The organism is Arthrobacter zhaoguopingii, from assembly GCF_009828595.1.
Lineage (GTDB): Bacteria > Actinomycetota > Actinomycetes > Actinomycetales > Micrococcaceae > Arthrobacter_D > Arthrobacter_D zhaoguopingii.
The window spans coordinates 224,204-338,525 of sequence record NZ_WPNY01000003.1; the positions used below are offsets into that span (position 1 = coordinate 224,204).

Consider the following 114,322-nt stretch of genomic DNA (forward strand, 5'->3'; position numbering starts at 1 on the left):
GGAGGCCGCCTTGAGGATTTCCGGCTTGGACTGCGCAAGTTGGTTCAGGGCCGGCTCGACGAGCACCCGGAAGCTCTGGGTGTTGGCCTTCGCCCAGGACGCCCGGTCCACGATGAGAAGTTCGGAGTCGCGCAGGTCCCGCGCCGCGTCAAGGCGGGAGATGGCATGGACGTGCGCCACGGAGGCGTCGGCCTGGGCGCGGAGGTTATCGACCGCGGCGGCGATCTCACGCGGCGTCATCGTCGGTCCGGCCGGGGCGAGACGGGCCGCGCTGCCTGCGGCGAAGTCCCAGTTCACCAGCTGCGGGCGTTGGGGGGTGGATGAAACGGTCGGCTCATTGCTCTCCATGACCTTATTCGACCACATCCGGCGTCCGGCCGCTCGGCCCTGCCCCCGGCGTGCACGATTGTGAGGTGCAGGTTCTGCGCGGCGCTCAGCGGCACCCGCAGGCCGCCAGCACGGCCGCGGCCCGGTCGACGGCGTCGCGGGCCTCCGGGGTCCGGCCCTCGATCCCGGAGCCCATCAGGGAAAAGCTGAGCAGGCGCCCTTCGGCCGTGACGACGTAGCCGCTGAGCGCCGTGACGGCGCTCAGGGTGCCGGTCTTGGCCCGGACCACCCCGGCCCCGCCCGCCGCCGCGGCGTCCGGAACAAAACGCTTCTTCAGGGTGCCCGACAGTCCGGCCACGGGCAGCAGGCCGGGCATTCCGGCCAGGGCGGGCTGCTTGGAGGCGGCCACGGCGTGAAGCAGCGCGGCGAGCTGGGCAGGGGTTGCTGAGTTGTCAACGGAGAGCCCTGCGGCGTCCCCGACCCGGAGCCCGCTGCCCGGAACGCCGAGCCGATCGGCGGTGGCAGCGAGCAGCGCAGTGGCGCCGTCGGAACTCGCCGGCCCGCCGGACGCCGCCGAGGCCAGGCGCGCCAGGGCCTCCGCCAGGTAGTTGTCGGAGAGGACCAGCATGTGCTCCACCTGCTCGGCAATGGTCGCCGATCGGACCGAGGCCACCGCTTCCGCGGAGTCCGGCACCGCGGCGCGGACCGGACCGCCGAGCACCGAGATGCCACGTTCGGCGGCCGCGGCGGCGAGGGCTGCGGTGAAGGCCTCTGCGGCCCTTAGCGCCGGATCGGCGTCGCGGGCCCCAGCCTGCAGGCCCTCGTCCTGCCAGGCGGAATTGACGGCCAGCGGGTACACCGGTGCCAGTTCCCCGGCGTCGAGATCCCCCTGCGCCCATGACGGGTTGAGCGGCGGGCCTTCGAAGAGGGAGTCATCCACGGCGACGCTGTAGGGGCCGGACGCCGGGTCCAACGCCGCCGCGGTCTCCTGCGCCAGGGTGGAAAGGCCCGCGTGACCGCGCACCGCGCCGGTCTCCGACGGGCCCGAGCCCAGCAGCACATCGCCGCCGCCCCGGAGATAGAGGACACCGTCCCCGGCGGCGTGCACGGTCGTCTCGAGCCTTTCACTGGGATCGAGGGTGTCAAGGACGGCCGCCGCCGTCAGCAGCTTGAGGTTCGACGCCGGGGACTGGGCCTGGTCGGGGCCGTTGCTGTAGAGCACCGCGCCGGTGGCGGCGTCACGCACCACCCCGGTGAACCGCCCCCCGCCGCCGGGCAGCTGCAGCTCGGCGTCGAGCAGCGGGGCGAGCACCTCCGGGGCCGGCCGCGGCGCCGAGTCCGAAAGGGCGGAGACGACGCCGGGTTCGAGCACACCGGCCGGTGGGCGCTGGAGGGCGGGCGGGCGCACCTCCGCGTCCGGGCCGCCGGCGAGCTCCTCCACGGCGGCCGGAATCACCCGGACCGAGAGGGGCAGCGCCAGCACCGCAAGGACCGCCGCCAGCAGCACGGCGGTCAGCCGTCGGGCCTGGCGCTTCATGGATTCCTTCCGGAGGGTTCATCGGGAACGCCGGTCGGCGGAAAATGCCGGGAAGCGGGCCACGACCGATATGTTAGTGCAGAAGTTTAAACAGTAAACGGGCGGCCGGGCGCCGCGGACCGGGCTCGCCGAGCCCGTGCCAATCCCACCCGCCAGCCACACCACCGAGGAGTTGCCATGAAGCTCGACGTCACCATCGAGATCCCGAAGGGATCCCGCGTCAAGTACGAGATCGACCACGACACCCACCGCCTCCGCCTGGACCGCGTGCTCTTCACGGCGATGCAGTACCCCACCCACTACGGCTACTTCGAAAACACCCTCGGCGAGGACGGCGATCCCCTGGACGCCCTGGTGATGCTTCAGGACTTCGACCTGATCCCGGGCGTCCTGGTCGAGTCACGCCCCATCGGGGTCTTCAATATGACCGACGACGGCGGCGGAGACGCCAAGGTGCTGTGCGTTCCGGTTGACCCGCGCTTCGACGACATCCAGGACCTAACGGACGTCTCGACCTTCCTCCTCGATGAGATCAAGCACTTCTTCACCCGCTACAAGGACCTCGAGCCGGGCAAGTGGGTGGAGGCCGCCGAGTGGGCCGGCCGGGAAGCGGCCGAGGCCGAGGTCGAGGCGTCGCTGGATCGGTTCAAGCGGCAGGGCGAGACCAGCGCAGCCGACGAGCCCCAGGGCCGCGGCGTCGACGTCGAGGCCGACAACGCCACGGCGGTCCCCGAAGGCCGCTAGGCACGAACGCCCCTGCCGCAGCCGGGTTTCGGGGATTCGCGCGGGGCGTGAAGCATACTGAAGCAATGCAATATGTGCTCACCATCAATCAGCGCGACTCGCGCGAGGTGGGCGACCTGGTGCCGGAGCTGATCCGCGAGCTCCGGCACCTTCCCACCGTGGTGCCGTTTCAGCGTTCGGTGGGCGATGAACTCCAGGGCGTCGTCGAATCCGCGAGCACGGCGGTGGACGCGGCGCTGCGCGCCATCCGGTTCCGCCGCTGGCATGTGGGCATCGGCGTCGGCGGAGTCCTGCCGCCGGTGCCCGAGACCATCCTCGACGCCGATGGATTCGGCCTGGTGTATGCCCGCCGTGCGGTGAACCGGGCGCAGAAAACCGGCGAACGCATCCCGCTGGCCGTCGAGGGACCCGACGCAGAGATCGCCGGCGAGGCCGAGGCGGTGCTGCGGCTGCTGGGCCACCTTGTATACACCCGGACGGACGCCGAGTGGAAGGTCCTCGACCTGATGACCCCCGGCGCCCGGGGACAGCAGAAGCTCATCGCCCAGGAACTGGGGATCAGCACCCAGGCCGTGAGCAAGGCCGTTCTCCGCTCCCACTGGATGGAGGAGTGGGCCACCCGGCCGGCGGCCGCCCGGCTGCTGGACCTGGCGCACGGCCCGGCGGTCCTGCCGCCGGCCGCCCTGGCCTACTGAGCCGCGCCACCCGGGATAACACCAGCGAGCCGGGACTACACCAGCGAGCGCAGGACCTTGGCCGCCCCGTCGTCGTACACCGAGCCGGTGACTTCAGTGGCCGCCGAGCGTACTTCCTCGGGAGCCTGGCCCATGGCCACCCCGCGGGCCGCCCACTCGAGCATTTCAATGTCGTTGCGCCCATCCCCCACCGCCACGGTGAGCGCCGGGTCGCTGCCGATCCTGCGCCGAAGCAGCTCAAGGGCGCTGGCCTTGGTGACGCCGGCGGCGGCGATGTCCAGCCAGGCGGTCCACCCCACCGAGTAGGTCACGCCGTGGAGGCCGATCGTCTCGACGGCGTTGCCGAATTCCTCGGCCGTGCTGTCGGTGCTGAAAACAACGACGCGCACCGCATTGGCGTCGAGCATCTGCTCGAAGTCGACGCTCTGCGCCTCGGCGCCAAAACTCGCGTCCTGGAAGCTTTCGGTCGAGAGGAAACGGCCCTGGTCGTCCTCGAGGGCGTATTTGGCCCCGGGCAGGCGCTCGCGCAGGGCCCGGAGGGCGGGGCTGGGGTCGAAGGTCACCTTGTCGATCACCTCGAAGCCGCGGGGAAGGTCCGGATCGATGCGGAGGGTGACTCCGCCGTTCGAGCACACCGCGTAGCCGCGGGCGAGCCCGATCTCCCGGATCACCGGCAGGGCAGCGCCCAGTGAGCGCCCGGTGGAGATGATGATGTCGTGCCCGGCCTCGATGACAGCGGAGGCCGCAGCGCGGACCTCGTCGCTCATGAAGCCGTCGTGGTCTACGAGGGTACCGTCGACGTCGAGCGCAACCATGTACTTTGTGCGGGTCTGGGGCTGGTCCTCGATGCCAGCCGAAAATGAGATAGCCATTCCATCAGTGAACCAGATCAACCCACCGCCCGGGTAGGGCGGGCCTCACAGTACCGGCAGAACCTCGAGTCCACTAAGATACGGGCGCAGCGCCTCCGGAACCCGGACCGAGCCGTCGGAATTCTGGTGGTGTTCGAGGATCGCCACGATCCAGCGGGTGGTGGCCAGGGTCCCGTTCAGCGTCGCCACGGCCTGTGTCCCCTTCGCGCCTTCCCCGCTCTGGCGTTCCCGGATGTTCAGCCGCCGGGCCTGGAAGGTGGTGCAGTTCGAGGTGGAGGTCAGTTCGCGGTAGGCGCCCTGGGTGGGCACCCAGGCCTCGCAGTCGAACTTCCGTGCGGCGGACATGCCGAGGTCGCCGGCCGCGGTGTCGATCACCCGGTAGGGCAGTTCGACCTTCGCGAGCATCTCCTCCTCCCACGCCAGCAGCCTCTGGTGCTCCGCGTAAGATTCCTCGACCGTGGTGTAGCTGAACATCTCCACCTTGTTGAACTGGTGGACCCGGATGATGCCGCGGGTGTCCTTGCCGTGCGAGCCGGCCTCACGCCGGTAGCAGGAGGACCAGGCGGCGTACCGCATTGGTCCGCCGGTGAGGTTGAGGATCTCGTCGGAGTGGTAGCCCGCCAAGGCGACCTCGGAGGTTCCCACCAGGTAGAGGTCGTCCTCGGCCAGCCGGTAGATCTCCGCGTCGTGGGCCACGTCGAAACCGGTTCCCTGCATGATCTCGGGCCGCACCAGGGTGGGGGTGATCATGGGGGTGAACCCGGCCTGCACCGCCTGATCCATCGCCATCTGCAGCAGGGCCAGCTCAAGCCGCGCCCCGACGCCCTTGAGGAAGTAGAACCGTGAGCCGGAGACCTTGGCTCCGCGCTCCATATCGATGGCGCCGATGAGTTCACCGATCTCCAGGTGATCCCGCGGCGTGAAGCCCTCGGCGGCGAAATCCCTTGGGGTTCCCACAGTCCGCAGGACCTCGAAGTCCTCTTCGCCGCCCTCGGGCACCCCGTCTTCGATCCGGTTGGGGAGCCGCCGCAGCAGCGCCTCCTGCAGCGAGCGTGCCTCGTCGGCGAGCGCCGCGGCCTTCTTGACCTCGGCGGCCAGTTCCTTCACCTCGGCGAGCAGCGCCTGTTTTTCATCGCCCTTGGCCTGCGCCACCTTCTTGCCGAACGCGTTCTGATCCGCCCGCAGGTTTTCGTGCCGGGTGACCGCTTCACGGCGTGCTGTATCCGCCGAGAGGATCTCCTCGACCAGCGATTCGTCGGCCCTGCGGGCGCGCTGGGAGGAGCGGAACTTGTCGGGGTCAGCGCGGAGCTCGTTTACGTCGATCACGCCCCAAGCCTACCCAATGCCCTTCCCCCACCGGGCATGGAGCCGCGCCCGGCGGTACTCTGGAAAAATCATGCGCCCTAAACTGATCGTCCTCACCGCCGCCGCGGCAGCAGCGTCGGTTCGGAGCTGGTGGCAGGTGCGGCGCCTGAAGGTCCAGGGAGCCCCCGCCGCAACGGTCCACCCGCTCGTTGAGCGGACCGCGGGGCCGCAGCGGGTCGCCCTGATCCTCAACCCGGTCAAACTGAACGCCGCAGAGACCCGCGCCCTGGTGGAACAGGCCTGCTCGGACGCCGGCTGGGATCCGCCGCTGATCCTTGAGACGACCATCGAGGACCCGGGGACCGGCCAGGCGCACCTGGCGCTCGAGGCGGGGGCCGACGTCGTGCTCGCCGCCGGCGGCGACGGGACGGTGCGCGCCGTGGCGCAGGCGATGTCGCACGGGCCCGCCGCGCTGGGGCTGCTGCCGCTGGGCACCGGGAATCTGCTGGTGCGCAACCTGGGCCTACCGTACAACGACATCGCCGGCTGCCTCGAGGTGGCCCTCCATGGAAGCCAGCGCCGGATCGATATGGCGACCGTGCTGCTGCGCAACGAATCCACCGGCACCGCCTCGGAGGCACCGTTCCTGGTGATGGGCGGCGTGGGGCTTGATGCGGCGGTGGTGGCCGCGACCAAGGACGACCTCAAGGAGAAGTTCGGCTGGCTCGCCTACAGCGAGGCCGGGATGCGGCACCTTCCCGGGCGCCGGCAGCGGGTCTCGATCAGCCTCGACGGCGGAGCGCCGCAGAGCCGGAAGGTCCGCTCGGTCCTCTTTGCCAACTGCGGAAAACTGCCTGCGGGCATCGACTTCATTCCCGACTCGATCATCGACGACGGGTACCTCGACATTGTGGTGATGAGCCCCCGGAGCCTGGCCGGCTGGCTGTGGATGGCGGCGAAGATCGTGTTCCGGCATCGGGGTGAGATCCCGGTCATCAAGTACTACCGCGCCCGCGAGGTCACCGTCTGGACCGCGGAGCCCACGCACACCCAGCTCGACGGGGACCTCTCCGGTGCGGTGACCTCCCTGACGGCCCGGATCGACCCGGGCGCCCTGCTGATCCGGGTGCCCGGCGGGGAACCGGCGGCCGAGTCCCCCGCCGCCCGTGTAACCGCCGGGCGTGCCTGACCCCTCCCGGTCAGGTGTCGGCCTTACCGGGGCGGGGTCCGGCAGGGTCAACTCCGGTCGCGGTCCGTGTATTCGCCCTCGTCGTCGGGGCTGTTCAGCCGATCCCGGTCCTTCTCGGGATATTCGCCCTCCTGCTCCGGCTTCTGCGCCCCGGTGTAGCCGCCGCCGGTATCCGCGGGATCGGTGCTGGTGTAGCTGCCCTCGGTCTCCTTTGAGGTGCCGCCCGCGGCGGCCCCGTGCCGTTCGGACTGCTGGTTGATCAGTTGCTGCTCCTCGGCGAACCGGAGATCGTTGCCCTGGTCGCCAACGTCTCCACGGCGGTTGGGATCCGAACCGGACTCGTCCTCGCCCGCCGGATTGACGATGCGTCCTTCGCTCGCGCTGTCAGTCATGATGCTGCCTCTCGTTGAAGGTGCCGCCCCTGACGGGACGCCCACTGTAAGCGTACTTACGAACGGGCCGCGGTGAAAGCCACCTCAGCCCCCCAGCAGTTCACGCACCGCCCGCTCCGAGGCTGCGAAGCCGGCCACCGGGATGACCTCACCGCTCATGAACCGGTCGACGAGCCGCGGATCGACGTAGGAGCTCCGCGCCACCGCCGGGGTGTTGCCGAGGTGGTCCGCGACAGCGCGCATCGTGGCGGTGACCGCCTTCTGCCGCGCCGTCCTGCTCGTTGACACAAGGTCGTGCCGGGCGAGTTCCATGGCGGCGACCACAGTGGCCTGCCAGGTGCGGAAGTCCTTGGCCGTGAAGGGTCCCCCTGTGACCTGCCGAAGAAATTCATTGAGCTGCGAGCCGTCGATCGGATGCCACCTCTCGTCGGCCGACCGGTACGCGAGCACCGTGTCCGCCTCCTCCCGGCGCATCATCGGGCGAAGCGCGGCGGCGAGGTCCTCATCTTCGAGAGTGGTGTCCCACTGCTGCCCGCTCTTGCCTGGGAAGCGGAAGGTGATGGCCGCGCCCTCGATGGTGACGTGTTCGACGCGCAGGGTGGTGACCCCGAAGGATCCGTTCTCCTCGGCGTACTGGGCGGATCCGATCCTCAGGGCGCCGGAGTCAACAATGCGCAGTGCCGCGGCGAAGGCCCGCTCCCGGGTCATCCCGCTGCTGCGCAGGTGCTGGGTGATCACGCGGCGGGCGCTGGTGAGCCGGGCCCCGAACTCAAGTGACCGGTCGAACTTCTCGCGGTCCTTCTGCTCCCGCCAGGCCGGGTGGTAGATGTACTGGCGGCGTCCGGCCTCGTCGGTGCCCAGGGCCTGGACGTGGCCGTTCGGGTAGGGCGCGATCCAGACGTCCTTCCACGCCGGCGGGATGACGAGTTCCCGCACCCGCTGCAGTTCGGCCTTGTCGGCCAGCAGGGCGCCGTCGGGTGTGCGGTAGCTGAACCCCTTCCCGGAGCGGCGCCGGGTGATGCCCGGCCTGTTCGAATTGCTGCGGCGCAGTCGTGCCATGCGGCTACCAACCTTCGACGAACGGAAGACCCTGAGATTGGTAAGCCTACTGTTCTTTCGAGCCGCGTGTCAGGATCCTCCCCGCAGCCCTGCCACCCAGGACTCGGCGGCATCGAACGCGTCGTCGGAGGTCCGGGGCGCGATCGTCGACGGCCGTCGATCGGCACGGGCGTAGGAGCCGAGGAACCGCAGGTTGGGGCTGATGCGGTGAAGGCCCTTCAGGGCGTCAGCAACCCGCGCGTCGGCAAGGTGGCCGTCGGCGTCGATACTGAAGAAGTAGTCGCCGAGGAACTGCCCGGTGGGCCGGGACTCGATCCGGCTCAGGTTGACCCCGCGCGCGGCGAACTGGTCAAGGATCTCCATCAGCGCCCCGGGGTGGTCTTCCGGGAGGGGAATCACCAGGGAAGTCTTGTCGGCACCGGTGGGCGCGGGCAGCACCGTGGGCCGGGAGACCAGGATGAAGCGGGTCACCGCGTCGGAGACGTCTCCAATGTCCGAGGCCAGCACCGTCAGGCCGAGGCGTTCCGCGAGCAGGGGTGAGCAGATGGCCGCGTCATAACCGCCCTCCGCGAGGCCGTGCGCCGCGGCTGCCGTCGAGGAGGCCGGGAAATATTCCGCATTCGGAATATTGGAATCGACCCAGCCGCGGCACTGGGCCCAGGCATGGCCGTGGGTCGAGATGCGGCGGACGTCGGCGAGCCCGACGCCGGGCCTGGCCGCGAGGACGAAGGTGATTGCGACGAGTTCCTCCCTCACGATCCGCAGAGGTTCGCCGACCGCTACGGCGTCGAGGGTGGCGCTCACCCCACCCTCGACCGAGTTCTCGATCGGCACCATGGCGGCATCCACTCCTCCGGACCGGACCTCGGCGAGCGCGGCGCCCACCGTCGCCACCGGGACGCAGCGGGCCTCCGCCGCTCCCGGAACCTGGAGCAGGGCCGCCTCCGTGAAGGTTCCCTCCGGCCCGAGGTAGGCATACGAGGCGAAGGCCAGGGACGCCGGGGCCTGCCCTGCGGAATTGCTCACAGGACCGTCGGCTCGCTGCCCGTCTCGGAGACCATCGGCCTGCCGGCCTCGAGCCAGGCTCCCATTCCGCCGCTGACATTGACCGCGGAGTAGCCGTTGGCCACAAGCCAGGTGGCGGCCCGGTGGGAGCGTCCGCCGGTTCTGCAGATCACATGGAGGTCCTCGTCGGGGTCCAGGTCGTCCAGCCGCGCGGGAAGCTCATCGAGCGGGATGTGGAGGGCGCCGTCGACGTGGCCCGCCTCCCACTCGTAGTCCTCACGTACGTCGAGGATCCGGGCGTCCGGGGCAAGGGACTCCACTGAAACATTCTCAAGTTCGCTCACGTGCACTTCCCTTCACTGCCGGGCGCCTGCATGCCGGGGCCCGGGCCCGCCGCATTCCGGCGGTGCTCCAAGCCTATAGTGGGAGCGGGCCCGGGCGCCGCCCGGATCGATCCCCCAGGCGGTCCTTCCAACGGAAGCGGTGTATGAGCGAGCTATCCAGCCTGTCGGCCCTCACCCTGCGCGACGCCCTGGCCAGCGGCGAGGTGGGGGCGAGGGAGCTGACCGAGCACTACCTGCAGCGGATCGAGGAGCGGAACCCCGCCCTCGGTGCCTTCCTCACCGTCACCGCCGAACAAGCCCTTCAGGAGGCCGACGCCGCCGACGCGCGCCGGGCCGCCGGCGGCCCGCTGCCGCTGCTCCATGGGCTCCCGCTGGCGCACAAGGACCTCACCGAGGTGGCCGGTGTCCCCACCACCTACGGAACGGCGGCCCTCCCGGCGGCCGTGACGGAGGAGGACTCCCCGCTGGTGGCGGTCCTGCGGGCCGCCGGGGCGATCAGCCTCGGGAAGACGCAGGTCCCGGAGTTCGGCCTGAGCGCCTACAGCGAGAACCTCATCGGGCCGCCCGCCCGCAACCCCCTTCACCCGGAGCTGAGCCCGGGCGGGTCCTCCGGCGGCAGCGCCGCCGCCGTGGCCGCCGGGCTGATCCCCTTCGCCCCCGGGACCGACGGCGGGGGGTCGGTACGGATTCCCGCCGCCGCCACCGGACTGGTCGGACTCAAACCGAACCGGGGCCGGGTGCCCTCCGGGTCCGGGCAGGCCGACCTCGGACAGTTCGTGGTGGCCGGGCCGCTGGCACGCAATGCCGCCGACGCCGCGCTCCTCCTCGACGCCCTGGTGGCCGAGCCCGGCTACCGCTCCACCGCGGCCGCCGCCCCTGCAGGCTCGTTCCTCTCGGCGGCCCGGCGCGCCGAAGGCCGCTTCCGGATCGGCGTCAGCACGCTCTCGCCGTTCGAAAGTGCGTTTTCCATCACCCTCGACGCACCGGCCCGAGACGCCCTCGAGGCCGGTATCCGCGCCCTGGGCGCGGCCGGGCACGACGTCGTCGAGGCGCCCCTGACCTACGACCCCCGCTACCACGCGGCCTTCCAGACCGTCTGGACGGCGGCCTTGGCCATCGCCCCGATCGCCGGGGAGGATGAGGCGAAGCTGACCCCGCTGGCGGGGACGCTGCGCCAACGCGCTCGAACCCGTCCGGCGACGGAACTGACCGAGGCAATCGCGGTCCTGCGGCAGTTCGAGTACGACACCATCCGGCAGTACGCGGACTACGACATGATCCTCACCCCGGCGCTGGGCATGACCCCGCGCCCGATCGGCTGGTACACCGACGCCGACGCCGACACCGACTACGAGCGGCAGTGCCGGTATTCGCCCTTCACCTCGATGGTGAACGTATGCGGGCTTCCCGCCCTGGTGGTTCCCACGCTGAGGACCGCGGAAGGACTGTCGATGGCCATCCAGCTCATCGGCAGGCCCAGCGCGGAGGCCGACCTCCTGGCGGTCTGCGCACAGCTCGAGGCCCTCTAGCGCCGGCAGTTCCGGCGGTGCTACACCTGCCCGCCGGAACTACTTCTGTCCGTCGGAGCCCTTGCCGCCGTCGAATCCGGGAGCGATTTCGACCTCGGGGTCGGGGCCGCCGTAGCCTCCGGCGTCGAGATTCTCGGTGCCTCCGGCCTTCTCGGCGCCCTCCTCGTCGGGGTCGCCTTCAGGGATGGAGTTCGTATTGTCAGTCATCGTTTAGCCTTTCGGAGGCGGAAGGCCCGGTCCGGGTCCTGTTTCTCAGCTTACTTATGATCGGCCCGACCTCAAGGCCCCGTCGTCACCGAGGCGGCCGTCCCCAGGGCCACGAGCAGGATGAAGCCGACGACGAGCAGCAGCCCCACAAGCAGCATGATGTACCCCATGATGAGCCCGGTCAGGGCAAGCGGCCTGCCGGCCGGCTCACGGCGCAGGGCGAGATGGCCGAACACCACCGCGAGGATCTGCGGCAGGATCAGCAGGCCGCCGGTGAACACGGCCGCCGTGCCGAGGATCAGAGCGGCGATGCTCAGTCCCCGGGGTTCCGCGCCGTAAGGAGCCGGGTAGGAGCCATACGGAAGCGTCCCCTGCTGGCGGTAGGACGTCGACCCGAACTCCTGCCCGTGCGCGAAGCCGCGGCCGGGATCCGCCCCGCCGAACGGGTACGGAGGCGTTCCCTGCGGGTCCATCCCCGCGGCATGCGCTCTCGACGGCCCCTCCCCTGCCGGTCCGGCCGCGCCGGCGGCACCGGAGCCGCGCATACCGGGATCGGAATACCAGCGCGGGTCGTGGGGATCGCTGAAAGGGGGGCGCTGCTGGGGGCCGTCGTCGGCCATGGTTCCACCTTGGGTCGTGCGGGAGGGCTCGGGTGTCCGGACCCCCGGATCTCCTAATGGTCCCCGTCCTGGTGCGCCGATGCAATCGAATCCGTGCCGGAGGGGCAATACGGCGCAGTCTCGACCCCGCCGCCGCGCCGGCCGGAGCGCTTCAGAAACCGGCGGCTGTATTTGGCGCAGTTCTTTGACATGCTGTTGCCATGGCTAACCGAGCGGGCACTGTTGCCCTACCCAGCGACCTTGTTGATGTCACGGCCCTGCTTGACGCGTATTTCGACGTCGTTCCGGACCCGTCCGATCCGGTGCAGCGTGTCGCCTTCGGCACCTCGGGCCACCGCGGCTCGTCCCTGAAGGCCTCGTTCAACGAGGCGCATATTGCAGCGATTACGCAAGCGATCGTGGAATACCGGGACCGCGAAGGGGTGACCGGCCCCCTCTTCATGGGCAAGGACACGCACGCGCTGTCCGAGCCGGCGCAGAACACTGCCCTCGAGGTGCTCGCCGCCAATGGCGTCACGGTGAGGATCGACGCCCGCGGCGCCTTCACGCCCACCCCGGCCGTGTCCCATGCGATCCTGGCCTACAACGCCACCCGCACCGACAAGGCCGACGGCATCGTCATCACCCCCTCCCACAATCCGCCCGCCGACGGCGGCTTCAAGTACAACCCTCCGCACGGCGGGCCGGCGGATTCGGATGCCACCAACTGGATCGCGGCCCGCGCGAACGAGCTGATGGAAGGCGGGCTGCGCGAGGTCCGCCGGGTTCCCGCCGCGCAGGCCCAAAAGGCCGAGGGCATCGGCACCTACGACTTCCTCCAGCACTACGTCGAGGACCTACCGGCGGTGCTGAACCTCGACGCGATCCGGGCCTCGGGCCTGTCGATCGGCGCCGACCCCATGGGTGGGGCCTCGGTCGACTACTGGGGAGCCATCGCCGAGAACCACAACCTGAACCTCACGGTGGTCAACCCGGCGGTCGACCCGCAGTTCGGGTTCATGACGCTCGACTGGGACGAGAAAATCCGGATGGACTGCTCCTCCCCCTACGCGATGGCCTCCCTCATCGCCCGGGCCTCCGAGTTCGACATCGCCACCGGCAACGACGCCGACGCCGACCGCCACGGCATCGTGACCCCCGACGGTGGTCTGATGAACCCCAACCACTACCTCGCGGTGGCCATCGACTACCTGTACCGCAACCGGCCCTCATGGCGCGGTGACGCCGTCATCGGCAAGACCCTCGTGTCCTCCTCGATCATCGACCGGGTGGCGGCGGACCTCGGCCGGGTGCTCGTCGAGGTGCCGGTCGGCTTCAAGTGGTTCGTTCCGGGGCTGCTGACGGGCGAGGTTGCCTTCGGCGGTGAGGAATCGGCCGGCGCCTCCTTCCTGCGGCAGGACGGCGGGCCCTGGAGCACCGATAAGGACGGCATCCTGCTGGCCCTGCTTGCCTCCGAGATCACCGCCGTGTCCGGCAAGAGCCCTTCCCAGCACTACGCCCGGCTCACCGAACGGTTTGGGGCGCCGGTGTACGCGCGCATCGACGCCGCCGCGAGCCGCGAGCAGAAGGCGGCGCTGGGCAAGCTATCGCCGTCGGACGTCACGGCCACGACCCTCGCCGGTGAGGACATCACCGCGCGGCTCACCGAGGCCCCCGGCAACGGCGCGCCGGTGGGAGGGCTGAAGGTCACCACCGAGAACGCCTGGTTTGCAGCCCGCCCGTCGGGAACCGAGGACGTCTACAAGATCTACGCCGAATCCTTCAAGGGCGAGGACCACCTCAAGCAGGTGCAGGCGGAGGCCAAGGCGCTCGTGGACGGCGTCATCGGCGCCTGACCGGCCGGGGCGTCCGGTCAGGCGCGCCCGCCTCTCGCGAAACTGCAGCTCACCACGCTTTCGGAACCTCAAAGGGTGGTGAGCTGCACGCTCGCTTGTCATCCCCCGCACGCTCCTGCCGCGTTAGATCAGCCGGCGCAGCAGCAGTCGCTTCAGCGGGCCGAACGGCGGATAGGCGACCCGGAGCGTATCGGGGCGGGTGTCCTTGGTGAACACCGGCCGGTGCTGGCTGAAGGTGTCGAAGCCCTGCTGACCGTGGTAGCTGCCGGAGCCGCTGGCGCCTACGCCGCCGAAGGGCAGCCCCGGCACGGCGAGCTGCACCAGGCACGCGTTGTGGGTGATCCCGCCGGCCCGGACCGCGTTCTCGAACGCGGTGCGCCGCTCGGGACTGTTGCTGAACAGGTACGCCGCCAGCGGGGTCGGGCGGTCCGTGATGAACCGGACGGCGGAGGTGAGATCCGGCACCGTCAAAACGGGCAGGAGGGGGCCGAAGATTTCCTCCTGCATGAGCGCCGAATTCGGTGACACCCCGGTCAGCAGGGTCGGCTCAAGGTACCGGGTGGCGCGGTCGTGCCGGCCGCCAACTTTCACCGTACCGTCATGCAGGAGGGCGGTGAGCCGGTCGAAGTGCCCGGCGTTGACGATGCGGCCGTAGTCCGCAGAGCTGGAGGGATCCTCGCCGTAGAACTCCTTGAGCGCCCGGCGCAGGGCCTGGACCAGCGCCGGCTGGAGCGCGGGCGTGGTCAGGACATAGTCGGGGGCCACGCAGGTCTGGCCCGCATTGAGGAACTTCCCCTGGACCAGTCGTCGGGCCGCGGCGTCGAGGTCGCCGTCAATCACCACGGCCGGCGACTTTCCGCCAAGTTCAAGGGTTACCGGGGTGAGGTTCCGGGCGGCGGCTTCGGCCACGATCCGCCCCACCCGCTCTCCCCCGGTAAAGAAGATGGTGTCGAACCGCTGCTCCAGCAGCTCCGTCGTGACCTCTGGACCCCCTTCGACCACGGCGACGGCGTCCGGGTCAAGGTACTGGGGCACCAGGCGCGCCAGCACCTTCGAGGTGGCCGGCGCCAGCTCGCTCGGCTTGAGCACCGCGCAGTTCCCGGCGGCGAGCGCGCCGACGAGCGGGGCAAGGACGAGCTGCGCCGGGTAGTTCCACGGGGCAATGATCAGGGCTACGCCCAGCGGCTGGGCGGTCACACTAGCGGAGGCCGGACGCAGACCGACGGGCACCGGAACCCGCACCGGGGCGGCCCAGGCCGGGAGGTGCCTCACGGCGTGCTTCGCTTCGGCGCGGACCACGGCCAGCTCGGAGATGAAGCTTTCGGTCGGGCTCTTGCCCAGGTCGGCGGCGAGCGCAGTGGTAAAGTCCTCGGCCCGTTCGGCGAGCATCCGCATCAGGGCGCGCAGCTGCTGCCGGCGCCACACCAGGGGGCGCGTCGTGCCTTCCTCGAAGGTGCCGCGCAGCCGCCCGACGACGGTCCCAGCGGTTGCCCGGACAGTCCCGGCGGTCACCGGAATGCCTCTGCCGCGGCGGAGGTTCCGGCGGAGGTTTCGGCGGGTGGCGGGGTTGACGGCGGGCGCCCGGTGAAGGTGTCCATTGAGCGGTACACTCCGAAGATCCGCCCGGCCACGAGGTCCCACACGGGCTGGGGCAGCACCCCGCGCAGCGCGCTGCCCAGCGCCACGGTCCAGGGCAGCTGGAGGCGGGGGCGGCCCTCGAGCATCGCCTGCCATGCGCGGTCCACCACCGCGCCGGGCTCGAGCAGCGGAGTGAGCAGCGGGGCGCTCACTCCGGCGAACATGGGGGTGCGGATGTAGCTGGGGATCAGGGTGGTGACCCGGATTCCGGCGTGCCCGGCCGCGAGGAGTTCGAGGCGCAGTGAGTCGCTCCAGCCGATCACCGCCCACTTCGAGGCGGTGTAGACGCTCATCCGCGGCACCGAGAGCGTTCCCGAGGCCGAGGCCACATTGAGGATCCGTGCCGGGGTGCCGCGCCCGATCATGGCCGGCAGGAATTCGCGGGTGATGTGCATCGGCGCGAGGGCGTTGACCTGGAGGGTGCGGGCGATGTCCTCCTCCTGACGGTGCTCCCAGAAGTAGCTGCCCGTCACGATGCCTGCATTGTTGATCAGGACCTCGGGTGCGCCGGCGTCGGCGAGGACCGCCGCCGCGGCGGCCTGCACCTGCTCCAGGGAGGAGATGTCCACCGGGTAGGCGGAGACCGTGGTGCCGGATCCGGCCAGTGCAGCGGCAGTGGCCTCAAGGGCCGCCGCGTCCACATCCCACAGCACGACGGCGGCGGCACCCTCGCGCACGGCCCGTTCGGCATACAGCCGGCCCATCCCCATGGCGGCCCCGGTCACCAGCACCGTGCGGCCGCGGGCCGTGAAGGCCGCGCTGTCCGTTGCCGTCGGGCGGGGCGCCCCCGGCGCCCGGGTGCCTCGGTGCCCTACCCCGTGTCGCAGGGCCCGGGCCCGGCTGCTCAACCCCATTGGTTTATGTCCTCCTGCAATCGTCAGGACTGCAACGTAACACGGTGCCAACCGCCGGGAGATAGGATTTCCCCAGACTCCCCCTCCCTGGAAGGCATCGCCATGAGCGCGCTTGGAACCGGCTGGACCCTGCACGGGGACGGCAAGAACGTCACCCCGGGCGCCTATGTGGCCCCCGATGAGCGCCTGAGCTGGCCGCGCACCATCGGCATCGGGGCACAGCACGTCGTCGCCATGTTCGGTGCCACCTTCCTGGTGCCCCTCATCACCGGCTTCCCGCCGTCGACGACGCTGCTGTTCTCGGGCATCGGCACGATCCTGTTCCTGGTCATCACCGCGGGGCGGGTGCCCAGCTACCTCGGCTCGAGCTTCGCCTTTATCGCGCCCATCGCCGCGGCCCAGGCGCAGCACGGGCCTGCCGGGGCGCTCGGCGGCATCGTGATGGCCGGCGCACTGCTGGCGGTGATCGGCTTCATCGTGCACCGTGCAGGCTCGCGCTGGATCCAGGCCGCGATGCCCCCGGTCGTCACCGGTTCAATTGTCGCCCTGATCGGGCTCAACCTCGCCCCGACGGCGAAGAACAGCGTTGAGCAGGGGCCGGTGACCGCGGTCGTGACGATCCTCGCCATCCTGCTGGTCACCGTGCTGTTCCGGGGCATCCTGGGGCGCCTGTCCATCCTGATCGGCGTGCTCGCCGGGTATTTGGTGGCCATGCTGCGCGGCGAGGTCGACTTTGCTGCGATCGGCGACGCCGCCTGGATCGGGTTGCCCGAGTTCTCGGCGCCCACCTTCCACCTGTCCGTCGTCGGCCTGTTCCTTCCGGTGGTGCTGGTCCTGGTTGCCGAGAACATCGGCCACGTGAAGTCGGTGGCCGCCATGACCGGGCGTGACCTCGACCCGGTGACCGGCCGGGCCCTGATGGCCGACGGCGTCGCGACCATGATCGCCGGTGCCGGCGGCGGCTCCGGCACCACCACCTACGCGGAGAACATCGGGGTGATGGCCGCCTCGCGCGTTTACTCGACCGCCGCGTACTGGGTGGCCGGCATCGTGGCCGTGCTGCTGAGCCTCTTCCCCAAGTTCGGGGCGCTCATCGCCACCGTCCCCCCGGGCGTCCTCGGCGGGGCCGGGGTGGTGCTGTACGGCATGATCGGGATCCTCGGCGTGCGGATCTGGGTCTCCAACCAGGTCAACTTCTCCAACCCCATCAACCTCTCCACCGCCGGCGTGGCGCTGGTGATCGGCATCGCCGACTTCACCTGGACGGTCGGGGACCTGACCTTCGCGGGCATCGCGCTCGGCACCGCCGCCGCACTGCTGATCTTCCACGGCATGACCGCCATCGCCCGGGTGCGCGGCAGCGAGCACGTCGCGGGGCCCGGTGAGCCAGAGGCCGCCGACACCGGAACCAAACCCTCGAAACTGGGCTGAGCAGCACGCCCAGCCCTCCGGCACCCGCACCTGGGCACTGCGTACAGTAAGGGAATGACGCCGGCCCCGGAGACTCCCGATCCCACCGACCTTCTCGGCATCGACTCCCTCCTCTCCGCCGGGGAGGTGGCGCTGCGGGGCAGGGTCCGCGCCTTCGTCGACGCGGAGATCCGGCCAAACATCGCCCGGTGGTACGACACCGGGGAGTTTCCGCTCGACATCGTTGCGCCGATGGCCGACCTTGGGCTGCTCGGCATGCACATCGAGGGCTACGGCTGTGCGGGACGCAGCGCCGTCGAGTACGGGCTGGCGGCCCTCGAGGTCGAGGCCGGCGACTCGGGCCTGCGCACCTTCCTCAGCGTCCAGGGTTCCCTGGCCATGGGCGCCATCGTCCGGCACGGCTCCGAGGAGCAGAAGAACCAGTGGCTTCCCCGCATGGCCGCAGGCAGCGTGATCGGCTGCTTCGCGCTCACCGAACCCGGCGGCGGATCCGACCCGGCGAGCATGCTGACCAACGCCCGCCGGGACGGCGGCGACTGGGTGCTCAACGGAACCAAGCGCTGGATCGGGCTGGCGAGCATCGCTCAGGTGGCCGTGGTGTGGGCGCAGACCGACGACGGCATCCGCGGCTTCCTCGTGCCCACCGACACCCCGGGATTCCGGGCCACCGAGATTCCCCAAAAGCTCTCAATGCGCGCCTCCATCCAGTGCGACGTCGAACTGACGGACGTCCGGCTGCCAGCCGAGGCACTGCTGCCCGCCGCCCGGGGCCTCCGGGGCCCGTTCGAATGCCTCAACGACGCGCGGTACGGCATCGCGTGGGGTGCAATGGGGGCGGCGCGCGACAGCTACCTGGCGGCGCTTAACTACTCCCGGGAGCGGCTGCAGTTCGGCAAGCCGCTGGCCGCCTACCAGCTCACCCAGGAGAAGCTCGTGAACATGGCCCTTGAGATCACCAAGGGAACCCTGCTGGCGCTGCAGCTCGGGCGGCTTCGCGACGCCGGAGCCCTGAAGCCGCACCAGATCTCGGTGGGAAAACTCAACAATGTCCGGGAGGCCCTTGCCGTCGCCCGGGAGGCCCGCGCCATCCTCGGCGGCAACGGCATCACGCTCGACCATTCACCGCTGCGCCACGCCAACAACCTCGAGAGCGTGCGCACCTACGAGGGCACCGACGAAGTCCACACGCTGATCCTGGGCCAGCACCTCACCGGCATCCCGGCCTTCCGGTAGGCAGGCCCGTCTTCCGCCGGACAGGCCTCCCAGTCTGGCGGACGGCAGATCAGCCTCCGGCCGCCGCCGTCGTGCCCTTTCCCGCCCACTCCAGCAGCCGGTCGAGAGGCCAGGTGGTGATGATCCGCTCTGCGGGCACGCCGTTCCGTTCGGCCCGCTCCGCCCCGTACTGAAGGTAGTCCAGCTGGCCGGGTGCGTGGGCGTCGCTGTCGATGCTGAAGAGGCATCCCGCGTCGAGCGCGAGCCGGATGAGCCGGTCCGGTGGGTCCTGGCGCTCAAGCCGGGAATTGATCTCCACGGCCACGTCGTTCTCGGCGCAGGCGGCGAAGACCCGCGCCGCGTCGAACTCCGATTCGGGACGGGTGCCCCTCGAGCCCTGCACGAGGCGCCCGGTGCAGTGACCGAGCACGTTCGTCTGCGGGTTGGCGATTGCCCCGAGCATCCGCCGGGTCATGGTGCCGCGGTCGGAGCGGAGCTTGGAGTGCACGCTCGCCACCACGATGTCGAGCCCCTCGAGCACCTCCGGCGCCTGGTCGAGGCCGCCGTCCTCGAGGATGTCAACCTCGATGCCGGTGAGCAGGCGGAACCCGTCGCTGCCGTCATTGACGGCCGCCACGACGTCGAGCTGGTTCCTAAGCCGCTCGGTGCTCAGCCCGTTCGCGATGGTGAGGCCCGGCGAGTGGTCCGTCAGGGCGAGGTACTCCCGGCCGAGCAGGCGGGCCGCCGCAACCATCACCTCGATGGGCGATCCGCCGTCGGACCATTCACTGTGGCTGTGCAGGTCGCCGCGCAGGGCGGCGCTGATTTCCGCGCCGCCTTCGGCGAGCGGCCTGGTGCCGCGCTCGCGCAGGCCCGCCAGATAGTTGGGAACGCCGCCCTCGACGGCCTCCCGGATCACCTCGAAGGTCCGCTCCCCGATCCCCTTGGTCCGCTTCAGCCGCCCATTGCCGATGCGTTCGGCCAGCTCGTCGCGGCTGAGCCCGGCGATGACCGCGGCCGCTTTGCGGAAGGCCTGAACCTTGAAGGAGGGAGCGGATTCCCGCTCAAGCCAGAAAGCGATCTCGTTGAGCGCATCGGTGGCATCCATGGCAACATCCTGCACCACGCCCCCGGGCGCGGTCTGCCACCGGGCGGACGCAATCCCTGCCGCCGGGGCAGGGCGCGGGCCGGATCGTTGCACTGGGGTCCTTCCCACTCAGGATAGAAAAAACCCGTTGACACTGTAACGGGGATCACGCATTATCAAGTAAACAATTGTTTACTGCGGAGCAACCAGGCTGGGGGCTGGGGTGCGCTGCCTTCCCAGGGATGGCTATGGAAAAGGTAACCCTCGACGAGATTGAACGCGCAGCGGAGCGGCTCGTCGACGCTTTCGCCGCAACCGATACTGCCCGTTATTTCGCCGCGTTCGCCGAGGATGCGACCTTCGTCTTCCATACCGAGGCCCGCCGCCTTGAGAACCGCGCCGCCTACGAGTCGCTGTGGAACAGCTGGCTGGAGGACGGCTGGCGGGTGGTCTCCTGCACCAGCAGCAATCCGCGCATCCAGCTTCTCGGTCCCACCGCCGTCTTCACCCACGACGTCGAAACGGTCACCCGGACAGGGGACGGACCCGGAGAGACCACCCGCGAGCGCGAGACCATCGTCTTCCACCGCTCGGGCGGATCCGTCACGGCCGTCCATGAGCACCTTTCCTCCCTGCCCGCCGACTCACCCCTTCCGGAAGCGAGCTAGCCCCATGGCGACCGAGCAGCCCACCCAGTCCAGGACCTCCGCGTACACCCGGCTGTCGAATCACCTCGAGAAGAACTCCGAGGGTTACGGCCCGCTCCGGGGCACCCTCGACACAGGCCGCATCGGGATGATCTGGCTTGCCGCCAACCTGGTGGTGACGACCCTGCTGACCGGAACGCTGTTCGTCCCCGGCGTCAGCTGGCCCCTGGCCGTCGGCATGATTCTGCTCGGAACGCTCATCGGCGGAGCGGTCCTGGTGCTGATCGGCAACATGGGAACCCGGACCGGGCTGCCCACCATGTCCCTGACCAAGGGCTCGTTCGGGCTGCGCGGTTCCTTCCTGCCGGTGGCGGCGAACGTCATCATCCTGATGGGCTGGAGCTGGGTCCAGGCGATGCTGGCCGGAGTGACGGTGAACTTCCTCGTGGAGCAGGCCACCGGCTTCTCCAACCCCGTCCTGTTTTCCGTGCTCTGCCAGCTCCTCGTAGTGTGCCTGGCGATCTTCGGCCACGCGGGCATCGCCCGGGTTGAACCGTGGCTGGCGCTGGTGATCCTCGCCTTCATGGGCTTCATCTTCGTCTCGGCCTTCACCACCTTCACGCCGTCCGACTTTCTGACCACCCCGGTTGACCCGGAGGCCGGCTGGTCGGGGGTCGCGGTGCTCGACGTGGTGATCGCGACGGCGATCTCCTGGACGGTGCTCTCGGCGGAGTTCAACCGCCTGGCGAAGTCCTCGACGGCGGGAATCGTTGGCTCAGCGATCGGTTACACCCTCTCCACCGTCCTCGCCATGACGCTGGGAGCCACGGCGATCGCCTACGTCGTCCTCAACGGCGGCGAAGCGGTGCCGTTTGACCCCACAGTCATCGTCGCGGCCTTCGGGGCCCCGCTGGCCATCGTCATCTTCCTCTCGGTCATGGCCACCAACACCATGGTTGTCTACGGCATGGTGTCGTCGGTCGTGAACATGGCGCCCTCGCGCCGGGTCACCTTCCTGCCCACCGCCCTGGTCCTTGGCGTGATCTCGATCCTCGGCTCCACCTGGCTGGCGCTGCTGAACCAGTTCACTTCCTTCCTGGTGCTGATCAGCTCCTTGTTCATCCCGGTGTTCGCGGTGATGATCGTTGATTACTACCTCGTGCGCCGGCGCCACTACGGCACGGACATCCTCCGCGCCAACGGGGGCGACTACTGGTTTTCCAAGGGAGTCAATATCGCCGCCGTCGTCGTGTGGGCGGTCGGTGCGGCGTTGTCCCTGATCCTCACCTACTCCCTGTCGAGCCCGATCGGCGCCACCATCCCGACCTTCGTTCTCTCGGCCCTGCTGTACCTGGGCCTCGCGGCGGTCACTGGCCGGATGGAACGGGGAACTCCCATCGATAAGCACCTCCTCGACCTGGTCCCGTCCCAGGAGCAGGAGCCCCGTGCGGGTCGTTGATCTCTCGCAGCCTGTGGTCACCGGCATGCAGGTGTACCCGGGCGACCCGGAGGTCACCCTGACTCCAGTGGCCACACTGGCCGAGGACGGCTTCCAGGTCGCGAGCGTGCACGCCGGCACCCACACCGGCACCCACATCGACGCGCCGCTCCACTCCATCGCCGGCGGCGCCCCGGTGGACCGGATCGCCGTGGAACGGCTGGTGGCCACGGCGAGGATCGTGAGATGCCCAGGCCTGAAACCCCATCAGCACCTGCGGTGGGCCGACGTCGAGGCCGGGCTCCGGGGGCTCCAGTCCGGCTCCATCGTGCTCTTCGAGACCGGGTGGTCGCAACACTTCGGCACCGCGGACTACCTCGCGCACCCGGTCCTCTCCCCCGAGATCGCCGAAGCGCTCCTGGCCGCCGGGGTCTCGGTGGTCGGCGTCGACACGCTCAACCCCGACCCGACCCTCGCCAACGGGGGCCGGCTGCCGTTCCACACGGCCTTCCTGGGCGCCGGCGGCGTGATCATCGAAAACCTCACGAACCTCGCGGCCGTCACCTGGGAGGATCCGCTGGTCTCGGCCCTGCCCCTGCCGCTGGCAGGCATGGACGGGTCGCCGGTGCGCGCGGTGGCTTTGGACCTGTCCGGACACTGAGGCCCCGGCCCGGTGGAATCAGGCCGGGAGGAAGCGGAAGGTCCCGGCGATGGCGTCGAAGAGGTCGAGCACCTCTTCCTCAAGCGCGAGGTTTGGGGACAGTCCGGTGATCAGGATGAACTCGTCGCCCGTTCCCGGAACCGGAACGAAGGTGTGGGAGACCAGGACGCGCACGCGCTGGGCATCGGTCGCCTGCACCTCCTCCTGCCCGCAGACGCGGGTCGCCACCGTCCCGTCCGCCAGCCGGACGGCGGTGACCGTGCGCGGCGGGAGGTCGGCCGCGTTCCCCGCGCCGCGTCCGCCGCCGAGCGCCGCCGACATCGCCGGTGTGGTGAAGGTGGCCGGATCCGGCGCCGTGACCGCGAACAGCATCACCTGCCCGACGAAGAAGCCGTCGTCGTACACGGTCGCCGTGCCGGCGCCCCACAGCGCCCCGGCCTTCCGTGCGGCCGACGTCACCCGCTTGGCGTGGGCGAAAAACTCGTCGATCTGGAGTCGCTCCTGCGCTGAATCCGCACCGGCCATCGCCGACCGCCATGCGGTCACCAACTGCTCGCGGGCGACGTCGAAGGTGGCCCAGTGCTCCGGCACGGCGACCGCGAAGCGGCCGGGGCGGGTGGGCAGATCAAAGCTTGGCATTAGGTCAACTTCCGCGTCGTGGTGCTGGGATTCGTCATTTCCGGTCCTGGTCGAGTGCCTCGGCGAGGTGGTTGTCGGTGTCCACGAAGGCTTTGGTGGCCTCCCGGATCTTGTCCCGGATCTTTTGGCCTTCGCCGATCAGCTGTTTCCGGCCGTCCGACCACCGGCGGTCGAACGTCCGTGCCGCGCCCATCACGTCGGGGGCGTTGCCCAGCATCTGTTCGAGGTCGAGCTGACGGGTGCCGTTCTCCAGCAGGGATAGAACATTGTCGAGGTCCCTGGCAGCCTCCTCGAGCTCTTCCAGGGGCACCGTGATGTGTGTCATTGGGATTTCCCTTTCGTGGGTCGGGCGTCGGGGCCCGCGGGGTGAAGTCGGGTCATCGGCCGACCCGTCCGATGCCGCCCGGGCCCTTGGTGATGGGTTCGGTCCGGTTGGTCGGGCTTCCTGCGGCGAGGCCAGCCTGGCCTCCTGTGGCTTCCTGGCCCACGAGTTGCCCTCCGTGCTTCTCAGAGTTCTGGCGCTCGGTGACCAGGACCTTGGTTCCGCCGTCGGCGCCGACCGAGACGCCGATGACGGTGCTGTTGGCCGCCTTGTCCACGGTGGAAGGGCCGGGGACCGGGTTCGCGGGCGCCGCAGGTGCGGGCGCCGGGGCCGGAGCCGGAGGCGGAGCGGGGGCCGGAGCGGGGGCCGGAGCGGGAGCGGGGGCCGGAGCCGGAGCGGGGGCCGGAGCCGGAGCGGGGGCCGGAGCCGGAGCGGGGGCCGGAGGCGGAGCGGGGGCCGGAGCCGGAGCCGGAGCCGGAACCGGAGCAGGGGCCGGAGTGCCGGTTACAGGGCTCGACGGCGCCGTCTGAAACTCCGACTCATTGGAAGGCGCAGGAGACGCAGGGCGCGACGGACCCGGCGTGCCGGTTACAGGGCTCGACGGCGCCGTCTGGAAATCCGACTCCGTGGAGGACGCCGGCGAGCCAGGACGCGACGGGGCGGGCGATCCCGGTGCTGGCTGGACCTCGGGCGTGGCGGGCCGGGACGGCGCCGGGGTGGTGACAGGCGTGGCGGCCGCCGGTGCGGGGGCTGGGGCAGTGGCAGATGCAGGGGTAGGGGCAGGGGTAGGGGCAGGGCCAGGGGCAGGGGCAGGGGCAGGGGCAGGGGTAGGGGCAGGGGCAGGGGTAGGGGCAGGGGCAGGGGCAGGGCCAGGGGCAGGGGTAGGGGCAGGGGCAGGGGCAGGGCCAGGGGCAGGGGCAGGGGCAGGGGCAGGGCCAGGGGCAGGGGCAGGGGCAGGGGCAGGGCCAGGGGCAGGGGCTGGGGCTGGGGCTGGGGCTGGGGCTGGGGCTGGGGCTGGAGCAGAGGTAGGCGCAGGCGCCGCCTCTCCGGGCGGCGCGCTCCTCGTCGCCGGCGGAGTGGAAGAGCCCGTCTTGCCGAAGACCGAGTTGAGCCCCGGGCCGAAGCGGGTGGCCAGCGCCCCGCCGGCGCCACCGGCAAAGCCACCGGCGAGCGCACCGCTGAAGATCACCGCGGCGTTGAACGGTGTGCCGTCCTTGGCGTTGATCGCACCACCGATCGAGTTGATTACAGCTCCCGGCACGAAACCTTCGGTTGACCCCAGCAGGGCCTTCTTGAGCACCGGCGAGTTGCGGAGGAAGTCTCCGGTCGAGCGGAGGCCGGGCCCGATGGGGCCAGGCAGCGACGTCAGGAACCGGCCTGCACTGGAGGTCGCGCTGCCCACCTTCGCCCCTATCGAAGGGATCAGGCGGATGGCGGCCATGCCTCCGCCGAATCCGAGGGTCAGGAATCCGACCACGAGCGCGCCGACGTCGAGCTTGCCCGTGGCCAGGGTATTGAACGCTGTGAGAAGCCCGAAGGTGAGCGCCCCCAGGGCGAATCCGACGATGGGGAAGAAGATGCTGACGATGCCGACCACGATGCCCAGGATGATCTGGAGTACGGGGTTGTTCTTGAACCATTCGAGGAACTTCTGGAACAGGCTGCGGGCGGGCACCACGGTGACGTGCTCGAGCTCGTCGCGCAGTTTCCCAGCGGCCTGCTCGCGCAGTGCCTTGGCGTCGGCGGCCAGCCTCCGGGCTCCGGTGAGCACGCCGCGTGCGTCGTCGATCTGTGCTCCGCGCTGCTGGGCTGCACGGCGGTCATCGGCGCTGGCGTCCGGGGCGGGCTGGGGCGGAGCTTCCGCCGCCAGGGTCGCGACGGGCAGCGCCTGGTCCATGGCGCGGTCGATCTCGCCCTGGGTCTCGGAAAGCGTCCGGGCGTAGGCCGAGTAGGCCTCCGCCGCCTCCCGGAAGGACGTCGCCGCCTTGCGCAGCTTCTCCGGATACTTCGTGCCGACCACCTCCCTCAGCTTCTCCATCGCCTCTCCGCGCCCCTCGGTCACTTCCTGGCTGGTGAGGACGTCGGCTGCGGCGGCGGCGTCGTCGCCCAGGCTGGTGTACGTGGGGACGAGCTTCCCCAGCAGGGCCTCGGGGTCCCCGGGGGCGGGGTCGGCGTCGAGGCCCAATACCTCGAAGCCATTGACATGACGGCGTGGCATCTATGTGTCCTCTCTTGTAGTACCGGCCGGGCCGGCAGGCGGAAAAGCGGGAATCGGTTCGGGGGTGGTTGGCGCGTTGGTTTCGGGAACCTGCACGGCGATGAGCTGCCCGTCGCCAAGATGAAGGAGGCCCCGCCCGGAGGTCGTCGGGGTGCCCACGACGCCGCGGCCGAGCCGAACGCCGATCAGTTCGCCGTCGGCGATCGACTGCGGGGCCAAAAGCAGCCCCTGCCGGTTCCGCCTCGCGAGGGCGACCCATCCCCCGATCGCGTTGCCGAGGGCCTCTGCGTTGCCTCCTGCGAGGACCGCCCAGCCCTCCCCGGCGGCGCCGCGCGCCAGAGCCTGGACATCCGCGGAGAAGTTGTTGGAAAGCACCATCTCCGCGTCGTCGATGATCAGCATCCCGCGCTCCTGGGGAACCTGGGAGAGGGCCTGGCGGAGGTCTGCTGACGAGGTTTCCGGATCGACGAGCACCGCCGCCACGCCTGGGTGTCCCTCCAGGGCGCGCAGCGGGCTGCGCCGGGGCGCGATGACCACGATGCCGTCGCCGCGCCGCAGCGCCTCCAGGGCCATGGTGAGCAGCGCCGTGCTGCGGCCGCTCTTGGGCGGCCCGGCGACAAGGAAGGTGGGCGTATCACCGAGGTCGGGACCGAGCGGGACCAGGTCGTCGCCGCCCAGGCCGACCAGGATCCGGTCGGGCGTAAGAGCCGTGGCGGCCCGCGCACCGGCCTCCGCGTAGCTGATGCGGTCGGGCAGGGCTCGAAGCGGACGCGGGCGCATCCCGTCCGGGACATTCCGGTCGCGTTCCCGCAGGCGGGACCCCAGCTGCTCGAGGGCCAGTGCCTGGGCGGCACCGCTGACCTCTTCGGCACCCTGGAGCGCCGGGAGGACGCCGATCTGGACCTCTCCACCGTCCCTCGGGCGCAGGGCGCGGCCCGGCGGCATGTTCTCGGGCACGGCCTTTGGGCGGATCCCCACCATCGACCAGTCGGCGGAGTCGTTGAGCCGGAGGACGAGTTTCTCCTCGGTGGTGCCGGCATAGCGGCTCGAGGCAAGCGAACGGTCTCCGGCGAGGACGAGGTGCAGCCCGACGGCGGTTCCGTCACGCAGGATGGTGGTGAGGCGCTCGAGGAGAGACCCGTTGTCGTAGTTGGCGTATTCGCGGTCGAACACTTCGAATCGGTCGACCAGGACGACAAGGTGGGGCGGCCGCTCCTCCTCGGGCAGCTGGCTGCGGAGTTCGTGGAGGTCGGAGACGCCGCGGGCGCCGAGCATCCGCTGGCGGGAGTGGAGTTCGTCGGTCAGCCGCGTGATCAGGCGTCCGAGCCGTTCCGGGGAGCGGTGGTCGATCACCGCCCCGACGTGCGGCAGGTCGGTCAGCGCGTTGAGCGCGCCGGTCCCGCAGTCGATCCCGTAGAGGTGGGCGTCCTTCGTGCTCACGGCCGTGGCGATGGCCGCGGCGAGCGTCCGAAGGGCCTGGGAGCGTCCGCTTTGCGGCGCACCGATCAGGTGGAGGTGCCCCATGGTGTCGAGGTCGAACTGCAGCGGCAGCTGCTGCTGGAGCTGCGGATCGTCGATGAGGCCCCAGACCGCCGGGGCGAGGGAGGCATCGGTGCGTCCGGCTCCCCGGGAAGGGGCCGCGGTGTCCCCTGCCAGTTCGATCCGCTGGGGAAGGGGCGGCAGCCACGGCCGGGACGGCGGAGCGATCCCCAGCTGGCCGGCGGCCCGCGTCAGCGCGTCGGCGAGGAACGCCATGTCGGTGGTCAGTTCACCGGCCGACGACGGGTCGGCGCCACCGGAGGCCCCGCCAGCCCCCGCTGTGGCCGCGGAGGCCCCACCCGTCCCCGCGGTGCCCGCGGAGGCCCCGGGGTGGCCGACCCCCGGGGCGGGGGGAGCCAGCGGAGGAATGCCGTCACCCAGTTCCGCCCAGGGAACCCTTCCGACCGCGGCTGCCGCCACCGCGGCGGCACCGGCCGGGCGGGCCGAGGCCCGGCGACCGCCCACGCGGGCGGCCTGGAACGGCAGGAGGACCGCGGCGCTCATCCGAGCGAAGGCCCGTCCCGGAGTGGACGGCGAGAGGGTTGCACTGTCCGGGGCATCGATGATGTCGCGGCTTTCCGAGGCGTCGGTGGTGCGCAGGGCGATGCGCAGGGTCGTGTTGGCGCGGATGTCGGCCGAGACCGCCCCGGAGGGGCGCTGGGTCGCCAGGATGAGGTGAAGTCCGAGCGACCGGCCCCGCTGGGCGAGGTTGACCATGCCGCTGACGAAGTCGGGAAGCTCGCGGACCATTGACGCGAATTCGTCGATCACGATGACCAGGCGCGGCAGGGCGGGAAGGGAAGGGTCGACGCTGCGCCGGTCAAGGTAGTCCGGGAGGTCCTTGGCCCCGGCGTCGGCCAGCAGGTGTTCGCGCCGGCGCAGCTCCGAGTTGAGGGAGGTCAGGGCCCGCTCGACGAGGTGGGTGTCGAGGTCGGTGACCATGCCGACGGTGTGCGGCAGGTCGGCGCATTCGGCGAAGGCGCTGCCGCCCTTGTAGTCGACGAGGACAAAGTTCATCTCGTCGGGCCGGTTCGCCACGGCGAGCGATGCAACGAGGCTCTGGAGCAGTTCCGATTTTCCGGAGCCCGTCGTCCCGGCCACGAGGCCGTGGGGGCCGTCCCGTTCGAGGTCGACGACGAAGGCACCGTCGAGCCCTACCCCGAGCCGGGCCTGGGTGCTCCGGGCCGAGAGCAGCCACCGTCCGGCGACCTCGTCGGCGACTGAGTCTGACAGGCCAAGCAGGTCGACGAGCCGGACGGCCTTGGGCAGCACAGTGCCGTCGCTGTCGCCGACGGCGCGCAGGGGCGCCAGGCTGCGTGCCACCGTCTCATACCAGGCGGGGCGGGGCGCGTCGGCGCGGATCGTCTGGGCGGTTCCGTCCGCGCCGAGCACCTCGCCGCGGCCGTCCTCGCCTACCGATAGAACGACCGAGCACTCCTCGGGCAGCCGCTCCGCCTCGCGGTCGATGCAGAGGAAAAAGACGCCGACGCCCGGTCCCTCGCGGAGCAGGGTGACGATACCGGGCAGGAAGCGCAGGCGCCGGGCCCCGTCGAGCACGACAAGGATCCGGTTTTCGTCGGTGGCAGGGTCCTGCGCACCGGTCCGGGCCGCCTGGCGTGCCTCAACGAGCTGAACGAGTTCGGCCACCCGACGGGCGGTGGAGTCGGCGGTGGTTCCGAGGTGGAATGCTCCGGGCTGTCCCTCGCGCCGCACGTGCGGCAGCCAGCGGGTCCAGTCCCATGTGGGTGCGGAATCGGGTTTGCCGCCCGTCAGGATGTAGAGGTCGAGGTCGTTGGGGCTGTGAAGGACCGCGGCCTCGGCCACGAGCCAGCATGCCGGGTCGGATCCGCCGGCGATCCCGGTGACACCGGCCGCCTGCAGGTCCACCGTCACCGGCACCTCGGCCAGGCGGGGCGAGGTCGCCCGCCGGTGCTCGTCCTCGTTGGCGTCCTCGACAAGGATGCTTGAGGGCACGCTTCCGGTTCCGGCGCGCAGGACGAGGAAGTCGATGTCGGAGCGCCGCCGCTCCCAGAGCCGGTCGGTGGGCGTTGCCGCCATTGCGAGCAGCGCCGCGGGGTCGGGGTGCACCGAGCGGAGGATGCGCTGTTCGAGGAGCACCGCCGCGGATATGTCCTCTCCGATCCGTTCGGTGGTCTCCCGGTAGTCGGTGACCCGCCGCTCATGGTCCTGCAGCTGGCTCTTGCGGTTGCCGCTGCGGCTCAGCAGGGCGGCGACCGGGGACAGCAGGCCGAACAGGATGAACCGCCAGTTGCCGGTGATGACCACCGTCAGCAGCGAGGCCACAATGGGAATCAGCACCAGGGGCAGCAGCGGGATGGCGTTGCGGGGAGGCTCCCCGGGCTTGCGGGGAAGCCGGAACCGGGTGGCCGGCGGAGTGTGGCGCAGCCGCGGCGGCCGGTTGAACTCGCGTCCCAGGCCGTCGTCGGCCACGCTGACCGAGGCGACGCGCAGCGTGCGGGAAGCGACGTCGAGCAGCAGCCCGTCGATGGAGAGCAGGGTGCCCTGGTCCCATGCCGCCTCGGCACCGGGTGCCAGCGGATCCCCCGAAAGTTCGACGCCGGTGGTGCGTGCGGATACCCGGGCAGCGCCGGAGGCCTGAACGATGATGGAGGCAGCGATGTCGCTGCCTCCCGGAGTTCGGATGAGGGAGTGCTGCCCGGAGCCCACGTCGTAGTGGCCGGCCGCGAGCCGGTAGGTGACCCCGGCGTCCTGCCCACCGACGATCCGGACCTCGACGAGGCCGGGAGAGGTGGCCTCGTCGGGCGCGGGGCCTCCAAGGCCGAGGGCGATGCCGTCGTAAAGACCGGCACCGGCCAGGGTCTGGACGGGATCGAGCATCGACCCGCCCGCGAAGAGTGGGCCCTGGGAAGGGCCTCCAAGCTCCTCGGCCATCGCCGCTGTGAGGCTTCCCACCGGCGTCGTCGGATCGGCGTCCACCTCAAGCGGGATGGGGACAACCGAGGACGGCTGGAAGGCGGTGACGGCGAAGCGCATGGAGTCTCTCTGTCGGGGCGGGTCGGTGCGGATCGGGAGGCCGGTCAGCGGCTGAGGGTTGCACCCAGCTGGTTGTCGGTCTCGTTAAAGGCCTGGCCCACGTTGCGGACGTACTGGCCGATGCCTTCGAGGCTCTGGTTGACCTGGTCGAAGCCCCGGGCGAACTCCTCGAAGAACGGCTGGAAGCGCTGCTGGGCCGCTGGGGTCCGGTAGCCCTCGGCCAGCAGACCGTCGATCTTGCTGCGGACCACGGTGAGCTTGGCCTGCAGTTCGGCGAAGTGGTTCATCATTTCGCTTGAGGTGCTTTCGGTGGCCTCGCTGTCGACGTCGAACTTGGGCATTGGTTTCTCCTTCGGTTGGGCCGGGGGTCCGGTTGGTGTCGGTCACCTAGTACACGGGGGCCATCCGGATCCGGTTCAACGCCGGACCGGTTTGATGTGGAAAGGGCTCACGAGCCGGTGGCCGTCAGCGTCCGGCCGAGGATGGGAACGGTGAGCATGCCGTCCCGGGAGACGCTCCACCGCCAGTGAGCGCCGCGCAGGGGACCCGGGTACACCGCAAGCCAGCCGCTGCCCGGCGCCGAGCAGCGGGCCACGACGTCGTCGAGTTCCTGCCGGGACCGGCCCGGCTGGATCAGCAGCACCCCGGTCAGCTGCTGGAGGATCGAGGTGCTGGTGATGAGGCCGGCCCGCCCGGGGCTGTGAAGCGGTGGCGGGTGGAGCCCGAACCGGTCGAGGTCGTCAACGGTGGTGACGGACGCCGAGCGGGGAAGATCGGAGGGACCAAGGGACAGGAGAACGAGCTGCGGCGCGGCCATGCCGAGCTGGGTCACTACGGAGCGGGCGATGTCGAGGGCGAGCGCGGGGTCCCCCCCGATGCCCAGGGCTCCGCGGCACTGGGCGAAGTCGAGGAAGACCTGCTCGGCGGGGTCCCCGCCGACGCGGGCGACGGCGGGTGAGCCCGGTCCGGTAGCGGCCGGAAGGGGCCGGGTGCCGGGGTGCCCCGGCAGCGGATCCTCCGGAGAGTCCCCGGAGGATCCGAGCACCGCGGCTCCCCCGGCGCGCACGGTGACCGCCACCGGCGGGGGAAGGGAGGTGAAGCTGCTGAAGGCGGCCGCCGCGGCGGCAGCTGCGGCCGCGTCCTGCCGCCAGAGGTCGAGCAGCTCGGAGCGGCGGCGCAGCGAAGCACGACGCCGCCAGCCGGCCACCACCCAGGCGCGCGCGGCCCGGATCAGGGCGCGGAGCCGGCGCAGGCGCAGCCGGATGCGGCGGCGCAGCACGATCGCCGTCGTCAGCACCGCCACGCCAAGGCCACCCACGACGGCGAGCACGATCGGCCACCGGAGGCGGTCCAGGAGGGCGTTGGATGCTCCATTATCCGCAGCGTCCCCTGCCGCTCGCTCCGCTTCACCGCCGGACTGATTGGCCGCGTTTCCGGAGCCCGCTTCGCCACCGGGTTCATCGGCGGCGTCCCCGGTGTCCGCTGCCGCCCCGCCGGACCCGGTGGAGGCGTTCCCGGGGTCGTCCAGCAGCGCTGCGCGGACGTCGGGGCCCTGCGCGTCGTCGGGCAGGATGAGGATCCAGCCGGCCTTCAGGGCCACCGGGTCGATCAGCGCAGACCCGTCGGACTGGCGGCGGCCCGCGTTGAGGTCGAAGATCTCCTGCGCCCGGCCGGGGTCCCCGAGGGTGCGTCCGGCGACCTGACCGAGGGAGTCAGGAGCGCCGCCGTTCTGGCCGGCGGCGCGGACGATGGCGACCTTGACCTCCCGTCCCCGATCCTGGTCCTGGCCCTGGTCCTGTGCCGGAAGGGAGGCTCCCGCCGCCGGAGGCAGGCTTCCCAGCACCGGAGGCCCTCCGGTGACGACGGCGGTGAGCACGGCCAGCTGGGCGAGGCGGAGGGCAGCGGTGCGGGAGCGTCTCAGGGCGCGCGGAAACCCGTTAGGTGTTGTCACGACCTCCACACGTAAAGGACGGGTGGGCGGTTCAACGCCCGGCGGACCGGTTTTCGGTCAGCGGTCCTGCAGGGCGTCCAGTGCCACCGCCATGGCGGCCGCGACCCTGCCGTCGAGGCGTGCGCCCGGCACCGTGACGTCGTACCGGTCCCGCAGCGAACGTCCCCGCTCGGAGGTCATCACCACCTGACCGGAGGCATCGACGAAGTCGAAGTGGAACACGAATGGTGCGGGCAGGGCCTCGGTGAGCGGTACCAGCTCCCAGAGACGGCGCGCGATGGCCACCCCGGCGCTGCGTTCACTTCCCACGGCCTGCACCCCCGGGGCGTCGAGGTGCCAGGTGGAGCGCAGCAGCGACTTGCCAAAGTCCTTCCGGAAGCTGCCGATCGGGGCACCGGCGGCGTCGAGGACGTCGTAGGTGGCACCGAGGTCGAAGCGCTGCCTTGCCTTGAAGGAGAAGATCGGGGTCTTCCGCGACTCGTCGGCGTAGAAGGTCACCTGTTCCTTGAAGGCCGCCCGCTTCTGCTGGGCGACGGCGAGCAGCCCGGCCGGCTGCCCGTTCCCATCGACGGCACGGATTTCGTAGCGGTTCACCATCAGGGTGATTTTCTGCGCAACGGCGAAGCGTTCGGTGCCCTGCAATGCGTCCATGCTTGTTCTCCTTGGAGGTCTCTGGGGGACTGGCTTGGTGGAGATCGGTGCTGCGTCCTGCGGTCAGCATACCCACAGGCACGACGCAGGTGCGCCCGGACCGGATGCCTCGTCCGCCTCCTGAAGTGCCGCCCCGCCCGTCGGCGGGCCGTGCTTCAACGGGCCCTTCTTCAGCATGCTCTCCTTCAACGGGCCGACGCCCTGGGGGCGTCGGGGGACGGCGTGCCGAACCAGCGCAGCAGCTGTGCGTCGAGGCCCGGCTGGTCCGCGCCGGCCCAGGCTACGTGCCCGTCCGGCCGGATCAGCACGGCCGGTGCGTCAAGTTCGTCGCTGCCATCCAGCACCCGGTCCGCGACACCGTCCACCCGGTCCTCCCAGCCGCGGACGGACAGCCTTCCGGTCCGGTCGAGCAGCAGGCCGTGCCCTCCGTGCATCAGCCCGTACAGCCGCCCCCGCTCCAGGGGCAGGTCACGGAGCCGCCTGCCGACTAGGTCCGGTCCGGCCCCGAAGTCGTACCGGATCCCAATGGCCGTGATCTTTCCGACCAGGAAGCGGCTCACCACGTCGAAGTCCATCAGTTCAGTCAGCAACCGGCGGACGGCCTGCGGGCCGGGCCCTGGGGACATCAGCTCGCTCTGCGCGCGGGTGTTGTTGAGGACATCGGCGGCCACCGGGTGCCGCTCGGCGTGGTAACTGTCCAGCAGGCCGGCCGGTGCCCACCCCTGGAGTTCGGCGGCCAGCTTCCAACCAAGGTTGAACGCATCCTGGATACCGAGGTTCAGTCCCTGACCGCCGAGCGGAGGATGGACGTGCGCGGCGTCGCCCGCCAGGAACACCCGTCCGACCCGGTAGTGCTCGGCCTGGCGGGTGGCATCACCGAACCGGGAGAGCCAGCGGGGCGAGTGGACACCGAAGTCGGTGCCGGCGATGGCCCGCAGCTGGCGTTTCACCTCCCCAAGCGTTGGAGGTACCGCCCGGTCCTCGGTGACGCCGGCGGCGGGGACGACGACGCTGTGCAGGCCGTTTCCCGCCGGGCCGACCCCGAACCCCTTCTGGGTTCTGCGGACCTTCTCCACGACGGCCTTCACTTCCTCCGCCGGGGCAGTCAGTTCCATCTCGCCCCGAAGCCATTCGTTACCGGCCGGCTCCCCCGGAAAAGCGACACCGAGCAGCTTGCGGACCCGGCTGTGGCCGCCGTCGCAGCCAACGAGGTAACGTGCGCGCAGCTGCGTTCCGTCGGTGAGGTCCACCATCACGCTTCCGGGGTCCTGCTGCAGGCCGGCCACCTCCCTGCCGCGCCGGATATCGGCGCCGAGGCCGGCCGCATGCTCGGCGAGCAGGCGGTCGGTGACCGGCTGCGGGATGCCGAGAACGTAGCCGTGGGCGGTGTCCAGGTGTTCGGGCCACGGTCTGTCGATCCCTGCGAAGTGGCCGGCGCCCGGATACTGCCGGCCGTGGGCGAGGAAACGGTCGAGCAGCCCGCGCTGGGCCAGGATCTCGATACTGCGGGCATGCAGGCCGAGGGAGCGGACCTGCGTGGTCGGTTCGGCGTCTTTCTCGAGCACCACGACATCCACACCGTGGAGCCGCAGTTCACCCGCCAGCATCATCCCGGTCGGTCCACCGCCGGCGATGATTACATCGATCATGAGGTCCCCTTCAGCAATTGGCGCGGCGGCCGGCGTCCCTACGCCGTTCGAAATCGCACGCCCTGTCGTCCGGCCGCAGTTCGCTATTGTGCCCGTGGGAGGGGGCCTTGAGGCAAGATCCCCCCGGCGCTGTATTCTGAAGGCGGCAGGGAGATGACGATCTCGCTGCCTTTTGTGTAAGAACCTCCGGCGTCCGCTGCGGACGGAGTGCTGAGTAGGATGAGGAAATGACTGGCACTCCTCGACGCGCGTCCTCCCCGTCCGGGCACGCCGGCCCCCAGCGGGCGGCCCGATGACCGACCTGCAGGCCCTCTGGGCCGGCCCCGAGTGGCGCAGCCAGGCCGAGCAGTGGATTCAGCTGGTGCTCGAAAGTTTCTCAGTCCGGCAGACCGGGCCCATCGAGCAGCCCCGCATCCGGTTCTGGTCCACCCAGCTCACCGTGCCGACGGACCTGGGCGTGCTGTGGTTCAAGGAGAACAATCCCGGGCAGCTCGCCGAGGCCTCGGTGGTCGCGGCCCTGGCCGAGCTGGTGCCGGACCACGTGGTGAAGCCCCTCGCGGTGGAACCCAGCCGCGGCTGGATGATCACTCCCGACCACGGGGCCACCCTCGCGTCCTTGAGGTCCAGCGACTACCAGCTGTGGGCCCGGGTCCTGACCGACTTCGCGGACCTCCAGAAAGCGCTTCTTCCGCATGCCGACCGGCTCACCGCCGCCGGGCTGGTGAACATGAACCCGGAGGTGGCGGCGAACTTCGTGGAGAACCAGCTGCTGCTCCACACCGGACTGCCCCCCGAACATCCGATGTTCCTTTCGCATCAGGGCGCCGACCACGTACTGGCCCAGCTGCCCCGGATCCGGGCCGCGGTGGAGACCCTGCGCGCCCTCGGCGTTCCGCTCTCGCTCGACCACAACGACCTCCACCCGCGCAATGCGTTCCTTCCCGGCTCGAGCACCGAACCGCTGCGCTTCTTCGACTTCGCCGACGCGTACTGGGCCCACCCGTTCAGTGCCCTGCTCGTGCCGATCACCCTCATGTGCGAGCAGTGGGCGACGACGCCGGCGGATCCCCGCGTCCGGCTGGCGGTGGGGGCCTACCTCGAGCAGTGGACCGACTTCGCGCCGCTTCCCGCCCTGCAGGCATCCCTCGACTCCGCGCTTTACCTTGGGCGGGTCCACCGCTACGGAGCGTGGCTGCGGCTCCTCGTCTATGCCGATGACGCCTCGATGAGCACCTACGGCCCGGGTGCGCTTGGATACCTTGCTGACCTGACCACGCCGATCCTGTCGGCGTGAACCGGCGGTCCTGTGACAAAACCGGCGGGTTCCGGCTAGGGTCGGGGCACACCGTCGAACCGTAGACAGGGGTATGCAGCATGAAGAACAAGATCGTCTTCGCAGCAGGAGTGGCTGCCGGATACGTCCTCGGCACGCGGGCAGGCCGGGAGAGCTATGAGGTGCTTAAGGCCCGGGCGGAAAGCCTGTGGAACAACCCCCGCGTCCAGGAGAGGGTCTCCGAGGCCTCCGGGGTCCTCAAGGACAAGCTGCCTGCAGTCCAGGAGCAGGCGGGCGGCGCCGTGAAGAAGGCCCAGGACGCGCTCTCCGGCGTGCTGAACAAGGATGCCAGGCACGAGGGCGGCGCCGGCCGCCATGCCGACGTCACCGGCCCAAGCGGCGGAAAACCCGGCGTCGTGGCCGATCCTCCCTTCGAGAACCAGTCCGACGCCACGAGGCCCGACCTCACTCCCTGATGCCGCCGCGGAGGGGAGCCGCCGAACGGCAGGAGGACGGCCGCGGAGAGAGCACCAACCAGCGCCTCGACCGGAACTGGCTCGAGCTGCTCCAGGAGCTGCGGGTCATGCAGACCGGCATCCAGATCCTCACCGGATTCCTGCTGACCCTGCCCTTTCAGGGCAGGTTCGATGAGCTCGACCGGTTCCAGGTCGTCGTCTACCTGGTCCTGGTCACGCTCTCGGCCATCATCACCGCCGTGGTGCTGAGCGCGGTGAACCTCCACCGCGTCCTCTTCGGCCTCCAGGTCAAGGCGGCGCTGGTCCGCAGCGGCGACCGCATCATGCGGGCCAGCATCGGCCTGACGGGTCTGGTCCTGTCCGGAACGGCGGGGTTCATCTTCGACATCGTCCTCGGCCGCGGGGCAGGTTTCCTCGTCACCGCCGGCCTCCTCGTCATCCTGGTGCTGCTGTGGGTCATCTATCCCCGGCTGGTGCGCAGCCGCGCCGTCGCCGGGCGGGCGGCGGGTCAGTCTGATGCGGCTGGCGGGTCAGTTTGAGCCGGCCGGCCCTGCGGCCATGACCCGCGCCGGTTCAGGACATCGGCCAGCTGGTCGGCGCGGTCGGAGACCAGGCCGTCGACGCCCTGGTCGAGGAGCCGTTCCATCGCTGCCGGTTCGTTGATGGTCCAGACGTGGACCTGGAGCCCGGCCTTCCGGCACCGCCGGACGTAGCCCGGCGTGACAACCGGGATCCTGCGGTAGCTCAGGGGAACCTGCACGGCGTCCACCCGTGCCACCCGGCGCAGCGGCCCGGTCAGCCCGAGGTGGCCGCCGAGGCGGATCAGCCCGTTCACGGCCATGCCCGCCGAGGATGCCGTCCGTGCCTCGAGACGCCGCAGCACCCTGAGCCTGCGGAAGTCCGAAAACGAGGCGACGAGCACCCGATCGTGGGCGCGGAGCCGATTGATGAGGTCCGCGAACGGTTTCACCGACCCCTCGTCCTTGATGTCGATGTTCAACCGCATCTCCGGCCACCGGAGCAGGACCTCCTCGAGGGTGGGGATCGGCTCTCCGCCCCGGATCCTCACCCCGGCCAGTTCCGCGCGGGTCCGGGCGGCGATCGGGCCGCGGGCATCGGTGACGCGGTCGAGGGTTTCGTCGTGGAAGACCATCACCACCCCGTCCCGGGTGCTCCGCACGTCGATCTCGAGGTACCCGAATCCCAGCCGGGCCGCATCGGCGAAAGCGGACAGCGAGTTCTCGGCGCCGGCCGGGGAGAAACCTCGGTGGGAGAACCCCAGCGGGCGCTGCCTGCCGTCAGGGCCCGTGTTCTGGAAGTAGGCGAGCGTCATGGGTGCAACCCTACTGCGCCACCCATTCCCTGATCAGGCGGTCCGGAGCGCCTCCAGGCGCAGTTCCAGGACCTGCGCTACGCCGTCGTCCTCGAAGGCCGGGGCCAGGAGGTTGGCTGCGGCAAGGGCGTCAGGGTGGCCCGAAGACATGGCGTAGCCCGATCCGGCCCACTTCAGCATCTGGATGTCGTTGGGCATATCGCCGAAGGCGACGACGTCCTCCGCCGCGATGCCCAGCCCCTCCGCGTAGCGGGAGAGGGTCACGGCCTTGTTGATGCCGGGCACCGCCATCTCCAGCAGCGCGATGCTCGGCGCCGAGTGGGTGGTGGAGACCAGGTGCTCGACGGCGGGGGCGACGGTCCGCAGGAACTCATCGGGTGTCACCTCGCGCTCCCGGGCAAGGAATTTGATCACCTGTTCGCCGGGCAGCGACTCCTCGAACGGCAGGGCCTGCACGCCCCCGAGCAGTTCGGAGGTGCCGGGGTCGGCGAAACCCGACTCGATCTTGAAGCCGTTGATCGTTTCGGCGGCAAATCCCGCCGCCGGGTACAGCCCGCGGATGAGGTCGCGTGCCTCGAGAATGCTCCCGGTGTCGAGGAGATGGGCATTCAGGACGCGTTCGGCCCCCAGATCGTAGGTCACCGCTCCGTTCGAGCAGATGACCGTGCCCTGGTGCTGCAGCTGCTCCCGCAGCGGATCGAGCCAGCGCGGAGGCCGGCCGGTCACGAAGACCACCTCGACTCCGGCGGCCGCGCAGTCCTGGAAGGCCTGGACCGTCCGTTCGCTCATCCTGCCGTCGTGGCCGACGATCGTGCCGTCAAGGTCGCTCGCCACGAGGCGCATGCGTTACTCCTTCAAAAAAGATGGGACATCAACCCTACCCCCGCCCGGGCGGGTAACCGGAGCGGGCGCCAGTTGTCAGTGGTCGGTGAGTTCGTGCCGGGTGGGAGGGTTCGCTCCGGCCCGGGAGACGGTCACGGCCGCAGCGCGCGCCGCGTAGGCCAGGACGTCGGTGAGCTGCGCGGTCGTGATGCGCCGCAGGTCGCTGCGCCGGTGTGCCCCGTCGAACTCAAGGTCGACGAGGGCGCCGAGGAGGGCCGCCATGAAGGAATCTCCGGCACCCACGGTGTCCGTGACGCTGGTGACCGGCGCGGTGACCTCGGCGCTTCCGGCGGCGCAGATACCCCACGGCCCCTTCGAGCCGCGGGTGACAATCATCACCGACGGGCCAAGGGCCAGCCACTCCCGTGCCGATTCGAGGGCAGGGCGGCCCGGGTAGAGCCATTCGAGGTCCTCGTCCGAGGCCTTCACGACGTCGGACAGCGCCACGAACCGTTCGGCCTGGCTGCTGGCGAACCCGCGGTCCGCAATGATGCTTGGCCTGCAGTTGGGGTCATAGGAAATGGTGGCCAGCGGATGGGCCACCTCGACCAGGGCGAGCACGTCGTCGGCCCCGGGGGCCAGCATTGTGGCGATGGATCCGACATGCAGCAGAGTGGTTCCCTGCAGCAGCGCCTCCCGGCGCTCGAGGAGCCCGGGCAGCTCCCAGACGAGTTGGAACTGGTACGCCGCCCCGCCCGCGGGGTCGAGGCGGGCCGTTGCGACACTCGTGGGCTTAGAGTCGGGGCCGATCGGGAAAAGCACCGAATTGTCCGAAAGGTAGCTGCGGATCAGGTGCCCGTAGTCGTCATCGCCGTAACGCCCGATGAACTGCGCGGGGTGGCCCAGCCGGGCCAGGCCCACCGCGACGTTCATGGGGCTTCCCCCCACATGCACGCGGGGCGGGGCGGTGTCGCTGACGACTTCGTCGATGAGGGTTTCCCCGATTACGGTGAGCACCAATTCAAACTACCAGTCCGGGCTGAACGCGCGCTTGGAATGACGCACACTCCCGGCTGGAGCTATCCGCCCGCCTGAACGGTTGTTTTTCCCGGCGGGGGCTTGCCCCGGAAGCGCCGGACACTGTAGACGATAAGGGCCAGGGCAATCAGGGAGGACAACACCATGCTGATGCCGGTGGCCGAACCCCCGAAGAGCCACCACCTGGTTTCAAGGGGCCACCAGGCCGGCACCGCGGGCTGCACGGTCCAGACGACTCCGCACCCCATGACGGCAAAGGCGCAGAGGCAGCTCAGGGCGATGCGCGGGATGGTTTTGACGCCGATGGCTGCCGCGTGGAAGGCCCGTGCCTTCATGGGGTCAAGCCGCCGGCGCGCCCAGGCGTACTGCTGCGAGAGGATGGCGAGACCGCCGACGAGCATCAGCAGGCCGGGGCCGGGAAGGACAAGCGCTGCGCAACCAACAACCACGCAGGTCCAGCCGGTCACTTCGATGCCGGTGCGCCGCACCCATCCATGCACCCTGATTTTTGCGGCCATTAACACAGGATGACACACCATACTGAATGAATTCGACGGGCCGATCCCCCCATGGAGTGGAGAGCGCGGGAACAAAAGTTAAAGTACATTCGTTTGCATATAAACCTCCGGCCGGGGGTGAAGTTCTTCGAAGAGGGGTTTGACGGTGACGGCAAATACGAGCGGTTTGCACCATGTGACGGCGATTGCGGGGGACCCGCAGCGCAATGTCGACTTCTATATCCGTGGCCTCGGGCTGCGCCTGGTGAAGCGGACGGTGAACTTCGATGACCCGGGCACGTACCACCTCTACTACGGCGACGAATCCGGCCGTCCGGGCTCGCTGCTGACCTTCTTCCCCTGGAAGGGGGTTCCGGCGGGCAGGATCGGCGCCGGGCAGTCGACGACCACGGCATTCTCGGTGCCCCAGGGCACCCTGGGCTGGTGGAAAAGCCACTTTAAGAACCTCGGCGTCGAATCGCAGATTACCGGAAGCTCCTCGGCGGAGGAGCGCCTGTCGCTGAAGGATCCGGACGGGCTGCAGATCGACCTTGTGGCATCCTCCCTTGAGGATCCCCGCGACCCGTGGGACTCGGCGTCGGTCCCGGCACAGTACGCCGTGCGCGGACAGCACTCCTCGGTGCTGACGGTAGCCGACCCCGAGGGCACCCTGGCGACCCTGACCCAGGACCTCGGCCTGGGCATCCTCTCGGAGGGTGCGGACAGGTACCGCCTCTCGACCGGCGCCGGCGAGCCGGGCACGGTGGTCGACGTGATCGCCGACCCGCGCGCCGACCGCGGCCTGATCGCCGGGGGCACCGTGCACCACGTTGCCTTCCGCGTCCCGGACAAGGCCACCCAGGAGGCCTGGCGGGACGAGCTGACCTCCCGCGGGCACGCGGTGACCGAGATCCTCGACCGGCAGTACTTCACCTCGATCTACTTCCGCGAACCCGGCGGAACCCTGTTCGAGATCGCCACCGACACCCCGGGCTTCAATATCGACGAGCCGCTGCTTGAGCTGGGACGCGGACTGAAGCTGCCGCCGTGGCTCGAGCCCAGCCGCGAGGCCATCGCCGCCGCCGTGGCCCCGCTGGCCCTGCCCGAGGAAAACAACCCGGAGCTTCCCGGGCCCACCGGGGACGCCGCAATGGAGCCAACCGATGACTGAGACCCCGGCCGCCTCCACGCACCCCTGGCCCCACGTGTTCGAGCCCGGCGACCCCGGGACTCCGGTGCTGCTGCTCCTGCACGGCACCGGCGGCACCGAGCGCGACCTGCTCCCCCTGGCCCCGCGCCTGTCCCCGGGGGCCGGAATCCTCTCACCCCGCGGGCCGGTGAGCGAGAACGGCATGAACCGGTGGTTCCGCCGCCTGCGCGAGGGCGTGTTCGACACCGCCGACGTGGTCGCCCGGGCCGGGGAACTCGCGGGCTTCCTCGGCTGGGCCCGGGAGGCGTACGGCCTCGGGGACCGGCCGGTGACCGCGGTGGGCTTCTCCAACGGGGCCAATATCGCCCTCGCCACCGCGCTGCTCCACCCCGGGGAGCTGGACCGGGTGGTGGCCTTCTCGGGCATGTATCCCCTGGATACGCACCCCGTCGACGCCGACCTTGCCGGGACCCGCGTGGCACTGTTCAACGGCGCCGAGGACCCCATGGCGCCCCAGGACAGCGTGGAACGGCTCACCGGTGTCCTGCAGTCCCGCGGCGCCGACGTCGAGCGCGCCACCCACCCGGGAGGCCACGGAATCACCGCCGACGATCTCTCAGCCGCCGCGCTGTGGATCAGCCGGGTGGAGCCGTAAGGTGAAATCATGACTACACCGAGCAACTCAACCGCTTCCCTGTCCGCCAAGGCCACGGAGTTCCTCAACCTCCACCGGGCTCCGGAGATCCTGCAGGTCGTCAACGTGTGGGACGCCATCTCCGCCAAGACCATCACCGACGTTCCCGGAACCCGTGCGCTGGCCACGGCGGGCCACTCCATCGCGTCGAGCCTGGGCTACCAGGACGGCACCGTCCCGCTCGATCTCATGATCGATGCCATCTCGCGCGTTGCTGCGGCGACCGAGCTGCCCGTCAGCGCCGACCTCGACGCCGGGTACGGCGACGCGGGCGAGACCGTGCGGCGCGCGATCGGCGTGGGCATCATCGGTGCGAATATCGAGGACCGGATGGAGCCCCTGGCCGACTCCGCAGCAAAGATGGAGGCAGCGGTGAAGGCCGGCGAGACGGAGGGCATCCCCTTCGTGCTCAATGCCCGCACCGACGCGTTCGTCCGCGGCGCCGGCCGCGACCCGAAGGACGTCCTGGCCGAGGCCATCGAGCGCGGCAGGGCCTACCTCGAAGTCGGCGCGTCGACCGTCTTCGTCCCGGGCCTCTTCGACGAGGACACCGTGCGTGCCCTGGTCGAGGGGATCGGGCACAAGCGGGTGAGCGTGATCGGGATCCCGGGTTCGCTTCCTCCCGCCAGGCTCAAGGAGCTCGGCGTCGCCCGCATTTCCTACGGTCCCTGGACCCAGCGGGTCGCCCTGACCGCCCTCGCGGACACCGCGGCGGAGCTGCTTCGCGGCGGGTCGCTGCCCGAAGGAACCCGCCCGCTCAACTAGGGATCATCCGGCGGAACCCTGCCGGGTGGTGGCGGCCGAGTCGACGGCCGCCACCACCCGCTCCCACGCTTCGGTGCCGGGAGTGATCATCGCGAAATGGTCGCCCGGAATCACCAGGAGCTCTGCCGCAGCGCCCGCCCGGGCGGCGGCAGCCACATAGCTTTCGGACTGGCTCAGCGGAACCGTGGTGTCCTCCTCCCCGTGCAGCGCGAAGACGGGGACGGGGAGCGGCACCGCGTTCAGGGGATCGGCCCACCGGTACCGATCCGGCTCGGCCGCCGGAGAAGCGCCGAGCAGGTCCTCGACGGCGCCGTTGCTGAGGTTCAGCTCGTGCGCCTGGGCGAGATTGAGCACCCCCGACTGGCTCACGACCGCCGTCAACGGCACCGACGCCGGGCCCGCGCCCGGGGCGTCGGCTGGAAGAGAGCCGCGTCCTGCCGCCCACACGGCGAGGTGGCCGCCCGCGGAGTGGCCCAGGCCCGTCACGGTCGTAAGGTCGAGTCCGTGCCGCGCCGATGCCTCGGCCAGAAGGTCGATCCCGGCTCCAATATCCTCAAAGGTCCCCGGCCAGCCGCCGCCGTTGCCGACCCGGCGGTACTCGAGGTTCCAGCAGGCGTAGCCCCGGTCCGCCAGGTCCCGGGCCAGCGGTTCGCCGAGTTCGGCACCGTAGGTTGAACGCCAGTACCCGCCGTGGATAATCACCACCACCCCCGGCTTGAACGCCGCGGAAGGCAGATAGAGGTCGGCGAACTGGCTCGGGTCGGAGCCGTAGCGGTAGCGCCGGGCGGCGCCGTCGGCCGGCTTCCCGGCACGGTCGGCCGGGCGGGCGCAGCCGGGCAGCACCGAGGCGCCCAGCGCTCCGAGGAGTGCCAATACGTTGCGTCGTCCCGGCTGGTTCACACCGGAAGCATAACCGTCGCGGGCGGCGGCTAGGATTGCAGAAACGCCGAGACCAGGAGGCCCTTTAGTGAGCGCGTGGGATGACCTCGACGACCGCCTGCGCCCGGCGGTCGAAGCGTCGACGCGGGAGTTCACGCGGGTGCGGCCCCAGCTCGAGGCGGTGACCGAGGAGATGCGCCGCAGCATCTCGGCGATCTTCGACCCCTCGGACCTGCGGCCCCTCTTCGTCACCGCGCGCACCAAGACCGTCGAATCCTTCCGCGACAAGGCCTCCCGGACACTCGCGCCCACCGAGCCGGGTGCGGTGCCGGCGCTCGTCTTCCCCGACCCGCTGCGCAACCTCACCGACCTCGTCGGGATCCGGGTCATCACCACCCTCCCGCATGAGGTGGACCTCGCCGCGAACCTCATCAAGCGCCAGCGGCAGGATTTCGACTGCCGCGGGGACCGCGAGAAGGACATCGGGTCGATCGAATCGGGCACCTACGGGTACTCGAGCCGGCACCTGATCATGCGCAGCATCCACAACGACGTCGTCCGGCGCTACCAGCAGGCCCTTGACCCCGACTCGAAGGCCGGCGGCGGCTACCTCTTCGAGGTGCAGGTCCGCACCGTCCTAGCCCACGCCTGGTCGGAGATTGAACACGACATCCGCTTCAAGGCCGCCAATCCCAAGGCGTGGAGCCCCTACTTCGACCGGCAGTTCACCGGGACGGCCGCGATGCTCGAGACCGTTGAGTCGGCCTTCGCCGAGCTGCACGAACGCTATGAGACGGTGACCGGGTTCTGGGACGAGGCCGGGGAGGGCAGTGCACCGCTGACCCCCAACCGCATCCGGCACATCTGGAAGACCCTGCTGCCCCACGTCGACCGCAAGGCCGACGACAACTGGGGCTGGGCCGCCGAACTCCTTGCCGCCCACGGGCTGCGGACCACCCTCGAACTCGTGGACCTGCTGCAGGCCGACACGATCACCACCGTGCGCCGGGCCCTCGACCACCGGTACTCCCCCGGCCCCGACCGGCTGCTCGACGACATGCTGCTGTGGCACTACGGACAGCGCCACATCGACCTCACCGCCGAGGCCCCCGACGCGGAGCCCACTCCGCGCCGGGACAGCCTCCAGCGCAGGATGCGCTCGATGCAGAACTACCGGGCCCTTCAGGAAAACTCCCCCTGATCCCCGCCGGCATCGCTTCGCGGCTTTCGGTCCCTCCGCGGTGCCGGGCCGCAGGGGCACGGCTGCCGGGCGGCGTTCACTGGTTCTGGGAGTCGTCGGGCGAGGACTCGTCGAGGGTCCAGCCCGTGATGAAGCCGGCGTCCTCCCCGGCGTCCCGGGTGTGCTGCCATGCGCGCTGCCGCTGGTCCTGCAGCGACTGGCGCAGCGAGGCCTGGGTGGAGCCCAGCGACGGGACCCGATCGATCACGTCCATGGCCAGTGAGTACCGGTCGATCTGGTTCAGCATGGCCATGTCGAAGGGCGTGGTGGTCGTCCCCTCCTCCTTGTAGCCGCGGACGTGAAGGTTCGCGTGGTTGGTCCTCCGGTAGGTCAGGCGGTGGATCAGCCACGGGTAGCCGTGGTAGGCGAAGATCACGGGCCGATCCGTGGTGAACAGGTTGTCGAACGCCCGCGCCTTCAGCCCGTGCGGGTGCTCGGTGTCGTCCTGCAGACGCATCAGGTCCACCACGTTGATCACGCGGATCCTCAGCGACGGGATGCCCGCCTTGAGCAGGCCCGCGGCCGCGACCGTCTCGAGCGTCGGCACGTCGCCGGCGCAACCGAGGACGACGTCGGGGTCCGCTCCGGCGTCCTCGCGGCCGGCGAAGTCCCATACCCCGATGCCGCGTCGAACGTGCAGGCGGGCCTCCTCGGGCCCGAGCCAGGTGGGATTGGGCTGCTTGCCGGTGATGATCACGTTGACGGTGTCCCGGGTCTGCATGCAGTGCTCGGTCACGGCCAGCATGGTGTTGGTGTCCGGCGGCAGGTAGACGCGGATCACGTCGGCCTTCTTGTTCACCACGTGGTCGATGAACCCGGGGTCCTGATGGGAGAACCCGTTGTGGTCCTGCTGCCACACATGGCTGGAGAGCAGGTAGTTGAAGGAGGCGATCGGACGGCGCCAGGACAGGTCCTGGTGCACCTTGAGCCACTTGGCGAACTGGTTGAACATCGAGTCGACGATGTGGACAAACGCCTCGTAGCAGTTGAACACCCCGTGCCGTCCGGTGAGCAGGTAGCCCTCGAGCCAGCCCTGGCAGAGGTGCTCACTGAGCACCTCAAGGACCCGGCCGGAGCGGGCCAGGTGCTCGTCGACGTCCTCGGTGCGTGCCTGCCACGCCTTGTCGGTGACGTCGTAGACCGCCGAGAGCCGGTTGGACGCCGTCTCGTCGGGGCCGAAGACGCGGAAGTTCGTGGGGTTCGCCGCGATGATGTCGCGCAGGTACCCGCCGACGGTGATCATCGGGCTCACCTTTTCGCTGCCCGGTGAGCCCACCGTCACGGCGTGGTCGAAGTAGTCGGGCAGCTTGAGGTCGCGCAGCAGCCAGCCGCCGTTGGCGTAGGGGGTGGCGCTCATCCGCAGGTAGCCCTCCGGCGCGAGGGAGGCGAGCTCGGGGCGCAGCTCCCCGGTTTCGGTGAAGAGCTCCTCCGGTCGGTAGGAGCGCATCCACTCCTCGAGCTGGCGCAGGTGCCCGGGGTCCGTGTGGATCTCGGACAGCGGCACCTGGTGCGAGCGCCAGGTGCCCTCGACCTGCTTGCCGTCGACGACGTCGGGCCCGGTCCAGCCCTTGGGTGAGCGCAGCACGATCATGGGCCAGCGGGGCGTGCCCTCCGGGAGGTCCCCGCCGGACCGGGCCTGCTGCTGGATGTCCCGGATCCGGACGAGGCATTCGTCCAGGACCGCCGCGAACTCCCGGTGGGCCTGCGCGGTGGCGCGCGGGTCGCTGACGGTGACGAAGTGGGGCTCGTAGCCGTAGCCGGACATCAGCTGCCGCAGCTGGTCCTCGGGCATGCGTGCCAGCACCGTGGGGTTGGCGATCTTGTAGCCGTTGAGGTGCAGGATCGGGAGCACGGCGCCGTCGAGGGCGGGGTTGAGGAAGTTGTTGGAGTGCCAGCTTGCCGCCAGCGGGCCGGTTTCGGCTTCGCCGTCGCCCACTACGGCCACGGCGAGGAGGTCGGGGTTGTCGAACACGGCGCCGTAGGCGTGGACGAGGGCGTAGCCGAGCTCGCCGCCCTCGTGGATGGAGCCGGGCGACTCGGGGGCGGCGTGGGAGGGGATGCCGCCCGGGTAGCTGAACTGTTTGAACAGGTCCTTGAGGCCGGTTTCGTCCCTGCCGATATGGGAGTACACCTCGGAGTACGTTCCCTCAAGCCAGGCGTTGGCGACGTTGGCCGGACCGCCGTGCCCCGGCCCGGTGACGAACAGCATCGCCTGCCGCTGCTCGCGGATCACCCGGTTCAGGTGGGCGTACACGAAGTTCAGGCCCGGGGTGGTCCCCCAGTGGCCCAGCAGCCGGGCCTTGACGTCGCCGCCTTCGAGCGGACGCCTCAGCAGCGGGTTGTCCCGGAGGTAGATCTGGCCGACGGAGAGGTAGTTCGCGGCCCGCCACCAGGCGTCCAGCCGGTCGACATCGGGCTCTGGCATGGTGTTCCTCCTCGGGTTGGACGACGCCGGCGGAGGGCCCTCCGCCGGCCGGTTCTCAGTTTTCGACGGTCACATCGGAGGGTTTCTTATCCGGCCGCCAGCCGCGCCAGACCGGGTGCCGCAGCCGGCCCCCGCCGGTGCGTTCGCTGTACTGCACCTCGCCCACGAGCGCGGGCCGCACCCAGCGCGCGTCCGCGGCGTCGGGGGCGGGGACGTCGGGCAGCGGCGCCGTCTTGCGGGCCATCTTCTTGAGCCGGCCCCCCACCTCGGCCAGTTCCCGGTCGGTGAGCCCCGAGCCGACGCGGCCGAGGTACTTCAGGTTCACCCCGTCGGGCACCGCGACCAGGAGAGAGCCGATCTTCGAGGCGCGGTTGCCCTTCCCGGGGCGCCAGCCCACCACCACCACCTCCTGGGTGCGCTGGTGCTTGATCTTCAGCCACGCCTCGGTGCGGGTTCCGGGGCGGTACACGCTGCTGCGGCGCTTGGCGACGATGCCTTCGAGCCCCAGGTCCCTGCTGGCCTGGACCGCTTCGGCCAGGGTGGCGTCAAGCTGTCCCGGAACCTGGACATGCCCGTCCTCCGGGGCGCTGACGGCGCCTTCGAGGATCTCCCTGCGGTTGCTGTACCCGAGCGGGAGCAGGGAGGTGCCGTCGAGGTCGAGGAGGTCGAAGAGCATGAGCCGGACCGGTGTCGTCGCCCGGGCGGCGGCGATCTCGGCGGCCGAGGTCAGCTTCATCCGGGTCTGCAGCAAGCTGAAGTCGGGCCGGCCGCCGGCGTTGAGGGCCACGATCTCGCCGTCGAGCACCGCCGTCTCGGCGTTCACATAGTCGGCGAGGTCGCCCAGTTCGGGGTAGAGCAGGCTCATGTCGTTGCCGTTGCGGCTGATCAGGCGCACGCCACCGGCCGCGACGACGGCGATGGCCCGCACCCCGTCCCACTTCAGCTCGAACGCGAAGTCGGATTCATCGGGCAGGATCGTTGAAGTGGCCAGGGTCGCCAGCATGGGCGGCACGAAGTCCGGGGCGGCGCCGCGCCCGGCCACCGGAAGCTCCGCCGGTGCAACCGGAACGGCAGGCCCGTCCGGGCCAGCGGGGGCGTCGAGCCCGCCGCCGTCGGAGGCGGCACCGGAGGAAGCGGCACCGGTGGAAGCTGCACCGGAGGAGGCGACGGCCGGCTGGTCCTTCATGAGGTGGATGAGCCAGTTCCGCGCCCCGGTTCCGGAGCCGCCGGTGTTGATCAGGGCGTACCGCCGGACGGCGCTGCCGGAGCGGGCGAGACCGCCGTCCTGCCTCCCGTACAGGGTGCAGATCACCTCCTTGCCGTCGCGCCACTTTTCCAGCTCGTAGGTCCCCGAATCCCAGATGCTCATCTCGCCCGCTCCGTATTCCCCCTTGGGAATACTTCCCTCAAAGGTCCCGTATTCCAGCGGGTGGTCCTCCGTCTGGACCGCCAGATGGTTCCGGTCCGGCGTGGCGGGCGGGCCCTTGGGCAGGGCCCACGAGACGAGCACGCCCTCGCGCTCCAGCCGGAGGTCATAGTGGAGGCGGCGCGCATGGTGTTCCTGGATGACGAAGCTGTTGCCCCCGGGCGGTCCGACGGCTTCCGGGACGGGCTCCGGGGTCCTGCCGGCATCGCGCATGGCCCGGTACTGGGTCAGGCGGTCCGGGGCGGAGCCGGCCGTGCCGGCTCCGTCCTGCGGGTCCGGATCGAGGCCGGCCAGGATGTCCCCCTGGTCCTGGACGCGCCGGCGCACCTCCCGGTAATCGAGGTGGGCCAGGTCCGGGTCGTCAAGCTCGGCCCAGGTGCGCGGCGCGGCGACGGTCGGGTGGAAGCGTCCGCGCAGCGAATACGGCGCCACGGTGGTCTTGTTCCGGTTGTTCTGGCTCCAGTCCACCAGGACGCGCCCGCCGCGCAGGGACTTCTTCATGTCGCTGACCGCCAGGCCGGGGTGGTCCGCCTCAAGGGCGCGGGCCAACTCGTGCGCGACGCCGGAGACCTGCTCGGAGGTCAGCTTCCCGTCCAGCCGGCAGTACAGGTGGAGGCCCTTGGAGCCGCTTGTCACCGGCCACGGATCAAGGCCCATACCGGTGAGGATCTCCCGGGCCAACCGGGCCACCTCGGCGCATTCGGGCAGGCCCGCTCCCGGCCCGGGGTCGAGGTCGAGCACCATCCGGTCCGGGTTGCCCACCGCCGAGTGCGGGCCGAACCGCCACTGGGGCACATGGACCTCAAGGGCCCCGATCTGCCCGAACCAGGTGAGGGTGGCCAGATCGTTCACCACCGGGTACACGTTCGTGTGGTCCTTGTGCCGGATCGGGTGGCGGGGCAGCCAGGCCGGAGCCGCGGCGTCGAGGTTCTTTTGGAAGAAAACCTGGCCGGGGGCGTCTGCAGTCCCGACGCCGTGCACCCAGCGCTTGCGGGTCGCGGGCCGGTCGCGGGCATGCCGGATCAAGGGCCCGGCCACCGCCGCGTAGTACGCCAGCACGTCGGCCTTGGTGGTGCCGGTCTCCGGGTACAGCACCTTGTCCAGGCTCGACAGCCGCAGGGAACGCCCGTCGACCGTGACGGTCTGCACGTTGCGGGAACCCGGGAGAGCCATTTCCCCAGTGTTGTCCGGATGGGCCCCGAATTCCACTATCGGGAGGCCTCGGATCCTCCCGGCAGCCTCACCCGGTGCGGCGGGTCAGGACGAAAACTGGGAGGTGTACCGGTCGACGTAGACCTGCCAGAGGGCGGGATCCTGGCCGAGGCTGCGCTCATTGAGGTAGTCGTCGAGGCCCATCAGGGTCAGGTGCCAGCCGGCGGCGGAAACGGCGATCTGCGCGGAATCCGCAGGCGAAATCGTCAACGCCAGCAGGGTGCCGCCGTCCTCCTGGCGCGTGAACTCCCACCGCAGGACCTCCCGGTCCCAGGAGAAGGCCAGCACCGTGGGCTTGGAGGCCTCAAGGACCGTGCCCTTCAACGGCCGCTGGCCCGGCAGCTTGAAGATGACCTCGGCGTCCCGGCGGGGCAGGATGTCCATTTCGGCGGGGAACCAGTATTTGAGCTTGCCCGGATCCGTCAGGTGCTTCCACAGCACCGCCGGCGGAACCGCGAACCGCATCTCGAAGCGCAGGGCAGGTGCGCCGTCGTCGGTGGTAGTGCGGCTGACTGTCGGTTCTGCGGTGGAGGAAGTCACCTATCCATCGTAGACCGCGGGAAAACCGGCTCTGGCTAGGTGTGCTGCCGGTGGTGTTCACTTGTTCCATGAGAGCCATCTGGAAGGGAGCCGTCGCGTTCGGGCTGGTGAACGTGCCCGTGAAGGTGTACAGCGCCACCGAAGACCACGACATCGGCCTCCACCAGGTCCACGATAAGGACGGCGGGCGGATCCGCTACCAGCGCCGGTGTGAGATCTGCGGGGAAGTGGTCGACTACAAGAACATCGACAAGGCCTATGACGACGGCGAGCACACAGTGGTGCTGACGGAGGAGGACCTCGGCTCCCTCCCGGTCGAAAAAAGCCGTGAGATCGAGGTGGTCGAATTCGTTCCCAGCGACCAGATCGACCCCATCATGTACGACCGCTCCTACTACCTTGAGCCCGATTCGGCCTCCACCAAGGCCTACGTGCTGCTCCGCAAGACCCTCGAGGAGACCGACCGGACGGCGATCGTCCAGTTCTCCCTCCGGCAGAAGAGCCGGCTCGGTGCGCTGCGGGTCCGCGGCGAGGTCCTGATGCTCCAGTCGCTGCTCTGGGACGACGAGGTGCGCGAAGCCTCCTTCCCCGCTCTCGAGGAAAAGGTGCGCATCTCCGCCAAGGAGAAGCAGATGTCCGCGGCCCTCGTCGAGTCCTTCTCGACGGATTTCGATCCTGAGAACTTCACCGATGACTATCAGGTGCAGCTGCGCACCCTGATCGATGCGAAGATCGAGAAGGGCGACACCCTGAGCACCGAGGAGACCTTCGGCGCGTCGGCGGAGGAGGACGACACCAACGTCCTCGACCTGATGGAGGCTCTGCGCCGCAGTCTCGAGAAAAACCGCGAAAAGAAGTCCGGCGGCAAGAAGGACTCGACCAGTTCGAAGAAGGGAGCGTAATGGGTTTCTTCACCGACTCCCGCGGCAGGCAGGGCATCGCCCAGCGCCCCAATGCCCTGATCCTGGCCTGGGCCGGGCTGGGCGCGGCGTCCCTGATGGCACTGAAGGACGAAAACAGCGAGGCACTCGGCCGGGCCAGCACCGCCTGCCTCGCCATCTGGGCCGCGCTCGAGGCCGCCGACGGTGACAGCGGGTTCCGCCGTACCGCCGGAGCGCTGACCCTGGCCTGGCTGGCGCGGCGCTAGCGTTCCTCGAACACGTCGGGGACGCCGTCCCGGTCGGCGTCGACCGCCTCCTTGGCTTCGATCTGCCGGTAGTGGCGGTTGCGTGAGCGCAGGATGACGGAGGCGGCGAGCGCCGCGAGGAGCGAGCCGATCAGCACCGCGACCTTCGCGTGGTCGTCCTCCGGGGTGCCCTGGCCGAAACCGAGCTCCGCAATGAGGAGTGAGACGGTAAACCCGATGCCGGCCAGCAGGGCGGCTCCGGCAATATCCACCCAGGACAGGTCGGGGTCGAGGTTAGCCTTCTCGGCCTTGGTCACGAGCCAGACCGCCAGCAGGATGCCGATCGGCTTTCCGACCACCAGTGCCAGGACGATGCCCACGGCGATCGGGTCAGTGATGGCGCTGAGGAACCCCGAGGCGCCGCCGATCGTCACCCCCGCCGAGAAGAAGGCGAAGACCGGGACGGCGACACCCGCCGACAGGGGGCGGATGCGGTGTTCCATCGTGTCCGCCAGCCCCTCGGCGTCCGGCACGGTGGAACCTTCGGCCTGGGCTTTCCGCGAGGGCTTGACCGGGACGGCGAAGCCGAGGAGGACCCCGGCGACGGTGGCGTGGACCCCGGAGGCGTGCACCAGGGTCCAGACGATGAATCCGAGAGGCAGCAGGATCAGCCACGGCGCCATCGCGTGCCGCTGGAAGAACCGGGAGAACCGGTGGGCCAGGAAGGCATAGAGGGCAAGCGGAAGCACCGCCAGCAGCAGGGGCGTAGCGGCAATGTTCCCGGAATAGAAAAAGGCGATGATGCTGATGGCGATCAGGTCGTCCACAACGGCCAGAGTGAGCAGGAAGATGCGCAGGGCCCCGGGAAGGTGGGATCCGACGACGGCGAGCACAGCCAGGGCGAACGCGATATCGGTGGCCGTGGGGATGGCCCAGCCCCGCAGGGCGTCCGAGCCGCTGGTCAGGATCACCGCGACGTAGATCAGTGCGGGCACCACGACTCCGCCTATAGCGGCAGCCACCGGCACGATGGCACGGGAGAAGCGGCGGAGGTCGCCGGCGACGAACTCCCGCTTGAGTTCGAGCCCGGCGAGGAAGAAGAAGATTGCCAGCAGGCCGTCGGCCGCCCAGGCACCGACACTGAGTTCGAGGTGCAGCGGTTCGTAGCCGAATTTGGCGTCGCGCAGGGCGAAGTATCCATCGGCGGCCGGAGTGTTGGCAAGGATGAGCGCCAGCGTCGTCGCGAGGAGCAGGAGCGCACCGCCCACCGTCTCCTTGCGCAGGATCGAGGACATCCTCAGGTGTTCGGGATAGCTGGCCCGGGTGAAGACCCGCTTCGCCGTGGATTCACTCGAGGGCTGGGTGGGTGGGGATGGGGTGGAGGACACAGGAGCTCCTTTTGTCGGCGGTCGCTTGAGGAAGCGCCGACCAGACTTCCCGGCTCACCGTGATCCAGACTACCCGGCGGCGCTGGTGATGCATACCGGGGGGTCCGCCGGCAGCCGGCCCGGCGCGGCTGCCTGTGGCCGATGCAGCATCAGGCTTCGAGCTCCCGGGCAAGTTCCCGAAGCGCAGTGAGGACCAGATCGGGACGGCGGAAGGACGAGGGGTAAGGTGAGCCGTTGCGGTTCAGCCAAGCGGTCCGCATGCCCGCCCGCGCTGCCCCATCGATGTCCCAGGGATGGGAGGCGATCAGCATCATGTCCTCGACCCCGGTGCCGCAGGCACCGGCTGCATAACCGTACGCCGAGGGTGCGGGTTTCCAGAGCGGGGCATCCTCCACCGAGAGGAACTTCTCGAAACTTCCCTCGATTCCGGCGCGCTGCGCGAGCCCTTCGGCGATGGCCGCCGCGCCGTTGGTCAGAGTGATGAGGCGGTGGCCCTTGTCGGTCAGCGCTTCGATGCCGGGGATGACGTCCTCGTGGACGCCGAGGTTCCGGAACCGGTCAAGCAGCAGCGCCACGGCGTCGTCGACGCTCCGGTTGACGGGCTGCCCGGCCAGCACGGACCGGAGGGCATCCTCGGCCACGTCGGTGAAACGGGGGTTGATGCCTGCTGCGGTCAGCGCGAATCCGTCCCGCAGCAGGGATGCGAACCACAACCGGGCGGTTCCGTCCGAGCAGCCGATCCCGGCGAAGTGCCCGGCCATGGGTGAGAGGTCCGAAAGGGTTTCATTGACATCGAAGACAAGCACCGAGGGGCGCATGGCGCCCTACCCTCCGTCGATCGGGCAGGAGCTGGCGGGTTCCATGGTGTGCATCGGCTCTCCGGTTCGTTGGGCGTCCGCGGCGCAAACCGCTGGGGGAAGCCTAGTTCCGCCGACGGCCACTGGGAACCGTCCGCCGTGGAGCACCGCCTGCGTCTCCCTGCTTACCTGCCCGCGTCCGCGCCCCGGAGGTCGGGTTTGGAGCGGGCGGGAAATGCCCTAAGCTATTGGAGAACCATCTGCCTGTGTAGCTCAGTCTGGTAGAGCATCCGCTTCACACGCGGAAGGCCCGGGGATCGAGGCCCCGCGCAGGCACTCTGCGCCCTCCCGCAATCCTTGCGGGAGGGCTGCTTTTCTTTAAGCCCCTCCTGCGCCCCCTTCCCTTCCCGTGCTCGGGGGGAGGGCTTCACCCTTTAGGCCCTTCCTGCGACGGGTTCCCTTCCCTGGCACGGCCGGCCCGCCGGCCGTATCCGGCCTTTCCTCTTCGACCCGAACGAACCTCAAAAAAGTTGGCGCACCACTTGGCGCTCTCCTCCTGAGAGTGCTAATTTAACTGCAGGTTGAGCGGAACCCGCTCAACTCTGGTAGATGAAAAAACCACCACCGACGGTGGCCGTTGTGCGAAGGAGTTGTTTTCAAATGGCCATGAAGTTCGACCCGTTCCGTGATTTGGACCGCGTCGCCGGCGCGCTGCTGGATCCCCGGCAGGGGCTGCGCCTGATGCCCATGGACCTGTACCGCGAGGGCGACCACTACATCCTGACCGCCGACCTTCCGGGCATCGATCCGGGCTCCGTCGATATTGACGTCGACGGCCAGCTGCTCACCATCCGGGCCGAGCGCACCCTGCGCGGCGCCGAAGGGGTCAAGTGGCTGACCCGCGAGCGCGAGAGCGGATCCTTCCTCCGCCAGCTCAACCTCGGTCAGGGGATCGACATCGAGGCCATCTCGGCCCGTTACGAGAACGGCGTGCTGAGCGTCAACATCCCCGTGACCGAGCGGGCGAAGCCGCGGAAGATCGAGGTCATGTCGGGAACCGATTCCGAGGCCGTCAAGGGCGAGTCCGTTGAGGGCGGATCCAGGCAGAAGACCGTCGAAGCCTAGGAGCCGCAGGGCTCTCCCCTTCCCGGGACGGGCCGGGCGCACCGAGCGTCCGGCCCGGCCTTCGCCTTTTCAGCCAGCGGATTTCCTTGCCAACACCATCACCTGCGGAAAGGATGGCGGGATGGATTTCTCTCCCGCCACCGCCATCGTCACGGGATCCGATTCGGGAATCGGCAGGGCCACCGCGCTGGCCCTGGCCGAGGCCGGCCTCGACGTCGGCATCACCTGGCACTCGGACTCGGAGGGGGCGGAGGAGACCGCCCGCGGAGTCCGCGCCTTCGGGCGGAAGGCCGTCGTCGCCCGGCTCGACACCACCGACGCCCCTGCCTGCGGCGACGTGGTCGACGCGATGGCCGAGGAGCTCGGCGGCGTCGACGTCTTCGTCAACAACGCCGGGGTCAAGGGCGGCACCCTGTTCCTCGAGACCGACTGGGATACCTGGCGCGGCACCCTCGCCGCGAACCTCGACGGGGCGTTCGTCTGCATCCAGCGGGCCGCGGCCCGAATGGTCAAGGCCGGCCGGGGCGGGCGCATCATCGCGGTCACCAGCGTGCACCAGGAGCAGCCCCGGGTCGGGTCCGCGGCGTACGACGCCTCCAAGCACGGGCTGGGCGGGCTGGTGCGGACCATCGCCCTCGAACTGGCAGACCGGGGCATCACGGCCAACGCCGTACTGCCCGGGGAGATCTCGACCCCCATGAACGACGCCGAAGACGTGGATCCCCGAACCGTTGACCGGCCGGGCATTCCGGTGGGCCGTCCCGGCGACGCGAAGGAGGTCGCCGCGGTCATCGCCTTCCTCGCCTCACCGGCCGCAAGCTACGTCAACGGAGCATCGTTCGTCGTGGACGGCGGGATGCTCCTGATGGGCCCGCAGGCAGGGTCGCACCTCACCAGCGGGGCGTGGCGCTCGCTCTGAGAAGCCGCATCCGGGCCTGTAACGTAGACCCGGTGAAACCCGTACCTCCCCGCCTCACTGCAGCCCTCTCCGCCGTTCTCCTCGGCGTAACGCTCGCCGCCTGCGGGTCTGACTATCCCCTGGGCCCGGAGCAGGAATCAGCGGCACGCAACGCCGACTCGAAGCTCCAGGGGGCCATCACCGGCGCCGGCTCATCGGCGCAGGGACCCGCCATGGAGGCCTGGCGGGCGGCCTTCGCCACCGTCAATCCGCGCGCTCAGGTGCAGTACTCCCCCGATGGTTCCGGCGCCGGGCGCGGAGCGCTCCTGGCCGGGGCGGTGACCTTCGCCGGCTCCGACGCCTACCTCAGCGACGAGGAGCTCGCCGAATCCGCAGAGGCGTGCGGGCCGGGCGGCGCCTTCAACATTCCCGCCTACGTCTCCCCCATCAGCATCGCCTTCAACCTCCCGGGCATCACTGAGCTGAACCTCGACGCGGCGGCCATCGCCAAGATCTTCCGCGGTGAGATCGCCGTCTGGAACGACCCGGAGATCGCCTTGCAGAACCCGGGGGTCGACCTGCCCGGGACGCGCATCGCCCCGGTCAGCAGGTCAGATGACTCCGGAACCACCGAGAACTTCACCGACTACCTCCACGCCGTGGTGCCCGAGATCTGGACCGATGAACCCGACGGAACCTGGCCCGGAAGCATCGGCGGGGAGAACTCCAAGGGCAACTCCGGGGTGGTCAGCACCGTCTCGGGCACCGAGGGTGCCGTGACCTACGCCGATGACTCGGCCGTCGGACCGCCCCTTGGACGGGTGAACCTGCGCGTGGGCAGCGAGTACGTGCCCGTCAGCGCCGAAGCCGCCGCGGCCGCCGTCGACCTCGCCTCGATGGTTCCCGGCCGCCCCGACTACGACATGTCCCTCGAACTTGACCGCACGACGACGGCCGCGGGGACGTATCCCCTCGTGCTGGTGTCCTACCACATCTACTGCTCGAGCTATGAGAACGAACAGTCAGCCGAGGTGGCCAAGGCCTTCGGCGCGTATGCGGTGAGCGAGGATGGCCAGCAGGAGGCGGCCGAGGCCGCGAAGAGCGCCCCGCTCTCGGCCGAGCTCTCCCGCCGGGCCATGAAGTCGATCGCCGGGATCACCGTGGCGAAGAGCTGACAGCGCCTTCCCGGGGGCCGGGCAGAACGACGGCGGGGCACCGGTTGGTGCCCCGCCGTCGTCGTCCGTGCGCCGGCTCTGCGCCTACTGTCCGGCGCGCGGTCCGCCCGACTCCGGGTCGTCGAGGGACAGGTCCGGAAGGTCACCATTGGCCGGCGATGCCTCCGAGCTGACTCCGCTCGAGGGCGCGCTGATGTCGCCGCGCCATGCGCCGCTCTCACCGCCGCTCTTCTCGATGAACTCCTTGAACCGCTTGAGGTCGGCCTTCACCTGGCGCTTGTCGGCGTTGACCACCGAGCCGATCTTCTCGCTGAAGGTCTCGGGGTGCCAGTCGAGCTGCACCATCAACCGGGTGGTGTTGTCATCGATCCGGTGGAAGGTCACCACACCGGCATGGGATTCTCCGTCGGTGCTCTTCCACGCCACCCGCTCATCGGGGTGCTGCTCGGTGATCTCGGCATCGAACTCCCGCTTCACGCCGCCGATGCTTGTCACCCAGTGGGTGGAGGTGGCGGAAAGCTGGGTCACCGAGTCGACGCCGCCCATGAACTTGGGGAAGGTTTCGAACTGTGTCCACTGGTTGTAGGCCGTGCTGACCGGTACCGAAACTTCAATCGATTCCTGGACTGTTGCCATAACGCGTTCCTCCTTGGGGGTGGGGCCGGGACCGCTGTCCGCGGCCGGCTTGGACTCCACGTGATTCGCAAGATAATCAAACAATAAGTACGCTTAGGATATGCAGATCCGTTGGATTTGGCTAATGCGCGGTGCCCGACGGCCGCAGCGCCACAGTGGCCTCAAACACGTCGATCGACCAGTTCCGGGCCGGGCTCATCTCGACGCAGCAGACCATTAACCGCGTGGTCCGCATGCTCGAGTCGGCAACGGCCGCCATCCGAGCCGGGCACACCGCCGCAGGGCGGGTACCCGGCGGCTGCCTTCGACAAAACCACAATTTTATAGTGTGTAGGCTAGTTAGACGGTCTAGCAGAAGGCCGATCACGAACACTTCCGGAGTTTGTGCATCGGTCCCTGAATTCCTGGGGTGCGCCAGCGGCTGATGCTCCACCTGGGACGACCGAACGAAACAGGACCAGAGATCATGGCCGACCGGGTTGCTGGGCAAACACCCACCGACTACCTTCAGGAACTCATCCTCGAAACCGACGATGTCGAAGAATTCCTCAACGAATTCGCGGCGTTTTCGGCCAACCAGTTGTTTGACCGCACCGGCGGGGTGCTCTGCGGAGTCACCCTTCTCCGGAGCAGGCGGGCGGGCACCGTGGCCAGCAGCAGCCCCGAGGCCAAGGCGCTCGACGAGATCCAGTACCGCCACACGGACGGGCCGTGCCTGACCGCCTGCGTCGAGCACCGGACCGTCCATGTTGCCGACGTGGCCACCGACGAACGGTGGCCCGACTACCTCTCCGACATCTCGCAGCACGGCGTCCAGTCGATCCTTGGAGTGCCCTTCGACCTCGAAGCGGGAACGATGGCGGCGCTGAACGTGTACTCCATGCAGAACGGAGGCTTCGACGAGGAGTCGATCCGCACCGCCGAGGGATTTGTCCGCCAAACCTCCAAGGCGCTGATGCTCTCGGTCCGCCTGGCCCAGCACAGCGACTCGGTGTCGAACCTCAAGGCCGCGATGAAATCCCGCACCGCCATCGATATCGCCATCGGGATCATCATGGCCCAGAACCGCTGCAGCCAGCAGGAGGCCTTCAACATCCTCAAGTCGGTCTCAAGCAGCCGCAACCGGAAGGTCCGCGACATCGCCGCTTCCGTGGTGGCATCAATCGGCCAGGGCGAGCCCGAGACGCACTTCGAGGCCTGAGCGGAAGCGGCCGCGCCTTTGCTGAAACTGCAGCTCACCACCCTCCGCGGGGCCCAAAACGTGGTTACCTACAAACTCGCGGAAATCTTCTTTTTCCGGCCCCCGCCGAACCTGCAGCTCACCACCCTCCGCAGGGCCCAAAACGTGGTTACCTGCAGACTCGCGGGACCGGTCCGGGCCGGCTAGCGCGGAAGGGGTTCAGCGGCGCCGGCCCCGCCGGTTCTGGGGTGTCCCCGAGCCTGGCTTTCCTGCTTTCCCGGAGCCCTTCCGGGGCTCGGGCTTGGCGCCGGAGCGTTTCGCGCCGGACGGTGCGGCCTGCTTCTTTGACCCTTGCTGGGCCGCCTTCCGCGCCGATGCCTTCTGCGACGCACTTTTCCGCGGCCCGTCCGCGGCCGAGGGCTGGCGCGAACTGCGTTCGGTCCTGCCGCGCACGATCCCGATGAACTCCTCGACGTCCTGCGAGTCGTTCCCTTCAAGCCAGGCGATGCCGATCGTGGTTCCCGGGAGTTCCGGCACCGGCCGGTGCACCGCGTCCCGGCGGGCGTGCAGCCGGGCCAGGGACATCGGAAGCACCACGACGCCGGCTCCCGATGCCGCCACCTCCACGGCTCCCGCCGGGCCTCCGCACTCCTCGACATCGAGCAGGTTCTCCGCCTCGAGCTCGGCCAGCGGCACCTCGTCGAACAGCGAGATTTCATGCTCCTTGGAGGAGACCACCACTGCCTGTTCCTCGTACAGCGGGATGATGAACAGGTTCTCGCGGTTCACGGGAAGCCGGACGAAGAGGACGTCGGCTGCGGCCGAGTGCAGGGCGGCCACGGCGTCGTCGCCGTACTGCTGCAGCTCCAGCGGCACGTCCGGGTGCCGCTCCCGCCACCGGCCCACCCACTTGCCCGGGGTGACGCCGGCGACGAAGCCCACGGAAAGCGTTCGGGGCTTGAACTCTGGCACAACCTCACCCTAGTCCACTGGCAGCCGGGGCAGTGCCGGGGGCGGTTACGCTTGGATCATGACCCCCGCAAAAACCCCGCAGACCATGAAACCGGCCACCGCGGCCAAGAAACTTGGCATTTTCCTGCCCGCCGCCCCCTCGGAATTCCAGGAGCGGGAACTGACGCGTGGAGAGTTCAACGAACTGCAGCAGAGCCCGCCGGAGTGGCTCGCCGAGCTGCGCCGCAACGGCCCGCATCCCCGCCCGGTGGTGGCGCAGAAGCTGGGGATTTCCGTCAGCGGGCTCGCCCGCGGCGGCGTCACCGAGGCACTGACCACCGCGCAGATCACGGCGCTGCTTCAGGATCCCCCGGCCTGGCTCGTCACTGAACGCTCCACCCAGGCGGAGGTGCGGGCCGAGGCTGCCCGGGTCAAGGAGCGCAACGCCCAGCGGGCCCAGCAGGACCCCGCTCCACGGCCGGACAAGAAGTAGCCGCGCAGGAACAGCCGCTGCCGGATGAACCACTTTTAACGACGGTTTTCCTCCACCGCGTAGCACATTTGAGGCCTTTCCCGGGCCCGGGCCTCCGATTGACTTAATAGAACACGTATTCGAATATTGAGTCGTGACTCCACCAGCCGCAGGCGCCCTTGAGCAGGACGAGCCGTCCTTCTCCGGCTCCGGCGCGTCCGGTCCGCGGCTGGTTACGGCGCCGTCCCCGGGCATCCTTCCGGCGGACCTGCAGCAGCGCATCAACCAGATGCAGACCAGCCGGCTGGACTCGAAGCGGCTTCCCACGGTTCCGGCGCTGGCAAGGATCCTGCCCGGCGGCGGCCTGCAGTCCGGGGGCTCCTACTCGGTGCGGAACTCCGCCGCCCTGGCCATGGCGCTACTGGCCGGGCCCTCCGCCCAGGGGGCCTGGTGCGGGGTGGTCGGGCTGCCCGAGTTCAGCGTTGAGGCCGCGCGGGAATTCGGAATCAACCTTGACCGGCTGATCCTGGTGCCCGCCCCGGGAGCCCAGTGGCTCACGGTGACGGCGGCCCTTGTCGATGTGGTGTCGGTGGTCCTGACGCGCGCACCCGAACACCTCGCCCCCACCGATACGGCCCGGCTCAAGGCGAGGCTCCGGCAGCGCGGGGCCGCCATGATCACTCTGGGGAGCTGGCAGCAGAGCGACTCAACCCTGGGTGTCGCCGAGAGTGTATGGGAGGGACTGGGCTCCGGGAGGGGTCACCTGCGCGCCCGCCGGATGAAGATCACTGCCACCCACCCCTCGGGCCGGTCCCGGCATGCCTATCTCTGGCTTGCCGACCTGCAGCACGGGCTGCGGGACCCGGCCGGCGGGTACCTCCCGGCTGGTGACGGCACCCCGGGCTCCGCCGACGGCGGGGATCCCCTCTTCTGGCCCACCCTGATGAACTCCTGATGGACAGCGCACCCGCCGGAGACGGCTCCCCGCCCACCGCCACCCGGACCCTCCTGCTGTGGTGCCCGGACTGGCCGATCACGGCCGCCCTGCGTGAACATTCCCTCGAGGCCGATGCGGCCCTTGCCCTGGTGGCCAAGGGAGAGGTTTTTGCCTGCTCCCCGGCCGCACGCCAGGACGGGGTGCGCCGGGGGCTGCGGGTCCGCGAGGCCCAGGCCCGGTGTCCGCACCTGATCTGCCTGCCCTACGACCCGGACCTCGACCAGCGCAGCTTCGAACCGGTCACCGCCGCCGTTGAAGCCATCCTGCCCGGGGTGCAGGTTCTCCGGCCGGGCCTGTGCGCAATCCGGGCAAAGGGCCCCTCCCGCTACTACGGCAGTGAGGAGAAGCTGGCCTCCGTCGTCTTCACCACCCTTGCCGCCATCGGCCTGACGGATGTGCGGATCGGGATCGCCGACGGCCTGTTCGCCGCCGAGCAGGCGGCCCGGGTCGCCGAGGAGACCGACGACGCCGACGCGCCGCTGTGCATCATCCCGCCCGGGCGCTCCCCCTGGTTCCTCAGCACGTTTCCCCTGGACGTCCTCGACCAGCCGAAGCTCGCGGTGCTGCTGCGCCGCCTGGGGATCCGCTCGCTCGGTGACTTCGCCGCACTGGAGGCGGCCGATGTCCGCAACCGGTTCGGCGAGGAGGGCGCACTGGCGCACCGGATGGCCAGCGGGATCGACTCCGCGGCCGTGGTGCCGCGCCTGCCCCCGCCGCAGCTGGACACCGCCGTCGATTTCGAGCCGCCGCTGGTCCGCATCGACCAGCTTGCCTTTGCCTTCCGGATGTCCGCCGAAGCCTTCGTCGGCCGGCTGCGGGGTGCCGGGCTTGTCTGCACGGCACTGCGGGTGGTGTTGAGCAGTGATTCCGGCGAGGTGTCGGAGCGCACCTGGCAGCACCCCCGCTGGTTCGACGCCGACGACGTGGTCGACCGGGTGCGGTGGCAACTGCAGGGGGGAAGGAACGCCGACAGCGGGCTGAGCTCGGGCATTACCCGGGTGCATGTGGATCCGGTGACTGTGGAGGACCTCGGCGACCATGCCGACGGGCTCTGGGGAACCGGCCCCGACGAGAGCGTCCACCACGGCCTGGCCCGGATCCAGAGCATGCTCGGCCACGGCGCCGTCCTCACGGCGATTATTGCCGGCGGGCGTCTCCTGGCGGACCGCCGCGTCTACATCCCCTGGGGCGACGCAGCCCCAGGCTCCGCCGGCACGCTTCCCCGGGACCGGAACCTGCCCTGGCCGGGGAGGCTGCCCGGGCCCGTCCCCGCCACGGTGTTTGCCGAACCGGTTCCGGCCGTCGTCGTCGATGCCGCGGGAAACGGCGTCGACGTCGACGGCCGGGGGGTGCTCAGCGCGGACCCCGCGTTTTTTTCGGCCGGCCGGAACACCGGACCGCGGTGGCCGGTGCAGTCCTGGGCCGGGCCCTGGCCGATCACCGAGCGCTGGTGGGATCCGGCGGGCCGGGTCCTGAACCGGTTCCAGCTGGTGGATCCGTCGGGCTCGGCCTGGCTGTTCCTCCTCGAGGACCACCGGTGGTGGGCCGAAGCCACCTATGACTGATGCACAGACCACCAATGCACTAACCACTAATTCACTGACCCGCCGGCCGATGCGCCGGCCCAACCGCCGCCACCACCACCACCAATCAGGAGCCGACCATGGGATGGAGCAACCCGCCCGTACCGTGGTCGGACTTTGAGCGGAATCTCTCGGATTCCACCCGGCCGGGGCTGCCTCCTCCGGGCGCCGACGGCGGGGACAGTCCGGCCTGGTCGCGCAAGCGCCAGCCCTACACCCAGCCGTCCGGCCCCGAACCGGATGCCGGGCCCGCGGTGCCCTATGCCGAACTCCACGTGCACTCGAATTTCAGCTTCCTTGACGGGGCCTCAAGCCCCGAACACCTCATTGAGGAGGCCCGGCGGCTCCGGCTGCAGGGCCTCGCCCTGACCGACCATGACGGACTGTACGGGGCGGTCCGCTTCGCGGAGGCGGCCGAGAAGCACCAGGGGCTCTCCACCATCTACGGCGCCGAGCTCTCCCTCGGGCTGTCCAAGCCCCAGAACGGGGAGGCGGACCCCGAAGGCAGCCACCTGCTGGTCCTGGCCCGGGGATCGGCCGGCTACCACCGCCTGGCCGGGGCCATCACCGCGGCGCAGCTTTCCCGCGGTGCGGAGAAGGGCAGGCCCCGGTACGACGTCGGGGAGCTCGCTGCGCGGTCCGCGGGCCACTTCTTCATCCTCACCGGGTGCCGGAAGGGCACCGTCCGGCAGGCCCTTGCCTCCGGCGGCGCACCGGCGGCGGAAGCGGAACTTCGGCACCTGGCCGAACTGTTCGGCCGGGACAACGTGGCCGTCGAGCTCTTCGACCACGGCAATCCCACGGACAGCGTCACCAATGACGCCCTGGCCGCCCTGGCCGCCCGGATGGACCTGCCGCTGGTGGCCACCAACAATGTTCACTATGCCGACCCGGGCCGGTACCGGACCGCCACGGCACTGGCTGCGGTGCGGGCGCGCCGGAGCCTCGACCAGATGGACGGCTGGCTTCCGGCGGCGGGCACCGCACACCTGCGCAGCGGCGCCGAAATGGCGGCGCGGTTTCGGGCGTACCCGGGCGCCGTGGAGCGCACCGTCGACCTCGCGGCGGATCTGGCGTTCCGGCTGCGCAGTGTTAGGCCCGGCCTGCCGAACCTCGACCTGCCGGAGGGCCACACGCAGATGAGCTACCTGCGCCGGCTTGTGTGGGAGGGGGCGGACCGGCTCTATTCCGGCCGGGAGGAGGTCCGGGACCGGATCCAGCGGGAGCTCGACGTGATCGAGAGCAAGAACTTCCCAGGCTACTTCCTCATCGTCCACGACCTGGTGCAGTTCGCGCGGAGCCAGGGCATCTTGTGCCAGGGGAGGGGATCGGCGGCCAATTCGGCCGTGTGCTACCTGCTGGAGATCACGGCCGTGGATTCGATCAAGTACCAGCTGCCCTTCGAACGCTTCCTTTCCAGCATGCGCGATGAGGAGCCCGACATCGACGTCGACTTTGATTCGGACCGGCGCGAGGAGGTCATCCAGTACGTCTACCGCAAGTACGGGCGGTTCAACGCCGCCCAGGTGGCCAATGTCATTACCTACCGTCCCAAGTTCGCGGTGCGGGACATGGCCAAGGCGCTGGGGCACAGCCCGGGACAGCAGGATGCCTGGTCCAAGCAGGTGGAGCGCTGGGGAGGCCTTGTCTCCAGCACCGACCATGACATCCCCGAACCCGTGGTCGAGCTCGCCCGGAGCATCCTGACCTTTCCGCGGCATCTGGGAATCCATTCGGGCGGCATGGTGCTCACGGACCGGCCCGTGGGAGAAGTATGCCCCATTGAGCATGGACGGATGGAGGGGCGCACGGTCCTGCAGTGGGACAAGGACGACTGCGCGTGGATGGGGCTGGTGAAGTTCGACCTGCTGGGCCTCGGGATCCTCGCCGCGATCCAGTACAACTTCGACTTGGTGGAGGAACACTTCGGCGAGAAATGGGAGCTGGCAACCATCCCCAAGGAGGAACAGGGCGTCTACGACATGCTGTGCTTCGCCGATTCGGTGGGGGTCTTCCAGGTGGAGAGCCGGGCCCAGATGGGAATGCTTCCCCGGCTGCAGCCCCGCCAGTTCTACGATCTGGTCATCGAGGTGGCCCTGGTGCGGCCCGGGCCCATCCAGGGCGGAGCCGTCCACCCCTATATCAAACGCAAAATGGGCGAGGAGGAGGTCCGCTACCTCCATCCGGACCTCGAACCCGTCCTGGAGCGGACCCTCGGCGTGCCGCTGTTCCAGGAACAGCTGATGCAGATGGCCATGGTGGTGGGGGGCTGTTCAGGGGCCGACGCCGACCTCCTGCGCCGTGCGATGGGGTCCAAGCGCGGCGAGGAACGGATCGAATCGTTGAAGGCCCGGCTGTACGAGGGCATGGCCGCGAAGGGGATCCCCCCGGACACGGCCGATGCCATTTACAACAAGATCCAGGCGTTCGCGAACTTCGGCTTCGCGGAAAGCCACTCCATCAGCTTCGCGCTGCTGGTCTACGTCAGCGCCTGGCTGAGGCTCCACTACCCGGGGGCCTTCCTTGCCTCACTGCTGCGGGCCCAGCCCATGGGCTTCTACTCGCCGCAGACCCTTGTCGCCGATGCCCGCCGCCACGGGGTTCAGGTGCTGCGCCCGGATATCCTCCACTCCGGGGTTTACGCCGGCCTTGAGCCCCTTCCCGGCTTCACCCCCGGGCCGGAACGCCGGGGCCGCACCACCGGGGCCGACTGCTGCGTCGAGGACCAGCAGCCGCCGGTCGAACCGTTCGACCGCAGCATCCCGTTCGATTCGACCCGGCACCGGCGCGACGGCAACTACGCCGTGCGCCTTGGCCTGGACAGCGTCCAGTCCATCGGCGCGAAGGTCGCCCGGAGGATCGTGGACGAGCGCACTCATTCCGGACCCTTCGAGGACATGGGCGACCTGGTCCGGCGCACCGAACTCACTGCCGCGCAGCTCGAACTGCTCGCCGCCGCCGGGGCGTTTGATTCAATGGGCCTGTCCCGGCGCGAGGCGCTGTGGAACGCCGGCCCGGCCGCCACCGAACGGGAGGGGCAGATCAAGGGAACGGCTGTCTACATCCAGCCCCCGTTGCTGCCGGAGCTGTCGGGGATCGACGCCGTGGGCTCGGATCTGTGGGCCACCGGGATCACTCCCGATGACCATCCGGTGCGGCATGTGCGGGAGAGGCTGAAGCGCCGGGGCGCCCTTAGCGCGGCCGAACTGCAGGTGGCCGAACCGGGGCGGCGCGTGGAGGCCGGAGGGGTGGTGACCCACCGGCAGCGCCCGGCAACCGCCAGCGGAATCACCTTCATGAACCTTGAGGACGAAACCGGGCTGGTCAATGTGATTTGCTCCGTGGGCGTGTGGCAGCGCCACCGCCGGGTGGCCCGGGAAGCCAGCAGTGTGATTGTCCGCGGCATACTCGAACGCTCGGCCGAAGGGGTCGTGAACCTGGTGGCGGACCGCATCGAGGTGCTCCAGCTCAAGGCGACCACGCGCTCCCGGGATTTCCGCTGACCAATGGGAGCCTGGCCGCGGATGGCAGACAACAGAAGGCACCGGACAACAAAAGACACCCCGGCCGCCGGGCCGGGGTGTCTTGTCTGGTGCGCGAGGGGGGATTTGAACCCCCACACCCTTTCGGATACTGGCACCTGAAGCCAGCGCGTCTGCCGTTCCGCCACTCGCGCAGAAAAGTTTCCAAGCTTACCGATTCGTTCCGGTTTCACTTGTGAACAGCAGAAATAAGCATAACGGAGCATCCCAGAAAATACCTAAACGAGCCAGGGCGGCAGTCCGCGGGCGCCGGCTCTCCCTCCCCGCACCCGGCGGGCTTCCGGGCGGCGCGGCCGCGGCGGGCCGGGCCCTCAATAAGGTTATTACCAGGCCATCCCAGTAGTATCGAAGGGAACGCACCCGCGTTGATACGGTCCTGGGCACTTTCGCCCGGGACCTTGGGTACCGTACAGGTCCACGAGCACGGCACCGGACAAGACATCAGGCAGCGAGCGGTTAGGAGGTGGCACATGGGCATTCTCGACAATGTTGAACGTGGCTTGGAAAAGCTGGTCCGGGGCGCCTTCAGCACCGGATCCCGCTCCCGGGTCCAGCCCGTGGAGATCGCCAGCTCCCTGCGGCGCGAACTCGACCACAAGTCGCTGGTTCTGGCCGAGGGACGCACCCTGGCCCCCAACGTCTTCACTGCCCGCCTCTCGGACCCTGACTTCGAACAGGCCCAACAGTGGGGATCGGCCCTCGCCGAAGAGCTGTGCGACGTCGTCATCCGGCACGTCAACAGCCAGCAGTACACCCTCCAGGGCCCGGTGCGCGTCTCCTTCGCCAATGATCCGGCGCTGAAGCCCGGCGTCTTCGAGGTCGACTCAAGTATCGAAAAGCAGCCGGGGTCCCGGTCGCCCGCCGCGCCGGCGGCTCCCGCGCGCCAGCCCGTGCAGTACCAGCCCATCCTCGAACTCGAAGGCCAGCGCTACTCACTCAACGCCGGGTCAATCGTCCTGGGTAGGTCCTCCGAGGCGGACATCCTCGTCGAGGACACCGGCGTCTCGCGGCGCCACCTTGAAATCCGCACCGACGGTGGACGGGCCGTCGCCATCGAACTCGGCTCGACCAACGGCAGTTTCGTCAACGGCCAGCGCGTCCAGGGCCAGACCGAACTCACCGACGGCTCGATGATCACCATGGGCCGCACCCGCATGACCTTCCGACTGGTTCCCGTCCAGAACGGTGGACACCGGATATGAGCGAACTGACCGTGACGCTGCTGCGCTACGGATTCCTGCTTCTTGTGTGGATCCTGGTGATCAGCACCGTCAGCGCCCTTCGCCGTGACCTGGTGGTGGGCCAGCGCAACAAGACCGGCTCGCCCTCCCCGAGGCAGGCCCGGAAGCACCCGGAACTGGTGGAGGAGCCGGCGCCGCCCCGGCCCCAGGCCCGCCGGCTCATGGTGACCGAAGGCCCCCTGACGGGAACCACGCTTGACCTCGCCGCGAGCCCGATCCTGCTCGGCCGCGCACAGGAGGCGACGCTGGTGCTCGAGGACGACTATGCCTCGGGCCGGCACGCGAGGCTGTTCCCGCAGGGAAGCCGGTGGTTCATCGAGGACCTTGGCTCGACGAACGGAACCTACCTTGCGGGGAACCAGCTGACCCGCGCCCTCCCCGTCGACCCCGGCGTGCCCATCCGGATCGGTAAGACGGTTATCGAATTGAGGCCATAACCATGGCCTACTTCCTGCGGTTCGCCGCGCGCTCCGACGTGGGCATGGTCCGCGCCAAGAACGACGACTCCGCCTATGTGGGCCGCTACCTCGCCGTGGTCGCCGACGGGATGGGCGGCCACGCCGGAGGGAACATCGCCTCGGCCTCCACCGTCCTGGACCTGGTCCACCTTGACCGCAGCCATCAGCGCGGGGACGCCGGCACCGAACTGGCCGACGAGATCCAGACCGCCAACTCCCTGCTTTCGGAACTCGTCAGCACCAATCCGCAGCTCGCCGGGATGGGCACCACGGTGACTGCCCTGCTGCTGAACGGGGACCGGCTCGAACTGGCCCATATCGGTGACTCGAGGGCCTACCGGCTGAAAAACGGCGTCTTTGAGCAGATCACCACCGATCACACGTTCGTGCAGCGCCTGATCGATGAAGGCCGGCTCCGCCCCGAGGAAGCCGATGTGCACCCCCACAAGAACGTCCTGATGCGGGTGCTGGGCGATGTCGATGCGAGCCCGGAATTGGATCTGCAGACCCTTGAGGTCGAGCCGGGCGAGCGGTGGCTTCTCTGTTCGGATGGACTCACGGCGGTGCTGAACGACCGCATGGTTGAGCAGATCGTTCGGGAGACCCCGAACCTTGACGAGTGCGTCAACGCGCTGGTGGAGCTCACCCTGGCCGGCGGGTCACCGGACAATGTCACGGTCGCCGTCATCGAGGTCGCCCTGACCACCGGCGACGAGCCAGAACCGGAGCTGCGCCCGGTTCTCCCCTCGGCCCGTGAGGCGGCAGGGGAGCGCGAGGCTTCGTCGGGACCCGCCGACGCCTCAGCCGCCGCTTCCGAGGGACCCGCCGAGCCGGCCGTGCGCGCCGACCTGATCCGTGCGGACCTCCTCAGCCGGCCGCACCTGCTTGTGGGCGCCGCGGCGCTTGCCACCGAGACCGGCCAGATCCCGATCGTCACCCAGCGCTCAACCGAGCGGCGGGCGGCCCTGATGCTCACCCACAAGGCCCAGGCGCCCGCCGGCCCCCTCGAGGAGGCACCGGCGCCCCGGGTCCGCCGCTGGCTGGGCCCGGCCTTCGTCACGCTCGGGGTGCTGATCCTGCTGGCCGTCCTCGGATTTGGCTACACCTGGACGCAGACCCGGTTCTACGTTGCGGCGGCGGGGGACCGGGTGGCCGTCTACAACGGTGTCCCGCAGACGCTGGGTCCCATCCAGCTCAGCCACGTCTACGAGCGGACCACCATTCCGGTGTCGAACCTCCCGGAGTTCCGGCGCTCCCAGCTGGAGGACGGCCTGCCCGCCAGTGACCTCCAGGAAGCCGAACGCATCATTGAGGACCTGCGGGGTGAACTGCGCGCCGTGGGCTGCGCGCCGGAGGGAGGCCCTCAGGCCACCGACGGCCCGAGCGCCGAACCGACCCCCGGCCCGTCCGCCTCCGCGTCCCCCACGCCGACGGCAACCCCATCGGCATCACGTTCCGCATCCCCGTCCGCGTCACCTTCGGCATCCGCGGGCGCGACGTCGACCCCGCGGGCCCAGCCGTCACCCTCGGATGCTCAGACGGACCCCGGAGTCGTCACCGCCGACTGTGGAGGCAACCTCGAATGAGCGATGTCCTGACCGTCCCCCGCTCGCGGCGAAATGTGGAGGCGGTGCTGCTGCTGCTCGCCTTCGCCGTGGCCGTTGGTGCCAACTTCGTAGCGGGGCTTGAACGCGAGGAGCCCTTCAACGACTACTTCTGGAGGCAGGCGTCCACCCTGGTGGGCATGGGGATCCTCGTTCACTTCATCCTCCGCATCCGCGCGAAATATGCAGATCCCGTGATACTTCCGATCGTCGTCGCCCTGAACGGGATTGGTCTTGCCATGATCCACCGGCTCGACCTGCCCCGGATGGAGAACCCGGACTTCGTCCCCGTGGCGCCGCAGCAGCTGACCTGGACGGCGGTGGCGATCGTTGCGGCCTCATTCCTGTTGATCTTCCTGCGCGACCACCGCCTCCTCCGCCGGTTCACCTACATTTCGCTGATCGTCAGCGCCATCCTGCTGATGCTGCCGCTGACCCCGATCGGCCTGCCGATTAACGGTGCGCGCATCTGGATCAATGTCGGCTTCGGCACCTTCCAGCCGGGGGAGGTCGCCAAAATCACCCTGGCCATCTTCTTCGCCGGATACCTCTCCACCAACCGGGACCTGATTCTGCTGGCCGGCAAGAAACTCGGACCCCTCCAGCTCCCCCGGTTCAAGGACCTTGCCCCGATGGTCGCCGCCTGGCTCGTGAGCATCGGCGTGCTGGTCCTGCAGCGCGACCTCGGGTCCTCGATCCTCTTCTTCGGCCTGTTCATGGCCATGATCTATGTGGCGACGAGCCGGGTGAGCTGGGTATTGATCGGGCTCGCCATGATCGGCGTCGGCACCTTCATCGCCCTTCAGCTGTTCAGCCATGTCGCGCTCCGCTTCGACAGCTGGCTCAACGCCTTCGACCCCGAGGTGTACAACCGGGCCCCGGGCGGAAGCCAGCAGGTGGTGCAGGGGCTCTTCGGGCTGGCCAACGGCGGGCTGGCCGGGACCGGGTTCGGCCAGGGCCGGCCCGACCTCGTAACATATGCCAACAGCGACATGATCATCGCCGCGCTTGGCGAGGAGCTCGGCATGATCGGCGTGTTCGCCATCATCCTGCTGTATATCCTCCTCGTCTCCCGCGGGTTCCGGGCGGCCCTAGGCACCAAGGACGGGTTCGGGAAGCTGCTGGCCTGCGGCCTTTCCTTCACCATCGCCCTCCAGTGTTTCGTGGTCATCGGCGGCATCACCCGGCTGATTCCCCTGACCGGGCTCACCACCCCGTTCATGTCCGCGGGCGGGTCATCCCTGCTGGCCAACTGGATCATCGTCGCCCTGCTGCTGCTGATTTCGGAGACCGCCCGCCGACCGGTGCGGACGGCCGCCCCCAGTGAACCGGCCACAGTTCCGTCGGTTTCAGGCAGGGGGGCGCTTCCGCGGCGCCCCAAGGAGGGATCACGTTGAACCAAGCAATCCGCAGCGCATGGGTGGTGGCGATCGGGATGTTCGCCCTCATTCTCGGATCGCTGACCTACGTCCAGTTCTTCGAGGCCGAGGAACTCAACACCAACGACTGGAACAACCGGCAGCTCTACCAGGACTTCGGCCGGCCCCGTGGGGCGATCCTCGTGGACGGCAAGGCAGTGGCGGAGTCGGTGCCCTCCAACGACCAGTTCAACTACCAGCGGGTCTACAAGGAGCCGAACCTTTACGCCCACCTGACCGGGTTCTACTCCCTGGTCAACGGGTCCACGCAGCTCGAGCAGGCCTCGGCCGGCCTGCTCTCGGGCACCAGCGACGAGCTGTTCTACGACCGGGTCGTTGGGCTCCTCTCCGGCGCCAGCAGCCAGGGCGCCTCGGTGGAGCTCACCATCGACCCCCAGATCCAGCAGCTTGCCTGGGATCTGATCCCGGAAGGACAGCGCGGCTCCATCGTCGTCACCGAGCCCGAGACCGGGAACATCCTCGCCATGGTCTCCAAGCCCTCCTACGATCCGAACCTGATCGCCGTCCACGACACCGAGATCGCTGCCCGGAACGTCGAACAGCTCTCGGCGGTCCCGGGCCTGTCGATCTACCGCAACCCGGCCACCGAATCCCTGGTGGCCCCGGGATCGGTCTTCAAGCTGGTGGTCGCCGCGGCGGCGCTCGAATCCGGCGACTACGACGCCGAATCCCAGATTCCCAACCCGCCCGTGCTCCCCCTTCCCGGCACCACGATCGGCCTGCCCAACTACGTCAATGGAACCTGCGCCACGCGCACGACCGCCGACCTGGAATTCGCCCTCGAGCAGTCCTGCAACACACCGTTCGCCCAGATCGCCTGGGACGTCGGCGAGGATGCCATCCAGGAACAGGCCCGGCTGTTCGGCTTCGGGGAGAGGCACCAAATCCCCGTGGCCGTCGAGGCCAGCCAGTTCCCCAGCGACCTCAGCCAGCCCGAGCTCGCCCAGTCGGCCATCGGCCAGTTCGACGTCAAGGTGACTCCGCTGCAGATCGCCATGGTTACCTCGGCGATAGCCAACAACGGCGTCCTGATGAAGCCGAACCTCATCAAGGCCGTGCGGGCCGCCGACCTCGAGCTGATCGATTCACCCTCACCCCAGGTCCTCCACGAATCCGTCAGCGCCGGCACTGCGGACCAGCTGACCGAGTGGATGGTGAACGTTGTGGACAACGGAACCGCCCGGGGCGCCCAGATTCCGGGCGTCGAGGTCGCGGGCAAGACCGGCACCGCCGAGGTCGAAGGGCGCGGAGACAACGCCTGGTTCACCGGCTTCGCCCCGGCGGACGACCCCCAGGTCGCCGTCACGATCGTCATGGAGGATGTCGACCTGGCTACGGGATCGCAGCTCACAAGTCCAATTGCCAAGCAGATCTTTGAGGCGGTGTTGAACCAGTGAGGCCTACGTCGGGTATCACCCTGGGCGGCAGATTCCAGCTCACCGAACGCATTGCCATCGGCGGCATGGGCGAGGTGTGGAAGGCCCGGGACAAGGTGCTGGGCCGGGTAGTCGCCATCAAGATCCTGAAGGAGGAATATTCGGGGGACCCGGCGTTCCTGAACCGCTTCCGCGCCGAGGCCCGCCATACGGCCCTGCTGAACCACGAGGGCATCGCCAACGTCTTCGACTACGGCGAGGAGGAAGGCTCGGCCTACCTCGTCATGGAACTGGTGCCCGGCCAGCCCCTCTCGGCGGTGATCGAGCGCGAAGGGGTGCTCTCCCCGGACCGCGCCCTCTCGATCATCGGCCAGACCGCCACCGCCCTCGCTGTCGCGCACCGGCAGGGACTCGTGCACCGCGACGTGAAGCCGGGAAACATCCTCGTCCTCCCCGACGGGCGCGTGAAGATCACCGACTTCGGCATTGCCCGGCTTGCCGACCAGGTGCCGCTGACCGCGACGGGCCAGGTGATGGGCACCGCCCAGTACCTCGCGCCGGAGCAGGCCACCGGGCAGCAGGCCACCGGCTCGAGCGACATCTACGCCCTGGGCGTTATCGGGTACGAGCTGCTGGCCGGCCGGCGCCCCTTCTCCGGAGAGTCGCAGATCGCCATCGCCCTGGCCCAGGTCAATGACGCCCCGCCGCCGCTTCCGGAGCACATCCCGCACCCGGTGCGGGCACTGATCGCCTCGATGCTCGCAAAGGACCCGTCCGACCGGCCGGCGGATGCTGAATCCCTGTCCCGCGCCGTTGACGCCATCCGGGCCGGTTCGATCCGCGTCGCCGAGGCCGCGGTCCCCGGGATGCTCCTGTTCGGAGGCGACGCCGAGGCGACCGCCGCCGTGCCCCGCCAGGACACCGCGGCCACGCGCACGGTGCCAGCTCCGTCGACCTCCGCGATGCCGACGGTCGCCGCGGCGGCCGCGGTTCCGGCCGCCGCAGGGACCGGCGGTCTTGCCGCTTCCCGGGACTGGACCGAGGAGGAGGTGGAACCGGGCGTCCCGCAGGAACGCGAGGAGCGCCGCCGCAACCCCTGGCTGCTCCCCGTCATCATCCTTCTGCTCATCGGCCTCCTGGCGCTGGCGTCGATCCTCATCTGGCCGCTCCTGACGGGCGAACGCGGAGACCCCGCGCCCGCGACGACGAGTTCCGCCCCCCGCTCGACCCCTCCGAGTCCGCGCCCCACGCCGACGACGCCTTCTCCGACGCCGGAGCAGACGACACCGGAGCCCGCGGCGATCGTGATTGACCCGAATGCATACCTGGGAAGGAATGTTGACGAGGTCACGGCGGAGCTCACCGCCCTGGGACTGTCGGTGAACCGCAGCGGCGAGCCATCGCTCGAGCCGGCCGGCACGGTGATCGACATCAACCCGGTCGGCACCGTAAGCCCCGGCCAGACCATCCAGCTGACCTTCTCGGAGGGCCCCCGCCAGGTCGCCGTCCCCGGTGGCCTCGTGGGCCAGGACGAGGGAACGGTCCGCCAGCGTCTCGTCGATGCGGGCCTGGCTCCGGTCAACGCCGGATCCGAGGTGTCCGACCAGCCGCAGGGCTCGGTCCTCCGGATCGATCCCGCCGAAGGCACGAACATCAACGAGGGTTCCGAGGTCCGGTACATCGTCTCCTCGGGCCCCCCTCCCACGACGCCGCCGGTCGAGGACGACGAGGCTTCGGCTGCGCCCACGCCCGGCGCGACAACCCCGGGATCGTGAGCCACCGTGGAGGGAATCCCGATGACGGCTGAGCGTGTCCTCAACGGCCGGTACGAGGTCCTGCACCTGATCGGGCGGGGCGGTATGGCCGACGTCCACCTCGGCCGGGACATCCGGCTCGGGCGGTCGGTCGCCATCAAGGTCCTGCGCAAGGACCTCGCCCGGGACCCGCTGTTCCAGTCACGGTTCCGCAGGGAAGCGCAGGCGGTGGCGGGGCTGAACAACCCCAATATTGTTGCCGTCTACGACACGGGCGAGGAGGAGATCCCCGACCGGCCCGATCACGAGGTGCGGGTGCCGTTCATTGTGATGGAGTACGTGGAAGGCCGCACCCTGCGGGACCTGGTGAGGTCCGGGGAGCTGAACGAGCAGGATGCCGTGCGGTACCTGGCCGGTGTGCTCTCCGCGCTTGAGTACAGCCACCGCGCCGGGATCGTCCACCGGGACATCAAGCCCGCCAATGTCATGGTGACCCCCGAAGGCCGCGTGAAGGTCATGGACTTCGGCATCGCGCGGGCGATCGCCGACTCGGCGGCAACCATGACGCAGACCCAGGCCGTAGTGGGCACGGCCCAGTACCTTTCGCCCGAGCAGGCCCGGGGCGAGACCGTCGATGCCCGCAGCGATCTCTACTCGGCCGGGTGCCTGCTGTACGAGCTGGTGGCCGGGAGGCCTCCCTTTGTCGGCGACAGCCCGGTGTCGGTGGCGTACCAGCACGTGCGGGAGGAACCCAAACCGGCCAGCAGCTTCAATCCACAGGTCAGTCCGGCCCTCGACTCGGTGCTGGCCAAGGCCCTGGCGAAGGACCGCGAGGATCGATTCCAGGACGCCGCCTCCTTCGCGGCCGCCCTTGAGGATGCCCGCCGCGGCAAGGTCTTCAGCGATACCGGGTCGCTGCCCACCCAGGCTCTGGCGACCGTAGAGCCTGCGACCCGGATGGTGCCGGCAGCGGCAGTGACTTTTCCAACTGAGGCGGACGGGTCTCCCGCGACGCGCACGATGGAGAAGGTGCCCTCCTCCGGTGCCTCTTCGCTCGCCGCCCTGACCCACCGGGAGGAGGACCTGCTTCCGGCGCCCCGGGAGGACTATGACGACGAGGGCCACCGGAGCTCACACCGCCGGGCCTGGATCGTGGTGTGGGTCCTGGCCGCGGTGCTTGTGGTTCTCGCGGCCGGGTATGCCCTTCTCTACTCTGTCGGCAGGTCGGAGCCGGAGGCTCCACCCCGGATCGAGGTTCCCGCTGTGGCCAGCATGACCGAGGCCGACGGGGTCGCGACCCTCTATGAAGCCGACCTCATTCCGATCGTCGAAGAACGCTTCCATGCCACGACGGAGGCAGGGCTGGTCATCGACTCCGACCCGGCCGCCGGCGCGCAGGTCGAAGCCAAGTCCCGGGTGACCATCTCGATTTCCAAGGGTCCGGCCAATATCGCCGTACCCGAGGGCCTCGCCAACCTGACCGAGTCCTCGGCCCGTGAGGCTCTTGAGGCGGTCGGCCTCAAGGGCGGGGAGATCACCGAGACGCCGAGCCCCGACGTGCCGCAGGGCCGCGTGGTCTCCACGGACCCGCAGGCCGGGCAGTCCGTTCCCGCCGGCAGCGCGGTGAACCTCGTACTCTCCAACGGCAGGGTGGGCGTTCCACAGCTCATCGGGCTGACCGAGGCCGAGGCCAAAGCTGCCTTGGCCGATCCCGCGGTGAAGCTGCCCTTCCGGGTGGAGTTCGCCGAGGACAAGGATTCGGAGCCCGGCACGGTCCTGGAACAGAGCTCACCAGCGGCCTCCGAGGTGAACCAGGGGACCGAAATCGTCCTCACCGTTTCGCGTGCGCCGGAGCCGACCGAGGATCCGACGCCTCCGCCGTCCGCCCCCGAGACCGAACCCGAGACCGAACCCCGCCCTCCGGGTGGGGGAAAGCCAAGCGATAAGCCCTCGCCCAAGCCCGACGAGCCCTGACCCGACCCCGAAACCGGAGTCGGGGGAAATCCCGGATCCCTGGCGCACGGGCACCGACCCGGGTCGACCCGGCCAGCAGGGAAAGTCAGCGGGCCAGCGGGGACGGTCAGCGGGAGATCAGCGGACTGAGCGTGGCGGCCGTCGCCGCCGCGCCCTCAAGGCCCAGGGACTCGAGCCAGGTGCCGAGCATCTGGTAGCCACCCTCGGTGAGGACGGACTCCGGGTGGAACTGCACCCCGCACAGCGGTGCGGTCCGATGCTCAAGGCCCATGATGATTCCGCTGGCAGTGCGGGCCGTCACCTCGAGTTCGGCCGGAAGGTCGTCGCTGACGGCCGCCAGCGAGTGATAGCGGGTGGCGGTCAGGGGCGACGGGAGGCCTGCGAACACGCTCCCGGAGGTGTGCTCGACGAGCGAGGTCTTGCCGTGCATCAGTTCCGGTGCGTGGGTCACCGTGCCCCCGTAGGCCTCGGCGAGGGCCTGATGGCCCAAGCAGACCCCGAGCATCGGCTTCGCATGGTCCCCGCACCAGCGGATGAGGTCAACGATGACGCCGGCGTCGGCGGGTGTGCCGGGGCCGGGGGACACCAGCACGCCGTCGCGGCTCTCGGCGAGGGCCGCGGCTTCGGCGAGCGTGACGTCGTCGTTCCTCACGACGGTGGTCTCCGCCCCGAGTTCCTGAAGGTACCCCACGAGGGTGTAGACGAAGCTGTCGTAGTTGTCGACGACGAGAATCCGGACTGAATCAGCCATTTCACAAATGCCAATCGTTTTTGGGTGATGGATCCAATTGTGTCACCGCGCGGGGCTTCCGACAGCATCGGGGCGGTGGGACGGGGTGCTGGGCGGATCCTCCGGTGCCGGTCCTGCAGTCCCCGTCCCTGCCGCTGGTTTCTTGGTTAGAATCGACAGCAGGAACCGTGCCCGCGCCGGAGTCCGCAGGAGTCGGCGCGGAAAATCGTTGGGCGGCCCCGCCGCGCCATTGAAGGCCGGCCGTTCCCGCCCGGCCCGTCAAGGAGGATAAGTGCCCGAGTCAAAGCCCCGCAGGAAGACCGCACCGGCCAGGACTGCTGTCGCAGCGGAGCCCAAGCCCAACCCGGTCTGGTACAAGCCGGTCATGTTCGGGCTGATGATCCTTGGCCTGCTGTGGATCATCGTCTACTACATCTCCGAAGGCACCCTGCCCGTGCGGTCCTGGGAAGGACTGAACATCGTCGCCGGCTTCGGCATCGCGATTGTCGGGTTCCTGATGACCACGCGCTGGCGCTGACGGAGCCGATGCCCGGTGGGGACGCGCGCCGGCCCTCCTGAGGGGACGCCCGCGCCCGGGGACGTCGTCGTCATCACCGGAGCCTCAAGCGGGATCGGCCGCGCCACAGCCCACGCCTTGGCCGGAAACGGCGCCCGGCTCGTCCTCGCCTCCCGCGCGCCCGAAAGCCTCGGAGACGTCGTCGCCGAGTGCACCGCGCTCGGCGCGCGGGCCGTGGCCGTTCCTACCGACGTGACCCGTGAGGCCGACGTCGAGGCCCTGATGGAGGCGGCCCTGCGCGCCTACGGGCGCGTCGACGCCTGGATCGGGTGCGCGTCCTCCTACAGCTACGGGACCTTCGAGGACACCCCGTCAGCCGTCTTCCGCCGCATCGTCGAGACCACACTCTTTGGACAGGTGCATGGGGCCCGCGCCGTCCTTCCACACTTCCGCGCACGGGGCCGCGGCACCCTCGTCCTCGTGGGGTCGGTGTTCTCCAAGGTCTCCGCCCCCTATATCTCTCCGTATGTCACGGGCAAGTTCGGACTGCTCGGCTTCGCCGAGGTGCTGAGGCACGAATACCGGGACGCTCCGCAGATTTCCATCTGCGCCGTCCTGCCGGCCACCATCGACACACCCATCTACCAGCATGCCGCGAACTACACCGGCAGGGAGATCCACCCCCTTCCTCCGGTGGTTGCCCCCGAACGCGTCGCCCGCGCCATCGTACGCACCGTGCGCCGTCCGAGGCCGGTCCGGGTGGTGGGACGCCTCCAGGGCGCCGCTATCCCACTTTCCGCCTTCCTCCCGGGCCTCTATGCGCGCTGCATCCACCCCCTGATGGACATCCTGGCCCTCCGCCGGGGGTCGACCTCCCCGGCCGCCGGGACGGTCTTCGCGCCCGACCCCTCGACCAACCGCGTGACCGGCGGGTGGCGGACCGCAGGCGCCCTGCGGTCCTGGCCATACGGCCTACGGTCTGCCCGTCGGCGGAAGTCCCGCCCATCGCATGCAGGCGCCGGAGAACCGGCTCCACGGCGCGGGACCGGGGTCTGAAGCCCCGTCTCCACAGCACCGGCCTCCAGAGTGCCGGGAGCGCGGTCCGCCAGGGAGCACCCGACCAGGGTGCCGGGAGCGCAGTCCGCTCGGGAGCGCCCGATCAGGGATGGCGGCCCCGAGGAGGCCGCTGTGAACAGATCGTGGGGCATGGGGAAACCCGGCCCGGGACCGTCAGCGACAGCAGCCACATTTGTCCCAATATTCCCTGTACACACGTTGTGCACTAAGTTATCCACAGGTGTGGAGAAGATTGGGGGAAAATCCTCCCGATCGGCCGAGTGCCGCCCCATTGTTATCCACATCTGTGGAATTACATGTGTGTAAGTTTTCCCCGGTGTGGATAAACCCTGTGGATAAAGCGAAGGGATCCGGCGGCCTGAGCGGCCGCCGGATCCCTTACCGGTTCGTTGTACACAGCTGTCGATGCCGCCTACACCGTGATGAGGGCCGATCCGAGGAACGTCAGCACGGCGAGGAGAGCCGTCACCGCTCCCACTCCGCTCCACTGAAGTGCCGGGCGCATCCGGCCGCGGGGCACATAGGCCAGCACGGCCGCAACGGCGGCCCCGGTCAGCAAGCCGCCCAGGTGGGCCTGCCAGGCGATGCCTGGCACGACGAAGCCCAGCACCCCGTTGACGGCGATGAGGACGAGGATCTGGCGGACGTCCCCGCCCCGCTTCTTCTGAATGACGAAGAGGGCGCCGAAGAGGCCGAAGACCGCGCCGGAGGCTCCGACGACCGGCTGGAACGGGTTGCTCAGCAGCAGGACCCCCACGGAGCCGCCCAGGGCGGAGAGCAGATACAGAGCCAGGAAACGGGCGCGCCCGAGCGCCGGCTCCAGCGACTGGCCCAGAATCCACAAGGCATACATATTGAAGGCGATGTGGAGCAGGAAATTGGGCGAGTGAAGGAACGCGGCGGTGAACATCCGCCACGGCTCGGCCTCAATGGTCCCGGCATACCCCGCGGTGTACAGCGGGGCATACTGCAGCGCCGCGGTCAGGCCGGGGACGGCCATCTGGAGCAGGAACAACAGGACACAGGCGCCGATAAGGACGAGGGTGACCACCGGCCGCCCCGAGGTCGCTGCGCCGCCGAAGGCGGTGGTGGTCCTGGGGGTGTTGCGTGCCTGTTCTGCGATGCAGTCCACACACTGGATGCCCACGGCGGCCTGGCGCTGGCACTCCGGGCACGCCGGCCTGCCGCACCGCTGGCACCGAACATAGCTGATGCGGTCGGGGTGCCGCGGGCAGACCGGCGCCTCCTGCGACGGACTGCCCGCGGGGACTCCGTAGGACACGGAGTCTAGAGCTGCTCTACGGTGATGCTGCTGATGACGACGTCCTCGAGGGGCTTGTCGCGCATATCGGTGCCGATCGCGTTCAGCTTGTCCACGACCTTCCGAGAAGCCTCGTCGGTGACGTCACCGAAAATGGTGTGCTTGCCCTGCAGCCAGCCGGTGGGCACCGAGGTGATGAAGAACTGTGACCCGTTCGTTCCGCGTCCGCCCTGGATCCCGGCGTTCGCCATGGCCAGCTTGTAGGGCTCGTTGAAGTCGAGCTCGGGGTGGATCTCGTCGTCGAACTTGTATCCCGGGCCGCCGATGCCCTGGCCCAGCGGATCCCCGCCCTGGATCATGAAGTCCTTGATGATGCGGTGGAAGATGGTTCCGTCGTACAGCGGCTTCGAGGTTTCCTCGCCCGTCTGCGGGTGGGTCCAGGTGATCTCGCCCGTGGCGAGGCCCACGAAGTTCTTCACCGTCTTCGGCGCGTGGTTGCCAAAAAGATTGACAGCGATGTCGCCGTGGTTGGTGTGGATGGTGGCCTTTGCGGTTGGAATAGCAGTCATGGGCCCATTCTTTCACGGGGTGCCCGCCAAAAATCTGGGAGCGAGGCATTCCGCGCACAGTGAAAACCCTGCGAACCTGAGGGATGAATAGCAAGGCCTGCAGATAGCACGTAGGCTGACCATGACGAGTCACGATCTCCTGGAGGTACTTGTGAAGAAGAACGAAAAGACCGCGCCCGGATTCGAAGAAGGCGTTCTGGCGGGCATCGCGGCCGCCCGTGGCTGGGCAATCCCCTATGTCGGCGCCGCCTACGGCTGGACGAAGCCCCGTTGGGACAAGGGGGTGCAGACGGCCTCTCCGATGATTCAGGAGAGCATGAGGAAGGCCGCCACCGGGGTGTCCACCAGATACGCCACGGTCAGCCCGCTGATCCAGGAGCGACTGGACCAGGTCGGCCCCCGCATCACCCAGGTCATCGACACGACCACCCCACGGGTTCAGGAAACCCTGGGCAAGGCCGGTCCCGCCCTCACCTCGGCCAAGGGGAAGGTCGTTGACGGCTACATCCCCGCCCTGTCCTACAAGCTCGGCGAGGCGGCCGATTCGGCGTCCCGCTCGGTTGCGGGCGCCACAATCCCGCCGTCCGTCGCCTCCATGGTCACCCGCGTGACCGGCGACAAGAAGGCAGCGCGCAACGCCCAGAAGGCCTTCGTTGCAGCCGGTCTGCAGGCCTCGAAGGAGCTGAAGAAGCGCCAGCAGGAGCAGGCCAAGAAGGGCAAGGGCTGGCTGATCGTCGGAATCATCGCTGCGGCGGTCACCGCCGGCGTCGCCGCCTGGCGGGCCTCCAAGCCAGTCGAGGACCCGTGGAAGACGCCGGCTCCGGTGACCCAAAGCGCCACCCCGCCGTCGACCACGACGACGCCGGTCACTCCGACCACGGCAACGGCGACCACCACGACGGCCACCACCACCGGAACCGGAACCTCGGGGCCGGACCTGACGGCCGCATCTGAGCAGGCAAAGGCCGCTAACAAGAAGGTCAATGACGCTCCCGTCGATCTCTCCGATACGGCCAAGCACGCCGCGAAGCCGAACGACGCCACCAGCTAGGACCCCAACGGTCCCGCGGGAGCGGGAAGGGCAGCCGGATACCGGCCGCCCTTCCCGCTCTTTTTGGTTTAACCCGCTGGTTACCGCCTCCTGGCCTGCGGCCTCAGTCTCCGCCGAGCGCCGGCGGTGCCTCGACCGGACGGGCGGCCGCGCGGCCCGCCGGACGCGTGCGGGCCTGGCCGCGGACCACGACGGCGAGGCCAACCAGAATCAGCAGCAGCCCCGCGTAGGTTCCCGCCGGGAGCTGCTCATCGAGGAAGACGGCGGCAAGCAGTGCCGCACCGGGAATTTCGAGGAGGATGATCATCGAGATCACCAGCGGGCTCATCACGGCCAGCAGGTGGTTGAACACGCTGTGGCCCATGATCTGGGCGACGAGGGTCACCCCGAGGATCCCGAGCCAGGCCGCCGGTGAGAATCCGGTGAGCGGCTGGCGGAACAGCAGGCACAGCAGGAGCAGGAGAACGGCGCACCCGCCGTAGCAGAGGGTGGTGTACGTCCCGGTGGACATGGTCCGCCGGGCCGTCGCCCCGGCCATCTGGTAGATCCCGGCGAGGGCACCCCCGGCCAGGGCGAGGACGTCACCGAGGATTGCCTGACCGGAGAGCTGCAGGTCAAATCCGGTGATGACGACGACGCCGGCGAAAGCGATGGTGAGCCCGGTGACCACCACGGCCGGTGGACGCGACCCGCGGACGGCGTTGAACAGGGCGATCCAGGCCACCTGGAGACAGACCAGGGCGGTCGCCGCGGCGACCGACGTCAGCTTGAGCGAGGTGATGAAGCAGGCGAAGTGGAGGGCCAGGGCCGTCGCCGCGGTTAAGAGGCTGCGGAGGTCCGAGCGGCCCAGGGCGCGGAACTCCGCGCGCTTCGAGACGGCTGCGGGCCCTCCCATGATCAATGCGCCGATCAGGTTGCGCCAGAACGCGATGGCGAGGGCCGGCGCCGCGGTGGCGGCCATGATGGGGCCGGACGCCGACACACCGAGGACGCCGAGCACCGAGAGGAAAATGATCACCCTGCAACCCTATGGCAGCCAAAGGATTCCACGGCACGGAGGCGGGACGGAAGCGGGAGGGAGGGAGGTACGGCGGCCGGAGACAGAGAAAACCCCGGTCCGTGGACCGGGGTTTTCTCCTCGGTGGAGGCACGGGGACTCGAACCCCGAACCCCCTGCTTGCAAAGCAGGTGCGCTACCAATTGCGCCATGCCCCCGTGGTGAGCCTCAGCCGGTTCGTTCGAACCGCTGCGGCCCGGAACTAACCGACCTCGTCGGTCGCCTTGCTCCAGACTGCCTTTTCCTTCTCTGAATCCTGCCACCGCTTGTAGACCAAGACGCCTGCTGCAGCAGCTGCGGCAATCAGCAACTTCTTCACATTCGTCTCCTAGCAGTCACCTGCAGTGGTGGATCCGTGGGCGTACCAGGACTTGAACCTGGGACCTCTTCGTTATCAGCGAAGCGCTCTAACCGCCTGAGCTATACGCCCCGATACCTCATCGGGCCGAGATACGACTTTACAGCAGGAACTCGGCAAACCTCAAATCGCCGCCCCCGGCCCGATGCCCGAAACCCTAGTCGTCGGTGAGGGTGACGCCGATGCCGCCGACAAGGGCGGAGGAAATGTTGTACAACACGGCCGAAAGCATCGCCAGGGCCGTCAGCAGGACCACATTGACGACGGCGATGATGGTGGCGAAGGACACAACCTGTCCCAGCGACGCGAACTGCCGCAGGTCGAAGCCGCCGCTCTCGGTGCCTGCGATCTCACGCAGCAGGTCGTTGACCCCGTCGAAGATGCCGGTGAGGTCCAGGACGGTCCAGATGACGATGGCGGCGACCACCGTGACGATGCCCAGGGCGACCGACAGGAGGAAGGCCATCTTCAGCACCGACCAGGGGTCGACCTTGCTCACCAAAAGCCGCGCCTTGCGCGCCTTGGCCTTCGGGGCCGGCTTCACCAGTCCGGGCCGGGTCCCCGGTCTGGCCGGCTGTCCCGCCGAGGGCCGCTGCGCCGGGCGGGCCGGCGCATTGACCCGCGGACCGCTTCCAGACGAACGCACCGTTCCGCTGGACCGCGGGTTTGTGTTGGCCGAGCTCACTCGCTACCTCCGTATTCCGGCGACTCAGCATCGAGCTCAGCCGTTTCATCTGTCGACAACGGTACTTCATCGGCGTCCGTCGACGAAGCGCCGCCCACCGTGCCGTCCGGCCCGACCTCAAGGATCTGTGCTTCCTCGACCGCGTCATCATCAACGGCCATCGAACGCTCGCTGTTGCGCGCCACCCCGATAATACGGTCCTTCTTGTCCGGCTTGGCGAAGATGACGCCCATGGTGTCGCGGCCCTTGGCCGGGACGCCGGTGACCGCCGAACGGACGACCTTCCCGCCCTCCATCACCACTAGCACCTCGTCGCTCTCCTGGACGACGAGCGCGCCGACGAGGTCACCGCGCTCCTCCGCGAGCTTGGCCACCTTGATGCCCAGCCCGCCGCGCCCCTGGACACGGTACTCGTCGACCTTGGTCCGCTTGGCGAAACCGCCCTCGGTGACAATGAAGACGAAGGAGTCGTCGCTGACCACGGCGGCGGCAAGCAGTTCGTCGTCGGCCCTGAACTTCATGCCGGTCACACCCGAGGTGGCCCGGCCCATGGGGCGCAGCGCCTCGTCGGTGGCGGTGAAGCGCAGCGACTGCCCCTTGCGGGAGACGAGCATCAGGTCATCTGACTCGGAGACCAGCTGGGCCGAGACCAGCTCGTCGCCGTCGCGCAGGTTGATCGCGATGACGCCGGCCGAACGGTTGGTGTCGTAGTCCTCGAGCCTCGTCTTCTTCATCAGGCCGCGCTTGGTGGCAAGGACCAGGTACGGGGCCTGCTGGTAGTCGCGCAGGTCGAGGACCTGGGCGATGGTCTCATCGGGCTGGAAAGCCAGCAGGTTCGCCACGTGCTGACCCTTCGCGTCCCGGGCGGCCTCGACCAGTTCGTAGGCCTTCGCCCGGTAGACCCGCCCGAGGTTGGTGAAGAAGAGCAGCCAGTGGTGGGTGGTGGTGACGAAGAAGTGCTCAACGACGTCGTCGCCGCGCAGCTGCGCACCGCGGATGCCCTTGCCGCCGCGTGCCTGCTGGCGGTAGTTGTCACTGCGGGTGCGCTTGACGTACCCACCGCGGGTGATGGTGACGACCATCTCCTCCTCGGGGATGAGGTCCTCCATGCTCATGTCGCCGTCGTAGCCCATGAGGATCTCGGTGCGGCGGTCGTCGCCGTGCCGGTCGACGATCTCCTGGAGCTCGGTCGAGACGATGGAGCGCTGGATTTCCGGGGAGGCGAGGATCCGCTGGTACTCGGTGATCTCCCGCTCGAGCTTGTCGTGCTCGTCCTGGATCTTCTGCCGCTCCAGGGCGGCCAGGCGGCGCAGCTGCATGTTCAGGATGGCCGCGGCCTGGACCTCGTCGATGGACAGCAGGGTCATCAGTCCACCCCGGGCGTCCTCCACCGTCTGGGAGGCGCGGATCAGGGCGATGACCTCGTCAAGGGCGTCGAGCGCCTTGAGGTAGCCGCGCAGGATGTGGGCCGCCTCCTCCGCCTTGCGGAGGCGGTACCGGGTGCGCCGGACGATCACTTCGAGCTGGTGGGTCACCCAGTGCCGGATGAACGCATCGAGGCTCAGGGTGCGCGGCACGTTGTCGACGATGGCGAGCATGTTGGCGCTGAAGTTGTCCTGCAGCTGGGTGTGCTTGTACAGGTTGTTCAGCACGACCTTCGCCACGGCGTCGCGCTTGAGCACGATCACCAGGCGCTGCCCGGTGCGGCCGGAGGTCTCATCGCGCAGGTCGGCGATGCCGCTGATCTTGCCGTCCTTGACCAGGTCGGCGATCTTGATCGCCAGGTTGTCAGGGTTTGCCTGGTACGGAAGCTCAGTGACCACCAGGCAGGTGCGGCCCTGGATCTCCTCGACATTGACCACGGCGCGCATGGTGATCGACCCGCGGCCGGTGCGGTAGGCATCCTCGATGCCCCGGTGCCCGAGGATCTGGGCGCCGGTGGGGAAGTCAGGGCCCTTGATCCGCACGATCAGCGCCTCGAGCAGCTCCTCCTTGGAGGCCTCCGGATGCTGCAGGTACCACTGGACGCCGTCGGCCACCTCGCGCAGGTTGTGCGGCGGGATGTTGGTGGCCATGCCCACCGCGATGCCCGAGGAGCCGTTGACCAGTAGGTTGGGGAAGCGGGACGGCAGGATTGTCGGTTCCTGGTTCTTGCCGTCGTAGTTGTCCTGGAAATCGACGGTTTCCTCGTCGATGTCCCGGACCATCTCCATGGCGAGCGGAGCCATCTTGGTCTCGGTGTACCGCGGGGCGGCCGCACCGTCATTGCCCGGGGACCCGAAGTTGCCCTGGCCCAGGGCGAGCGGGTAGCGCATCGTCCAGTCCTGGATGAGGCGCACCAGCGCATCGTAGATCGCGCCGTCGCCGTGCGGGTGGTACTGGCCCATGACCTCGCCGACGACGCGTGCGCACTTGTTGAAGGAACGCTCTGGGCGGTACCCGCCGTCGAACATGGCATAGAGCACCCGGCGGTGGACCGGCTTCAGCCCGTCCCGCACGTCGGGAAGGGCGCGGCCGATGATGACGGCCATGGCGTAGTCAAGGTAGGACCGCTGCATTTCGGTCTGCAGGTCGACCTGTTCAACGCGGTCGGTCAGCACCTCCCCGGCCAGGATCTCGTCGGGTGCGGTTCCGTCATTCGGCGTCTCGCTCATAAGTCCTTATTCCATTTCGTTCAAATTTGCACCGCGGACAGGGGGCACCGGGCACCGGAACGAACCGGCATCCGGTGGATCCCTAGATGTCCAGGAAGCGCACGTCCTTGGCGTTCTGCTGAATGAAGTTCCGGCGGGATTCGACGTCCTCGCCCATCAGCACCGAGAAGACCTGGTCGGCAGCGGCGGCGTCGTCCATGGTGACCTGGAGCAGCGTGCGGCGGTCGGGGTCCATCGTGGTTTCCCACAGTTCGGTGTAGTCCATCTCACCGAGGCCCTTGTATCGCTGGATCCCGTTGTCCTTGGGCAGGCGCAGGTTGTTAGCAAGACCCCGCCGGATCGTCTCGTCGCGTTCCTTGTCGCTGTAGACATAGGCGTGCGGGGCGTTGGACCACTTGATCCGGTAGAGCGGCGGCTGCGCCAGGTACACGAATCCGCTCTCGATCAGCGGACGCATGTAGCGGAAGAGCAGGGTCAGCAGCAGCGTGGTGATGTGCTGACCGTCAACGTCGGCATCGGCCATCAGGACGATCTTGTGGTACCGGGCCTTCGCGACATCGAAATCCTCGCCGATGCCGGCGCCGAAGGCCGTGATCATGGCCTGGACTTCGCTGTTGCCCAGCGCCCGGTCGAGACGGGCCCGCTCGACGTTGAGGATCTTGCCGCGCAGCGGAAGGATCGCCTGGGTTTCGGGGTTGCGCCCGCGGACGGCCGATCCGCCTGCCGAGTCGCCCTCCACAATGTAGATCTCGGACTTGGCCGGATCCTTCGACTGGCAGTCCTTGAGCTTGCCCGGCATGCCCCCGGACTCGAGCAGGCCCTTGCGGCGGGTTGACTCGCGGGCCTTTCGGGCGGCCAGGCGGGCCTGGGCGGCCTGAATGGATTTGCGGATGACATCTCGGGCGGGCCCGGGGTTCCGCTCCAGCCAGTCACCGAGCTGGTCGGTGACGACCCGCTGGACGAAGCCCTTGGCCTCGGAGTTGCCCAGCTTGGTCTTGGTCTGGCCTTCGAACTGCGGTTCGGTGAGCTTGACGGAAATGACGGCGGTCAGGCCCTCGCGGATGTCGTCGCCGGTCAGGTTGTCGTCTTTTTCCTTGATGATGTTCTTGTCGCGCGCGTACTTGTTGATCAGCGTCGTCATGGCGGCCCGGAATCCCTCTTCGTGGGTTCCGCCCTCATGGGTGTTGATCGTGTTGGCGTAGGTATGGACGCTCTCCGAGTAGGCGGTGGTCCACTGCAGGGCGACCTCGACGGCGATCTTGCGGTCGGTGTCCTCGGTCTCGAACCCGATGATGTCCTCGTGGATCACCTCGACCCGCTTCGAGGAGTTCAGGTGCCGGACGTAGTCGAGCAGCCCGTTCTCGTAGAGGTACTCGACCTGGCGGTGCTTGGGGGTGTCATCCACCGGCGCTTCGCCGGGCTCGTGGTGCTCGGTGATCTCGTCGGTCTCGATGTCGGCCCGCTCGTCGAGCAGGGTGATGCGCAGTCCCTTGTTGAGGAAGGCCATCTGCTGGAACCGTGCGCGCAGCGTCTCGTAGTCGAACTCAACGGATTCGAAGATCGTCTCGTCCGGGTAGAAGGTCTGGGTGGTTCCGGTCTCCGAGGTTTCCTCGCCCCGGCGGAGCTCGCCGACCGGCTTGCCGCCGTCGGCGAAGGACTGCCGCCACACGAAGCCCTGGCGCCGCACCTCGGTCTCGACCTGCTTCGAGAGGGCGTTGACCACCGAGATGCCCACGCCGTGAAGACCGCCGGAGACCGCGTAGCCGCCGCCGCCGAACTTCCCGCCCGCGTGGAGGATGGTCATGACGACCTCCACGGTGGGCCGGCCCTCGGTGGGGTGCATGTCCACGGGGATGCCGCGGCCGTTGTCGATCACGCGCACCCCGCCGTCCGCGAGGAGGGTCACCTCGATGGTGTCGGCATGACCGGCAAGCGCTTCATCGACGGAGTTGTCCACCACCTCATATACAAGGTGGTGGAGCCCGCGGGGGCCTGTCGACCCGATGTACATGCCTGGGCGTTTCCGTACCGCCTCAAGGCCTTCGAGCACCGTGATATCGCTGGCGCCGTAGCTGTGGGAGGTCGCTGCCGAGAGGGCGGGAGACTCGCCAACCCCAATTTTGACATCGCTAGCGTTCAACTCGTTCTCGTTTGCCACAGGCGCAGTCGACTCCTCAATGTGGTTATGCGGGGGAAACTTCTTTATTCTACCCTGCGGCAGGGCTCAATCCCGCACGGACCCGCCTCCCGCGGCCAAGAATGGCGCTTTTAAGCCAACAGCAGGACGCCGGTGGGGGCCGTATACGTCGGAAAGGCTCCCGGGACCTCTATCCGCCGCTCACGCGATTTCCGGACCGGGCCGGAATCGGCCGCCCGCCCGGTCGGCGGTGACGCCGGTCACCCGTAGGTGTCGCGCGGGCCGCGGCCCTTCACCGAGCGTCCGCCCTTGCGCCAGCTCGGGCCCGCCGGTCCCACCACCGAGATGCGGGTGACCACCTTGGGTCCAAGCTCGGCGTCGAACCTGCGCAGCAGGTCCGGGCTGATCAGCCGGAGCTGGGTGGCCCAGGCGGTGGAGTCGCAGCGGACGAGCACCGTAGTCCCGTCGAAACTCTCAGGATGGCAGTGTGAGGCGATTTCCGAACCCACAAGCTCGGTCCAGCGCGCCAGTACCGACCCCACGGCGACGGGCGAGTTCCAGCCGCGTTCGGCGAGCAGTTTGTTGAACACCTTCCCGAGGCCTTCGGGATCCCGCCCGCCGTAGACCGGGGCCGGGGAGTAGCGGCGCCGGGAGGCCGCCGGCGCGCGGCGGCCGACCGGCACCCGTGGTGTACCGCGGGACTGGGAGGCATCCCGAAGCCGGTTCAGCAGCGCTTCCGGCGCATTCTGCTCGACGCCGGCGGGAAGCCCGCCGTCCCCGGCCGGGGCCCGGCCGGGTGCAGTACCCGGAGAACCGGGCTCGGGGCCGGCGCCCTCGTCCACCCCGTCCGCGGGAGTGCCCCCGGCGTTCGGTCCTGTGGGTCCGCTGCCCGATCCGTCAGCCTGCCTCGGCATCGATTCCTCCAGGAACGACGCGGAGCTGCCGCCCTGCCAGCTCCTCCGGAATGTCCCCGGAAACGGCAGCGGTGACAAGCACCTGCTCCGCGCCGGAGACGATCTTCGCAAGTTTTCTCCTCCGCTGAGTGTCCAGCTCCGCGAAGACATCGTCAAGGATCAGCACGGGGGTCGCCCCGGGGGTCTGGTCCTCCTCATTGAGCAGGTAGTAGGAGGCAAGGCGCAGCGCCAGGGCCATCGACCAGGTTTCCCCGTGGGAGGCGTATCCCTTCGCCGGGGCGGGTCCCAGCATGAGGCCCAGCTCATCGCGGTGCGGTCCTACCAGAGAAATGCCCCGGTCGAGCTCCTTCTTCCGGTGCTGTACCAGCGCCTCGAGGAAACGTTCGGTCAACTCCGCGTGATCCGCGCCGTGAAGTTCCCCGGCGCGCTCCCCGGCGGCGTCCGGATCCTCGTCGTCGAACAGGCCCGTCACCGTGGCGCGGTAGCCCGCCGATGCCTCCTTCGAACCGTCGGTCAGCTGCGCGTAGGCCAGGGCCAGGTGCGGCTGGAGCCTTTCGACGAGGCCCAGCCGTGCGGAAAGGAGGCGTGCCCCGGTTTCGGCGAGGTGCTGATCCCACACTTCGAGGGTTGCCTCGTGTGCTCCGGAGAACCGCCCGGCCGCCCGGGCGGATTTCAACAGCGCGTTGCGCTGCTTGAGGACCCGCTCGTAATCGGCGCGCAGGGCGGCCTGGTGCGGAAGCAGCGTCACGAGGACCTCGTCGAGGTAGCGCCGCCGGACGGCCGGATCGCCCTTGACGAGGGCGAGGTCCTCGGGCGCGAAAAGCACGGTCTTGAGGATGCCAGCGGCCGCCCGCGCCCGGACCGGGTTCGCCCGGTTGATCCGGGCGCGGTTGGCGCCGGCGGCGTTGATCTCCACCTCGACGCTCGTCCGCTGCACCCCGCGGACAAGCTTCCCCCGCACCAGGGCCCTTTCAGCGGAGAAACCGATGAGGGGCTTGTCGGTGCTGACCCGGTGCGAGGAGAGGGATGCGAGGTACCCGACGGCCTCGACGATGTTCGTCTTCCCCACACCGTTGGGTCCGACGAACACCGTCACACCGGGGGCCAGCCCGGTGTCGAGCTGGTGGTAGCTGCGGAAGTCGGTGAGCGAAAGGTGCTCTATGTACACCGTCCCCCGCTCAGGCGGGATCCTGGCGGGCCGGGCGTACCGCGTGTCCACCGAACTGGTTCCGGAGAGCCGCGACCATCTTCATCGCCGGGGAGTCGTCCTGCCGCGAGGCGAAGCGGGCGAAGACCGAGGCCGTGATCGCAGGGGTGGGCACAGCGTTGGCGATCGATTCCTCGACGGTCCAGCGTCCCTCGCCGGAATCCTCGACATACCCGGCCACCTTGGCCAGGTCGGGGTCGTCCTGCAGCGCATTCACCATCAGGTCAAGCAGCCAGGACCGGACGACGGTGCCCTTCTGCCAGGCGGTAAAGGTTCCGGGCACGTCCTTGATGATGTCTTTGGCCTGGAGGAGTTCATACCCTTCGGCGTAGGCCTGCATGAGCCCATATTCGATGCCGTTGTGGACCATTTTGGCGTAGTGTCCGGCGCCGATGTCTCCGACGTGGACGAAGCTTTCATGCCGCTCGCCCTCGGGCCGGAGAGCATCGAAGATCGGCATGGCCCGGCTGACTTCAGCGTCGTTGCCGCCGACCATCAGGCCGTAGCCGTTCGCGAGGCCCCATACGCCGCCCGAGACGCCGCAGTCGAGGAAGGAGATACCGTGCTCGGCGAGGAGGGCACCGTGGGTCTGGTCGTCGGTGAAGCGGGAATTGCCGCCGTCGATAACGAGGTCGCCTTCCTGCAGGGAGCCCGCCAGTTCGCGGATGACGCTGTCGGTCACGGCTCCGGCGGGGACCATCACCCAGATGATGCGGGGGGCAGGGACCGCGGCAATCAGCTCATCCAGGGAGGACACATCGGTCAGGTCCGGATTCCGATCGAATCCGGTGACCGTCACGCCCCCACGGCGCAGCCGCTCCCTCATGTTGAAGCCCATTTTGCCTAGTCCGATGAGGCCAATATGCATTGCGTTTACTCTTTCTACCGTGGGGGTCGGCCGGCGTAGCGCCGGTGCTTACTGGTTCGGAAGCCGAACGGGCATCAGGAGATACCGGTAGTCTTCCCGGTCCTCGCCTGTGGCTTCCTCCTGTGCCGACATGACAGCCGGTTTGGGCGGGGACGTGAACGAAAAGCGCACGAACTTGCTGGGGAAGGCCCCGAGGCCTTCGCTGAGGTACTGCGGGTTGAACGCGACGGTGATGTCGTCGCCGTCAAGGGTCGCCTCGATGGCTTCGGAGGCCTGGGCGTCCTCGCCGGTGCCGGCGTCGAGGGCCACCTGGCCCTGGGTAAAGGCCAGCCGAACCGGGGTGTTCCGCTCGGCCACCAGCGACACACGCCGCACGGCCTCGACCAGGGCACTGGTTTCGACAGTCGCGTGGATCGGCGTGGTTTCGGGGAACAGGGACCGGATCTTCGGGTAATCCCCATCGACCAGCAGCGAGGTGGTCCGCCGGCCGCCGCTTTCGAACCCGATCAGTTCGCTGTCATCCGAGAAGGCGATGTTCAGGTCGCCGGCGCCGCCGAGGGTCTTGGCTACCTCGTTGAGGGTCTTGGCCTTGACCAGGGCGCTCGTGGAGATGCCCGGTGTGGAAGGCTTCCAGGACACTTCGCGCAGGGCCAGCCGGTACCGGTCGGTGGCCAGGAGCGTGATGAGGTCGTCTTCGATCTCCATCCGGACGCCGGTGAGGATGGGCAGGGTGTCGTCGCGGCTGGCGGCGATGATCACCTGGGAGACGGCCTGGGCGAAGGCATCACCATCGACGACGCCGCTGACGGCGGGGAGCTTCGGCAGCTCGGGGTATTCACCTTCGGGCATGGTGGCCAAATTGAACCGGCTGTTGCGGCAGGTCAGGGTGACTTTCGATCCGTCAGTGGCCACCTCAACCGGTGCCGAGGGCAGGCTGCGGCAGATATCGGCGAGAAGCCGCCCGGAAACGAGGATGGTCCCTTCCTCGCTGATGTCGGCGGGGATCTCGAGACGCGCCGAAATCTCATAGTCGAAGCTCGCGAGGGAGAGGGCTCCGCCCTCGGCCTTGATGAGCAGCCCTGCCAGCACGGGAACAGGTGGGCGCGGGGAAAGGGAGCGCGCTGTCCAGGAGACAGCCTCCGCGAGAACGTCCCGCTCAACTCTGAATTTCACGGAAGGAAGCCGCCTTTCACAAAGTACCTCTCGAGTACAACCACCGACATGGACGTACGTGGGCGGGGTCCGGTGTCTGTGCGGAAAGAGAATCCGGGAGGGCACCGTTGACCCCAACCCTGCTTGGAACACAGCTTAGCCTGAGCCGCCGGGTCCCGTGGATGGGTGCCGTTCGGAACGGCTGGCACCGGCCGGCACGACCGGGGAGGGCCCGGATCCGAGGTCGGACCGGGGTGCAGGAACACGAGAGTGTTATCTGAAGAACTTTTTGAAGTTTAAGGTTCGTAGTGTTAATAACTGCTGTGGAAACTGTGGATAAGTCCACCCGCCGCCTGCAATCCGCGGATCTGCCCTGTGGACAAGCTGTGCGTCCACAGGGCGCCCCGGAAGCCGCCCCTGTGGGGAAAATCCTTGTAATTTAGCGGATCCACAGGGCAGGTAGGGGTTTTCCTCAGGTTTCGGCAGGTTGTTCCGGGGGTTATCCACAGCTGTGTCCACAGCTGTTAATTTCCCGCCCGGTCGGTGGTCGCCCGACCGGGCGGTCTCAGGCTTCCCGCTGCTTGTGTTTGATGCGGTTTGTCAGCTCGGTCACCTGGTTGAAGATGGCCCGGCGCTCGGCCATGAGCTCGCGGATCTTGCGGTCGGCATGGATGACCGTGGTGTGATCACGGCCACCGAGTTCCTGGCCGATCTTGGGCAGGGACATGTCGGTCAGTTCCCGGCAGAGGTACATGGCGATCTGCCGGGCCGTCACCAGAGTGCGGGTGCGGGACTTGCTGCACAGCTCTTCGAGGCTGATCTGGAAGTAGTCAGCGGTCTGGGCCATGATCACCGTCGAGGTGATCTCCTGCGCACCGTCATCGGAGATCAGGTCCTTGAGAACGATCTCGGCCAGGTTTACGTCGACCGGCTGCCGGTTCAGGCTCGCGAAAGCGGTGACCCGGATCAGGGCCCCCTCGAGTTCCCGGATGTTCGTTGCGATCTTGGACGCGATGTACTCAAGGACGTCATCGGGTGCGCTCAGGCTGTCGCTGATCGCCTTCTTGCGCAGGATGGCGATACGGGTTTCGAGTTCAGGAGGCTGGATATCGGTGAGCAGGCCCCACTCGAACCGGGACCGCATGCGCTCCTCGAAGCCTGAAAGCTGCTTCGGCGGCAGGTCCGAGGTGATCACCACCTGCTTGTTGTGGTTGTGCAGCGCATTGAAGGTGTGGAAGAACTCCTCCTGTGTCCGGTCCTTACCGGAGAGGAACTGGATGTCATCGATGAGCAGGATGTCCACATTGCGGTAGGTCTGCTTGAAGCTCGTGCCCTCGTCGTCGCGGATCGAGTTGATGAAGTCGTTCGTAAATTCCTCGGAGTTCACGTACCTCACCCGGATGCCGGTGTAGAGATGCCGGGCATAGTGGCCGATCGCGTGGAGGAGGTGGGTCTTGCCAAGGCCCGAGTCACCGTAGATGAACAGCGGGTTATAGGCCTTTGCGGGAGCCTCGGCGACCGCGACCGCGGCGGCGTGGGCAAACCGGTTCGAGGAGCCGATGACGAAGGTATCGAAGATGTACTTGGGGTTCAGGCGGCCGAACTCATGGGAGTTGCTCGGCGGCGTCGGCGAAGGCTTCGGTTCTTCCCGCTGCTCCGGGGAGGGCACCGCTTCCGGAACCGGCTCCTCCTCGGCGACCGGAGTGAGATCGGGGTCGATGACGAACGCACACTGGATGTCCTCCCTGAACACTTCGTGCAGGGCTTCGTCCAGAGCAGCCTTCAGCTGGGTCTGGAGCACCTCGCGGGTCAGTTCATTCGGGACGGCGACCAGCATCGTGGTGCCGATCAGCCCTTGGGCCTGGGCCAGAACGACGAATCCGCGCTGCCTCGGAGTGACGCGGTCGTCATGCTCGAGGGTACGGATCACCTTCCGCCATGAGCTGCCGACGTCGTTGACCTCGTCCGTTTCCACCACTAATACCCCTCAAAGCTTCACAATCCGCACCTGAAAATGGCCGTAATCCACAGGGTTGTACACAGATGGTGGATAAACCGGCCCTGCCAAGACTAGAGGATGGAAACTACAGAAGATAGCGGTCAAACCGTGGACAAAGTGGGGCCCAGGACGGCGTGCGGGGGCATTTCGGCGCTACCCGGCGCCGTCCGGAGGCCGGTGATTGTCCACAGGCGGATGTCCACAGGTGTGGATGATGCAGTGGATGGACCCTGCCGCCGGCCGGTTTGACGCTGCTGTGTCCCGTCGCCTAACGTTATGTAGTCCTTTATGTCTGCATTTCGCATGCCATCACGACTGTTCCGGGTAGTAAGAGGCCTCGGATGCGTGCTGGCGTTTCGAGCGTTCTGCGGGTGTGCACCTTAATCGCGTCAGTCTGTTCTTCCCCCTTGTTGCAATGGGCCGGACGCATCTCAAGATCGTCTTGGAGTAAACACAGTGAGCAAGCGGACCTTTCAGCCGAATAACCGCCGTCGTGCCAAAAAGCACGGTTTCCGCCTTCGCATGCGTACCCGCGCAGGTCGTGCCATTCTGTCGGCACGCCGCAGCAAGGGCCGCACCGAACTGTCGGCATAGCGGTACAACCCTTTCCGCGATGAAGCCCAGCCTGGATCGCGCGGTGTTCGATACTTTTCCGGTTCCTTAGGAAAGGCACAGTCGATGCTCGCGAAGATCCACCGGGTGCGCGTCGCCGGAGATTTTGCACGGACCGTACGTTCCGGTGCCCGCTCAGGGCGCCGGAACGTCGTCTTATATGCCCTGCCCCGTCCGGGTGGGCCCAGCCGGTGCGGATTTATTGTCGGGAAGAACGTCGGGAACGCCGTGACACGAAACCTCGTGAAGCGCAGGCTGCGTGCCGCGGCCGCGGTATTCATCGCGCGCAACCCGCAGGGGATCGACCTTGTGGTCCGTGCCCTTCCCGCTTCCGCCCTCGCGGGGTGGGATGATTTGAGCAGCGACTTCGACAAGGCGGCGGCCGGCGCCCTCCGGCGCAGCAGGGACAAGGGAGACACGGGATTGTGACGGCGACCGGACCCCGGTACTGGAGCCTCCTGCGCGATGCCCCCCGCGGCCTGCTGATCCTGCTGCTTAAGGTTTACCGGCGGATCGTTTCCCCCCTCTATGGACCGGTCTGCCGGTTCTACCCGAGCTGCTCGGCTTACGCACTTGAGGCGGTCACCGTCCACGGCGCTCTCCGGGGAAGTACGCTTGCGGTGAAGAGGGTCCTGCGATGCCATCCCTGGAACGACGGCGGCGTGGACCACGTGCCACAGGGCGGCAGGATGTTTCCCGAGGGGAAAGTGCCCGCGATAGTTGTGTTGAACCACCCGGTAATTCCGGACGATGACGAAGGCCGCCTGAGCGGTTCGAGGAGCTAACTGATTATGGATTTCTTCGGGACGATTCTGTTCCCCTTCCGGTGGCTGGTGTCCTGGATCATGGTGATGTTCCACGAGGGCTTCACCTTCCTAGGGATGGATCCGGAGTCGGGTTGGACCTGGACCTTGTCGATCATCGGTCTCGTCGTCGTCATCCGTGCCGCCCTCATTCCTGTTTTCGTCAAGCAGATCAAGGCCCAGCGCGGGATGCAGGCGCTGCAGCCGGACCTGCGCAAGCTGCAGCAGAAGTACAAGGGGAAGACCGACCAGCTTTCGCGTCAGGCAATGACGCAGGAGCAGATGGCTCTGTACAAGAAGCACGGGACAAACCCCTTCGCCGCCTGCTTGCCGATCCTCATCCAGATGCCGTTCTTCTTCGCGCTGTTCACAGTGCTCAACGGAATCTCGAAGGCCAGCCGGGAGGGTGAAGAGATCGGGGCTCTCTCCCCTGACGCGGTGCGGGAGTTTGATGACGCCACCATCTTCGGTGCGCCGCTGTCCTCGACCTTCCTGGGCAGCTTCGGCGGCAATATCAACTTGAGCGTGATTATCCTCTCGGTCCTCATGATCATCGCCATGACGGCCTCGCAGTTCATCACCCAGAAGCAGATCATGGCGAAGAACATGTCCGAGGAGGCAATGCAGAGCCCCTTCATGCGTCAGCAGAAGATCATGCTCTACATCCTCCCCCTGGTCTTCGGCATCGGCGGCATCAACTTCCCGATCGGCGTCCTGATCTACTGGACGACCACGAACATCTGGACCATGGCCCAGCAGTTCTACGTCATCCGGCGGATGCCCACCCCCGGCTCCCCGGCAGCCAAGGCCCTCGCGGAGAGGCGCGCCAAGAAGGGGCTGCCGGCTGTCCCGCTGCTCGGTGAGCGGAAGGGCGAACCCGTTGTCGAGACGGTCGCACAGCCTCGTGTCCAGCGGGTCCAGCCCCAGCGCAAGAAGAGGAAGAAAAAATGAGCATCGATAACGAGCGCCCGGAACCCGCGGACACCACGGAGGAGGGCGGCGACGACGCGTCCAAGGCCTCCCGTCTCGAAGACGAAGGCGACGTCGCTGCCGACTATCTTGAAGAGCTCCTCGACATCGCCGACATCGACGGGGACATCGATATCGAGGTACGCAGCGGTCGCACCTACATTTCCATCGTCTCCGAGGACCGCAGCAACAACGGGCTGAAGGCCCTAGTTGGGCGCGACGGCGAGGTGCTTGAGGCGCTCCAGGAACTCACCCGGTTGTCAGTGCTGACCGCGACCTCGAACCGCTCCCGGCTGGTCCTCGACGTCGACGGCTACCGTGGCGTACGCGGCGACGAGCTCCGGAAGATCGCCGAGGATGCTGTGGCCGAGGCGAAGGAAAGCGGTGCCGAAGTAGTGCTTGAACCGATGAGCGCCTACGAGCGGAAGATCGTCCATGATGCCGTGGCCGAGCTCGGTTTCGCGAGCGAGTCCGAGGGCGAAGGCCCCGGCCGGCACATCGTGGTTTCCGCTGCCGATGACTGAGGACCTTCCAGTATCCGTAGGCGGAACCCCTTCGGCAGTGCTACCCACGGACGCGGAACGGAAGGCCGCGGAAGCGGTGTTCGGTGAACGGTTCGCCCTGGCGGAGCGCTTTGTTGAGCACCTTGCCACCTCCGGCATCGAGCGCGGGCTGCTGGGTCCCCGCGAGGTTCCGCGGCTGTGGGGGCGGCACGTGCTCAACTGCGCCGTCGTCGCTGAGCTGATCGGGAACGGCAAGTCGGTGTGCGACGTCGGAAGCGGCGCTGGCCTTCCCGGGATCGCCCTGGCCATCGCCCGTCCCGACCTTTCCCTTGTGCTGGTTGAACCACTCGAACGCCGGGTGGCCTGGCTCAATGAGGTCGTCGAGGACCTCGGCCTCGATAACGTGGCGGTCCATCGGGCCCGCGCCGAACAGGCCGCCAAAACCGTCGACGCCGATGTGGTCACCGCACGGGCGGTCTCCGCGATGTCCAAACTGGCCGGCCTTACCATGCCCCTGCTCAAGGGCGAAGGCCAGGTCCTCGCGATCAAGGGCCGCAGTGCGGCCGAAGAAGTTGCCGATGCCCGGAAGGTCATCCGCCGTCTGGGTGGCAGCAGCGTGGAGATCGTCACTGCAGGCGAGGGTGTGCTGGAGGAACCGACGACGGTGGTGCGCATCACCGTCGGCTGATTCCGGCGTCGCCCGGGGGGTTCTGAGCGGAGAGCCGGCAGCCGGATCGCCGCGCGGGAACGCCGGCACGGCCGGGCAACCCGTTAGTCTTAGAAGTAACAGTGCCTGGCATGTTGGAAGTGAGCTACCGAGTGACTATGAAAGACACCGCATCTAAGCGGAACTCGACCATGTTGGTTGCGGGAGCGCCGCTCGCGGTAGGGCTCGGGGAAATTCAACCGGAAGTGTTTGCCGATCCGGCCAACACCGGAATCGTTTCACGTGAAACCACCTTTTCGCTGTCGGACTCCGCGGAAGCTCCGGTCAAGAAGAGTGGCAAGGGCAACAGCGTGATGGAAGCAATGGATGATTCCTCCCCGCTGGGCAGGGAGCTGGCAAGTGAGACCCGGCGGCGGGAGAAGCTGCTGGGCCGCAAGCTTCCCCGGCCGGAGTCCACGCGCGTGGTCACCATCAGCAACCAGAAGGGCGGGGTCGGTAAGACCACGACCACCGTCAACATCGCCGCCGCACTCGCTTCCTCCGGTCTCAACGTGCTGGTGATCGACATCGACCCCCAGGGAAATGCGTCCACGGCGCTGGGGATCCCCCACCACGCTGAGGTCGACAGCATCTACGACGTGCTGATCGACGACCTGCCGCTGAGCCAGGTGGTGGCACCATGCCCCGATATCGACAACCTGATCTGTGCACCGGCCACCATCCACCTCGCCGGCGCCGAGATCGAGCTGGTGTCCCTGGTCGCCCGGGAGCAGCGCCTGCGCCGCGCGATCGACGTGTACGCCAAGGAGCGCGCCGAAAACGGTGAGCCCCGCCTTGACTACATTTTCATCGACTGCCCGCCGAGCCTTGGACTGCTGACGGTCAACGCGTTCGTCGCGGCGCGGGAGGTTCTGATCCCGATCCAGTGCGAGTACTACGCACTCGAGGGTCTGAGCCAGCTGCTGAAGAACATCGAGATGATTCAGAAGCACCTCAACGCAGATCTGGTTGTCTCAACCATCCTGCTGACGATGTACGACGGCAGGACCAACCTGGCCGCCCAGGTGGCCGCTGAGGTGCGCGAGCACTTCCCCAAGCAGGTCCTTAAGGCAGTTGTACCTCGCTCGGTTCGAATTTCCGAGGCCCCAAGCTATCAGCAGACCGTCATGACCTACGATCCGTCGTCGTCCGGTGCCCTGTCCTACCTTGAGGCCGCAGCGGAAATCGCCGAACGTAGTTAGCCTGAACGGGAGCCGGCTGGGCCGCCCCTACACTGTTCCTAGCGTCGTATGTCGCGAACCAAAGGCGTTCGCAATCTGAAAGGGTAACCAATGGCGGAAAAGCGCCGGGGTCTTGGCCGTGGTCTGGGGGCGCTCATTCCCAGCGCCCCTCCCGAAGAAGCGGAGGTGTCCTCCGAGTCCCTCAAGCAGTCCGGCCGTCCAGCCGATCTCTTCTTCACCTCCGGGCAGGGGCATGACGGTGCCCCCGGGGCGAAGCGGGAGCAGCGGGGCAGCGGAATCAACAAAGATGCATTGATTGCTCCATCGCGCCGCAACGGCGGCAAGCCCGCGGCAAAGACTGCACCTCCGGCCAAGCGGGTTGCGGTCCCACCGGCTGCGGATGCCGCCGAGACGGTGCCGGCGTCCACCCCGGCGGAGGTTTCACGTGAAACGGAATCCTCCTCTTCGCCGGTAGACATTCCCGCCGCGCCGTCCACCGCCCGCAGTACCGGAGCCAAAGGCCGGAAAAAGGCCGCGTCCCCCTCGGTGGGCGCCGCTGCTGCCGATGCACCCGCTGACGCCCGGCCGCAGCCTGGTCAGGCGCCGGAACCTGCTGACGCCCGCGGAGCCGCCGATACGGCCGTGGATGCGCCCGGACCGGAGGACGCCCCGCAGAAGGCCGACGCAGCCGTCCAAGACCTCGGGCAAGCCGCTCAGAACCCCGTAGAGCCTGAACAGGCGGCCGTAGTGGAGCCTGCCACGGTCGAGGGGCGGGAAGCGCCGACGCAGGCCGAGGTGCCCGCCGGCACCACGGCTCGGAATGGTGCTGCTGCGGACGGGGACGCGGAGTCGGCGGCCGTAGTGGACAGCGACCCAGGAGGACTTCTTGAGGTTCCGGGTGCCCGGTTCGCTGAACTCCCGCTTGATGCCATCCACCCCAACCGGAAGCAGCCCCGATCGGTCTTCGATGCCGATGAGATGGCTGAATTGGTCCACTCCATCCGCGAGATCGGGGTGCTGCAGCCCATCGTCGTCCGCCCCTCCTCGGAAAAGGGCGATGCCCCCTACGAGCTGGTGATGGGTGAGCGCCGCTGGCGCGCGACCCGCGAGGCCGGGCTCGAACGTGTTCCAGCGATCATCCGGTCCACGGCCGATGATGACCTGCTGCGCGACGCCCTGCTTGAGAACCTTCACAGGAGTTCGCTCAACCCGCTTGAAGAGGCGGCGGCGTACCAGCAGCTGCTTGACGACTTCGGTTGCTCCCACGAGGAGCTGGCTGAGCGCATCGGCCGTTCACGTCCTCAGATCTCCAACACGCTTCGGTTGATGAAGCTGCCTCCGCTGGTTCAGAGGCGGCTGGCCGCCGGCGTTTTGTCCGCAGGGCACGCCCGCGCGCTTCTGGGTCTGGCGGATCAGGCCGAGATGGAGAAGCTGGCGCAGCGGATCGTCGCCGAAGGCCTTTCCGTGCGGTCCACCGAAGAGATCGTTGCGATGAGCGATGGGCTGCGGAGGCAGCCGAAGCCAACCACGCCCCGGAACGCCGCACGCCATGAACGACTGGACTATCTGGCGACGTCACTGTCGGACCGGCTCGATACCAGCGTGAAGATCACCCTGGGCGCACGCAAGGGTAAGGTGAGCATCGAGTTTGCAAGCGTCGATGATCTCAACCGCATCATGACCGTATTGGCGCCGCCGCCGAGCTAGTCAGAGTCGGTCCGCTGCCGAACGCCGGCTCGTTTCACGTGAAACGGGCCGGCGTTTTGCTTTGCTCGACCCGTCCTGGGACGTCATCCTTCGCGCAGACGGAGTTTCTGAGGCGGGGCGTCGGGGTGCGACGCTTGAACGCACTTCCACCGACGGAGGCCGGGGTTGAATAAGGACGCACCGACACTTCTCCGACGCCTAGGCACCGGGGTTCTCGTCCTGACCCGTCTTTGTCGCGTGGTTTCGAGCGCGTGGCGTTCAAACCCATCGTCCTCAGTCAGCAACTTGGCGTGTTTCACGTGAAACCTCCACCGGCCGGGCGATGCGACAAGGGCCCCGGCCGGAGTGTGGGTGTTCGATTAGCTCGACAGTGTCGAGATCCTGTCGACGCGGGTATCAAGGATAGTGCGTGCTGGTGTGCCCCCACTGGCGCAACGGCAGCGTTTCACGTGAAACGGGTCGAAAGCAGCCAGATGACCAGCGGCGGCCAGGCCTCCAATCGAGGCACAGAGGCATCGTGGGTCGGGATCAGTCTCCCGCCCAGCCCCGACCCACGCGGCTTGGGCCCGCCGACAGCGGGGAGACGGAGACCGGTGTGTCACGCATCGCCGCGGGAGTGTGAGCCTATCCGACACACCGTCCTCGATGGCCGTGGACCAGGACCTTGGCCCGGCCGACCGGCGGCCATGAGTCAGGGAGCCCCATGCGGGCCGCGGCATCCCGCCCTTCGAGTTTTGTGTAAAACCGCTCAGCCCACAGCAGACTAGGCGGAGCGAGGAAGGCTCCTACTCTTTTCCATGGATAGGTCCGAAGGAACGGTCGGGCGGGCAGGTGGCAGGTTTCAAGTGAAACGTCGAGAGCCGGGTTTGTCCCTTAGAAGCTTTCCGGACCCTTTCCGTCGATCCCAACAAGGCCCCTGCACGTCATCCTCGGACCTCCCATCGGTACTTCAGGCTCTCCAGGAGCAGTCGTGGCTGGCTATTCGGCTGGCGCCCTGGGGGCCCCCGTTCTACAACTAGTAGGCCCCGTGGATGGAGACGGCCCACGAGCCGGGGAATGAGCGAATGGGGGCAACGTCTTCGCAGTTGGAGTGGTTTCACGTGAAACGACGTGGGTCGGAGTGTGCTGAGCCGTTCGAGCCCGAGTCTGCACAGATCACTCGGCGCGCGAACGATGCACCCAGCGAACGGGCTTCCCAGTGCTGCCTTGAATCCAAACGGCTCATGTCGGGTGGATTCCTCGCTGGAGCCGTGGAGGTGAAAATGGCCGCGTGTACCCCCCAAACTGTTCAGGCACTCCCGCACCCGTCGGCACATAGATCGTAGGATTGTTGAACTGTCGGCGCGGGACCCCTAGATCCTCGCGTGGTGAATGGTCACATCATCGGACGGAGGTCGGTCCGGCGATTGGCTGACTGATTGGCCGGGGCATCCCGGGCAGTTAAAGGGTGTTTCACGTGAAACGGTGCCCGCCTCGCGCGAGAATTCGGTGGCCATCGGGTTTGGAAATTCGCCCCGTCCCCGCCGCGCGCTCCCGGTGTGGCGTTCCGCTGTCAAGTTCAGGGTGTGACAATTCGGCAGCATTGCTGGTCCTCCTGGCCAGGGACATGGCCTCGGTACACCTCCCGGGGGGGTCAGTTCGCGCCCCCTCTTAGCAGTCGCGGTGGAGACCGGGCCGCACCGAACGGTTCACCAACCGAAGTAGGCTGACCGGGCGGGGGTAAGCTCCACACCTGCGGACTACAAGAGACGAGGTTTCACGTGAAACAGGTGTCCGCCCCGTCCGGCGTGGGCCGGCAGTTGGTAGGCAGAGGCGTATGCCGGCCTCCGGAGAAACGTCCCAGCGAAGCCTTACAAGCACGGGTTGCCCGGCTCCCGGGGATATCCGCTCCAGCCCGGGTGAGCCGTTCCTCCCGCAATGCCCGGCGGGAACGGGCGGACGGGCTCTTCAGCTGCATCCGGGCGCCAGGAGGCCGACGATCCACCCGCGGTCCGCGGCCGACCTAGGGCGACCGATGCCCCTCTCGCACGTGCCGGTGAGTCAGGCTGGTCAGCTCCCCGACTCTGCCGGGGAGCCGGATGGCCTCGAGCACCCGGTGCTGGCGTGCGGCCGTGCGGCGACCCGCGCCCTCCCGTGCCATGCGTGGTGCCCTGCTGGGTTCCCTGCTCGACTCCCGTGCCGGGTGCCTATCCGGGAGGGGCGGACCGCGCCCCGCTGCGGGTATGGGTACCGAGGAGGTGGAACGCTGAGCGCGTCCCCGTCCCGTCAACAGGTGGCCCCAGGAAGCTCTTCTCGGGAAAAGGAAAGGCCGGCCGCCCCGAGAGGCGGCCGGCCTTGTGAGCCGCGAGGGGCTGCTGAGCCCTAGTTGATGAAGGCTGAGAATTCCTGCTCAAGAACCTGCTTGGGCTTTGCGCCGATGGACTTGGCCGCCACTTCGCCGTCCTTGAAGACGTACACCGCAGGAATCGAGGTGATTCCGTATTTCGCAGCGATGGCAGGGTTGTCGTCGACGTTCACCTTGACGACGTCGATCTTCTCGGAGTGCTCTCCGGCGATCGCATCGAGAATGGGCGAAAGCATACGACAGGGGCCACACCATTCCGCCCAGAAATCAACTATTACCGGTTTCTGAGCCTGGAGGACGTCCGCCTCGAAGGTCGCTTCGCTTACATCTTTGGTAGTGCTCATTGGTATCTCCCTTTGTGGATTAGACGAAAGCCTGCTCGGACACGGCTTCGGCCGGCGGCGTGGGAACTGCGGCCGCGGTCTTCACGGCGTCGCCCAGGTCGGCCAGGTAGTGCTCGACATCAATGGCGGCCGCGGCTCCGGAGCCGGCGGCCGTGATCGCCTGGCGGTAGGTGGGGTCGATGACATCGCCCGCAGCGAAGACGCCGGGCAGGGAGGTCTTCGAGGTCCTGCCGACGACGGCGATGGTGCCCTCCGGCGTCAGAGTCAGCTGGTCCTTGACCAGCTCGATGCGCGGGTCGTTACCGATGGCGACGAACACGCCGGTGACGTCCAGGTCGCTGGTCGATCCATCGACGGTGCTCTTGAGCTGGATTCCGGTCACCTTGCTCTCTCCACGGATGCCGACAACTTCGGAGTTCCAGATGAAGCGGATCTTTTCGTTGGCCAGCGCGCGGTCCTGCATGATCTTCGATGCCCGAAGGGTGTCACGACGGTGCACGACAGTGACGGAGCGGGCAAACTTGGTCAGGAAGAGAGCTTCCTCAAGGGCGGAGTCACCACCGCCGATGACCGCAATGTCCTGGTTGCCGAAGAAGAAGCCGTCACACGTGGCACACCAGCTCACGCCGTGGCCGGAAAGACGCTTCTCATCCTCAAGGCCCAACTCCCGGTAGGCAGAGCCCGTGGAGATGATCACAGCGCGGGCCAGGAAGGTCTCTCCCGTCCCGATGGTCACCTTCTTGACCTCACCGGTCAGCTCGACGGAGACAACATCCTCAAAGAGGATTTCGGTGCCGAAGCGCGCCGCCTGCTTCTCGAAGTTCTCCATCAGCTCCGGGCCGAGGATTCCCTCGGGGAATCCCGGGTAGTTCTCGACATCGGTGGTGTTCATCAGTTCACCACCGGCCTTGACGGAACTCGCGATCAGGAGCGGCTTCAGGTTCGCCCTTGCCGCGTAGACGGCGGCGGTGTATCCCGAAGGTCCGGATCCCACGATGATGACATCGTGGATTTTCTGCTCGCCTTCGGGCGTGCCGCCTGCTGCGGTCTGGGTTTCAGTTGTCACGTTTACGGTGAACCTTCCTATCTGGGTGCACGCTACAGTAGCCTGCGCATGGATCTCCGCGGACCCCTAGCACAACCATGGCTGTCCTCGGGTTATTCCGAGGAGCGCGTCCGGGAGGAGGCGCCGTGTCGAGGGAGCGACCGCGCTTCCTAGGAAACGCCGATCTCGGCGATACGCAGTCCCCAGGGGAACTGCGCCTGAATGTTCGAGAGCCGGGGCAGCTGGGTGAAGTTGACGATCACATAGCGCGCCGTGGCCGGTCCGTCGTCACCTTCCGGAACGGGCGTAGTGATGGACGGCCCGGTGAAGCCGCCCTGGGCGATCTGCTCCGCTCCCTCCAGGGTGGGGGCGTCGTTGAGCAGCACCGAGAAGTTTCCGCCGGTGCCGTTCAGCTGGTCAATCTTGACCTCTGAGATTGTCGATTCCTCTTCCAGTTCGACCACGAGGGCGAGGCTCTGCGCCAGTCCGCCGAAGACGTCATTCGCGTAGACATAGCTTCCCCAGAAGGTCGCCGGGTTATTGTCCACGGTCAGGGGTAGGTTCGCATCGTTCGGGGCGTCGAGGTTCTGGTTGCTGGGAACCAGCCGTGTCACGCCGGTGATGACCGGGGGAACCGTTTCAGCGGCGGGCTCGGCGGACTCGGTGGCAGCTCCGGAAGGCGGGGTGGTTTCCGCTCCCTGTGTTTCCCCACCGGTGGTCGTGGGGTCCTCATTGGCCGTGGGGTTGGACAGCCCGCCGATGGTGGTCGCGGCGAGGACCACGGCAATGATCAAAAGCAGCGACAGAACCGCTCCCACCAGGATGCGGGTGAACTTCCGGTTGCCTTCGGGGCGGTCGTCCTCGTACTCATCCCGCTCGTCGGCGTCCGCAGGAGGAGAGGCCGGGAAGCGGGAAGGAGCCCGCTCCGGCCGCCCGGCAGCAGCCGACGCTCCCAGGGCCGAGGCGCCGAGGGCGGCGCCGGCAGTCCTGCCCGGGCTCGATGCCTCAGGTTCACTGGGCAGGCGGGTCACTTTCGGGTTGGGATTCTCCTGCCGACGGGAGTCGCTGCCCGACGACCCGCGGGAAGGTCCGGGTGACCCAGCGGGTGGCATCGGCGGCGCGGGCGGAACCGGACGGGACGCCTTCGGGGTCGATTCGGTACCGACGGCACGCTGTTCGGCGGTCCCTGCACCACCGGCGGTCACCGGCTGGGCATCCTCCGCGGCGGCTCCCGCCGCCGGCCGCCCGAACTTCTTCGACAGGTTGGCAAATGGTGAGCGGCGTTCGGCGTGTTCCCTCTCCTCGTAGTGGTCCTCATCGTAGGTCTCCGGTTCGGTGGACCGTGCCACCCCGAAGATTTCCGAACCCAGGGTGTCGGTGAAGAACGGTTCGATGTACGGTGCGTCCTGCTGCACGATCAGGTCCAGCAGGTCCGCAGCGGAGGCCCGGTTGGTGACGAGGTAGGTACCCCCCTCGGTGATTCCCAGGTCGAGGACCTGGATCAATCCGGGACGCTCACCGGTTGCCACCTCGCGCGCACTGGCGGCCACCTGGCCGGCGTTGGCGGGCGAAGCGACAAGGATGCTGACGGGGCGGTTCAGGACCTGGTCCACGCCATCGAGCACAAGGTCCTTGTCAGCAGAAGCCAGCACATAGGCGGTGACTTTGTATCGGCCCCCTAGCACTGAACCGACGTCTACTGCTTCTGGCACGTGTTCCTCCCGCTGCAAGCTGGCTGATTTTTACCCATGCTACCGGTCGACCGCCTGTTCCCCGGGTTACGGCGTCAGTTCCCTCACCGCTTAAACCGGGCGAGCAGCGGGGAAAGGAATTCGCTGAGCTCGCTGACCTTCAGGGCCTTCAGCGCGGCGAGGTAAATCAGGGCCATCACCGTACCGCCGACAATGAGGACGGATGTCGAGTGCAGGACGGACTGCCAGACGAATCCGTCCGGCCGGTATGCGCCCGCCACCCAGAGAAGGGCCGAGCCGCCGAGCGCTGCGGCGATCCCGGCGAGGGTGAGCCGGACATGGACGTCGAAGATATGCCCGGCGCCGTAATGCCCGATGGTCCCCCGAAGGAAGAAGTGGGTTACGGCCACCGCCACCACATTGCCCACCGAGTACCCCACTGCGAGCATCGGCACGATCAGGTCCGGCCGGAAGGCACCCGCGGTGAGGGCGAGAGCGACTCCCAGCACCGAGAGGATCAGCTGGATCTTCAGCGGGGTGACGACGTCCTCCCGCGCGTAAAACACCCGGTTAAGGAAGAAGTTGGCGCTCAGGAACGGCGCGCCGAGGGCCAGGAGCGCGATGATCACCGCATTGATGGCGCCGCTCGCCTGGGATCCACCGCTGAAGAGCATTCCCAGCGGCACGGCCAGGGTGAGCAGTGCCGCGGCTCCGAACACCGTGGCCACCCCGATCGTGCGCAGCCCGCGCGAGAGGGTGTCCCTGAGCGCTGCGAGGTTGTTGTCGGCGTGCGCCGCTGCGAGCTGGTTGAACAGAACTGTGGCAAGGGAGACGGCGATGACCGAATGGGGAAGGACATAGACCAGCGAACCGATCTCAAGGTTCGCCAGACCCGCAATCGGCTGGGGTGGTGTGCGGTTGGCGTAGTCGGCGCGGGCCTCGGTGGCGATGGTGGCGACCCACTGGTTCACCAGGTACAGGCCGTTGCCGACGAGCATCGTGATGATGGTGACCGACGCGAGCTTTCCGGTCTGGCCGAAGCCGACGCCCCGCCACCCGAACCGGGGGCTCAGACCCAGTCCAAGCTTCCTCAGCGGGAGAAACAGCACAAGGGCCTGAACGACGACACCGAGGGTGGTGCCGCCGGCCAGCAGGAGGGTGTGGGTGAGCGTCCAGTTCTCCGGGGTGTGCCCGGCGGTGCTTTCCGGGTCCAGGACCACGATGAAGGCAGTGAGGAAGCCGATGGAGATGACATTGTTGACCACGGGCGCCCAGGTGTAGGGGCCGAACGAGCCGTTGGCGTTGAGCACCTGGCCGATGATGGCGTACAGGCCATAGAAGAAGATCTGCGGCAGGCACCAGTAGGCGAAGGTGGTCACCAGGGCCAGGCGCGCACCGGAGACATTGCTTACGAGGTCCGCGATGAACGGAGCCGCGAGCGTCGCCAGGACCGTCAGCACCAGCAGCCCGCACACCGCCAGGGTGATGAGGCGGCTGATGTAGTCCGCACCCCGGTCCTCCTTGCGGCTTGCCTTGATGATCTGCGGGACCAGGACGGCGTTGAAGACGCCGCCGGCGACCATCAGGTAGATAAAGTTCGGCAGATTGTTGGCCGCGGGAAACAGGTCGGAGACCTGGCCGAGAGTGCCGATTGCCGTGGCGAGCAGTGCTACGCGGATCAGGCCGAGAAACCTCGAGACAAGGGTTCCGGCGGCCATGATGGCGCTGGAGCGGGCGGTGGTGTCTTCTGCCGTGCCGCTGCCGCCGGATGCGGCGGCGCCGTCCCGTCCCGCAGCCGCGCCGTCAGAGTGGCGCTGGGTGGGCCCGGCCAGCACGCCGGCGTCCTGCACCGGGATCGAGGCTGTGTTGCTTTCGGACATTGAGAACGTTCGTCTCCTTGCGTGACGCGGTGCGTCAGAGGTAATTGGGCAGGACCTCGCGGGCCAGATCCGCGATGCGCCGTTCGTTGGGGAACGAGAGTTTCCGCCCCAGCTCGTCAAGGGGCACCCACGCGACGTCGACCGCCTCATGGTCGGGATCGTTCTCGATGGTCAGGTGTCCGCCGGTGGCGACGAGGAGGAAGTGGTGAACCGTCTTGTGCACCCGGTGTCCGCTGACAGTGAACCAGTAGTCGATGCTGCCCAGCGCGGTGACGATGTCGCCGCGGATACCGGTCTCTTCCTCGATCTCGCGGACCGCCGCCTGCTCGCTGTCTTCCTGGTTCTCGGGATGGCCCTTGGGTAGGCACCATTCCAGCCTGCCGCCGCGGTTCAGGCGCGCGATAATCGCGACATTCAGGGTCCCGCTGGTAGTGTCCACAACGATCCCGCCCGCAGACACCTCCTCCACCGTGGGCAGCTGGTGCTGCGGTGCAGGCGTGCCCGGGCTTCCCATTGACACTGTCAACGGGGTGCGTTTAGGTGCACTTGGAACGGGTCGGTCCATGCAGACCACTCTAACGATCTTTAACGGCAGGCAATGACGGCGGCAGGCCGGACGGGCCGGAACGGATGGGGCCGCCGGCGGGCCGGAGCGTGGGAGACAGAAGGCCCCGACATGGAATTTGGCCCCCGATCTGGCACGCTTAAGGGACTATGGTGCACCCGTTGGACAAATCGACCCTGACCACGCCGCTCCCGCCGGTCGTCACCGAGCTCGGAGAGCTCTTCAGCAAAGCCGGCTACGAGCTTTCACTGGTCGGGGGACCGGTCCGCGACCTTTTCCTGGGGCGGAGCTCCCCGGACCTCGACTTCACGACCAATGCCGATCCGGACCAGACCCTCGCCGTGATCCGCGGCTGGGCGGACGCCTACTGGGAGATCGGGCGGGCCTTCGGCACCATCGGACTGCGCCGCGGCTCCCACCAGATCGAAATCACCACCTACCGCGCCGACGCGTATGACCCGGGTTCAAGGAATCCGTCCGTGGCCTTCGGCTCGAACCTCGAGGAGGACCTGCTTCGGCGCGACTTCACCATTAACGCGATGGCCCTGACCCTTCCCGCGATGGAGCTCGTCGACCCCTTCGGCGGAGTGAAGGATCTGCACGCCGGCGTCCTTCGCACCCCGGGCGCGCCGTCGTCGTCATTCTCCGACGATCCGCTGAGGATGATGCGTGCGGCCCGCTTCGCCTCGCAGCTCGGAGTCAGCGTCGCCCCGGAGGTGGCCGAGGCGATGACGGCCATGGCGGAGCGGATCGGAATCATCTCGGCCGAACGGATTCGGGACGAACTCATCAAGCTGATCAACGGCCGCGCTCCCGGCCGGGGCATCGACATCCTCGTTGAGACCGGACTGGCCGACTATGTGCTTCCCGAGGTGTCCGCACTGCGGCTTGAGATCGATGAACATCACCGGCACAAGGACGTCTACCGGCACTCCCTCACCGTCCTCGAGCAGGCCTGCGCATCGGAGACCGACACCGCCGGCCCCGTTCCGGGACCCGACTTCGTGCTGCGCTTCGCTGCGCTGCTCCATGACATCGGGAAGCCGGCCACCCGGAAGTTTGGGCCCGGAAACGCCGTCAGCTTCCGCCACCACGACGCGGTGGGCGCGAAGCTGGCCGCCCGCCGAATGCGCGCGCTGCGCTTCGACAACGACACCATCAAGGCCGTGTCCCGCCTCGTGGAACTGCACATGCGGTTCTACGGCTATGGTGAGGCCGGCTGGACCGATTCGGCCGTGCGCCGTTATGTGACCGACGCGGGGCCGCTGCTGGAACGGCTCCACCGGCTGGTCCGCTCGGATGTGACAACGCGCAACCGGCGCCAGGTGGAACGGCTTGCCTTTGCCTACGACGACCTTGAGGCCCGCATCTCCGCTCTGGCCGAACAGGAAGAACTCGCCATGATCCGCCCCGACCTGGACGGCGCGCAGATCATGGCCCTCCTCGGGATCGCACCCGGCCCTGTGGTGGGGCGCGCCTACCGCTATCTTCTCGAGGAGCGCATGGAACACGGACCGTTGGACCCGGCAACCGCCGAGGCGCGGCTCCGCAGCTGGTGGTCGCACCAACCTGAATCAAAGGAGATACTATGAGTCCGCTCTCAGGGGCAGCCCAGCCCGATCCAACCCCCGCCGGCACCCCGCTGCCGCGGCTGTGGCTGCTCCGCCACGGCGAGACCGAGTGGTCCCGGGACGGAAACTACACGGGGCTCACCGACCTGCCCCTGACGCCCTTCGGCGAGGAGCAGGCGCTTGAGGCGAAGCGGCACCTCGCCGGCATCGACTTCGACCTGGTGATGAGCTCTCCGCTCCAGCGCGCCGTCCGGACCGCCGAGCTGGCCGGATTCCCCAGACCCGAGATCGTTCCGCACGCCCACGAATGGGATTACGGGGACAACGAGGGCCGCAACAGCGCCCAGGTGCGCCGGGAGAACCCCGACTACCTGATCTGGAAGGACGGCGCCCCCAACGGAGAGACCCTCGAGCAGGTTGCCGCGCGGGCCGACCGCATCATCTCGCGCGTCCAGGCCGGCTGCCACACCCCGGCGGACCAGGACCCCGATGCTTCGCCGGTGCAGAACGCCCTGCTGGTGGCACACGGACATTTCCTCCGCGTGGTGGCTGCCCGCTGGCTGGAGTTCGCTCCCGTGGAGGGACGGCGGTTCGTTCTGGGCACGGCGGCTGTCTGCTCCCTGGGCTGGGATAAGCACACCCCGGCCATCATTCAGTGGAATCTCTAGGGTGATATAAACCGAGAAATTTTTGAATTAATTAGTTCGAACCCTATGCCGGCGCCTCGGCATGGGGTAGATTGACTGTTGAGCCACTGATCCTCGAGGACAATCCCAGGGAGGATCAGTGCCAACGGTTCTATTAGTTATCTTTCGGACAGGAGGTAGGGATTGTGAATAACATGTCGAGCGGCCTTCTGACCCGCGGACCCAATCCGACCTTCGTCATCCGCGGCCACTAGCGGCCCTTGCGCCTGCGCGGCCCCCTTCCGGGGCAGCCCGACCCATCTGAACGGCAGCCTTCTTGACGCTGCCCCTCACGGGTTTTCTCGCGCTGCGGAATACCAGTGCTATCCCTTTAATTTCCCTTGTCGAAGGATAACCGTGCCCAAGTCCCAATCCCTTTATGACCAATTACCCTCGAATGTAGAAATGCCCAAAGCCGGACAATTCATTATGTCCGGGTCATTCACCGTCCTTCCCGCCGTGCCATCCGATGCGGTCAGCCGCATCTCCCACGGTGGACAGGACTCGACGGTCATGCCGGGCTTCCATCGGAAGCGGAAGGTGAAGCGTACGCTGAGGGCGCTCCGGCGGAATTTCGCCCGCTGGCAGCGGATCCAGGGCCCCGAAGCCGGATCCGCACGCGACAGTGCGGACCGCTTCCTCCTGCCCCAGCACTTGCTGAACATCCGGTGAGCACCGGCCTCCCGGCCGGAGGAATGTGGAGGCGCCCCGCGGCGTTGTATCGTTCAAGACGCTAGTCGCAAGCGGACCATGGGGAGAGGAGGAACGATGCCCCCCGTGAGACGTGTGTCGATGTTGTCCCTCCATACCTCCCCCCTTGAACAGCCGGGAGCCGGTGACGCCGGCGGCATGAACGTCTACGTGCGTTCCGTGGCGCTGGAGCTGGCGCGGGTGGGTGTCGAAGTCGACATCTTCACCCGGAGGGCGGGCGAGGAGCGGCCCTCCTGGGAAGAGATGGCGGACGGCGTCCGGGTGCATCACCTGGCCGCCGGTCCGCCCCACCGCATTCCGAAGGAAGCCCTTCCCCAGCTGACCGGGAGCTTCACGGCGGCCCTGACCGAAGTCGCAGGCGCCCTGGCCGGCGGCGGAGTCGACGTGCTTCACTCCCACTACTGGGTGTCCGGAACAGTGGGCCTGACCGTCGCCCGCAGGCTGAAACTGCCCCTCGTCCACTCAATGCACACCATGGCGAAGGTCAAGAACCTGAGGATGAAGAACCTTGGCACGGCGGAACCGCCGGTGCGGGTCAGTGGTGAGCAGGCCGTCGTCTCAGGCGCCGCACGCCTGATCGCGAACACCTCGACGGAGGCCTCGGAGCTTGAATCCCTCTACGGGGCGCACGCCGAGAGGATCGACGTGGTGGCCCCCGGCGTCGATCTCGAAACCTTCAATCCCGGCTCGCGTGAGGTCTCCCGGTCCCTGCTGCAGTTCCCCGAGCGTTCCTTCCATGTGGTGTTCGCGGGACGAATCCAGAAGCTCAAGGGACCGCAGGTGCTTGTGGCCGCGGTGCGCGAGCTCGTGGAGCGCCGACCCGACATCCCCCTGACCGTCAGCATCCTCGGCTCCCGCAGCGGCTCGGACGCCCTGAAGCTGCAGCCGCTGATCGATGACGCCGGGCTCCATGACATAGTGCGGCTGTATCCGCCGGTCAAGGCCGCCCAGCTCGCCCACTGGTTCCGTGCGGCCGACGTCGTCGTCATGCCCTCCTTCAGCGAATCCTTCGGACTTGTGGCGCTCGAGGCGCAGGCCTGCGGCACACCGGTCCTCGCCGCCAATGTGGGCGGGCTGCCCCAGGCCGTGAGCGACGGCCGGACGGGCCTGCTCGTTGAGGGCCACTCCGCCGGGGGGTGGTCGGCCGCCCTTGAAAAGCTGTTCGACGACACCGCCTACCGGGAGGCGCTCGGGCGCGGTGCCGCCGTGCACGCGCTTGCGTTTGGCTGGCAGCGCACCGCCCTGCTGACGGCCCAGAGCTACCGCACCGCCGTGGAGCGCTTCTCCTCCGTTGCGGCGCGGTGATCCGGCCGCCCTAGGATAGGACGGTGAACCGCGAAGAACTTGCAAGCTACCTCGATTCCGTCCGCATCACCGGGGAGGTGGCCACCCCGCGGGAGAACAACCTCGACCACATGCGCCGATTCCTCGACGGGAATGAGCACCTCGAGTTCGGCGTGCGCACCACGCGCCCCTGGACCTTCGACGAGGTCTTCACCCTGATGCACGAGAAGGTCGGGACCAGTGCCGACCCGTCCCACACCACCGGCCAGGACACCATCGACGCCGCCAAGTGCGTGGCCGCACTCGACCGATTCGCCGACCGGCTGGGCCGCTCGGTCCGGGCCGGGGAACGCATCCTCTTCGCCACGGGCCATCCCGGGGGTCTCCTTCCGGTCCACGCGGCCCTCGCGTCCGCCGCCGCACAGGCCGGCGCCGAGGTGATGGAGATCCCGCACGGAATCCGGTTCCGGGAGGGCGACGTCCGCCAGGTCCAGGGGGTCCTGGCCTGGCACCAGCACGGGAACCTGATGCACACCCACTACCCGCAGCCAATGCGCCTCGTGCTCGAGTCCCTCGCTGCCGCCGGCAGGCCGGGACCCGAGCTCGTGGTCGCTGACCACGGCTGGGCGGGAGAAGCCGCGGCCGCCGGCGTGCCGGCACTCGGATTCGCCGACTGCAACGACCCCGGCCTCTTCGTGTCCGAAGCCGAAGGCCAGCTCGAGGTGGCGGTCCCCCTCGACGACAATGTGCCGCCCGTCCTGTACGTGCCGCTGACGGAATATGTTCTGGAGCGGGCAGGGCTTGCCGGAGCGCCGGCACTGCGCTGATAGGTTGGCCCCATGAGCGACCTGGAGATTGCGCGCCGCGCGGCGATCCGACCCATCGAGGAAATTGCCGATGCGGCGGGGGTCCCGCGGGACGCCCTGGAGCCCTACGGCCGGTATAAGGCGAAGATCGATCCCACCCGCCTCGCGGATCGGCCCGGGCGCCCCGGTCGGGTCGTGCTGGTGAGCGCCATGAGCCCAACCCCCGCCGGCGAGGGGAAGTCGACCTGCACCGTGGGGCTCGCCGACTCCCTCGCCCGGGCCGGTCAGCACGTGATGATCGCCCTGCGGGAGCCTTCCCTCGGCCCGGTGCTTGGGATGAAGGGAGGCGCCGCCGGCGGCGGATACTCCCAGGTGCTGCCCATGGACGAGATCAACCTCCACTTCACCGGGGACTTCCACGCCATCACGTCGGCGAACAACGCGCTCGCGGCGCTCGTGGACAACTCAATCCATCAGGGCAACCCGCTGAACATCGACCCGCGGCGGGTCACCTTCCGGAGGGTCCTCGATATGAACGACCGGTCCCTGCGCAGCGTGGTGGTGGGCCTCGGCGGTCCGG

At 68.4% G+C, this 114,322-nt stretch carries 101 protein-coding genes, 4 tRNA genes and 1 pseudogene (2 of these 106 cut by a window edge); 52 read left to right on the forward strand and 54 right to left on the reverse strand.

Features of this window, described 5'->3' with window-relative positions; translation table 11 throughout:
* Together GVV86_RS05715 and dacB are read right to left on the reverse strand one after the other, a co-directional pair.
* Positions 1-348, reverse strand: partial view of a zinc-dependent metalloprotease gene (locus GVV86_RS05715; protein ID WP_159617318.1) — the 5' end (the start) only. Its footprint begins 819 nt before the window's first position; only the first 348 of its 1,167 coding nucleotides appear in the window; the start codon lies at positions 346-348; the stop codon falls past the left edge of the window.
* Positions 349-433: 85 nt separating this feature from the next.
* The gene (dacB, locus tag GVV86_RS05720) at positions 434-1,864 is read right to left on the reverse strand and encodes a D-alanyl-D-alanine carboxypeptidase/D-alanyl-D-alanine endopeptidase (RefSeq protein WP_246669887.1); all 1,431 of its coding nucleotides are present in this window, start codon (positions 1,862-1,864) and stop codon (positions 434-436) included.
* Between the two features lie 177 nt (positions 1,865-2,041).
* Here dacB and GVV86_RS05725 point away from each other — a divergent pair, with 177 nt between their 5' ends.
* Together GVV86_RS05725 and GVV86_RS05730 are read left to right on the forward strand one after the other, a co-directional pair.
* Positions 2,042-2,608, forward strand: a complete 567-nt coding sequence (locus GVV86_RS05725) for an inorganic diphosphatase (protein ID WP_159801942.1) — start codon at positions 2,042-2,044, stop codon at positions 2,606-2,608.
* A 65-nt stretch (positions 2,609-2,673) separates the two neighbouring features.
* Positions 2,674-3,303 (forward strand): hypothetical protein, encoded by a 630-nt coding sequence (locus GVV86_RS05730; protein ID WP_159801945.1) that lies wholly within the window; start codon positions 2,674-2,676, stop codon positions 3,301-3,303.
* 35 nt (positions 3,304-3,338) lie between these two features.
* On the opposite strand, the gene GVV86_RS05735 is transcribed toward GVV86_RS05730, so the two are convergent.
* Together GVV86_RS05735 and serS are read right to left on the reverse strand one after the other, a co-directional pair.
* Positions 3,339-4,175 (reverse strand): HAD family hydrolase, encoded by an 837-nt coding sequence (locus GVV86_RS05735; protein ID WP_246199674.1) that lies wholly within the window; start codon positions 4,173-4,175, stop codon positions 3,339-3,341.
* A gap of 45 nt (positions 4,176-4,220) precedes the next feature.
* Entirely contained in the window at positions 4,221-5,501 is a 1,281-nt protein-coding gene (gene serS, locus GVV86_RS05740; RefSeq protein ID WP_159801948.1) for a serine--tRNA ligase, read from the reverse strand.
* A gap of 70 nt (positions 5,502-5,571) precedes the next feature.
* Here serS and GVV86_RS05745 point away from each other — a divergent pair, with 70 nt between their 5' ends.
* The gene (locus tag GVV86_RS05745) at positions 5,572-6,669 is read left to right on the forward strand and encodes a diacylglycerol/lipid kinase family protein (protein ID WP_159617322.1); all 1,098 of its coding nucleotides are present in this window, start codon (positions 5,572-5,574) and stop codon (positions 6,667-6,669) included.
* A 47-nt stretch (positions 6,670-6,716) separates the two neighbouring features.
* Here the strand turns inward: GVV86_RS05745 and GVV86_RS05750 are convergent, their stop codons facing one another.
* The 4 genes from GVV86_RS05750 to GVV86_RS05765 form a co-directional block, all read right to left on the reverse strand.
* Entirely contained in the window at positions 6,717-7,061 is a 345-nt protein-coding gene (locus GVV86_RS05750; protein ID WP_159617323.1) for a hypothetical protein, read from the reverse strand.
* Positions 7,062-7,145: 84 nt separating this feature from the next.
* On the reverse strand, positions 7,146-8,120 hold the full coding sequence (locus GVV86_RS05755) for a DNA topoisomerase IB (RefSeq protein WP_159801950.1): 975 nt from the start codon (positions 8,118-8,120) through the stop codon (positions 7,146-7,148).
* A 69-nt stretch (positions 8,121-8,189) separates the two neighbouring features.
* Entirely contained in the window at positions 8,190-9,146 is a 957-nt protein-coding gene (gene pheA, locus GVV86_RS05760; RefSeq protein WP_425483345.1) for a prephenate dehydratase, read from the reverse strand.
* Positions 9,143-9,469, reverse strand: coding sequence for a rhodanese-like domain-containing protein (locus tag GVV86_RS05765; protein WP_159617325.1), 327 nt, complete (start codon positions 9,467-9,469; stop codon positions 9,143-9,145). The genes pheA and GVV86_RS05765 overlap by 4 nt, the downstream gene beginning before the upstream one ends.
* A gap of 143 nt (positions 9,470-9,612) precedes the next feature.
* On the opposite strand from GVV86_RS05765, the gene GVV86_RS05770 reads away from it, so the two are divergent.
* Positions 9,613-10,998, forward strand: coding sequence for an amidase (locus GVV86_RS05770; protein WP_159617326.1), 1,386 nt, complete (start codon positions 9,613-9,615; stop codon positions 10,996-10,998).
* 39 nt (positions 10,999-11,037) lie between these two features.
* Here GVV86_RS05770 and GVV86_RS05775 read toward each other — a convergent pair whose 3' ends face one another.
* Together GVV86_RS05775 and GVV86_RS05780 are read right to left on the reverse strand one after the other, a co-directional pair.
* Positions 11,038-11,205 (reverse strand): hypothetical protein, encoded by a 168-nt coding sequence (locus tag GVV86_RS05775; RefSeq protein WP_159801953.1) that lies wholly within the window; start codon positions 11,203-11,205, stop codon positions 11,038-11,040.
* Between the two features lie 71 nt (positions 11,206-11,276).
* Positions 11,277-11,825 (reverse strand): DUF4190 domain-containing protein, encoded by a 549-nt coding sequence (locus tag GVV86_RS05780; RefSeq protein WP_159801956.1) that lies wholly within the window; start codon positions 11,823-11,825, stop codon positions 11,277-11,279.
* A 200-nt stretch (positions 11,826-12,025) separates the two neighbouring features.
* Here GVV86_RS05780 and pgm point away from each other — a divergent pair, with 200 nt between their 5' ends.
* Positions 12,026-13,660 carry a phosphoglucomutase (alpha-D-glucose-1,6-bisphosphate-dependent) gene (gene pgm / locus GVV86_RS05785; protein ID WP_159801959.1) on the forward strand — a complete coding sequence of 545 codons (1,635 nt, stop codon included), beginning with the start codon at positions 12,026-12,028 and terminating at the stop codon, positions 13,658-13,660.
* Positions 13,661-13,783: 123 nt separating this feature from the next.
* On the opposite strand, the gene GVV86_RS05790 is transcribed toward pgm, so the two are convergent.
* Both GVV86_RS05790 and GVV86_RS05795 read right to left on the reverse strand, forming a co-directional pair.
* The gene (locus GVV86_RS05790; protein WP_201291370.1) at positions 13,784-15,172 is read right to left on the reverse strand and encodes an aldehyde dehydrogenase family protein; all 1,389 of its coding nucleotides are present in this window, start codon (positions 15,170-15,172) and stop codon (positions 13,784-13,786) included.
* Complete coding sequence (locus tag GVV86_RS05795) at positions 15,169-16,152, reverse strand: SDR family NAD(P)-dependent oxidoreductase (RefSeq protein WP_159801961.1); 984 nt, start codon at positions 16,150-16,152, stop codon at positions 15,169-15,171. Before GVV86_RS05795 ends, GVV86_RS05790 begins: the two co-directional genes overlap by 4 nt.
* A 102-nt stretch (positions 16,153-16,254) precedes the next feature.
* Here GVV86_RS05795 and GVV86_RS05800 point away from each other — a divergent pair, with 102 nt between their 5' ends.
* Positions 16,255-17,583, forward strand: a complete 1,329-nt coding sequence (locus GVV86_RS05800; RefSeq protein ID WP_159801964.1) for a uracil-xanthine permease family protein — start codon at positions 16,255-16,257, stop codon at positions 17,581-17,583.
* A gap of 54 nt (positions 17,584-17,637) precedes the next feature.
* Positions 17,638-18,816 (forward strand): acyl-CoA dehydrogenase family protein, encoded by a 1,179-nt coding sequence (locus GVV86_RS05805; protein WP_159617331.1) that lies wholly within the window; start codon positions 17,638-17,640, stop codon positions 18,814-18,816.
* A 49-nt stretch (positions 18,817-18,865) separates the two neighbouring features.
* Here GVV86_RS05805 and GVV86_RS05810 read toward each other — a convergent pair whose 3' ends face one another.
* Positions 18,866-19,903, reverse strand: coding sequence for a PHP domain-containing protein (locus GVV86_RS05810; RefSeq protein ID WP_159617332.1), 1,038 nt, complete (start codon positions 19,901-19,903; stop codon positions 18,866-18,868).
* A gap of 227 nt (positions 19,904-20,130) precedes the next feature.
* On the opposite strand from GVV86_RS05810, the gene GVV86_RS05815 reads away from it, so the two are divergent.
* From GVV86_RS05815 to GVV86_RS05825, 3 genes are read left to right on the forward strand one after another with little or no spacing between them, the layout of a single operon-like run.
* Positions 20,131-20,550 (forward strand): YybH family protein, encoded by a 420-nt coding sequence (locus GVV86_RS05815; protein WP_159801966.1) that lies wholly within the window; start codon positions 20,131-20,133, stop codon positions 20,548-20,550.
* Between the two features lie 4 nt (positions 20,551-20,554).
* Complete coding sequence (locus tag GVV86_RS05820; protein ID WP_159801969.1) at positions 20,555-21,988, forward strand: purine-cytosine permease family protein; 1,434 nt, start codon at positions 20,555-20,557, stop codon at positions 21,986-21,988.
* Complete coding sequence (locus GVV86_RS05825) at positions 21,975-22,628, forward strand: cyclase family protein (protein WP_159617335.1); 654 nt, start codon at positions 21,975-21,977, stop codon at positions 22,626-22,628. The genes GVV86_RS05820 and GVV86_RS05825 overlap by 14 nt, the downstream gene beginning before the upstream one ends.
* An 18-nt stretch (positions 22,629-22,646) precedes the next feature.
* On the opposite strand, the gene GVV86_RS05830 is transcribed toward GVV86_RS05825, so the two are convergent.
* From GVV86_RS05830 to rox, 8 genes are all read right to left on the reverse strand, one after another.
* Positions 22,647-23,267 (reverse strand): hypothetical protein, encoded by a 621-nt coding sequence (locus GVV86_RS05830; RefSeq protein WP_159617336.1) that lies wholly within the window; start codon positions 23,265-23,267, stop codon positions 22,647-22,649.
* 34 nt (positions 23,268-23,301) lie between these two features.
* Positions 23,302-23,592, reverse strand: a complete 291-nt coding sequence (locus GVV86_RS05835) for a hypothetical protein (RefSeq protein WP_159617337.1) — start codon at positions 23,590-23,592, stop codon at positions 23,302-23,304.
* Positions 23,593-23,644: 52 nt separating this feature from the next.
* Positions 23,645-25,807 carry a hypothetical protein gene (locus GVV86_RS18850; RefSeq protein WP_159801972.1) on the reverse strand — a complete coding sequence of 721 codons (2,163 nt, stop codon included), beginning with the start codon at positions 25,805-25,807 and terminating at the stop codon, positions 23,645-23,647.
* Positions 25,808-30,361, reverse strand: coding sequence for an FtsK/SpoIIIE domain-containing protein (locus GVV86_RS05845; RefSeq protein ID WP_159801975.1), 4,554 nt, complete (start codon positions 30,359-30,361; stop codon positions 25,808-25,810).
* Positions 30,362-30,405: 44 nt separating this feature from the next.
* On the reverse strand, positions 30,406-30,702 hold the full coding sequence (locus GVV86_RS05850; protein ID WP_133404328.1) for a WXG100 family type VII secretion target: 297 nt from the start codon (positions 30,700-30,702) through the stop codon (positions 30,406-30,408).
* Positions 30,703-30,809: 107 nt separating this feature from the next.
* Complete coding sequence (locus GVV86_RS05855; protein WP_159801977.1) at positions 30,810-32,312, reverse strand: hypothetical protein; 1,503 nt, start codon at positions 32,310-32,312, stop codon at positions 30,810-30,812.
* Positions 32,313-32,369: 57 nt separating this feature from the next.
* Positions 32,370-32,963: an LURP-one-related family protein gene (locus GVV86_RS05860; protein WP_159801980.1), complete on the reverse strand. Its 594-nt coding sequence runs from the start codon at positions 32,961-32,963 to the stop codon at positions 32,370-32,372.
* A 185-nt stretch (positions 32,964-33,148) separates the two neighbouring features.
* Positions 33,149-34,612, reverse strand: a complete 1,464-nt coding sequence (gene rox, locus GVV86_RS05865) for a rifampin monooxygenase (protein ID WP_159617341.1) — start codon at positions 34,610-34,612, stop codon at positions 33,149-33,151.
* 292 nt (positions 34,613-34,904) lie between these two features.
* Here rox and GVV86_RS05870 point away from each other — a divergent pair, with 292 nt between their 5' ends.
* The 3 genes from GVV86_RS05870 to GVV86_RS05880 all read left to right on the forward strand — a co-directional run bounded on the left by GVV86_RS05870 (position 34,905) and on the right by GVV86_RS05880 (position 36,900).
* A complete protein-coding gene (locus GVV86_RS05870) occupies positions 34,905-35,906 on the forward strand; it encodes a phosphotransferase family protein (protein ID WP_159617342.1) in 1,002 nt (333 codons plus the stop codon).
* Between the two features lie 80 nt (positions 35,907-35,986).
* Positions 35,987-36,361, forward strand: a complete 375-nt coding sequence (locus GVV86_RS05875) for a YtxH domain-containing protein (protein WP_159617343.1) — start codon at positions 35,987-35,989, stop codon at positions 36,359-36,361.
* A complete protein-coding gene (locus GVV86_RS05880) occupies positions 36,361-36,900 on the forward strand; it encodes a DUF6328 family protein (protein WP_159617344.1) in 540 nt (179 codons plus the stop codon). Before GVV86_RS05875 ends, GVV86_RS05880 begins: the two co-directional genes overlap by 1 nt.
* On the opposite strand, the gene GVV86_RS05885 is transcribed toward GVV86_RS05880, so the two are convergent.
* The 4 genes from GVV86_RS05885 to GVV86_RS05900 all read right to left on the reverse strand — a co-directional run bounded on the left by GVV86_RS05885 (position 36,870) and on the right by GVV86_RS05900 (position 40,072).
* The gene (locus GVV86_RS05885) at positions 36,870-37,694 is read right to left on the reverse strand and encodes a glycerophosphodiester phosphodiesterase family protein (protein ID WP_159617345.1); all 825 of its coding nucleotides are present in this window, start codon (positions 37,692-37,694) and stop codon (positions 36,870-36,872) included. The two genes, GVV86_RS05880 and GVV86_RS05885, sit on opposite strands and share 31 nt — an antisense overlap.
* Before the next feature lie 33 nt (positions 37,695-37,727).
* Positions 37,728-38,537 (reverse strand): HAD family hydrolase, encoded by an 810-nt coding sequence (locus GVV86_RS05890; RefSeq protein WP_159801983.1) that lies wholly within the window; start codon positions 38,535-38,537, stop codon positions 37,728-37,730.
* A gap of 75 nt (positions 38,538-38,612) precedes the next feature.
* Positions 38,613-39,533 carry a carbohydrate kinase family protein gene (locus tag GVV86_RS05895; RefSeq protein WP_159617347.1) on the reverse strand — a complete coding sequence of 307 codons (921 nt, stop codon included), beginning with the start codon at positions 39,531-39,533 and terminating at the stop codon, positions 38,613-38,615.
* A gap of 62 nt (positions 39,534-39,595) precedes the next feature.
* Positions 39,596-40,072, reverse strand: coding sequence for a PGPGW domain-containing protein (locus tag GVV86_RS05900; RefSeq protein ID WP_159617348.1), 477 nt, complete (start codon positions 40,070-40,072; stop codon positions 39,596-39,598).
* Positions 40,073-40,217: 145 nt separating this feature from the next.
* Between GVV86_RS05900 and GVV86_RS05905 the strand changes: the two genes are divergently transcribed.
* From GVV86_RS05905 to GVV86_RS05915, 3 genes are read left to right on the forward strand one after another with little or no spacing between them, the layout of a single operon-like run.
* The gene (locus tag GVV86_RS05905; protein ID WP_159801986.1) at positions 40,218-41,222 is read left to right on the forward strand and encodes a ring-cleaving dioxygenase; all 1,005 of its coding nucleotides are present in this window, start codon (positions 40,218-40,220) and stop codon (positions 41,220-41,222) included.
* Entirely contained in the window at positions 41,215-41,856 is a 642-nt protein-coding gene (locus tag GVV86_RS05910; RefSeq protein WP_159617350.1) for an alpha/beta hydrolase, read from the forward strand. The genes GVV86_RS05905 and GVV86_RS05910 overlap by 8 nt, the downstream gene beginning before the upstream one ends.
* A gap of 9 nt (positions 41,857-41,865) precedes the next feature.
* Entirely contained in the window at positions 41,866-42,660 is a 795-nt protein-coding gene (locus tag GVV86_RS05915) for an isocitrate lyase/PEP mutase family protein (protein WP_159801989.1), read from the forward strand.
* 3 nt (positions 42,661-42,663) lie between these two features.
* Here GVV86_RS05915 and GVV86_RS05920 read toward each other — a convergent pair whose 3' ends face one another.
* On the reverse strand, positions 42,664-43,500 hold the full coding sequence (locus GVV86_RS05920; RefSeq protein ID WP_159802209.1) for an alpha/beta hydrolase family protein: 837 nt from the start codon (positions 43,498-43,500) through the stop codon (positions 42,664-42,666).
* A gap of 127 nt (positions 43,501-43,627) precedes the next feature.
* On the opposite strand from GVV86_RS05920, the gene GVV86_RS05925 reads away from it, so the two are divergent.
* Positions 43,628-44,740 carry a GTP pyrophosphokinase gene (locus tag GVV86_RS05925; protein WP_159801992.1) on the forward strand — a complete coding sequence of 371 codons (1,113 nt, stop codon included), beginning with the start codon at positions 43,628-43,630 and terminating at the stop codon, positions 44,738-44,740.
* Between the two features lie 76 nt (positions 44,741-44,816).
* Here the strand turns inward: GVV86_RS05925 and GVV86_RS05930 are convergent.
* From GVV86_RS05930 to GVV86_RS05940, 3 genes and pseudogenes are all read right to left on the reverse strand, one after another.
* Positions 44,817-47,216 (reverse strand): annotated as a pseudogene (locus GVV86_RS05930) (phosphoketolase family protein); the annotation flags it as partial.
* A 43-nt stretch (positions 47,217-47,259) separates the two neighbouring features.
* Positions 47,260-49,803 carry an ATP-dependent DNA ligase gene (locus GVV86_RS05935; protein ID WP_159801996.1) on the reverse strand — a complete coding sequence of 848 codons (2,544 nt, stop codon included), beginning with the start codon at positions 49,801-49,803 and terminating at the stop codon, positions 47,260-47,262.
* An 84-nt stretch (positions 49,804-49,887) separates the two neighbouring features.
* Entirely contained in the window at positions 49,888-50,382 is a 495-nt protein-coding gene (locus tag GVV86_RS05940; protein WP_159617355.1) for an SRPBCC domain-containing protein, read from the reverse strand.
* Positions 50,383-50,450: 68 nt separating this feature from the next.
* Here GVV86_RS05940 and ku point away from each other — a divergent pair, with 68 nt between their 5' ends.
* A complete protein-coding gene (gene ku / locus GVV86_RS05945; protein ID WP_159801998.1) occupies positions 50,451-51,284 on the forward strand; it encodes a non-homologous end joining protein Ku in 834 nt (277 codons plus the stop codon).
* Positions 51,284-51,529: a hypothetical protein gene (locus GVV86_RS05950; protein WP_159802000.1), complete on the forward strand. Its 246-nt coding sequence runs from the start codon at positions 51,284-51,286 to the stop codon at positions 51,527-51,529. The genes ku and GVV86_RS05950 overlap by 1 nt, the downstream gene beginning before the upstream one ends.
* Here GVV86_RS05950 and nhaA read toward each other — a convergent pair.
* Positions 51,526-52,896: a Na+/H+ antiporter NhaA gene (gene nhaA, locus GVV86_RS05955; protein ID WP_159617358.1), complete on the reverse strand. Its 1,371-nt coding sequence runs from the start codon at positions 52,894-52,896 to the stop codon at positions 51,526-51,528. The genes GVV86_RS05950 and nhaA overlap by 4 nt on opposite strands.
* 149 nt (positions 52,897-53,045) lie before the next feature.
* Entirely contained in the window at positions 53,046-53,714 is a 669-nt protein-coding gene (locus tag GVV86_RS05960; RefSeq protein WP_159802002.1) for a haloacid dehalogenase type II, read from the reverse strand.
* Positions 53,715-53,955: 241 nt separating this feature from the next.
* On the opposite strand from GVV86_RS05960, the gene GVV86_RS05965 reads away from it, so the two are divergent.
* From GVV86_RS05965 to pstS, 4 genes are all read left to right on the forward strand, one after another.
* Positions 53,956-54,029, forward strand: a tRNA-Val gene (locus tag GVV86_RS05965).
* A 324-nt stretch (positions 54,030-54,353) separates the two neighbouring features.
* Entirely contained in the window at positions 54,354-54,818 is a 465-nt protein-coding gene (locus tag GVV86_RS05970) for an Hsp20/alpha crystallin family protein (protein WP_159802005.1), read from the forward strand.
* A 121-nt stretch (positions 54,819-54,939) separates the two neighbouring features.
* Positions 54,940-55,737, forward strand: a complete 798-nt coding sequence (locus tag GVV86_RS05975; RefSeq protein ID WP_159802008.1) for an SDR family oxidoreductase — start codon at positions 54,940-54,942, stop codon at positions 55,735-55,737.
* Positions 55,738-55,769: 32 nt separating this feature from the next.
* Positions 55,770-56,891: a phosphate ABC transporter substrate-binding protein PstS gene (gene pstS, locus GVV86_RS05980; protein WP_159802011.1), complete on the forward strand. Its 1,122-nt coding sequence runs from the start codon at positions 55,770-55,772 to the stop codon at positions 56,889-56,891.
* 84 nt (positions 56,892-56,975) lie between these two features.
* On the opposite strand, the gene GVV86_RS05985 is transcribed toward pstS, so the two are convergent.
* On the reverse strand, positions 56,976-57,527 hold the full coding sequence (locus tag GVV86_RS05985; protein ID WP_159617363.1) for an SRPBCC family protein: 552 nt from the start codon (positions 57,525-57,527) through the stop codon (positions 56,976-56,978).
* A gap of 466 nt (positions 57,528-57,993) precedes the next feature.
* Here GVV86_RS05985 and GVV86_RS05990 point away from each other — a divergent pair, with 466 nt between their 5' ends.
* A complete protein-coding gene (locus tag GVV86_RS05990; protein ID WP_159802014.1) occupies positions 57,994-58,728 on the forward strand; it encodes a GAF and ANTAR domain-containing protein in 735 nt (244 codons plus the stop codon).
* Positions 58,729-58,926: 198 nt separating this feature from the next.
* Here GVV86_RS05990 and GVV86_RS05995 read toward each other — a convergent pair whose 3' ends face one another.
* A complete protein-coding gene (locus GVV86_RS05995; protein WP_159802017.1) occupies positions 58,927-59,679 on the reverse strand; it encodes a LysR family transcriptional regulator substrate-binding protein in 753 nt (250 codons plus the stop codon).
* 58 nt (positions 59,680-59,737) lie between these two features.
* Here GVV86_RS05995 and GVV86_RS06000 point away from each other — a divergent pair, with 58 nt between their 5' ends.
* The 4 genes from GVV86_RS06000 to GVV86_RS06015 all read left to right on the forward strand — a co-directional run bounded on the left by GVV86_RS06000 (position 59,738) and on the right by GVV86_RS06015 (position 66,213).
* A complete protein-coding gene (locus tag GVV86_RS06000; protein WP_159617366.1) occupies positions 59,738-60,151 on the forward strand; it encodes a DUF5997 family protein in 414 nt (137 codons plus the stop codon).
* A gap of 133 nt (positions 60,152-60,284) precedes the next feature.
* Complete coding sequence (locus tag GVV86_RS06005; protein WP_159617367.1) at positions 60,285-61,085, forward strand: hypothetical protein; 801 nt, start codon at positions 60,285-60,287, stop codon at positions 61,083-61,085.
* Positions 61,085-62,692 (forward strand): DNA polymerase Y family protein, encoded by a 1,608-nt coding sequence (locus tag GVV86_RS06010; protein ID WP_159802020.1) that lies wholly within the window; start codon positions 61,085-61,087, stop codon positions 62,690-62,692. The genes GVV86_RS06005 and GVV86_RS06010 overlap by 1 nt, the downstream gene beginning before the upstream one ends.
* A gap of 98 nt (positions 62,693-62,790) precedes the next feature.
* Entirely contained in the window at positions 62,791-66,213 is a 3,423-nt protein-coding gene (locus GVV86_RS06015) for an error-prone DNA polymerase (RefSeq protein WP_159802023.1), read from the forward strand.
* A gap of 87 nt (positions 66,214-66,300) precedes the next feature.
* On the opposite strand, the gene GVV86_RS06020 is transcribed toward GVV86_RS06015, so the two are convergent.
* A tRNA-Leu gene (locus tag GVV86_RS06020) sits at positions 66,301-66,386 on the reverse strand.
* 336 nt (positions 66,387-66,722) lie between these two features.
* On the opposite strand from GVV86_RS06020, the gene GVV86_RS06025 reads away from it, so the two are divergent.
* The 7 genes from GVV86_RS06025 to pknB are packed head-to-tail and all read left to right on the forward strand — an operon-like array spanning position 66,723 to position 76,098.
* A complete protein-coding gene (locus GVV86_RS06025; RefSeq protein WP_159617370.1) occupies positions 66,723-67,454 on the forward strand; it encodes an FHA domain-containing protein in 732 nt (243 codons plus the stop codon).
* Positions 67,451-67,930 (forward strand): FHA domain-containing protein FhaB/FipA, encoded by a 480-nt coding sequence (locus GVV86_RS06030; protein ID WP_159802026.1) that lies wholly within the window; start codon positions 67,451-67,453, stop codon positions 67,928-67,930. Before GVV86_RS06025 ends, GVV86_RS06030 begins: the two co-directional genes overlap by 4 nt.
* A gap of 2 nt (positions 67,931-67,932) precedes the next feature.
* Positions 67,933-69,537, forward strand: coding sequence for a PP2C family protein-serine/threonine phosphatase (locus tag GVV86_RS06035; protein ID WP_246669888.1), 1,605 nt, complete (start codon positions 67,933-67,935; stop codon positions 69,535-69,537).
* Entirely contained in the window at positions 69,534-70,952 is a 1,419-nt protein-coding gene (locus GVV86_RS06040) for an FtsW/RodA/SpoVE family cell cycle protein (RefSeq protein WP_159802029.1), read from the forward strand. Before GVV86_RS06035 ends, GVV86_RS06040 begins: the two co-directional genes overlap by 4 nt.
* The gene (locus GVV86_RS06045) at positions 70,949-72,391 is read left to right on the forward strand and encodes a peptidoglycan D,D-transpeptidase FtsI family protein (protein WP_159617373.1); all 1,443 of its coding nucleotides are present in this window, start codon (positions 70,949-70,951) and stop codon (positions 72,389-72,391) included. The genes GVV86_RS06040 and GVV86_RS06045 overlap by 4 nt, the downstream gene beginning before the upstream one ends.
* Positions 72,388-74,145 (forward strand): protein kinase domain-containing protein, encoded by a 1,758-nt coding sequence (locus tag GVV86_RS06050; protein ID WP_159802032.1) that lies wholly within the window; start codon positions 72,388-72,390, stop codon positions 74,143-74,145. The genes GVV86_RS06045 and GVV86_RS06050 overlap by 4 nt, the downstream gene beginning before the upstream one ends.
* A gap of 21 nt (positions 74,146-74,166) precedes the next feature.
* Positions 74,167-76,098, forward strand: a complete 1,932-nt coding sequence (pknB, locus tag GVV86_RS06055) for a Stk1 family PASTA domain-containing Ser/Thr kinase (protein WP_159802034.1) — start codon at positions 74,167-74,169, stop codon at positions 76,096-76,098.
* A gap of 106 nt (positions 76,099-76,204) precedes the next feature.
* Here the strand turns inward: pknB and GVV86_RS06060 are convergent, their stop codons facing one another.
* Positions 76,205-76,849 (reverse strand): anthranilate synthase component II, encoded by a 645-nt coding sequence (locus GVV86_RS06060; RefSeq protein WP_159802037.1) that lies wholly within the window; start codon positions 76,847-76,849, stop codon positions 76,205-76,207.
* 271 nt (positions 76,850-77,120) lie between these two features.
* On the opposite strand from GVV86_RS06060, the gene GVV86_RS06065 reads away from it, so the two are divergent.
* Both GVV86_RS06065 and GVV86_RS06070 read left to right on the forward strand, forming a co-directional pair.
* Positions 77,121-77,366 carry a cell division protein CrgA gene (locus GVV86_RS06065; RefSeq protein ID WP_133404290.1) on the forward strand — a complete coding sequence of 82 codons (246 nt, stop codon included), beginning with the start codon at positions 77,121-77,123 and terminating at the stop codon, positions 77,364-77,366.
* 15 nt (positions 77,367-77,381) lie between these two features.
* Positions 77,382-78,401, forward strand: a complete 1,020-nt coding sequence (locus tag GVV86_RS06070) for an SDR family NAD(P)-dependent oxidoreductase (protein ID WP_159802040.1) — start codon at positions 77,382-77,384, stop codon at positions 78,399-78,401.
* Positions 78,402-78,834: 433 nt separating this feature from the next.
* Here GVV86_RS06070 and GVV86_RS06075 read toward each other — a convergent pair whose 3' ends face one another.
* Together GVV86_RS06075 and GVV86_RS06080 are read right to left on the reverse strand one after the other, a co-directional pair.
* Positions 78,835-79,704 (reverse strand): rhomboid family intramembrane serine protease, encoded by an 870-nt coding sequence (locus tag GVV86_RS06075; RefSeq protein WP_159617378.1) that lies wholly within the window; start codon positions 79,702-79,704, stop codon positions 78,835-78,837.
* Between the two features lie 5 nt (positions 79,705-79,709).
* A complete protein-coding gene (locus GVV86_RS06080; protein ID WP_159617379.1) occupies positions 79,710-80,252 on the reverse strand; it encodes a peptidylprolyl isomerase in 543 nt (180 codons plus the stop codon).
* Positions 80,253-80,373: 121 nt separating this feature from the next.
* Here GVV86_RS06080 and GVV86_RS06085 point away from each other — a divergent pair, with 121 nt between their 5' ends.
* Positions 80,374-81,303 carry a hypothetical protein gene (locus GVV86_RS06085; RefSeq protein WP_159617380.1) on the forward strand — a complete coding sequence of 310 codons (930 nt, stop codon included), beginning with the start codon at positions 80,374-80,376 and terminating at the stop codon, positions 81,301-81,303.
* Between the two features lie 103 nt (positions 81,304-81,406).
* Here the strand turns inward: GVV86_RS06085 and GVV86_RS06090 are convergent, their stop codons facing one another.
* From GVV86_RS06090 to dnaA, 12 genes are all read right to left on the reverse strand, one after another.
* Entirely contained in the window at positions 81,407-82,321 is a 915-nt protein-coding gene (locus GVV86_RS06090; RefSeq protein ID WP_159802043.1) for a DMT family transporter, read from the reverse strand.
* A gap of 124 nt (positions 82,322-82,445) precedes the next feature.
* A tRNA-Ala gene (locus GVV86_RS06095) sits at positions 82,446-82,518 on the reverse strand.
* A gap of 44 nt (positions 82,519-82,562) precedes the next feature.
* The gene (locus tag GVV86_RS18545) at positions 82,563-82,679 is read right to left on the reverse strand and encodes a DLW-39 family protein (RefSeq protein WP_210252841.1); all 117 of its coding nucleotides are present in this window, start codon (positions 82,677-82,679) and stop codon (positions 82,563-82,565) included.
* A 37-nt stretch (positions 82,680-82,716) separates the two neighbouring features.
* Positions 82,717-82,790, reverse strand: a tRNA-Ile gene (locus GVV86_RS06100).
* An 85-nt stretch (positions 82,791-82,875) separates the two neighbouring features.
* Positions 82,876-83,403 (reverse strand): DUF3566 domain-containing protein, encoded by a 528-nt coding sequence (locus GVV86_RS06105; RefSeq protein WP_159617384.1) that lies wholly within the window; start codon positions 83,401-83,403, stop codon positions 82,876-82,878.
* Positions 83,400-86,057, reverse strand: a complete 2,658-nt coding sequence (gene gyrA / locus GVV86_RS06110; RefSeq protein ID WP_159802046.1) for a DNA gyrase subunit A — start codon at positions 86,055-86,057, stop codon at positions 83,400-83,402. The genes GVV86_RS06105 and gyrA overlap by 4 nt, the downstream gene beginning before the upstream one ends.
* Positions 86,058-86,139: 82 nt before the next feature.
* Positions 86,140-88,215: a DNA topoisomerase (ATP-hydrolyzing) subunit B gene (gene gyrB, locus GVV86_RS06115; RefSeq protein WP_159617386.1), complete on the reverse strand. Its 2,076-nt coding sequence runs from the start codon at positions 88,213-88,215 to the stop codon at positions 86,140-86,142.
* Between the two features lie 239 nt (positions 88,216-88,454).
* Positions 88,455-89,108, reverse strand: a complete 654-nt coding sequence (locus GVV86_RS06120; protein ID WP_159617387.1) for a DciA family protein — start codon at positions 89,106-89,108, stop codon at positions 88,455-88,457.
* Complete coding sequence (gene recF, locus GVV86_RS06125) at positions 89,092-90,276, reverse strand: DNA replication/repair protein RecF (RefSeq protein WP_159802049.1); 1,185 nt, start codon at positions 90,274-90,276, stop codon at positions 89,092-89,094. The genes GVV86_RS06120 and recF overlap by 17 nt, the downstream gene beginning before the upstream one ends.
* 10 nt (positions 90,277-90,286) lie before the next feature.
* Positions 90,287-91,183, reverse strand: coding sequence for a phosphogluconate dehydrogenase (NAD(+)-dependent, decarboxylating) (gnd, locus tag GVV86_RS06130; RefSeq protein WP_159802052.1), 897 nt, complete (start codon positions 91,181-91,183; stop codon positions 90,287-90,289).
* Positions 91,184-91,231: 48 nt separating this feature from the next.
* Positions 91,232-92,356, reverse strand: coding sequence for a DNA polymerase III subunit beta (gene dnaN, locus GVV86_RS06135; protein WP_120165921.1), 1,125 nt, complete (start codon positions 92,354-92,356; stop codon positions 91,232-91,234).
* Between the two features lie 544 nt (positions 92,357-92,900).
* The gene (gene dnaA, locus GVV86_RS06140) at positions 92,901-94,310 is read right to left on the reverse strand and encodes a chromosomal replication initiator protein DnaA (protein ID WP_159617501.1); all 1,410 of its coding nucleotides are present in this window, start codon (positions 94,308-94,310) and stop codon (positions 92,901-92,903) included.
* 480 nt (positions 94,311-94,790) lie between these two features.
* Between dnaA and rpmH the strand changes: the two genes are divergently transcribed.
* From rpmH to GVV86_RS06180, 8 genes are all read left to right on the forward strand, one after another.
* Complete coding sequence (gene rpmH, locus GVV86_RS06145) at positions 94,791-94,928, forward strand: 50S ribosomal protein L34 (RefSeq protein WP_055854070.1); 138 nt, start codon at positions 94,791-94,793, stop codon at positions 94,926-94,928.
* Between the two features lie 84 nt (positions 94,929-95,012).
* On the forward strand, positions 95,013-95,375 hold the full coding sequence (gene rnpA, locus GVV86_RS06150) for a ribonuclease P protein component (RefSeq protein WP_159617390.1): 363 nt from the start codon (positions 95,013-95,015) through the stop codon (positions 95,373-95,375).
* The gene (yidD, locus tag GVV86_RS06155; RefSeq protein ID WP_159802213.1) at positions 95,369-95,731 is read left to right on the forward strand and encodes a membrane protein insertion efficiency factor YidD; all 363 of its coding nucleotides are present in this window, start codon (positions 95,369-95,371) and stop codon (positions 95,729-95,731) included. Before rnpA ends, yidD begins: the two co-directional genes overlap by 7 nt.
* A gap of 6 nt (positions 95,732-95,737) precedes the next feature.
* Entirely contained in the window at positions 95,738-96,700 is a 963-nt protein-coding gene (gene yidC / locus GVV86_RS06160; RefSeq protein ID WP_159617391.1) for a membrane protein insertase YidC, read from the forward strand.
* A complete protein-coding gene (locus GVV86_RS06165) occupies positions 96,697-97,242 on the forward strand; it encodes a Jag family protein (protein ID WP_159802054.1) in 546 nt (181 codons plus the stop codon). The genes yidC and GVV86_RS06165 overlap by 4 nt, the downstream gene beginning before the upstream one ends.
* Positions 97,235-97,909: a 16S rRNA (guanine(527)-N(7))-methyltransferase RsmG gene (gene rsmG, locus GVV86_RS06170; RefSeq protein ID WP_159802056.1), complete on the forward strand. Its 675-nt coding sequence runs from the start codon at positions 97,235-97,237 to the stop codon at positions 97,907-97,909. Before GVV86_RS06165 ends, rsmG begins: the two co-directional genes overlap by 8 nt.
* A 332-nt stretch (positions 97,910-98,241) precedes the next feature.
* Positions 98,242-99,129: a ParA family protein gene (locus GVV86_RS06175; protein ID WP_159617503.1), complete on the forward strand. Its 888-nt coding sequence runs from the start codon at positions 98,242-98,244 to the stop codon at positions 99,127-99,129.
* A 456-nt stretch (positions 99,130-99,585) separates the two neighbouring features.
* Complete coding sequence (locus GVV86_RS06180) at positions 99,586-100,815, forward strand: ParB/RepB/Spo0J family partition protein (protein WP_201291381.1); 1,230 nt, start codon at positions 99,586-99,588, stop codon at positions 100,813-100,815.
* A gap of 2,361 nt (positions 100,816-103,176) precedes the next feature.
* On the opposite strand, the gene trxA is transcribed toward GVV86_RS06180, so the two are convergent.
* The 5 genes from trxA to GVV86_RS06205 form a co-directional block, all read right to left on the reverse strand.
* A complete protein-coding gene (gene trxA, locus GVV86_RS06185) occupies positions 103,177-103,503 on the reverse strand; it encodes a thioredoxin (protein WP_120165928.1) in 327 nt (108 codons plus the stop codon).
* A 19-nt stretch (positions 103,504-103,522) separates the two neighbouring features.
* The gene (gene trxB / locus GVV86_RS06190; protein WP_159802058.1) at positions 103,523-104,569 is read right to left on the reverse strand and encodes a thioredoxin-disulfide reductase; all 1,047 of its coding nucleotides are present in this window, start codon (positions 104,567-104,569) and stop codon (positions 103,523-103,525) included.
* 149 nt (positions 104,570-104,718) lie between these two features.
* Positions 104,719-106,260 carry an ABC transporter substrate-binding protein gene (locus tag GVV86_RS06195; protein ID WP_159802060.1) on the reverse strand — a complete coding sequence of 514 codons (1,542 nt, stop codon included), beginning with the start codon at positions 106,258-106,260 and terminating at the stop codon, positions 104,719-104,721.
* An 83-nt stretch (positions 106,261-106,343) separates the two neighbouring features.
* Positions 106,344-108,119: a murein biosynthesis integral membrane protein MurJ gene (gene murJ / locus GVV86_RS06200; RefSeq protein WP_159802062.1), complete on the reverse strand. Its 1,776-nt coding sequence runs from the start codon at positions 108,117-108,119 to the stop codon at positions 106,344-106,346.
* A 34-nt stretch (positions 108,120-108,153) separates the two neighbouring features.
* Positions 108,154-108,684, reverse strand: a complete 531-nt coding sequence (locus GVV86_RS06205) for an NUDIX hydrolase (protein ID WP_120165932.1) — start codon at positions 108,682-108,684, stop codon at positions 108,154-108,156.
* Positions 108,685-108,833: 149 nt separating this feature from the next.
* Between GVV86_RS06205 and GVV86_RS06210 the strand changes: the two genes are divergently transcribed.
* The 6 genes from GVV86_RS06210 to GVV86_RS06235 form a co-directional block, all read left to right on the forward strand.
* Positions 108,834-110,276, forward strand: coding sequence for a CCA tRNA nucleotidyltransferase (locus GVV86_RS06210; RefSeq protein WP_159802064.1), 1,443 nt, complete (start codon positions 108,834-108,836; stop codon positions 110,274-110,276).
* The gene (locus GVV86_RS06215) at positions 110,273-110,923 is read left to right on the forward strand and encodes a histidine phosphatase family protein (RefSeq protein WP_159617399.1); all 651 of its coding nucleotides are present in this window, start codon (positions 110,273-110,275) and stop codon (positions 110,921-110,923) included. The genes GVV86_RS06210 and GVV86_RS06215 overlap by 4 nt, the downstream gene beginning before the upstream one ends.
* A 447-nt stretch (positions 110,924-111,370) precedes the next feature.
* Entirely contained in the window at positions 111,371-111,613 is a 243-nt protein-coding gene (locus GVV86_RS06220) for a hypothetical protein (protein ID WP_159802066.1), read from the forward strand.
* Between the two features lie 96 nt (positions 111,614-111,709).
* The gene (gene mshA, locus GVV86_RS06225; protein WP_159802068.1) at positions 111,710-112,957 is read left to right on the forward strand and encodes a D-inositol-3-phosphate glycosyltransferase; all 1,248 of its coding nucleotides are present in this window, start codon (positions 111,710-111,712) and stop codon (positions 112,955-112,957) included.
* Between the two features lie 23 nt (positions 112,958-112,980).
* Positions 112,981-113,763 (forward strand): phosphatase, encoded by a 783-nt coding sequence (locus tag GVV86_RS06230; protein ID WP_159802070.1) that lies wholly within the window; start codon positions 112,981-112,983, stop codon positions 113,761-113,763.
* A gap of 12 nt (positions 113,764-113,775) precedes the next feature.
* A protein-coding gene (locus GVV86_RS06235; RefSeq protein ID WP_159802072.1) for a formate--tetrahydrofolate ligase crosses the window boundary here: on the forward strand, positions 113,776-114,322 show its start. It continues 1,121 nt past the right edge of the window; 547 of the gene's 1,668 nt are visible here — the first part of the coding sequence; its start codon is at positions 113,776-113,778; the stop codon falls past the right edge of the window.

What these genes read in the sequence shown, in the direction of transcription:
- dacB (WP_246669887.1), bottom strand. Translation starts at nt 1,864, where the DNA reads ATGAAGCGCCAGGCCCGACGGCTGACCGCCGTGCTGCTGGCGGCGGTC.
- GVV86_RS05725 (WP_159801942.1), top strand. Translation starts at nt 2,042, where the DNA reads ATGAAGCTCGACGTCACCATCGAGATCCCGAAGGGATCCCGCGTCAAG.
- GVV86_RS05730 (WP_159801945.1), top strand. Translation starts at nt 2,674, where the DNA reads ATGCAATATGTGCTCACCATCAATCAGCGCGACTCGCGCGAGGTGGGC.
- GVV86_RS05735 (WP_246199674.1), bottom strand. Translation starts at nt 4,175, where the DNA reads ATGGCTATCTCATTTTCGGCTGGCATCGAGGACCAGCCCCAGACCCGC.
- GVV86_RS05745 (WP_159617322.1), top strand. Translation starts at nt 5,572, where the DNA reads ATGCGCCCTAAACTGATCGTCCTCACCGCCGCCGCGGCAGCAGCGTCG.
- GVV86_RS05750 (WP_159617323.1), bottom strand. Translation starts at nt 7,061, where the DNA reads ATGACTGACAGCGCGAGCGAAGGACGCATCGTCAATCCGGCGGGCGAG.
- GVV86_RS05755 (WP_159801950.1), bottom strand. Translation starts at nt 8,120, where the DNA reads ATGGCACGACTGCGCCGCAGCAATTCGAACAGGCCGGGCATCACCCGG.
- GVV86_RS05770 (WP_159617326.1), top strand. Translation starts at nt 9,613, where the DNA reads ATGAGCGAGCTATCCAGCCTGTCGGCCCTCACCCTGCGCGACGCCCTG.
- GVV86_RS05775 (WP_159801953.1), bottom strand. Translation starts at nt 11,205, where the DNA reads ATGACTGACAATACGAACTCCATCCCTGAAGGCGACCCCGACGAGGAG.
- GVV86_RS05780 (WP_159801956.1), bottom strand. Translation starts at nt 11,825, where the DNA reads ATGGCCGACGACGGCCCCCAGCAGCGCCCCCCTTTCAGCGATCCCCAC.
- pgm (WP_159801959.1), top strand. Translation starts at nt 12,026, where the DNA reads ATGGCTAACCGAGCGGGCACTGTTGCCCTACCCAGCGACCTTGTTGAT.
- GVV86_RS05795 (WP_159801961.1), bottom strand. Translation starts at nt 16,152, where the DNA reads ATGGGGTTGAGCAGCCGGGCCCGGGCCCTGCGACACGGGGTAGGGCAC.
- GVV86_RS05800 (WP_159801964.1), top strand. Translation starts at nt 16,255, where the DNA reads ATGAGCGCGCTTGGAACCGGCTGGACCCTGCACGGGGACGGCAAGAAC.
- GVV86_RS05805 (WP_159617331.1), top strand. Translation starts at nt 17,638, where the DNA reads ATGACGCCGGCCCCGGAGACTCCCGATCCCACCGACCTTCTCGGCATC.
- GVV86_RS05810 (WP_159617332.1), bottom strand. Translation starts at nt 19,903, where the DNA reads ATGGATGCCACCGATGCGCTCAACGAGATCGCTTTCTGGCTTGAGCGG.
- GVV86_RS05815 (WP_159801966.1), top strand. Translation starts at nt 20,131, where the DNA reads ATGGAAAAGGTAACCCTCGACGAGATTGAACGCGCAGCGGAGCGGCTC.
- GVV86_RS05820 (WP_159801969.1), top strand. Translation starts at nt 20,555, where the DNA reads ATGGCGACCGAGCAGCCCACCCAGTCCAGGACCTCCGCGTACACCCGG.
- GVV86_RS05830 (WP_159617336.1), bottom strand. Translation starts at nt 23,267, where the DNA reads ATGCCAAGCTTTGATCTGCCCACCCGCCCCGGCCGCTTCGCGGTCGCC.
- GVV86_RS05835 (WP_159617337.1), bottom strand. Translation starts at nt 23,592, where the DNA reads ATGACACACATCACGGTGCCCCTGGAAGAGCTCGAGGAGGCTGCCAGG.
- GVV86_RS18850 (WP_159801972.1), bottom strand. Translation starts at nt 25,807, where the DNA reads ATGCCACGCCGTCATGTCAATGGCTTCGAGGTATTGGGCCTCGACGCC.
- GVV86_RS05845 (WP_159801975.1), bottom strand. Translation starts at nt 30,361, where the DNA reads ATGCGCTTCGCCGTCACCGCCTTCCAGCCGTCCTCGGTTGTCCCCATC.
- GVV86_RS05850 (WP_133404328.1), bottom strand. Translation starts at nt 30,702, where the DNA reads ATGCCCAAGTTCGACGTCGACAGCGAGGCCACCGAAAGCACCTCAAGC.
- GVV86_RS05860 (WP_159801980.1), bottom strand. Translation starts at nt 32,963, where the DNA reads ATGGACGCATTGCAGGGCACCGAACGCTTCGCCGTTGCGCAGAAAATC.
- rox (WP_159617341.1), bottom strand. Translation starts at nt 34,612, where the DNA reads ATGATCGATGTAATCATCGCCGGCGGTGGACCGACCGGGATGATGCTG.
- GVV86_RS05870 (WP_159617342.1), top strand. Translation starts at nt 34,905, where the DNA reads ATGACCGACCTGCAGGCCCTCTGGGCCGGCCCCGAGTGGCGCAGCCAG.
- GVV86_RS05875 (WP_159617343.1), top strand. Translation starts at nt 35,987, where the DNA reads ATGAAGAACAAGATCGTCTTCGCAGCAGGAGTGGCTGCCGGATACGTC.
- GVV86_RS05880 (WP_159617344.1), top strand. Translation starts at nt 36,361, where the DNA reads ATGCCGCCGCGGAGGGGAGCCGCCGAACGGCAGGAGGACGGCCGCGGA.
- GVV86_RS05885 (WP_159617345.1), bottom strand. Translation starts at nt 37,694, where the DNA reads ATGACGCTCGCCTACTTCCAGAACACGGGCCCTGACGGCAGGCAGCGC.
- GVV86_RS05890 (WP_159801983.1), bottom strand. Translation starts at nt 38,537, where the DNA reads ATGCGCCTCGTGGCGAGCGACCTTGACGGCACGATCGTCGGCCACGAC.
- GVV86_RS05900 (WP_159617348.1), bottom strand. Translation starts at nt 40,072, where the DNA reads ATGGCCGCAAAAATCAGGGTGCATGGATGGGTGCGGCGCACCGGCATC.
- GVV86_RS05910 (WP_159617350.1), top strand. Translation starts at nt 41,215, where the DNA reads ATGACTGAGACCCCGGCCGCCTCCACGCACCCCTGGCCCCACGTGTTC.
- GVV86_RS05915 (WP_159801989.1), top strand. Translation starts at nt 41,866, where the DNA reads ATGACTACACCGAGCAACTCAACCGCTTCCCTGTCCGCCAAGGCCACG.
- GVV86_RS05935 (WP_159801996.1), bottom strand. Translation starts at nt 49,803, where the DNA reads ATGGCTCTCCCGGGTTCCCGCAACGTGCAGACCGTCACGGTCGACGGG.
- ku (WP_159801998.1), top strand. Translation starts at nt 50,451, where the DNA reads ATGAGAGCCATCTGGAAGGGAGCCGTCGCGTTCGGGCTGGTGAACGTG.
- GVV86_RS05950 (WP_159802000.1), top strand. Translation starts at nt 51,284, where the DNA reads ATGGGTTTCTTCACCGACTCCCGCGGCAGGCAGGGCATCGCCCAGCGC.
- GVV86_RS05960 (WP_159802002.1), bottom strand. Translation starts at nt 53,714, where the DNA reads ATGCGCCCCTCGGTGCTTGTCTTCGATGTCAATGAAACCCTTTCGGAC.
- GVV86_RS05970 (WP_159802005.1), top strand. Translation starts at nt 54,354, where the DNA reads ATGGCCATGAAGTTCGACCCGTTCCGTGATTTGGACCGCGTCGCCGGC.
- GVV86_RS05975 (WP_159802008.1), top strand. Translation starts at nt 54,940, where the DNA reads ATGGATTTCTCTCCCGCCACCGCCATCGTCACGGGATCCGATTCGGGA.
- GVV86_RS05985 (WP_159617363.1), bottom strand. Translation starts at nt 57,527, where the DNA reads ATGGCAACAGTCCAGGAATCGATTGAAGTTTCGGTACCGGTCAGCACG.
- GVV86_RS05990 (WP_159802014.1), top strand. Translation starts at nt 57,994, where the DNA reads ATGGCCGACCGGGTTGCTGGGCAAACACCCACCGACTACCTTCAGGAA.
- GVV86_RS06000 (WP_159617366.1), top strand. Translation starts at nt 59,738, where the DNA reads ATGACCCCCGCAAAAACCCCGCAGACCATGAAACCGGCCACCGCGGCC.
- GVV86_RS06010 (WP_159802020.1), top strand. Translation starts at nt 61,085, where the DNA reads ATGGACAGCGCACCCGCCGGAGACGGCTCCCCGCCCACCGCCACCCGG.
- GVV86_RS06015 (WP_159802023.1), top strand. Translation starts at nt 62,791, where the DNA reads ATGGGATGGAGCAACCCGCCCGTACCGTGGTCGGACTTTGAGCGGAAT.
- GVV86_RS06025 (WP_159617370.1), top strand. Translation starts at nt 66,723, where the DNA reads ATGGGCATTCTCGACAATGTTGAACGTGGCTTGGAAAAGCTGGTCCGG.
- GVV86_RS06030 (WP_159802026.1), top strand. Translation starts at nt 67,451, where the DNA reads ATGAGCGAACTGACCGTGACGCTGCTGCGCTACGGATTCCTGCTTCTT.
- GVV86_RS06035 (WP_246669888.1), top strand. Translation starts at nt 67,933, where the DNA reads ATGGCCTACTTCCTGCGGTTCGCCGCGCGCTCCGACGTGGGCATGGTC.
- GVV86_RS06040 (WP_159802029.1), top strand. Translation starts at nt 69,534, where the DNA reads ATGAGCGATGTCCTGACCGTCCCCCGCTCGCGGCGAAATGTGGAGGCG.
- pknB (WP_159802034.1), top strand. Translation starts at nt 74,167, where the DNA reads ATGACGGCTGAGCGTGTCCTCAACGGCCGGTACGAGGTCCTGCACCTG.
- GVV86_RS06060 (WP_159802037.1), bottom strand. Translation starts at nt 76,849, where the DNA reads ATGGCTGATTCAGTCCGGATTCTCGTCGTCGACAACTACGACAGCTTC.
- GVV86_RS06080 (WP_159617379.1), bottom strand. Translation starts at nt 80,252, where the DNA reads ATGACTGCTATTCCAACCGCAAAGGCCACCATCCACACCAACCACGGC.
- GVV86_RS06085 (WP_159617380.1), top strand. Translation starts at nt 80,374, where the DNA reads ATGACGAGTCACGATCTCCTGGAGGTACTTGTGAAGAAGAACGAAAAG.
- gyrA (WP_159802046.1), bottom strand. Translation starts at nt 86,057, where the DNA reads ATGAGCGAGACGCCGAATGACGGAACCGCACCCGACGAGATCCTGGCC.
- GVV86_RS06120 (WP_159617387.1), bottom strand. Translation starts at nt 89,108, where the DNA reads ATGCCGAGGCAGGCTGACGGATCGGGCAGCGGACCCACAGGACCGAAC.
- gnd (WP_159802052.1), bottom strand. Translation starts at nt 91,183, where the DNA reads ATGCATATTGGCCTCATCGGACTAGGCAAAATGGGCTTCAACATGAGG.
- rnpA (WP_159617390.1), top strand. Translation starts at nt 95,013, where the DNA reads ATGCTCGCGAAGATCCACCGGGTGCGCGTCGCCGGAGATTTTGCACGG.
- yidC (WP_159617391.1), top strand. Translation starts at nt 95,738, where the DNA reads ATGGATTTCTTCGGGACGATTCTGTTCCCCTTCCGGTGGCTGGTGTCC.
- GVV86_RS06165 (WP_159802054.1), top strand. Translation starts at nt 96,697, where the DNA reads ATGAGCATCGATAACGAGCGCCCGGAACCCGCGGACACCACGGAGGAG.
- rsmG (WP_159802056.1), top strand. Translation starts at nt 97,235, where the DNA reads ATGACTGAGGACCTTCCAGTATCCGTAGGCGGAACCCCTTCGGCAGTG.
- GVV86_RS06175 (WP_159617503.1), top strand. Translation starts at nt 98,242, where the DNA reads ATGGAAGCAATGGATGATTCCTCCCCGCTGGGCAGGGAGCTGGCAAGT.
- trxA (WP_120165928.1), bottom strand. Translation starts at nt 103,503, where the DNA reads ATGAGCACTACCAAAGATGTAAGCGAAGCGACCTTCGAGGCGGACGTC.
- murJ (WP_159802062.1), bottom strand. Translation starts at nt 108,119, where the DNA reads ATGTCCGAAAGCAACACAGCCTCGATCCCGGTGCAGGACGCCGGCGTG.
- GVV86_RS06205 (WP_120165932.1), bottom strand. Translation starts at nt 108,684, where the DNA reads ATGGACCGACCCGTTCCAAGTGCACCTAAACGCACCCCGTTGACAGTG.
- GVV86_RS06210 (WP_159802064.1), top strand. Translation starts at nt 108,834, where the DNA reads ATGGTGCACCCGTTGGACAAATCGACCCTGACCACGCCGCTCCCGCCG.
- GVV86_RS06215 (WP_159617399.1), top strand. Translation starts at nt 110,273, where the DNA reads ATGAGTCCGCTCTCAGGGGCAGCCCAGCCCGATCCAACCCCCGCCGGC.
- GVV86_RS06220 (WP_159802066.1), top strand. Translation starts at nt 111,371, where the DNA reads ATGTCCGGGTCATTCACCGTCCTTCCCGCCGTGCCATCCGATGCGGTC.
- mshA (WP_159802068.1), top strand. Translation starts at nt 111,710, where the DNA reads ATGCCCCCCGTGAGACGTGTGTCGATGTTGTCCCTCCATACCTCCCCC.